At 43.7% G+C, this 115,343-nt stretch carries 85 protein-coding genes and 2 riboswitches (2 of these 87 running past the window's edge); of the genes, 35 read left to right on the top strand and 50 right to left on the bottom strand.

Annotated features, from left to right (window positions below):
* The 4 genes from L884_RS23355 to L884_RS0100925 form a co-directional block, all read right to left on the bottom strand.
* Positions 1-351 carry the 5' end (the start) of a S8 family serine peptidase gene (locus L884_RS23355; RefSeq protein ID WP_028765723.1) on the bottom strand. It extends 3,459 nt beyond the left edge of the window, so the window shows 351 of its 3,810 coding nt (coding positions 1-351); its start codon is at positions 349-351; its stop codon lies beyond the left edge, outside the window.
* Between the two features lie 220 nt (positions 352-571).
* Positions 572-1,684: a succinylglutamate desuccinylase/aspartoacylase family protein gene (locus tag L884_RS0100935; RefSeq protein WP_028765722.1), complete on the bottom strand. Its 1,113-nt coding sequence runs from the start codon at positions 1,682-1,684 to the stop codon at positions 572-574.
* Positions 1,685-1,720: 36 nt separating this feature from the next.
* Positions 1,721-3,091: a lysine-sensitive aspartokinase 3 gene (gene lysC / locus L884_RS0100930; protein WP_028765721.1), complete on the bottom strand. Its 1,371-nt coding sequence runs from the start codon at positions 3,089-3,091 to the stop codon at positions 1,721-1,723.
* A 144-nt stretch (positions 3,092-3,235) separates the two neighbouring features.
* Positions 3,236-3,414, bottom strand: a riboswitch (Lysine riboswitch).
* A gap of 102 nt (positions 3,415-3,516) precedes the next feature.
* Positions 3,517-3,945: a DUF3293 domain-containing protein gene (locus L884_RS0100925; protein ID WP_028765720.1), complete on the bottom strand. Its 429-nt coding sequence runs from the start codon at positions 3,943-3,945 to the stop codon at positions 3,517-3,519.
* Positions 3,946-4,509: 564 nt separating this feature from the next.
* Here L884_RS0100925 and arcA point away from each other — a divergent pair.
* Positions 4,510-5,226: a two-component system response regulator ArcA gene (arcA, locus tag L884_RS0100920; RefSeq protein WP_012153996.1), complete on the top strand. Its 717-nt coding sequence runs from the start codon at positions 4,510-4,512 to the stop codon at positions 5,224-5,226.
* A gap of 540 nt (positions 5,227-5,766) precedes the next feature.
* Here arcA and L884_RS0100915 read toward each other — a convergent pair.
* Positions 5,767-8,013 carry a S9 family peptidase gene (locus L884_RS0100915; RefSeq protein ID WP_037410132.1) on the bottom strand — a complete coding sequence of 749 codons (2,247 nt, stop codon included), beginning with the start codon at positions 8,011-8,013 and terminating at the stop codon, positions 5,767-5,769.
* Positions 8,014-8,297: 284 nt separating this feature from the next.
* Here L884_RS0100915 and L884_RS0100910 point away from each other — a divergent pair, with 284 nt between their 5' ends.
* Both L884_RS0100910 and L884_RS0100905 read left to right on the top strand, forming a co-directional pair.
* Positions 8,298-9,287, top strand: a complete 990-nt coding sequence (locus tag L884_RS0100910) for a class 1 fructose-bisphosphatase (protein WP_028765718.1) — start codon at positions 8,298-8,300, stop codon at positions 9,285-9,287.
* Between the two features lie 466 nt (positions 9,288-9,753).
* Complete coding sequence (locus L884_RS0100905) at positions 9,754-10,170, top strand: hypothetical protein (RefSeq protein WP_028765717.1); 417 nt, start codon at positions 9,754-9,756, stop codon at positions 10,168-10,170.
* Between the two features lie 370 nt (positions 10,171-10,540).
* Here L884_RS0100905 and dmpI read toward each other — a convergent pair whose 3' ends face one another.
* On the bottom strand, positions 10,541-10,747 hold the full coding sequence (gene dmpI / locus L884_RS0100900; RefSeq protein ID WP_028765716.1) for a 4-oxalocrotonate tautomerase DmpI: 207 nt from the start codon (positions 10,745-10,747) through the stop codon (positions 10,541-10,543).
* 441 nt (positions 10,748-11,188) lie between these two features.
* On the opposite strand from dmpI, the gene L884_RS21520 reads away from it, so the two are divergent.
* Positions 11,189-13,402 (top strand): AAA family ATPase, encoded by a 2,214-nt coding sequence (locus tag L884_RS21520; protein ID WP_037410130.1) that lies wholly within the window; start codon positions 11,189-11,191, stop codon positions 13,400-13,402.
* Between the two features lie 398 nt (positions 13,403-13,800).
* On the opposite strand, the gene L884_RS0100890 is transcribed toward L884_RS21520, so the two are convergent.
* The 6 genes from L884_RS0100890 to L884_RS0100865 all read right to left on the bottom strand — a co-directional run bounded on the left by L884_RS0100890 (position 13,801) and on the right by L884_RS0100865 (position 21,921).
* Positions 13,801-14,766, bottom strand: a complete 966-nt coding sequence (locus L884_RS0100890) for an ABC transporter permease (RefSeq protein WP_028765714.1) — start codon at positions 14,764-14,766, stop codon at positions 13,801-13,803.
* 3 nt (positions 14,767-14,769) lie between these two features.
* On the bottom strand, positions 14,770-15,900 hold the full coding sequence (locus tag L884_RS0100885) for an ABC transporter permease (protein WP_028765713.1): 1,131 nt from the start codon (positions 15,898-15,900) through the stop codon (positions 14,770-14,772).
* Positions 15,900-17,486, bottom strand: coding sequence for an ABC transporter ATP-binding protein (locus tag L884_RS0100880; protein ID WP_028765712.1), 1,587 nt, complete (start codon positions 17,484-17,486; stop codon positions 15,900-15,902). The genes L884_RS0100885 and L884_RS0100880 overlap by 1 nt, the downstream gene beginning before the upstream one ends.
* A 139-nt stretch (positions 17,487-17,625) precedes the next feature.
* On the bottom strand, positions 17,626-18,630 hold the full coding sequence (locus tag L884_RS0100875) for a BMP family lipoprotein (RefSeq protein WP_037410129.1): 1,005 nt from the start codon (positions 18,628-18,630) through the stop codon (positions 17,626-17,628).
* A gap of 727 nt (positions 18,631-19,357) precedes the next feature.
* Positions 19,358-19,951, bottom strand: a complete 594-nt coding sequence (locus L884_RS0100870) for a 3'-5' exonuclease (protein WP_051435479.1) — start codon at positions 19,949-19,951, stop codon at positions 19,358-19,360.
* 179 nt (positions 19,952-20,130) lie between these two features.
* The gene (locus L884_RS0100865; protein ID WP_028765709.1) at positions 20,131-21,921 is read right to left on the bottom strand and encodes a flavocytochrome c; all 1,791 of its coding nucleotides are present in this window, start codon (positions 21,919-21,921) and stop codon (positions 20,131-20,133) included.
* 396 nt (positions 21,922-22,317) lie between these two features.
* Here L884_RS0100865 and L884_RS0100860 point away from each other — a divergent pair, with 396 nt between their 5' ends.
* A complete protein-coding gene (locus tag L884_RS0100860) occupies positions 22,318-24,327 on the top strand; it encodes an ATP-binding protein (protein ID WP_028765708.1) in 2,010 nt (669 codons plus the stop codon).
* Between the two features lie 55 nt (positions 24,328-24,382).
* Positions 24,383-25,765 (top strand): sigma-54-dependent transcriptional regulator, encoded by a 1,383-nt coding sequence (locus tag L884_RS0100855; protein ID WP_028765707.1) that lies wholly within the window; start codon positions 24,383-24,385, stop codon positions 25,763-25,765.
* Between the two features lie 73 nt (positions 25,766-25,838).
* On the opposite strand, the gene L884_RS0100850 is transcribed toward L884_RS0100855, so the two are convergent.
* The 10 genes from L884_RS0100850 to L884_RS0100805 form a co-directional block, all read right to left on the bottom strand.
* Positions 25,839-27,083, bottom strand: a complete 1,245-nt coding sequence (locus L884_RS0100850; protein WP_028765706.1) for a dicarboxylate/amino acid:cation symporter — start codon at positions 27,081-27,083, stop codon at positions 25,839-25,841.
* 458 nt (positions 27,084-27,541) lie between these two features.
* Positions 27,542-28,762 (bottom strand): hypothetical protein, encoded by a 1,221-nt coding sequence (locus L884_RS0100845; protein ID WP_028765705.1) that lies wholly within the window; start codon positions 28,760-28,762, stop codon positions 27,542-27,544.
* Position 28,763: 1 nt separating this feature from the next.
* Entirely contained in the window at positions 28,764-29,417 is a 654-nt protein-coding gene (locus L884_RS0100840; protein WP_028765704.1) for a condensin complex protein MksE, read from the bottom strand.
* A complete protein-coding gene (locus L884_RS0100835) occupies positions 29,417-33,091 on the bottom strand; it encodes an ATP-binding protein (RefSeq protein WP_028765703.1) in 3,675 nt (1,224 codons plus the stop codon). Before L884_RS0100835 ends, L884_RS0100840 begins: the two co-directional genes overlap by 1 nt.
* Positions 33,092-33,707: 616 nt before the next feature.
* The gene (locus L884_RS0100830; protein ID WP_028765702.1) at positions 33,708-35,078 is read right to left on the bottom strand and encodes an alanine/glycine:cation symporter family protein; all 1,371 of its coding nucleotides are present in this window, start codon (positions 35,076-35,078) and stop codon (positions 33,708-33,710) included.
* A 210-nt stretch (positions 35,079-35,288) separates the two neighbouring features.
* A riboswitch (glycine riboswitch) is annotated at positions 35,289-35,417 on the bottom strand.
* 344 nt (positions 35,418-35,761) lie between these two features.
* Positions 35,762-36,466, bottom strand: a complete 705-nt coding sequence (locus tag L884_RS0100825) for a DUF3581 domain-containing protein (RefSeq protein ID WP_028765701.1) — start codon at positions 36,464-36,466, stop codon at positions 35,762-35,764.
* Between the two features lie 92 nt (positions 36,467-36,558).
* Positions 36,559-37,578: a sterol desaturase family protein gene (locus tag L884_RS0100820; protein ID WP_374991353.1), complete on the bottom strand. Its 1,020-nt coding sequence runs from the start codon at positions 37,576-37,578 to the stop codon at positions 36,559-36,561.
* A 35-nt stretch (positions 37,579-37,613) separates the two neighbouring features.
* Complete coding sequence (locus L884_RS0100815) at positions 37,614-39,860, bottom strand: TonB-dependent receptor family protein (RefSeq protein ID WP_028765699.1); 2,247 nt, start codon at positions 39,858-39,860, stop codon at positions 37,614-37,616.
* Entirely contained in the window at positions 39,860-41,098 is a 1,239-nt protein-coding gene (locus L884_RS0100810; RefSeq protein WP_028765698.1) for an imelysin family protein, read from the bottom strand. Before L884_RS0100810 ends, L884_RS0100815 begins: the two co-directional genes overlap by 1 nt.
* A 115-nt stretch (positions 41,099-41,213) precedes the next feature.
* Positions 41,214-42,968 (bottom strand): DUF4856 domain-containing protein, encoded by a 1,755-nt coding sequence (locus L884_RS0100805; RefSeq protein WP_028765697.1) that lies wholly within the window; start codon positions 42,966-42,968, stop codon positions 41,214-41,216.
* A gap of 548 nt (positions 42,969-43,516) precedes the next feature.
* Between L884_RS0100805 and L884_RS0100800 the strand changes: the two genes are divergently transcribed.
* The 3 genes from L884_RS0100800 (at position 43,517) to L884_RS0100790 (ending at position 46,291) form a co-directional block, all read left to right on the top strand.
* Positions 43,517-44,269: a hypothetical protein gene (locus tag L884_RS0100800; RefSeq protein ID WP_028765696.1), complete on the top strand. Its 753-nt coding sequence runs from the start codon at positions 43,517-43,519 to the stop codon at positions 44,267-44,269.
* Between the two features lie 48 nt (positions 44,270-44,317).
* Positions 44,318-44,731 carry a GNAT family N-acetyltransferase gene (locus L884_RS0100795; protein ID WP_028765695.1) on the top strand — a complete coding sequence of 138 codons (414 nt, stop codon included), beginning with the start codon at positions 44,318-44,320 and terminating at the stop codon, positions 44,729-44,731.
* 384 nt (positions 44,732-45,115) lie between these two features.
* The gene (locus L884_RS0100790; RefSeq protein ID WP_051435478.1) at positions 45,116-46,291 is read left to right on the top strand and encodes a sugar transporter; all 1,176 of its coding nucleotides are present in this window, start codon (positions 45,116-45,118) and stop codon (positions 46,289-46,291) included.
* 85 nt (positions 46,292-46,376) lie between these two features.
* Here the strand turns inward: L884_RS0100790 and L884_RS0100785 are convergent, their stop codons facing one another.
* Complete coding sequence (locus L884_RS0100785; RefSeq protein ID WP_028765693.1) at positions 46,377-47,081, bottom strand: glutathione S-transferase family protein; 705 nt, start codon at positions 47,079-47,081, stop codon at positions 46,377-46,379.
* A 427-nt stretch (positions 47,082-47,508) separates the two neighbouring features.
* Between L884_RS0100785 and L884_RS0100780 the strand changes: the two genes are divergently transcribed.
* Positions 47,509-50,082 carry a family 20 glycosylhydrolase gene (locus tag L884_RS0100780; RefSeq protein ID WP_037410126.1) on the top strand — a complete coding sequence of 858 codons (2,574 nt, stop codon included), beginning with the start codon at positions 47,509-47,511 and terminating at the stop codon, positions 50,080-50,082.
* 63 nt (positions 50,083-50,145) lie between these two features.
* Here the strand turns inward: L884_RS0100780 and mrcB are convergent, their stop codons facing one another.
* Together mrcB and hrpB are read right to left on the bottom strand one after the other, a co-directional pair.
* The gene (mrcB, locus tag L884_RS0100775) at positions 50,146-52,506 is read right to left on the bottom strand and encodes a penicillin-binding protein 1B (RefSeq protein ID WP_028765691.1); all 2,361 of its coding nucleotides are present in this window, start codon (positions 52,504-52,506) and stop codon (positions 50,146-50,148) included.
* Positions 52,507-52,529: 23 nt separating this feature from the next.
* Entirely contained in the window at positions 52,530-55,052 is a 2,523-nt protein-coding gene (gene hrpB / locus L884_RS0100770; RefSeq protein WP_028765690.1) for an ATP-dependent helicase HrpB, read from the bottom strand.
* A 191-nt stretch (positions 55,053-55,243) separates the two neighbouring features.
* Between hrpB and thpR the strand changes: the two genes are divergently transcribed.
* Positions 55,244-55,765 (top strand): RNA 2',3'-cyclic phosphodiesterase, encoded by a 522-nt coding sequence (thpR, locus tag L884_RS0100765; protein WP_028765689.1) that lies wholly within the window; start codon positions 55,244-55,246, stop codon positions 55,763-55,765.
* An 86-nt stretch (positions 55,766-55,851) separates the two neighbouring features.
* Positions 55,852-56,163 (top strand): hypothetical protein, encoded by a 312-nt coding sequence (locus tag L884_RS0100760; RefSeq protein WP_028765688.1) that lies wholly within the window; start codon positions 55,852-55,854, stop codon positions 56,161-56,163.
* 234 nt (positions 56,164-56,397) lie between these two features.
* Here L884_RS0100760 and L884_RS0100755 read toward each other — a convergent pair whose 3' ends face one another.
* Together L884_RS0100755 and pepB are read right to left on the bottom strand one after the other, a co-directional pair.
* Complete coding sequence (locus L884_RS0100755) at positions 56,398-57,444, bottom strand: winged helix-turn-helix domain-containing protein (RefSeq protein ID WP_028765687.1); 1,047 nt, start codon at positions 57,442-57,444, stop codon at positions 56,398-56,400.
* 168 nt (positions 57,445-57,612) lie between these two features.
* On the bottom strand, positions 57,613-58,890 hold the full coding sequence (gene pepB, locus L884_RS0100750) for an aminopeptidase PepB (RefSeq protein ID WP_028765686.1): 1,278 nt from the start codon (positions 58,888-58,890) through the stop codon (positions 57,613-57,615).
* A 249-nt stretch (positions 58,891-59,139) separates the two neighbouring features.
* On the opposite strand from pepB, the gene sfsA reads away from it, so the two are divergent.
* The 9 genes from sfsA to L884_RS0100705 all read left to right on the top strand — a co-directional run bounded on the left by sfsA (position 59,140) and on the right by L884_RS0100705 (position 66,458).
* Positions 59,140-59,844: a DNA/RNA nuclease SfsA gene (sfsA, locus tag L884_RS0100745; protein WP_028765685.1), complete on the top strand. Its 705-nt coding sequence runs from the start codon at positions 59,140-59,142 to the stop codon at positions 59,842-59,844.
* A gap of 159 nt (positions 59,845-60,003) precedes the next feature.
* Positions 60,004-60,447: an RNA polymerase-binding protein DksA gene (dksA, locus tag L884_RS0100740; protein WP_028765684.1), complete on the top strand. Its 444-nt coding sequence runs from the start codon at positions 60,004-60,006 to the stop codon at positions 60,445-60,447.
* A gap of 59 nt (positions 60,448-60,506) precedes the next feature.
* On the top strand, positions 60,507-61,385 hold the full coding sequence (gene gluQRS, locus L884_RS0100735; protein ID WP_028765683.1) for a tRNA glutamyl-Q(34) synthetase GluQRS: 879 nt from the start codon (positions 60,507-60,509) through the stop codon (positions 61,383-61,385).
* Between the two features lie 180 nt (positions 61,386-61,565).
* Positions 61,566-62,870 carry a polynucleotide adenylyltransferase PcnB gene (gene pcnB, locus L884_RS0100730; RefSeq protein ID WP_028765682.1) on the top strand — a complete coding sequence of 435 codons (1,305 nt, stop codon included), beginning with the start codon at positions 61,566-61,568 and terminating at the stop codon, positions 62,868-62,870.
* A complete protein-coding gene (folK, locus tag L884_RS0100725) occupies positions 62,870-63,358 on the top strand; it encodes a 2-amino-4-hydroxy-6-hydroxymethyldihydropteridine diphosphokinase (protein ID WP_028765681.1) in 489 nt (162 codons plus the stop codon). The genes pcnB and folK overlap by 1 nt, the downstream gene beginning before the upstream one ends.
* Positions 63,359-63,484: 126 nt before the next feature.
* Positions 63,485-64,279: a 3-methyl-2-oxobutanoate hydroxymethyltransferase gene (panB, locus tag L884_RS0100720; RefSeq protein WP_028765680.1), complete on the top strand. Its 795-nt coding sequence runs from the start codon at positions 63,485-63,487 to the stop codon at positions 64,277-64,279.
* 60 nt (positions 64,280-64,339) lie between these two features.
* Positions 64,340-65,185 carry a pantoate--beta-alanine ligase gene (gene panC / locus L884_RS0100715; protein ID WP_028765679.1) on the top strand — a complete coding sequence of 282 codons (846 nt, stop codon included), beginning with the start codon at positions 64,340-64,342 and terminating at the stop codon, positions 65,183-65,185.
* Between the two features lie 366 nt (positions 65,186-65,551).
* Positions 65,552-66,061 carry a hypothetical protein gene (locus tag L884_RS0100710; RefSeq protein WP_028765678.1) on the top strand — a complete coding sequence of 170 codons (510 nt, stop codon included), beginning with the start codon at positions 65,552-65,554 and terminating at the stop codon, positions 66,059-66,061.
* A gap of 49 nt (positions 66,062-66,110) precedes the next feature.
* Positions 66,111-66,458 carry a DUF4144 family protein gene (locus tag L884_RS0100705; protein ID WP_028765677.1) on the top strand — a complete coding sequence of 116 codons (348 nt, stop codon included), beginning with the start codon at positions 66,111-66,113 and terminating at the stop codon, positions 66,456-66,458.
* A gap of 43 nt (positions 66,459-66,501) precedes the next feature.
* On the opposite strand, the gene L884_RS0100700 is transcribed toward L884_RS0100705, so the two are convergent.
* The 7 genes from L884_RS0100700 to L884_RS0100670 all read right to left on the bottom strand — a co-directional run bounded on the left by L884_RS0100700 (position 66,502) and on the right by L884_RS0100670 (position 73,668).
* Positions 66,502-67,272, bottom strand: a complete 771-nt coding sequence (locus tag L884_RS0100700; protein ID WP_028765676.1) for an ABC transporter permease — start codon at positions 67,270-67,272, stop codon at positions 66,502-66,504.
* Positions 67,273-67,274: 2 nt separating this feature from the next.
* Positions 67,275-68,219 carry an ABC transporter ATP-binding protein gene (locus tag L884_RS0100695; protein ID WP_028765675.1) on the bottom strand — a complete coding sequence of 315 codons (945 nt, stop codon included), beginning with the start codon at positions 68,217-68,219 and terminating at the stop codon, positions 67,275-67,277.
* A 131-nt stretch (positions 68,220-68,350) separates the two neighbouring features.
* Positions 68,351-68,884: a hypoxanthine phosphoribosyltransferase gene (gene hpt, locus L884_RS0100690; protein WP_028765674.1), complete on the bottom strand. Its 534-nt coding sequence runs from the start codon at positions 68,882-68,884 to the stop codon at positions 68,351-68,353.
* A 7-nt stretch (positions 68,885-68,891) separates the two neighbouring features.
* Complete coding sequence (locus tag L884_RS0100685) at positions 68,892-69,545, bottom strand: flavin prenyltransferase UbiX (protein WP_201797572.1); 654 nt, start codon at positions 69,543-69,545, stop codon at positions 68,892-68,894.
* 6 nt (positions 69,546-69,551) lie between these two features.
* Positions 69,552-70,937 carry a UDP-N-acetylmuramate:L-alanyl-gamma-D-glutamyl-meso-diaminopimelate ligase gene (gene mpl, locus L884_RS0100680; protein WP_028765672.1) on the bottom strand — a complete coding sequence of 462 codons (1,386 nt, stop codon included), beginning with the start codon at positions 70,935-70,937 and terminating at the stop codon, positions 69,552-69,554.
* A 345-nt stretch (positions 70,938-71,282) separates the two neighbouring features.
* Positions 71,283-72,167, bottom strand: a complete 885-nt coding sequence (locus tag L884_RS0100675) for a universal stress protein (protein WP_028765671.1) — start codon at positions 72,165-72,167, stop codon at positions 71,283-71,285.
* 13 nt (positions 72,168-72,180) lie between these two features.
* Positions 72,181-73,668, bottom strand: a complete 1,488-nt coding sequence (locus L884_RS0100670) for a SulP family inorganic anion transporter (RefSeq protein ID WP_028765670.1) — start codon at positions 73,666-73,668, stop codon at positions 72,181-72,183.
* 581 nt (positions 73,669-74,249) lie between these two features.
* On the opposite strand from L884_RS0100670, the gene L884_RS0100665 reads away from it, so the two are divergent.
* From L884_RS0100665 to L884_RS0100655, 3 genes are all read left to right on the top strand, one after another.
* Positions 74,250-75,566: an anaerobic C4-dicarboxylate transporter gene (locus L884_RS0100665; protein ID WP_028765669.1), complete on the top strand. Its 1,317-nt coding sequence runs from the start codon at positions 74,250-74,252 to the stop codon at positions 75,564-75,566.
* Positions 75,567-75,694: 128 nt separating this feature from the next.
* Positions 75,695-76,348, top strand: coding sequence for a 5,6-dimethylbenzimidazole synthase (gene bluB, locus L884_RS0100660; RefSeq protein WP_028765668.1), 654 nt, complete (start codon positions 75,695-75,697; stop codon positions 76,346-76,348).
* 97 nt (positions 76,349-76,445) lie between these two features.
* Entirely contained in the window at positions 76,446-77,159 is a 714-nt protein-coding gene (locus L884_RS0100655; RefSeq protein ID WP_028765667.1) for an oxidative stress defense protein, read from the top strand.
* 170 nt (positions 77,160-77,329) lie between these two features.
* Here L884_RS0100655 and L884_RS0100645 read toward each other — a convergent pair whose 3' ends face one another.
* On the bottom strand, positions 77,330-78,496 hold the full coding sequence (locus L884_RS0100645; protein WP_028765666.1) for a porin: 1,167 nt from the start codon (positions 78,494-78,496) through the stop codon (positions 77,330-77,332).
* A 541-nt stretch (positions 78,497-79,037) separates the two neighbouring features.
* Positions 79,038-79,562, bottom strand: coding sequence for a DUF3087 domain-containing protein (locus tag L884_RS0100635; protein ID WP_028765665.1), 525 nt, complete (start codon positions 79,560-79,562; stop codon positions 79,038-79,040).
* Positions 79,563-79,934: 372 nt separating this feature from the next.
* Between L884_RS0100635 and L884_RS0100630 the strand changes: the two genes are divergently transcribed.
* The 3 genes from L884_RS0100630 (at position 79,935) to L884_RS0100620 (ending at position 82,835) form a co-directional block, all read left to right on the top strand.
* The gene (locus L884_RS0100630) at positions 79,935-81,287 is read left to right on the top strand and encodes a Na+/H+ antiporter NhaC family protein (protein WP_028765664.1); all 1,353 of its coding nucleotides are present in this window, start codon (positions 79,935-79,937) and stop codon (positions 81,285-81,287) included.
* Positions 81,288-81,372: 85 nt separating this feature from the next.
* A complete protein-coding gene (locus L884_RS0100625) occupies positions 81,373-82,086 on the top strand; it encodes a DUF998 domain-containing protein (protein ID WP_028765663.1) in 714 nt (237 codons plus the stop codon).
* Between the two features lie 11 nt (positions 82,087-82,097).
* Positions 82,098-82,835 carry a pseudouridine synthase gene (locus L884_RS0100620; RefSeq protein WP_028765662.1) on the top strand — a complete coding sequence of 246 codons (738 nt, stop codon included), beginning with the start codon at positions 82,098-82,100 and terminating at the stop codon, positions 82,833-82,835.
* A 428-nt stretch (positions 82,836-83,263) separates the two neighbouring features.
* Here the strand turns inward: L884_RS0100620 and L884_RS0100610 are convergent, their stop codons facing one another.
* The 5 genes from L884_RS0100610 to L884_RS0100590 all read right to left on the bottom strand — a co-directional run bounded on the left by L884_RS0100610 (position 83,264) and on the right by L884_RS0100590 (position 91,938).
* A complete protein-coding gene (locus tag L884_RS0100610; protein ID WP_028765660.1) occupies positions 83,264-84,223 on the bottom strand; it encodes a zinc ribbon domain-containing protein in 960 nt (319 codons plus the stop codon).
* A gap of 712 nt (positions 84,224-84,935) precedes the next feature.
* Positions 84,936-85,454 carry a TlpA family protein disulfide reductase gene (locus L884_RS0100605; RefSeq protein ID WP_028765659.1) on the bottom strand — a complete coding sequence of 173 codons (519 nt, stop codon included), beginning with the start codon at positions 85,452-85,454 and terminating at the stop codon, positions 84,936-84,938.
* A 47-nt stretch (positions 85,455-85,501) separates the two neighbouring features.
* Positions 85,502-87,685: a TonB-dependent receptor plug domain-containing protein gene (locus L884_RS0100600; protein WP_028765658.1), complete on the bottom strand. Its 2,184-nt coding sequence runs from the start codon at positions 87,683-87,685 to the stop codon at positions 85,502-85,504.
* A gap of 679 nt (positions 87,686-88,364) precedes the next feature.
* Positions 88,365-90,521 (bottom strand): S46 family peptidase, encoded by a 2,157-nt coding sequence (locus L884_RS0100595; RefSeq protein ID WP_028765657.1) that lies wholly within the window; start codon positions 90,519-90,521, stop codon positions 88,365-88,367.
* A 217-nt stretch (positions 90,522-90,738) separates the two neighbouring features.
* Positions 90,739-91,938, bottom strand: a complete 1,200-nt coding sequence (locus L884_RS0100590) for an aromatic amino acid transport family protein (RefSeq protein ID WP_028765656.1) — start codon at positions 91,936-91,938, stop codon at positions 90,739-90,741.
* 678 nt (positions 91,939-92,616) lie between these two features.
* Here L884_RS0100590 and L884_RS0100585 point away from each other — a divergent pair.
* Positions 92,617-93,171, top strand: coding sequence for a TMEM165/GDT1 family protein (locus tag L884_RS0100585; protein WP_028765655.1), 555 nt, complete (start codon positions 92,617-92,619; stop codon positions 93,169-93,171).
* 194 nt (positions 93,172-93,365) lie between these two features.
* Here the strand turns inward: L884_RS0100585 and katB are convergent, their stop codons facing one another.
* From katB to L884_RS0100550, 7 genes are all read right to left on the bottom strand, one after another.
* Positions 93,366-94,829 carry a catalase KatB gene (gene katB, locus L884_RS0100580; RefSeq protein ID WP_028765654.1) on the bottom strand — a complete coding sequence of 488 codons (1,464 nt, stop codon included), beginning with the start codon at positions 94,827-94,829 and terminating at the stop codon, positions 93,366-93,368.
* Between the two features lie 474 nt (positions 94,830-95,303).
* The gene (locus L884_RS0100575) at positions 95,304-95,546 is read right to left on the bottom strand and encodes a YgjV family protein (RefSeq protein ID WP_028765653.1); all 243 of its coding nucleotides are present in this window, start codon (positions 95,544-95,546) and stop codon (positions 95,304-95,306) included.
* A gap of 153 nt (positions 95,547-95,699) precedes the next feature.
* Positions 95,700-96,137, bottom strand: a complete 438-nt coding sequence (locus L884_RS0100570) for a PaaI family thioesterase (protein ID WP_028765652.1) — start codon at positions 96,135-96,137, stop codon at positions 95,700-95,702.
* Between the two features lie 343 nt (positions 96,138-96,480).
* On the bottom strand, positions 96,481-97,194 hold the full coding sequence (deoD, locus tag L884_RS0100565) for a purine-nucleoside phosphorylase (protein WP_028765651.1): 714 nt from the start codon (positions 97,192-97,194) through the stop codon (positions 96,481-96,483).
* A gap of 83 nt (positions 97,195-97,277) precedes the next feature.
* Positions 97,278-98,504, bottom strand: a complete 1,227-nt coding sequence (locus tag L884_RS0100560) for a NupC/NupG family nucleoside CNT transporter (protein WP_028765650.1) — start codon at positions 98,502-98,504, stop codon at positions 97,278-97,280.
* A 451-nt stretch (positions 98,505-98,955) separates the two neighbouring features.
* Positions 98,956-99,630 (bottom strand): helix-turn-helix transcriptional regulator, encoded by a 675-nt coding sequence (locus L884_RS0100555; protein ID WP_028765649.1) that lies wholly within the window; start codon positions 99,628-99,630, stop codon positions 98,956-98,958.
* A gap of 236 nt (positions 99,631-99,866) precedes the next feature.
* Positions 99,867-100,472, bottom strand: coding sequence for a DUF2238 domain-containing protein (locus L884_RS0100550; RefSeq protein ID WP_028765648.1), 606 nt, complete (start codon positions 100,470-100,472; stop codon positions 99,867-99,869).
* Between the two features lie 255 nt (positions 100,473-100,727).
* On the opposite strand from L884_RS0100550, the gene serA reads away from it, so the two are divergent.
* Together serA and ygfZ are read left to right on the top strand one after the other, a co-directional pair.
* Positions 100,728-101,957 carry a phosphoglycerate dehydrogenase gene (gene serA, locus L884_RS0100545; RefSeq protein WP_028765647.1) on the top strand — a complete coding sequence of 410 codons (1,230 nt, stop codon included), beginning with the start codon at positions 100,728-100,730 and terminating at the stop codon, positions 101,955-101,957.
* 174 nt (positions 101,958-102,131) lie between these two features.
* A complete protein-coding gene (gene ygfZ, locus L884_RS0100540; RefSeq protein WP_028765646.1) occupies positions 102,132-103,097 on the top strand; it encodes a tRNA-modifying protein YgfZ in 966 nt (321 codons plus the stop codon).
* Positions 103,098-103,179: 82 nt separating this feature from the next.
* Here ygfZ and L884_RS0100535 read toward each other — a convergent pair whose 3' ends face one another.
* Positions 103,180-104,199, bottom strand: a complete 1,020-nt coding sequence (locus L884_RS0100535) for a response regulator (RefSeq protein ID WP_028765645.1) — start codon at positions 104,197-104,199, stop codon at positions 103,180-103,182.
* Between the two features lie 122 nt (positions 104,200-104,321).
* A complete protein-coding gene (locus L884_RS0100530) occupies positions 104,322-109,610 on the bottom strand; it encodes a PAS domain S-box protein (RefSeq protein ID WP_028765644.1) in 5,289 nt (1,762 codons plus the stop codon).
* A gap of 363 nt (positions 109,611-109,973) precedes the next feature.
* On the opposite strand from L884_RS0100530, the gene L884_RS0100525 reads away from it, so the two are divergent.
* The 5 genes from L884_RS0100525 to napA all read left to right on the top strand — a co-directional run.
* On the top strand, positions 109,974-110,642 hold the full coding sequence (locus L884_RS0100525) for an ABC transporter ATP-binding protein (protein ID WP_028765643.1): 669 nt from the start codon (positions 109,974-109,976) through the stop codon (positions 110,640-110,642).
* Positions 110,635-113,190, top strand: a complete 2,556-nt coding sequence (locus L884_RS0100520; protein ID WP_028765642.1) for an ABC transporter permease — start codon at positions 110,635-110,637, stop codon at positions 113,188-113,190. The genes L884_RS0100525 and L884_RS0100520 overlap by 8 nt, the downstream gene beginning before the upstream one ends.
* Positions 113,187-114,305, top strand: a complete 1,119-nt coding sequence (locus tag L884_RS0100515; protein WP_028765641.1) for a lipocalin-like domain-containing protein — start codon at positions 113,187-113,189, stop codon at positions 114,303-114,305. Before L884_RS0100520 ends, L884_RS0100515 begins: the two co-directional genes overlap by 4 nt.
* Positions 114,306-114,751: 446 nt before the next feature.
* Positions 114,752-115,027: a chaperone NapD gene (locus L884_RS0100510; RefSeq protein ID WP_028765640.1), complete on the top strand. Its 276-nt coding sequence runs from the start codon at positions 114,752-114,754 to the stop codon at positions 115,025-115,027.
* Positions 115,017-115,343, top strand: the 5' end (the start) of a protein-coding gene (gene napA, locus L884_RS0100505; RefSeq protein WP_028765639.1) for a nitrate reductase catalytic subunit NapA. Its footprint extends 2,154 nt past the window's final position; the window shows 327 of its 2,481 coding nt (coding positions 1-327); its start codon is at positions 115,017-115,019; the stop codon falls past the right edge of the window. Before L884_RS0100510 ends, napA begins: the two co-directional genes overlap by 11 nt.

Genomic DNA, 115,343 nt, shown 5'->3' with positions numbered 1-115,343 from the left:
GCTAGTTACGTCTAACTTACCATTTTTACCTGGCGCTTTTTCTAAAGACGTTGCCTGAAAACCTTCAATACCACCTTGATAGAGCGCGACCGGGCTTTCAATTAAGCGAACAAAATATCGATAAACGCCTGAATCAAGGTTGGGTTCTGGAGTGAATACCGCGTTTTGTCTAACTACTTGATTTTGTGAGTAAGCGGCTGATTTTGAATCTACCACAGCAATATTTGCTCTAGCTGATCCTGAGTTATTTAACTTAGTAATTTGTTGATTATAATCAGATTGTGCAGCTAGCGCACTAGCAGACATTGTGACTATAGCAGCTGATACTGCAATTGCTATTTTTGTTTTCACTTGTCAATTCCTTAAATACTTGCAAGTTTTTATTGTTTTATCCTGCTTTCATGTCACCAAAGCCTTCCAGTTAGAAAAATGCACTACAACAACTTCATCAAATAGCACATATGACTTAGGCGAAAAACATTAGTATCACAACAGAAATAAGCCGGCAAACAAAAAATTAACAATATAAAAACAAAAACAGATACAAATGCATCTATATGTAAAGCTAAAATTACGAATTCAGTTCAAACAGATTCGTCATCACCTTATATAGCTCAGTGCCTTGATAGATCGACGCTGAAGCGAAATGTAAGATAGGAACGCAGTCCTGATTTAACACTAGCTCTGTTAACTCTTCATTAGTGCCAAAGCGATCCAGCCTTAGAACATTTGCTAATGTCTCACCAGAATAAAGTATATGTCCAAGGCGAGCTTTGTATTCAACAAGGCCAGCCGTTGGCGCATGATACTTCTTATAATCTTTTAAATAACAGCCATACCTTGGCATTTGAGCCGGCTCGACCTTATCAGCCACGACGCCTCTGTGACTTAAATAGGCCAATATGCCATGAGCGTCAGTTAAGGCATCGTCTAAATCAATCAGTTCTTGGCTGCCAAGTTCCAACGTAAATGCAACTACAGGCACCTGAAAATCACCACCTACTGCATTGATATGTTCGGTTAATTGCCACCAAGGACAAAACGCCGCTTCGTCCATAGCACCACCAAATTCATTAGGGATAACTAAAGTGTAAGCAATTGAAAATAAGGTTGCTGCATTAACATCATACTCAGGGCAGTACATATGTTTGCACGACTTAGGCCCAGTATGCAGATCAATCACAATGTCCGCTTGATGTGCTAATTGTTGCAAGGTAACCGCTAGGCGTTTGCCTGTGGTCACCCCCCATTGCTGATTTAAATGTGCATCACAAGAAGCAATAAGCTCTGCACGATAAGCAGCAATCAAGGCTTTATCATCTAATTCACAATGACGCTGATACCAACTAGCAACATCTATTTGATGATCCAAGTATTCGCGATTCCAATTGACACCGGTTATCGGATCAAAGCGGCCAAGGGTAAACTCACCGCTCTTTTGGTTAATGCCCAAAGGATTTGCCAAGGGAAGTATAGTGACATCCCCTTGCACATCCATTTGCTCAAGCCTTTTCATTAACTGAAAAATAACCGCATTTCCCTGCACTTCAGCGCCATGTACATTGGCTTGAATAAACACCTTAGGTGCTTGGCTATCTTTACCCGCTATGTGAAACAACGGCACACTTAACCCATGCCCTGTAGCCAACTCACCAACTGTAAGGCTAGATTGCTTAAACTTCATAACGTCTGCAGTTCCTCAGTCTATTAATGGTTACTATCAAGCTTCAAATAAGTTTTCATGCAATGCACGAATAACATTACCGGCCTCAGCTTCATCCACCAAAATACAAAGGTTATGCGGGCTCGCACCTTGGCAAATCATGCGCACGTTATAAGTTTCTAATACTTCAAATACTCGACGACACACACCAGCTGTAGAGGCGATGTTATTACCGATCACCGCCACGAGTGCTAAACCATCTTCGACTCTTACCCGACAGTGTTGTGATAACTCTTGCAGTAAGGCTTCGCTTAACAAACCTTGGCCACTCGAGTCCGAGCCGGTTTTATCAAGAGTCAAAGCGACGTTCACCTCAGAGGTCGTGATTAAATCAACACTGATCTTATGCCGAGCAAGAGTAGCAAATGTTTCCGCTAGGAAACCTTGGGCATGAAGCATTTGTAGACTATGTAAATTTAACAACGTTTGATCTCGGCGCAGCGCCACTGCACGATAGACAGGCTCGGTCGAAACTTTATGGCGGATCCAAGTTCCGCCTTGCTCTGGTGCCCAACTAGAACCAACAAAGACCTGAATCTTTTGTCGTACCGCTGGCAAGATTGTAGCGGGGTGTAATACCTTAGCGCCAAAAGTTGCCATCTCTGCCGCTTCATTAAAGCTAATTTCAGCGATTGGGCTGGCATTAGGTGCAAGTCTTGGGTCGGTGGTATAAATCCCTGCTACATCTGTCCAGATCTCTACCGCATCGGCATGTAATGCTTCAGCAAGCAAAGCGGCAGAGTAGTCACTGCCACCACGACCTAACGTTGTGGTGTTACCTTCAGCGTCTGCACCAACAAATCCTTGGGTTACGATAACTTGCGATGGCAATAATGGTTGCAATTGTGCCTGAGCCAATTCAGCAATCATTTCGATTTGTGGCTCAGCTTTACCGTAGTGACTGTCTGTTCGTAGTACTTGACGCACATCAAATGCGCTAGCACTCGCGCCTTTTTCGCGCAGTACCGCAGCAAAAAATACCGAAGAGCAAGCCTCACCTTGGGATAGAAGTTCGTCTATTACCGCTTTGCTGCGAGTCAATTTCAGACGCTCATTCAAAGTGGAGATATGACTCAATATACGGTCAATTTTGGCAGCAATATCACCGGGATTCTGCAGTCTATCTAGAATTTGATATTGAATCGACGCAATCTGCTTGATCAAAGCTTTCGATTGCTCAGCACTGGTATCTTCTTGAGTTAACGCAACCAGCTGATTAGTCACACCGCTTGAGGCACTGACCACAACGACCCGAGTTTGTGGGTTGGCGATAATAATATCGGCACAGCGCTGCATTGCGTCAAAGTCGGCAACAGAGGTTCCACCAAACTTAGCAACAGTTAGATTACTATTAGAATTTAACGACATAATACCGCCTCCTGTAGAGCAGGAAACGAACAAGACTGGGTACCACAAATTAAATTTAAAACAAACATGAATAAGCTCCGAACTAACTTCGTTCGAAGAGCCTGGTGCTTTATATTGCACCCCAAAAGATGGGAAACAGCGACAGTCACCAGAAGCTCTCCACCATAAAAATACCGGTGACAATCGCCAGGATTCAGCCTGTACGACCAACATTCAAACATAACCAAATTACTTGAATATCTCGGCGCTAATCTCCCTCATAAGTTCTCAACGGGTTTGGTCCCTTAAACTTACTACCTAGTTAGCGCTCCTCTTCTGCACTCATTTTCGATACAAACAATGCTTATTTTGCATACAAAAATAAGAAACTGAAAAATATCAAAATTTAATCAATTAAGTCAACGTAAATCTAAGCTGTTTTAGTTTTACTCAATATCAGGCAGATCTAACACTCGATTCACCCGTGGCGAAAATGCGCCCAATAAAGTTTCTTCTTTGGCCATCAAGCACGGCACCAATTGCAAATTATCAGCCTCAACGTAATAGATAGCGTTTTGATTAAACAAACGACCCAAACGGATCGCTGCGGCTTTATCAATCGCCACCGCCCAGCTTTTTTCCATATGAGTTCTATCTTGTGAGGCACCGATCATTGCCCGATAAGGCAAACCTAAACTGTTTATTTCATTCTGCAGCTTGCGGTCCAACAAGCCATTTTGACAAGCTGACAGCACTTGTCCCTTAGGGTTATATGCAGTGATGATCGCAAATGATAGTTGCGTAGAAAGCATTTGTGTAAACAGGAATTCAGTTTGTTGGTAGTAATGCCAGAGGCTGTCGACTGAGTTATTCATTGCTAACAAATTCTCCAATTAAGGTGCAATTATTATAGCAAACTCGTTAGCACTGCCCAGACTCGTGATATGAATCACAGATTAAGAATCTGTTACTTCCTTTATAATCAATTAGATACAAACCAAATAGTGATCTAAATCATATCATCGTAGAATTTTGTTAACATTTCATTTGTTAACAAATGCCTAAAACGAGTACAATAGCGGATGTTGATTAGCTCACTCTGATACATGTAACGAACACATTTTGTTACATATACTAGAAACAGACAGAAGCGTAATCCACACAGCTGTATCAAATGTGAACTATGTTTGATTTAACATTTAAACTTCATAAAAAACGGTAGCTAAGGAACTTTTTTCTACTATTGTTAATCGAAGTGTAAGCAGTTCGCATTTTTCCATATGTGAGATACCCATACTTTGCTAGCGCATGCAGTGTGTTGCTGTTTCGAACCAGATTTGAAAGCACCTACGTGTATCAGTGAATTATCAGCATAACTAGATGGAGTATAAACTTTATTATACTCATGGTTAGAAATAGACAGACATTAGGTAATTAATATGCAAAACCCGCACATTCTTATTGTTGAAGATGAAGCAGTAACAAGAAACACACTTAGAAGTATTTTTGAAGCGGAAGGATATGTGGTAACTGAAGCCAATGACGGCGCTGAAATGCATAAGGCTATGCAAGACAACAAAGTTAACTTGGTGGTTATGGATATTAACTTGCCAGGTAAGAACGGTCTTTTATTAGCTCGTGAACTTCGTGAAATTAATAACATCGGTCTAATCTTCCTAACAGGCCGTGATAACGAAGTTGATAAGATCCTTGGTCTTGAAATTGGTGCAGATGATTATATCACTAAGCCATTCAACCCACGTGAATTAACTATCCGTGCTCGTAACCTATTAACTCGCGTTAATAGCACAGGTACAGATTCAGAAGAGAAAAGCGCAGTTGAGTTCTACCGTTTCAACGGTTGGAGCCTTGAAATCAACAGCCGTTCTCTAGTTAGCCCACAAGGTGAGTCTTACAAGCTACCGCGTAGTGAATTCCGCGCTATGCTTCACTTTGTAGAGAACCCAGGCAAGATCCTAAGCCGTGCAGATCTACTAATGAAGATGACTGGCCGTGAGCTTAAACCACACGACCGTACTGTTGACGTGACTATCCGTCGCATCCGTAAGCACTTCGAAAGCTTACCTGATACGCCAGAAATCATCGCAACTATCCACGGCGAAGGTTACCGTTTCTGCGGTAGTTTGGAAGACTAAATTCCAGCCTTTATATCGGTAAAATATCGATATACTCATATTAAAAAGCCAGTCATATGACTGGTTTTTTTTATCTCTTAAATAAAACCACTAAAATATCAGCAATCCATATTTACCGTAATCCGTGCGGTAAACTAACCACCAATTTAAAGCTCATCATTACCATTAGCCTATATTGACCCAATTACGCAATTACTGAAGTAATAGCAAACTTAGCTTCTCCCTAATTAAGCAGTGATATTTATATTCAATTTCAGTCAAACAAACTTACCGCACGGCATACTTATAAAACTGTGGTTGGAAATTAGATTTAGATTAATTCAGGGATTAGAAAATATATAACCTTATGAGCTTGAAGTAGAATCGAATCAATTTCAGCTGAAGTATCACCTACTATCCTATTAATATAGTTAATAAAAACTATGCAAAACTGAGAAACATAAACGCATAAAAAAAGCACTTACTATTAATATAAATTAATCAATAAGTGCTTTTAAAGTGAAACGCCAAACTCAATTAATCCGAAAAATCACGCTGTGATTAATTGCCTTTAAGTTCACGGTCCAAGAAGTCTGCCAATGAGCGATACAGATGTACTCGTACCTTTTCGCCACGCATCGAATGCTTAGAGCCCGGGTAGTCGATCATCTGGAACAACTTGCCTTCATCCTGCAAAGCTTTATAAACACGAGTACTGTTTTCAAATAACACGTTATCGTCGGCCATACCGTGGTACATCAGCAATCCCGACTTATAGCCGCCAACGTATGGCAACACACTACTGGCCTCATAGCCTTTAGCATTGGTTTTAGGATCGCCCATATAACGCTCAGTATAGTGAGTGTCGTATAAAGCCCAGTCAGATACTGGCGCACCAGATATGGCCGCTTTAAAGTAGTCAGGCGCTTTAAATAGGCTCATTAATGCCATATAGCCGCCATAGCTATGACCATAGATAGCAATGTTGTCACTATCGACGTAAGGCAAAGTACGTAAGTAGTCCACACCCACCTTTTGATCATTGACTTCAACTTCGCCAAGCTGCTTGTAAATCACATACTCAAACTTAGTGCCACGGTGTGCTGATCCACGGTTATCTAGCTGATAAACAATATAACCTTGCTGTAATAGATGCTGAGTAAAGTAGTCTTGATGACTCCAGCTATTGACCACTAATTGCGCATGAGGCCCACCATAAACCCGTACCACAACCGGATACTTTTTATTAGCATCAAAGTTGGTTGGTTTGAACATACGGTATTGCAGCATTTGGCCATCTTCAGCTTTTAGTTCACCAAATTCTGGCAACTGCCAAAGACCAAAGTAGTCGAATAAAGGATGGCCCTTTTTCACTTCATTTTGCTCAACCCAAGCGAGACGCTTGCCACTTTGATCATGCAAGCTCACCTGCGGCGGTTGCGACAAACTACTAAAGTAATCTAAATATACAGGTTTGCTGTCAGCAAATACCGGTGAATGCATACCGCTGCGCTGGCTAATAGACTCTATTTGGCCTCCGGCTAAGGCAACTCGGTACAGCTGCTTCTCAGTCACTTTGGTTTTACGGCCAGTAAAGTACACTTGGCCCGCTTTTTCATCGATATACTCTACCGCGTCAACCGCCCAATCACCCGAAGTAAGCTGACGGATGATTTTGCCGTCTAAGCCAATCAAATACAGGTGATTAAAACCATCACGTTCAGACGCCCAGATAAATGCCTTTTGCTGCTTTAAAAAGTGCAGATCATCATTTAGGTTAACCCAGGCCTCACTGCGCTCTTTTACTAGATCTCTATCATTTTTAATATCAGCAATCGCCACAACACGTAAGTCTAGCGCCTGCTGATCGCGACTCTGCCACTGATAAGACAAATGTTTACTGTCAGGTAACCACTTTACTCGCGGCAAGTAGATATCGGTATCTTTGCCTAAATCGACCCAAGCGACTTTTTTATCGTTTAAGGTAACCACACCAAGTTCAATTTTGACGTTGTTCTCGCCAGCGTAGGGATAACGCTGCTCGGTCAGCTTAATTCCATCGGCATAAATTTCATTGCGGGTTACCAGCTCAACACCCGACTCATCGATACGGGTATAGGCAATTGCCGACTCATCTGGCGCCCACCAATAACCTGTCATTCTGCCCATCTCTTCCTGAGCAACAAACTCAGCCATAGCGTTTTTAATCGCGCCACCGCCATCGGTTGTCAGTGCGGTTACTTTTTGCGTTTTTAAATCCAACACATACAAGTTTTGCTCACGCACAAACGACACAAAATGACCTTTTGGCGAAAGACGCGCATCGGTTGCAAAGCCTTCACCAGTTGCAAGCAACTTGACCTTATTATCAGCCACCGAGTAGTAATACAATTTGCCCGCGGCTGGAATTAAGATCGCCTCGCCATCTTTAGACCAGAAGTACTCCATGATCCCTTGACCATAGATCCGCTGGCGTTCGCGACGCGCTTTTTCTTCATCCGACAGTTCACCCGCTTGCAGCTTATCGGCATCAATCAATACACTTTGCTTACCCGTTGCCACATCCATCTGCCATAAATCATATAGATGTTGATTATCTTTGCGACCGGCAAGATAAGTGACTCGCAAGCCATCAGGCGATAGCTTTAAACCACGAGGGCTGCTGCCAGCCAGTGCAGGAGAAGCGTACATACGCTCGATGGTGAGTGGCTCTGTACCACCGGGAAGTGATGAGGCTTGAACAGTGGCGCTAGCACTAAATACCACAGGCACAGAGGCTAACAGTAAATTCATCCAATTGTTTTTCATTATTATTCCCTGGATTAAACCCAAAATCGTATTCAGCTATCGCTAACTCGGTTCTCCACTGAAAGCTAGGCTGAAAATTCGCCTACATTGTGCCTGAATCATTAGCAAAACAAAAACTATGCTCAAAAGCGGTTAACTTGTATTAAAGAGTAATCAAGCAGAAAGCCTATCTTTACGGCTGAAAAAACTCGCTTTCTCAGGTATCATCGCCACAATAATAAACAATACACTTTTGTCCTGACCTCAAACTCAATTTACTCACGTAAAATTGTATAGGAAACAAGATGCAAACTCTGGCTGAAAACCTGACATCACAAGCAATTTCTCCTACTCTTGAAAAACTTATTCTGACGCTAGCTAACACCTCTAAAGAGATTAGCCACGCAGTGCGTCACGGCGCATTAGCGGGCGTGCTAGGTGCGACAGAACAAGAAAACGTTCAAGGCGAAACCCAGAAGAAACTCGATATCATCACCAATGATATGCTCAAAGATGCCCTTAAGGCTGACGGTACAGTACGCGGCATAGCATCTGAAGAGGAAGACTATGTAGTTGAAGCCGATGCTAATGGCGAGTTCTTAGTGTGTTTTGACCCACTAGATGGCTCTTCAAACATCGATATCAACTCACTTGTGGGTACTATCTTCTCGGTATTACCAGCCCCTGCTGGCGAGCTAACAGAAAAAAGTTTCTTGCAAGCTGGTCGCAACCAAGTCGCTGCGGGTTATGTACTATACGGCCCATCAACCATGTTGGCATTAACCACTGGTCAAGGCGTACAGCTATTTACCCTCAACCCAGAGACTAACGAGTTCTTGCTAACCAATGGCGCAATGGCGATTAGCAAAGACACCGGCGAGTTTGCCATCAATATGTCTAACCAACGCTTCTGGGAAGCGCCAATGCAGACTTACATCAGCGATCTATTGCTAGGTAAAATTGGCCCACGTGAAAAGTCATTCAACATGCGTTGGATTGCCGCCATGGTTGGCGACGTACACCGCGTACTTTGCCGCGGCGGTATCTTCACTTACCCAACAGACAACAAGAACCCTGAAAAGCCATACAAGCTACGTTTAATGTACGAAGCGAACCCAATGGCGTTCTTGGTTGAGCAAGCAGGCGGTAAAGCGTCTACCGGTTATGAAACTATTATGGATATTCAGCCAACTGAAATTCACCAACGTGTAGCGGTGATCTTAGGCTCTGCCAATGAAGTGGATATGTGTCTTGAGTATCACGCTCAGGATTACAGTGAAGAACCTTCTTTATAGGTCCTAGGTCCTAGGTCCTAGGTCCTAGGTCCTAGGTTCTAGGTTCTAGGTTCTAGGTTCTAGCAGGGATCGATAACAAAAAGCACAATCCTATGTAAGTTAGGGTTGTGCTTTTTTTGCGCTCTGTTTTTGGTGCAGAGAGCTTATTGAGATCAAATTGCGCTTAGTAAAAGTCGTTAGCATCATCCATGATGGTTCTAGGGCAATATTTACGCTAAAGAGTTATCTACAGATTTCAGCAACTTCGATAGAGTCTGCAAGCCAAGTTTTGCACATTAGCTTCAGGCATTTGAAAGTTTACTTAACCTATACAGACGCATAGCTTGTATATCAATAAACTTAATAAGTTTAATTAATATTATTAATAAAGTAATTTGCTACCTTACTTGGTTTTCGGCTTGACTTTTTATAGTGGGTGTTAAATCTTAGCTCTTGAATAACAAGCTAGCAGAACAAGGATGTCTCTATGAAAAAAGTATATCTTTTACTATTTATAGCAATTTTATTTCCTCACTATAGTTACGCATCAAGCAACCTTACCTTTGAAATAAATAGCAATGGTCAATTATCATTAGAATCAACTAATGACAAAACCATATCACCAAAAACATTCAATGAGTTAAGAGTAACCTTTGATACTTTGTCAAAGATTGAGAATGACAAAGACAGATTTAAGAAAACCGCAGCGATTTTAAACAAGCTTTCACAAAAGGCTTTCTTTAAAACAAGTAAAGGAATTAACAATAAGCACGTCATTTTTTTTGACATTGAAAAAGATAAAAAAATAAGAAGAAGAGGTTTCGAAATATCTCTGAATAGTGAGTTAAAAAGCTTTGATAAGCAATTACATAACGAGTTAGACAGAATGGACAAAAACAAGTGATACGCTGTTCACTGCAAAAATGCTCCCTTTGAAGTTTGTGGTAGATATGAGCATGTAGACGGCTCAAGTGATGAAAGCTTTATGTGTGGCCCATAGTGTATAAAAGCACTTAAGAATATAAGAGTTCACTTTATATTGCAGCTTTGACTCTTACACCTTGCAATATTTTAAAAAAAATCAATCCCATACATGAAGTTAACATCATACATGGGATCTAATGATTTCTAATTATATTGAGTTAAAAAACCAAACTAGTTTGATCTATTTGTAGCACCAGCTACTGACTAGAAAAAACCACCAATCAATCCACCAATATAATTCATAGCAGTCCAATGCGTGCTGCACTAAAAATAATAGAGCAATAGTGACATTAGGATTGTTGTGCTATTTCTTCCTTAATCTGCCGCACACTTTTACCGCCAACAGCAATATTATTATCAGGCTGTTCTCTAATAGAAACTAAAAATAGCTCTTTAGGTATCCCTGTAATTTCAACTGCAACGTCTGTCAACTTTTCAATCAGTTGCTCTTTTACGTCATCGGTTAATTGACCAGATTCAAAAGCAATAAATGGCATAAAACCGTCCTTAGTTATTATCGTGCCCACCAGCATTATTGCATATTTTACGAACTAAAAAATTCATGATTAAACATGACGCTTTTCTAAGCGGAAATAACGGTTGCCTATACTGGCACGAGCGGCTATCCAACAGTTAATGGTTCCAACGAACGAAGAGAGTAAATTTAAGTAGAAGCCCCTCAATTCCTATGTTGGGTAGGGTTGTGCTTCTTTTTACGAATGACATTTTCGAAAATATCTATAGCCTCAGAATAGCCATCTGATAGGCAGGAGACCTGAGTGTCTTGAAGTGCATGGATGCACGAGAAAGACCGTGGCTCTACGATGGCTACCTCGGCATATTAGCGAAAACGATTAAGCAATCAAATTGATATCAATCATAAATATAAATTAATAACACATAGTACAATTCCCTGACCATTTACAGGGAGAGTCCATATGTTTAAGAACTTAAAATCAATACAAAATTTCGGTATTTTCAAGGACGCTAAAACTAATGCTGGGCAGCCTTTCTATCAATTCAATCTATTCTATGGCTTTAACTATTCAGGGAAGACAACATTATCACGTATCTTCCGCGCCATACAGTTAGGTGAAATGCCTGAAGGGTTTGAAACTGGTTCGTTTGAAATTAATCAGCATGAAAGTACTTCAATCAAAAGCAACGCGATCCAAAAGGTTGAGAATCTGCGTGTATTCAATTCAGATTACATAGCAAAGAACGTTAACTTTGATGAATCAAGCGTTAACCCTGTTTTGATTGTCGGTGAACGAAACATTGACTTTGAAATTGAACTTCAAGAACTTGAAGCAGCTATTCCCGCCAAAGAACAAGAACGCGAAAACAATTTAAAATCAGCGAACGATAAAGAAAAAGAAAAGAACAAACGACTTACAGCCGTTGGACGCAATGTCACTGACTTAAACATTCTTGGCAGATCAACCTTCAATGCAGCAAGTGTAAAATCAATGCTTAGTGGTGCAACCGCTGAACATAAATTGTCACCTGAGCAATTAGGTGCATACATAGATACAGCAAAAGCCACTGCCGTTGCTAGTGCGCCTAAAGCAATAATTACTGTACCTGATATGACTACTGTCTTCACCGAAATCGAAGACATCTTACGTACGTCAGTTACACAGACAACCATTGCTGAATTAGATGCAGACAAGAGATTAAGGGATTGGGTTGAAGACGGTATTGAACGTCACGAAGGTCACACGACTTGTCAGTTCTGTCAAAGCCCAATCAATCCAGAACGGTTAGAAGAACTAAATAGATACTTCTCAAAAGCGTATAAAGATTTAAGTCAGCGAATAGATTCAGCTATTGCGTCAGTAAAGGCAAAATCATTAACTTCCAGCATTCCTAAGACTAGCCTGTTGTATCCTGATTTACAGACGGGGTTCGATGACATTAGAAATGAAGTTGAGCCACTGATTGAATCTGTTGATGCTGTAAAACTATCACTTATGAATTTGCTTACGGATAAAAAAGAACACATGGCAGAGGCTGTCTCCTTCAGTCCTTCAAATTATCCATTACCAGATGCAACAGAGTTACTTGAAAAATTCAATGCGCCAATTGAAACGCATAACGAAAGAGCCTCTAATCATTCAACCGAACAAAGACAGGCTATTGAAGCGATCAAGCGTCACTATGTCTATCAAGAGACACAGGATTATGACTACCAACAAGCAGCAATAGATATCAAAGCATTTCAAGATGCTGCTGAAACATCGCAAAGTGATATCAATGCTAAAAATGGACGTATCGAAGTCATTAAAGCTGAACTGAATAACACTAAACAAGGCGCCCAAAGCCTTAATGACAACCTTAGACAATACTTCGGCAAGACAGATATTGAAATTAAGCCAATTGATGGTACATACAAGTTCATGCGTGAAGAGCGAGAAGCCAAGCACTTATCAGATGGTGAACGTACGGCTATTGCCTTCGCGTACTTCATAACGCAGCTTGAAGATGAAGCACTGAAAGATGTTAAGCCAATTGTATATCTAGATGACCCTATCTGTAGCCTTGATTCAAACCATATTTATAACGTTATTGGGATCATTAAAAGTAAGCTGAATCATGACAAGGTAGAGCAGCTTTTCATATCTACGCATAACTTTGAATTCTTCAATCTAGTTAAGATGTGGATGTCTTACTATCGTGCAAAAGAAGGCAACCAGAAACGTTCGCAGTACTTCTTGATTAACCGTAAAGACCATCAGTCGCAAATTGACCAACTGCCTGATTTGTTGAAGAACCATAGGTCTGAATACGCTTATCTGATCAGTAAAGTCAAAGAAGCGGTCTCCCAACCACAGAACTGTGATGCCATTGCTGTTCAGTCATATGTCAGAAAGATAATGGAAGTGTATTTTTCGTTCAGATTCAACCTGACGGATTTCAGAAAGCAAGGGACAGATCATATCGCCCCTAACTTTTTGAAAGGCATTGATGACGCAGAAGTGAAGTCAAACGCCCTGTATGAGTACATGAATGAAAAGTGTCATGCAAAGTCAATGGAGCTTGGCACGCAACTACCTGAAGCCGTACAGCCACAATTAGCTAATATTTGGAGCATCATTAGCACTGCTATTGAAACTAATGACAAGCCACATTATGACGCCTATTTTGCTTGACTTATTAATAGTGATGCAGCGCATTGCTCTAGTACGCAGAATAAATAATACGAACTAAAGCACCACACTCACAGAAAACACCAAATCCCCATCGGAGTTGCCGAGGTTATTGAAGTCAATCGCGTGAGCGAGGCATGGATGCCGAGATAGCCTTAGGTGAGCCATGGACGGCGAATATGAGGCGATAGCGATTGTCGAAAATAACTGAGGATCTACAACTTCGTAGGGGCGGCTCGGGAGATGCAAGAGGGGGAAGCTGTAGTCCCCCTCTTGCCCGAGTGTGAGCTGGAAGCTCACGACTTTAATTGTTAGACGAAGTCTAACTGAATCACTTTTATCAAACGAAGTTTGATTGCTCTTACATCAAAAACGATAAGCCACGCTATCGCTAGCGAAGCCTAACGAGACTTAACGTAAGGTTGTCCAATCGCCTTTGGCCCTACCGCGCGGCCAATAAAGCCTGCTAGTAGCAACACGGTTAAGATATAAGGTAATACCTCAATCGCTTGTACTGGGATTTCGCCAACCAACGGTAGCTCAACACCTTGTAGACGAATTGCAATCGCGTCTAAGAAACCAAACAGCAAACAACCAAACAATACTGGTACAGGCTTCCACTTACCAAAAATCAATGCCGCTAACGCGATAAAGCCTTTACCCGCACTCATGTTCGGCACAAAGCCTGCGCTGTGGGCAGTCGATAAGTAAGCACCCGCCATCCCCGCTAACACACCAGCAATAATCAGTGCGCGGTAACGGATCCAAGCAACTGAGATACCGGCAGTATCTACAGCATGTGGGTTTTCACCTGTTGCACGCAGTCTAAGGCCAAAACGGGTTTTATAAACAACCCAGTAAACCGCAGGTACAGCAAACAACGACAGATAAACTAAGAAGTTATGGCCTGATATTAGCTGGCTATAAAGCATGCCAATAACTGGCACATCGGCTAATGCATCGGCAAATGGTAGAGTGATAGCAGTAAAGCGAGAGTCATCGGTTAGCGCTGGTGTTTGACCACCTAAACCGAACCAGAAGCGCCCAAGCGTGACAGTTAAACCCACTGCTAACATGTTGATTGCTACACCAGATACGATTTGGTCGCCCCGATGAGTAATAGTCGCAAAACCGTGTACCAGTGATAGCATCACTGAAACACCGATCCCCGCAAGTAAACCTAGCCACACAGAACCGGTTACAGTAGCGGTTGCGGCCGCCGAAAAGGCAGCTGACAACATCTTACCTTCAAGGGCGATGTTAACGATACCTGAGCGCTCTGAGAACAAGCCTGCCAGCGCAGCCAAAATCAATGGTGCCGATACACGTAGGGTTGCATCTAAGATAAGAATAATATTCTCAAACATAATTTATGCCTCCGCCTTAGTGCCAGCTAGCGCGGTTTTCTTTTGATCAAGAAACACAAATAGCTTCTCAGTCGGTTTAACTAACATCAATGCTAAGGCACCGCTAAATAGCACCACCAATGCTTGAACCACTTGGATCATTTCACGGTCGATATTTGGATAATCGAATGACAGCTCAGCACCACCTTGGTACAACATGCCAAACAAAATACTGGCCAAGATGATACCGATAGGATGACTACGGCCAATCAAACACACCGCAATTCCGGTAAAGCCGTAACCCGCCACAAAGTCGAGTTTTAGCTGCTGGCTATAGCCTTGTACTTCGTTCAAACCCATCATGCCCGATAGCGCACCAGAGATTAGCATCACCACGATGATCAGTTTTTTATAGTTAATGCCGCCGTATTCAGCTGCACTTGGGCTAGCGCCCATTGCACGAATGGCATATCCCCAGCGAGTACGCCACAGTAATGCCCACACGAGTACGCAGCAGATAAGCGCGATAAAGAAGCTTAAGTTCATTGGTGACTGTGAGAAAGAGAAGCCAAACCATGCCGCCATTTCATGGAACATAGGTAAGCCGGCGCTATCTTCAAATACCCGCGATACAGGTGCCATTTGGCCTTCAAGCTTAAGTACGTTTACCAATAGGTAAACCATTAGCGCAGAAGCAATAAAGTTAAACATGATGGTGGTAATAACGATGTGACTACCACGGTACGCTTGTAAATATGCAGGGATCAACGCGAACAGCGCACCAAACAGCATACTTGCTAACATCGTAATCGGCAGCAGCGCCCAAAATGGTAAAGTGCTATCAAGTGCCAAACAGGCAAGACCGACACCTAAGCCGCCCATATAAGCTTGGCCTTCACCACCAATGTTAAACAGGCCAGCAGAGAATGCCATCGCCACCGCTAAACCAGTAAAGATAAAGTTGGTTGCATAATAAAGCGTGTAACCAATACCCTCTTGGTAACCCAAGGCGCCGCGTACCATCACCCCAGCCGCTTCAATTGGGTTGACATCAACCGCCAAGAAAATACCGGCAGCAAACGCAAAAGCAAACATGATATTAATCAAAGGTAAAACAAAGATATTTACCCAAGATGGGATTTTAGAGTCGTTCATTACTGACCTCCTTTATTCGAAGCCAGCTCATCAGGCAGAATATTTGCCATCATCATTCCTAAGGTTTTCTCATCAGCCTTATTGGCATCCACTTCGCCCACAATATGGCCGTCAAACATCACTATGATACGGTCAGCAAGCGACATCACCTCATCAAGCTCTACCGATACCAGCAAGATCCCCTTGCCTTGCTCACGTAGCTCAATAATGCGTTTATGAATAAACTCAATCGCACCAATATCCACACCACGGGTAGGCTGACCAATCAGTAAAATATCTGGGTCTTGATCGACTTCTCGAGCAATAATCAGCTTTTGCTGGTTACCACCAGAGAACAGTGAGCTCTTCAGTTTAGGATCACGAGGTCTTACGTCCCATTCATCCATCAGACGCTTACACTCAGAGGTGATGAATTTTGGCTTGTTAAACAGTGCGCCGTTATATTGCGCCTGATTATGATGACCAAGAATGGCTGACTCTTCCGCAGTGAAAGACTTAATCAAGCCCATCACCAATCTATCTTCAGGAATATGACCCACTTTGAGCTTGCGCATACCGTCGGCACAAGTTGGGTTATTGGCATCAATAACGCTATTGCCTACTTTGATACTACCGCGGGTTGGTGTTATAAGGCCGGCAAGTGCGCTAAGTAGCTCTGACTGTCCATTACCAGAGACACCTGCGATACCTACCACCTCACCGGCACGGATCTCCATCGACACTTCTTTGAGACGGTCAACGCCCATAGAGTCGGTGTAAGTCAGCTTGTCAGTAGATAGTAATACTTCAGTTGGTTTAGCATCACTTTTTTCAGCTTTTAGGCGCACCTTACGGCCAACCATCAGCTCTGCCAACTCTTCTTTATTGGTGTTTGCTGTCACTCTGTGAGCAACCATTTCACCTTGACGCATAACTGACACGTTATCCGTTGCTGAAAGGATCTCTTTAAGCTTATGAGTGATCAGCAAAATCGTTACGCCTTGCGCACGCAAAGCATCAAAGATATGGAATAAGTGCTCAGTTTCTTGCGGCGTTAACACACCAGTTGGTTCATCAAGAATGAGGATTTTTGCACCGCGATACAGGGCCTTTAAGATCTCAACCCGCTGCTGCAATCCAACTGACAGCTCTTCAATTAAGCTATCAAGTGGTACATCAAGTTGGTACTCTTTGGCTAAGCGTTCAAGCTCTTTACGTGCTTTTCTTAGGCTAGGCTTAAGTATACCGCCCTCTTCAGCTCCTAAAATCACGTTTTCAAGCACGGTAAAGTTATCTACCAACATAAAATGTTGATGCACCATGCCAATGCCATAGCTGATGGCTTCTTTAGAGTTAGCGAGTTTACGCTCGATACCATCAATTAAGATCTCACCTTTGTCTGCGGTGTAGAAACCATAAATGATGTTCATTAAGGTGGATTTACCTGCACCGTTCTCACCGATAATACCGTGAATGGTGCCAGCAGGAATTTTTAAGCAGATATCTTTGTTTGCGTGAACGGCGCCGAATTTTTTGTCGATACCACGAAGCTCTAATGCGGTGGGACGCTCAGCGGATTTTTCTTTTGCGTATATGGACATGGTCATAATTATCTCAAATGCCTAAGCAGGCATTGATGACTAAACATTGATCAAATATGGATTTGAAAATTAACTCTTAAAAATTGCCACTTACAACAAAGCTCCCCAGTCATAAACCAGAGAGCTTTATCTATGTTAATACCGATTAGTATTTACAAGTGTTGTCTTTCATGTAGTCATGAACAACGATTTCACCAGCAACGATTTTCTTTGTGATATCAGCAAGTTTTGCTTCCATCTCAGGCGTAACCAATGCGCGGTTATGCTCGTCTAATGCCCAGTTAACACCGTTTTCTTTAAGACCGCGGCTATCGATACCAGCAGTAAACTCACCTTTTTGTGCATCTTTGAATACTTCAAAAGTTGCCACGCCCACTAGCTTAACCATAGACGTTAGCATGACGCCTGGGTGTAGGTAGTTTTGGTTTGAGTCAACACCAATCGCGTACTTACCTTCGTCCTTAGCAGCTTGGTAAACACCAACACCTGTACCACCCGCTGCTGCGAATACTACGTCAGCACCTTTGGTGAACTGGCTCTTAGATAGCTCAGCACCACGTGCAGGGTCATTCCATGCAGCAATCGTTGAACCAGTCATGTTTTGGAATACTTCAGCATCTTGGCTAATAAACTTAGCGCCTTGCTCGTAACCACAGGCGAACTTACGGATCAGTGGAATATCCATGCCACCAACAAAGCCAATCTTGTTAGTTTCAGACTTCATTGCTGCTAGCGCACCAACAAGGAATGAACCTTCATGCTCTTTAAATACAAGTGACTTAACGTTTGGTAGGTCAACAACAGAGTCGATGATCACGAATTCAGTTTCAGGGTATTTCTTAGCCACTTTCTCAAGCGCTGAACCATACATAAAGCCAACAACAACGATAGGGCTGAAACCGCGACGAGCTAAACGCTCAAGACCCTGTTCACGCTGTGCGTCATTTGAAGGTACAAACTCACGCACTTCAACACCTGCGCTTTCGTTAAACTTCAATACACCATTTTGGTAAACAGCTTGGTTGAAAGACTTATCGAACTTACCCGTGGTATCAAAAGCAACAGCAGGTTTGAAATCTGCAGCTGTTGCAGCAAACGAACACATTGCTAGAGTGACTGCAGCGGCAGTTGCGCTCAGGATTTTCATCATTCTCGTCCTTATAAGGTATAAGTATTATTTTTGGTATTATCGACAACCTTAAGCAGTAAAAGCCCCATGCTTAACGCTATCATTTAAGATCAAGAATCCGGAGCTTACAGCAGCAACGAGCACGATTACTAGTGCCTCTAAAGCGCTAAAATCGGCTCAAATGACCAAGCTGCTATTTGTACTTTTCATACAAAAAATCGCCTTTATATGCTCAAAATCACGTTGGAAATTCAATAAAATCAGCGTTAGATAAAATCTGCCCCACAACGCAAACATTGTCCACAAAACAGAACGGATTTAATAAGCAAATAAGGCAAATTGACACTTAAATACAAAAGGATATAAGTAAGAACAAATAAGATACAAACAACAATAAACGCACTGTCTTGTATTTTGAACAATATAACGAGTGAATAAAAATTACTAAACGTAAAGTTAAAACAACTATTTTTAAGTATTTAGTTAGCCAAATGGTAATTTTTTTACTAGAAAAACAACGATTAAACCCAGATTAAAAACTTAAAAAAATTTAAGATTTTTTCGTTTGTTTGAGCTGTATCAGGATTTTCGCCGTGGTTATGGGCGACTCTCTCACCCTAGTTTGATTAGTAATCAGGCTTTGTTTGGTGCACTACCCACTTTGGTTACGCCATGACTTTAGTTGTTAGACGAAATTTAACTTATAGCTCAAACGCTGTGTGATAAAGCGTTAAACTCACAACTTTACTCAGTTATTTTCATCAAAAATTAATGATAATAACTTTATGGTATTTTGAGCATCAGTTAACCCTCGATGATGAGATCCCTCTATGCTATGACCTGATATTTCTAAAGCTTTTTTAAGCCCTACCTGAGGCTTAATCTTTTGAGTTTTAGCAAAGGCTTTCTTTAAGTTCACGACCGTTGTAGGTTTATACTCTTGAAGTTGGTGGAAATCACAATCTATGTTTATCTGAATCAAATCATACGATCCCCAAGAACAAAAAACATAATCATTATCTGCAGGTAACCAAGCTTGAAATTGCTTAAAAACGTGACTAAAAACATCTTGCTTCGCTAATAACGATTGTGAGATCCCTGTAAGGTTGACACAAAATGAATTCAACTGTGGATGCCTTACCGGACGCACCAATCTACTGAACTCCTTGACTATCGATAAAGAGTCAGTGCTAAGCAACACGGCACCAATTTCTATTACCTCTCTTTCACTAGCGGGAATAGAACCATCTTCAGTGCAAGTGTGCTCAACATCAATAACGACTAGATACTTATGCCGGTTTAACACCTCGCTGAGTCCATCTCTTGTGTATTCAAACTCCAATCTATTACACCAGTGTTCTTTGCTTAACTAATAGCGCAAACATACTCGCAGTTCAGCACGACTTCAATCGTCTCTAAAGCTACAGATACAAAAAAGCCTTTATCCAAAGATAAAGGCTTTTGTTTTTAGTTTGAGGCTGAAACTAAACTCAAATCCCAACCCCAACTAACAATCTAAGATTAGTGCTTCTTAGCGTACTCTGCCGCGTTTTCACCAGCCATTCTACCGAAGGTGACGATATCAGAGATAGCGTTACCACCTAGGCGGTTAGCACCGTGAACACCACCTGTTACTTCACCAGCACCGTATAGGCCAGGGATAACTTGCTTCTTAGCGTTCATGATTTCAGCTTTAGAGTCAATCTTCACGCCACCCATAGTGTGGTGTACACCAGGAGTCACTTCGATTGCGTAGTAGTTACCTTCGTTAAGGGCACGAGGTAGGTTTGGACGACCGAAGTCTGTGTCCTTACCGCTCTTAAGTTGGCTATTGTAGCGCGCAACAGCTTCAGTTAAGTTCTTACCGTTAATACCAGTCATTTCACCTAGTTTAACTAGAGAGTCTGCACTTGGTACTACACCTAGACCGATGTACTTATCAATCTTACTTAGCGACTTACGTACAGAGTCATCAAAGATTAGGAATGCAGACTTACCAGTTTGCTTCAAGATAGCTGCAGACGCTTTATCACGAGTCGTGATTTCGTTTACGAAACGCTTACCTTCACGGTTAACCAAGATTGCGCCGTTACCACGAACCGCTTCAGTAACCATCACACCACCTTTAACAGATAGCGTTGGGTGAGCCTGGATGTACTGTAGATCCGTCATCGCTGCACCAGCATTGCTTGCCACATCGATACCGTCACCAGTTGCACCTGGTTGGTTAGTAGAGATAAAGCCTTTTAGCTTAGGATCTAGCTTAGCTACACGGTCATTGTTCTTAGCGAAACCACCTGTTGCTAAGATAACTGCATCAGCTTTAATCCAGTAGTAACCTTTGTACATGCCTTTCACTAATAGGCCTTTAACGTTACCTTTGTCATCTTTAATGATTTCGATACCACGCGTGTTCATACGCATATCGATATCGCGCTTAACTGCGTTATCGTAAAGTACTTGAATCACGTGAGCACCAACACCAGCACCACCTGTTGGACGGTGTGAACGGTTAGCAGAAGCACCACCCATACGACCTACGTCGTTAAGATCCGCGCCCATAGCAGTTAACCAGTCAACAGAACCTTTAGAGTGAGAAGTTAATACTTCAACTAGTTCTGGCTCGTTTAAGTCACGACCACCTTTCATGGTGTCTTTGTACATTGACTCAACGCTGTCTTTGATGCCTTTAGCTTTTTGCTGATCAGTCCAAGCTGCGTTCATGCCGCCCGCTGCTAGCTTAGCGTTACCACCAATAACAGGTTCTTTTTCAATTAGGATCACTTTTGCGCCATGATCATGAGCAGATACTGCTGCAGAGAAACCTGCACCACCAGAACCGACAACCACTACGTCAACAGTGTCACGTGGCTCTGCAGCAAGTGCAGCTTGACGATCTGATTGATCTTTTAGTAACTCATCAATGCTTGGCTCATGACGTTCCCACTTCTTAGTGTACGGCATGTCAAAGTCGAAGCTGTGGCAAGAATCACAGTAAACCATTGATTTTTCGTGAGCGCTGTGACAAGAAGTACAAGCCACGTCGCCAGGGAAATGAGATTCATGGGCATTGTAGTGCTCATGCTTAGTTTCTTCTGCCACTTCAGCTAGGGTGCCGTGACAAGAAACACATTGTGCGTTTTCGTAAGTTAAGCTGTCGTTTGATAGTTCGCCATCAGGCATGTGGCAACTATCACACTCTTGGTTTTCACCATGAAAATCTGCCAAGTTATCAGCGGCCATAGCGTTAGACATAAAGCCTGCTGAACCTAGAAGCGTTGCGATACACACTGCTTTTTTAAAGTTTTTCATCTCATTTCCTCGCCTTTTTATTGCCGCCCTGCAGCAGCGCAAAAAGCTATCACGTTATATTCGACAGTCATTACGCTGTCTTAAATACTCAATTCGAGGTAATTGTCTGCCGATTCACAGGCCCCAGCAACTGCATGTAACGGATCACGATTGAAACTGAACACTCGATCACAGCTTGCAAAACTGCTCATGCAAACATGCATAACTACATAGAGGGTTATGCAAAAATGCATAAGCTAGAGTTAGCTCGATCACAAATCCTCCTGTCAGGGCAGTTTTCGCAGCTAAAAATAAGAAAGTTCAATAATTACAGTTACATTAAAAGCCACTTTTCAGGCGTTAAAAGCGAGAAATCCCGCACAGTTATCTTGTATAAGCTCATGCTAAGATTCGATTATGAGAATATTCATTAACCTAATTTGCAGCCTTTGCCTTTATTGCTTTGCATGTTTTGCACAGGCAGAAACTCAGCTGCAGCAACACAGTATCGTGTTCGGTGTTCACTCGAAAACCGCACCACTAGAGTGGCGCAATAACGGTGTTGACCAAGGTTTTAACCTTGAGCTGATGGATCGCATCGGCCAGCTAACTAACAAGCGGATTGTTATTCGCCGTAAAAGTTTTCAGCAGCTACTCACCGATGTGCACGATCCCTATTCATTGATTGACGTCATTGCCGTGGTTAGCCCAATCACCATCGACCGCGCCTTAAGTCAGTCCGATCCTATTTATGCAACCCACGCTAAAGCTTATACCTTGCAAGGTAAGTCATTCATTAATGGCTGGGCTGATTTAGCCGGTAAGCGAGTCGCCATTAAAAAAGGCGCTTTCGTTGATGTGTATATCTCTGGCAAAGAGCAAAACTTCACTCGGGTGGATGTTGACCTCTATGAAACCGGCTTTCAGCTGCTCATTAAGGGCGAAGTTGATGTGGTCATTGCCGAAAACTTCGTTGCACGGCGTTTAATGCCACTGTATCCATCCATTCGCAGTTCCAGTGATCCACTTATATATGGCGCATTTAACTTTGTCAGTAATTACACCAATGCGCCTTTAATGGCGCAGATAAACGATGCGTTGCGACAGTTAAAGCTTTCTGGCGAATATGACCGTTTAGTCAATAAGTGGTTTGGTACCGGACGTGAAAAAGTCGACCTTAACTCTGCCCAGCGACGTATGCTGTCTTTGGCAATTTTTGTCAGCTTGTTATCTGCCACAGGTATGTTGCTTACTGGCTATATGAGTTTAAGTCTGCGTAAACGCTCTAAGTCATTAAAAATGGAGCTAGCACAACGCAAACGCGCTGAAGAGGTGATCTCTAAGCTGTCTAAGCAGTTCCAATCGGTACTCGATGGTATTCCCCATGGCGTGACGCTGTTTAATCAAGCAGGTGAATGCCTATGGAGTAACGATAATAATAACGATCTACTTTCTAACCCAGACTTTCATTATATCGACGGCGAAGCCTTTGAGCTGAAAACCGCGTTAAGTGACGCCTTAAGTGCACAAAAATCACAAATCACAGATATGCAGATTGATAATCAATATTGGCAGATGCAGCTGCACCCGATTATCGACAATCAAGTGGTTATTTTGCTCGAGGAAACAACCGAACAGCATAGACTTCGCCAAGCGAATGATGAGGCTAGCCGTTTAGCCTCACTCGGTGAACTATCAGCAGGGGTCGCCCATGAGATCAATAACCCTACCGGAATTATTATCCACTCTATTGCCTTTATTAGTGATGCACTGCGGGATCTATCTGAAGCCAGTGAGCAGTATCAAAAGCAAAATCCATTTTGGAGCATTGCGGGTATGGCGCCAGACTCTGCCATGGCTGAATTAGAGTTAAGTAGCCAGTCAATAAACGAAGGCGCTGAGCGTATCAGCCGTATCGTTAATGACTTAAAACACTACGCAAGGCCTACACTGAGCAACGACTATCAACCAACCTGCCTAAATGATGTGGTAGAGGTGTCGCTGCGTTTAACCGCCAATCAAACTAAGATCTTTAACGTTACCACTGAGTTAATGTCGCCAGCACCGATAGTCATGGGCGATGCTCAGCAGTTGCACCAAGTATTAATTAACCTTATTCAAAATGCTTGCCATGCCATTAGGCAAGATGCCGACTGCTATGAATGCAGTGAACACATTAATATTAAAACCGCAGTCGAAGACAATCACATCTGCCTGATTGTCAGCGACAAAGGCGCGGGGATGGACAGAGCCACCTTGCAGCGTATTACCGAGCCTTTCTTTACCACAAGGCGATCAAGTGGTGGTACAGGCCTAGGGTTGTCTGTGTGTAGCCGTATTATTAAAGAGCATAAAGCCGATATGCAGATCACCTCACGCCTAGGCAAAGGCACAGTGATTAAAATACGCTTTCCGCTAGATTATTAATGCCATGTTCACCTGCTCGGCAAAGAATAGAAGATAAAAAAGGACAGCTATCACCATGAAACTTGCTAGAAACATTCTTCTGGTTGACGATGAAGCCTCATGGCTAAGAACCTTATCAATCACGCTTAACCGCCTAGTGCCGGAAGCCAAAATTGATACCTGTGTTGATAGTCGCCAAGTGATGAATCGACTGCAAACTGGCGACTATGCCTTAGTACTTCTCGATTTAACTATGCCATTTCATTCTGGTGAAGACCTGCTGCAAATGATCCGCAGTGAGTTTCCTAAAACGCGGGTAATTATCGTCACCGGCGTCAACGAGGTAGATACCGCCGTGCGTTGTATTAAAAACGGCGCTTACGACTACTTTATTAAAACTGACAAGGTTGACGATCTGGCACGCACGGTACGTCGAGCATTAGAAGTCGTGGGGCTTGAGCGCAACTATCTACGCATTAAAGAAAGCTTTTTAAGCCGCACCCTAGACCGCCCAGAGGTGTTTAATAATATCCTTACCTGCGAGCCTGCACTGCTAGATCAGTTCCGCTATCTAGAAGCGGTTGCCTTAAGCCCTGAGCCTATTCTTATTCAAGGCGAAAGTGGTACGGGTAAAGATGAATTTGCTAAATCTTGCCATCAGCTAATTTGCCCAGATGCGCCCTTTATCAACGTCAATCTTGGTGGCATTAGTAGCTCGGCATTTGAGTTACAACTGTTTGGCCAGCTGCATACTGATGAACAAGGTCATGTCAGCGCCCAAGCTGGCGTATTGCATCAAGTGCAGTCAGGCTTACTGTATTTAAACGAAATTGGCGATTTACCGATTGAGGCGCAGGCTCGCTTAGTGGATGTGATTGAACACAAACAATACTACCCTGTTGGTAGCGATAGAGCTTATCCAGTGCTATGTAAAATCATCACCTCAACCCAGCATGATCTACTGGCGCTCAACCAAGCGGGTAAATTTAGAAGTGACCTCTTGTATCGCCTACGCTCGCATACCATTAAGTTGCCGCCATTAAGACAGCGTAAGCTAGATCTGTCTATGCTGATCAACCACTTTATTAGCTTAGCTGCGAAAGAGATGGGACTAAGTGAACCGCAACAGCCTAGCAGCCTTGCGCAGCAGCTATCTGAGTATGAGTTTCCCGGCAATTTGCATGAGTTGAAAGGTATGGTGTTTGACGCTGTGAGTCGCAGCGACGGTGTGGCACTGAATATCACTCCGTTTATGGAGGCAATAAACTTAAGTAAATCTAACAATCATGTAGAAAGTGATCAGCTAATTTTTCCTAAAGTATTACCAACACTTGCACAGATGAGCGACGCACTTATCCAAGAAGCGATGAACCGCACCGCTAACAGCCAAACCGCTGCCGCGCAGATGCTAGGTATAAGCCAAAGTGCATTAAGCCGACGCCTGACTAAAGAAAAATAACAGCAGCATCAGCACAGCAACAGCAACAAAAATGCCAGCATCATGCTGGCATTTTCCTAATCAATTAACGGTATTAAGCAGTAGCAAGTTTTGCGTCACTTGCCTTTTCTGTTTCATCAACGATAGTTAACACAGCAGTGTCGCCAACCACGTTACAAGAGGTCAGTACCATATCGATTAAACGGTCTAATGCTGCAACAATCGCAAAGGCTTCTACTGGCAAGCCCATCTGATGAATAAGTACACCAATCATCACCATGCCACCACCAGGAACACCACCTGCGCCCACAGACAGTAAGAAGATACTGAACATCAACGCTGGTAGCTGCTCCATAGTAATAGGTGCGCCGTAAGCGTTCGCAACAAAGAAGATAGCAATCGTAATATAAATTGATACACCGCCCATGTTCATGGTTGCCCCAAGCGGCACACCAAAACCTGCAACTGCGCGGTTAACGCCTAGCTTTTCGGTTAAAGTGCGCATCGTCACTGGAATGGTCGCATTTGAACTAGCAGTAGATAGTGAGAATAGGATCTGCTCACGGGTCTTAGCACGGAACTCTTTAGCTGAGGTTTGCGTAAACAAACCAACTGCAAATGGATATACCACAAAGATCCAAAGTAGCAGTAAACCTAAAATCAGCGCTAAATATTCAACCACGCTACCAAAGATCGCGGCTTCTAGAGTTGCACCAAGTTTAAGCATCAAGGCGAATACACCTATTGGCGCTAACTGCATCACAACGCTAATCAGCTTCATCATGATCTTATTAGCCACTTGGAAGCCATTCACCGCGCTTTGGGCTGCGTCGCCAAGAGATTTGATCACTCCGCCAAGTAATAGCGCCATAAAGATAACTTGTAGCATGTTGCCAGAGCTAAAGGCAGCAATTGGGTTACTCGGCACAATGCTAACCACGAGATCAACTAAGTTAGGCAGTTCGGTAGCAACAATGTCTACACCGCCATTACTGCCCATATCAACGCCTTTACCCGGAGCAAGCAATAGCGCGACACCAAGAGCTGCAAATATCGCCACTAAGGTGTTGATAATATAAAAACCGAATGTTTTACCGCCCAAGCGGCCAAAGCTGTTGAGATCTTTAAGCTCACAAACACCGCATACAATGCTGACGAATACCAAAGGTACAACTAACATCATGATCATATTAACGAACATGGTGCCAGCGCCAGAGGCTAAATCAACGATAGTGCCTGAAAATAGGCTGATGTCTGCGAGAAAATATTGAATGATGGAGCCAAAAATTAGCCCCGAAAAAAGACCGATGAAGATCCGTGTCGAAAGTGATTTTGTCATTTGCTTGCCTTATTGGACATGTCTTAATTGCATGCCTTCTATTGCCTTCAATGTTGATGAATATGGTTTTTCATCTCTTCATGGCAGGGATAGTGAAACATGCTGGCATAAATTTCAATGCAAAATCGTCATTTAGTTTTTGAAACACCTGTGTAACCAAGTGCAGCAACAACAACTAAAACGTTGAATTACAAGGATTATAAAAACAAGCCACGGTTATCACCATAGGCATAACTTTTACACCAGCAACAAAATAGCAGCATTTTTTCCACAGAAAATTAAAAATCAAATAGTGATACAGACCAAATCATAAGCCTACACCAGCACAATAACCCAAATACCAACCGAATATATACACAAAACGCTACCACAGGCTAAATACACCGATTAATGCTCATAAAAAAAGCACCTTTAAGTAGGTGCTTTTTTCGTCACATTCTCTTATGACTAGCGCATCTCTAAGCCAGCCATAACTCGACATCTTTAATAATAAAGTTACCGGTATATACTGGGTCTGACTCACCAATAGGTTCTAATTCAAAGTAGCGACGATGCTCTTCAGGCAAGCCCTCGTAGCCACAAATCACTTGATATAACCAAGACTCTCTGTCCCAAGGCAACTGCTGCTCGTCGAGATACTCAAGCGCCGATTGGCTCTTACCTGAGTCGATAACCGCACAGAAATACCCATCTACTGCCAGCTTTAACGGGTTATCTGGAATATCAAAATCTTCAGTTTGGCTGAGGCTAACTGACACATCTTGCTCACGCTGGGTACCGAGATCATTTAAACGATCAATACGTTTAATGCTGGAAACGATCTCGAGTAACTCAGGCTCTAAACTGTGATTATTGACATCCACAGCCGCAGGAGCCAACAGTGGCTCAGCAATATTAAACAGTGCTGGTAACTGCTTGTGACTGACGTGGTCGGCTGGGCGATAATCCGGGTGTAGGTCGGTATACAGCAACCACCCCTTTAGCAAACGAGTACGGCCACGAATTTGGCGGAAACGCCCAAGTAGCTCTAATAGCCGCGCCTGCACCACACTTAGCTCTTGAGTACAGTCACTTAAGGTTTCTTGTAAGGTGGTAACCAGCAGTTTACGTAGTTCACGTGTGTCACCCGCAATTTCAGCAAGCTCGCTGAACTGGAACATCTCTAGGCCGTTTAGCAGCTCTGTTACTTGGCTTTGGGCTAATTCGTTTTCGCGAATTTTAGCGTTGATACTGCCTACATAACCAAACTCATTATTTATTCGACTCCACAGCACACGGATCGAATAGCGTAGTCCGTCGGCAAAGCTATAAACATGCTCATTTAAATCGGCAAGGTAAGCCTCTGAGGCGCTGAAATCGACATTATGGCGTGCTTCTTTATAGTGATCAGCCAAGGTCTTGATAGTCGCAAGTGACGAACCAACATTAGAATCAATTTGGCGGTTACGCTCATCGCTAAGGGCTTCTTCTAGCAAAGCACGCACAGAGCGCTTTAGTCGCAGTTCAGCTTCAGGCTCTGGACGCCATAAAATATCACTTTTTTGTAGCTTATCGACTGCAGAGGCATTGCTCTCATCAATCGATACTGAGCCTGATAAATATACGTCCATCACCAGTTCTGCATGGCGTCCAAGCTGTTTCAGCAGCTTAACACCCGCTTGGTGTAAGTTACTGCTCATATTAAACCAAATCCCTTTGGGTTGCGGTTTCAGCCTGTGCTTCAAGGCTTAAGCCTTCAGTTTCATCGATAAAGCGGATCACTTCATATAGGTAATCTAGCTTACCTGTGGCAATGTAAATCTGCTTTTCACTGTTAGGGCGAGTCAAATACCCCAGATCCACTAAGCGTTTAAACACTAGCTTAATTTGCGCATCAACATTGGTACTGGTTGAGCCAAACAAACGGTAATGGCTGATCTTGGCCAGCTGCTCGCGAAATGCAGGTGTGTCTTCAATGCGGGTTTGCAACTCAGTTAAGCGCACTGCAACCCCTTCTGATAGCGGCGCATCTTGGCCACTACTCTCTTGCACTAACACTAACCACTCCACTAACGGAATAAGCGCATTACAGATATCTTTAAACTGCGAGGAGATCACTTTACGTTCGCCATCACCAATCTGTTGATAGCCACAGAAAAACACTTCACCTTCACCCGCTGAGCCTATGGTGCGATTGATCTGATTTAAATACTGCTCAACATGCTCACGTGTTGATGGGCTTTTTAGTGCACGCCAACCATCTTCATCAGTCGTGCGGCAAATAAACTGGCCTTTAAGTAAGCGCTCGATTAGCGCACTCGTGCCAACAATGGTGGTTTCAGTTGCTTGGCTCATTACACGGCCTCCTGTGCACGACGCTGATTAAGCTTTTCAGCGATAGGATTAACTTGAGGCTTAACCACCTGCAGTTTTTTAGTTTGTTTATTGATGATGTAGCGATTAGCAAACAAGTTTAGTACTTCAGACTCTGGGTTCGGGAACGCACCCAATACTGAAATATTGTTGTTCTCACAAGCATCAAAAATTTTCTTCACGTTACCGTGGTGCAATGTACCTAATTCATCAATAGGCCAATGAATGGTGACTTCAGCACGGCCACGAAGTAGACGGGTAAATGCCAGTAGGAATTTACATAAGATCAGGTATGCCATACCGTGACTCGATGACTCATTGAGCTGTCTGTCGGTACGAATAACTAAGTCGCTGTTACCTTCTTTCAGGCGTAGTTCGATTTCAAGCAGCTTAGCAATACCACCTGACAGTGCGGCGCGACCAATGATATCGAGCGCACGACGCATGCTGTTAGTGTAGTCTTCACCCGGTAAGTCGTTAAAGCCATCCGCTTTCCAGCGCTTAAAGGCTTTTACAAACTGCTCTAGCTCAGGCCAAAACTCTAACTCACTAATACGTGAGCGAATTTTAACTGCTGATTCAGAGACACCATCAAGGAACAGCTCTTCACCCACTTCACGGGTAATACGCGCACTTTGCGAGGCGATACGACGGTCGATATCCGCAAGTACATCGTAAAATGCTGTTAGATCAACACCGAAGATCCGTCCTTGCTCACGCAGCGCCATTACAGATTGTGGCACCATCACATTCAGCAGCTGCTCAAGTTGTGGCACAAGTTTACGGTAATCAAGAATGCGAATGCCTTTGTCGTTAACAAAGCTCGACTCTTCACGGGCGCGCTCCCACGTTTCAGATAAACCTGAACCTGATTTACTCGCAATCACTGAGTCAAAGTGTTCAACGTATTGTTTCACCGAGCCTAATAATGCATCACGCTTTAGCAGTTGGTCTTCACCTTGGCGTAAACGCTCGCTTAAGCTGCCTTGGGCATCTTCGTTGTTCGGCGGCAGTTTTAGCTCGCTCAGCTTACGCATTAAGCTGCGCAATTTAGTGAGGTTTTCTGACGCTTCAATTTGCACTGCATCGGACTGCTTACGTTCAGCTTCTAACTCACCGCGCTGTGCCTTTATCTCATTTGATTTGGCTTTTAACTGCTGCTCTAAATCTAGGCTAGCATGCTTAACCTTACTCAGTTCAGATTGCAGTTTAGGCTTACGCTGTAACCAAGTATGCTGGTACCAATCTTCATAACGTAGCACTTCACTGCGGCGCTGCTCAGCTTTAGCAATATTGCTTTCAAGACTGCGGATCTCCGCTTTAAGTGCAACGATTTTCGCCTCGTCAACACCACGAGATTTAAGCTCATTTTTGTACCACTGCTCACACGCTTTTTGCTCGCTGGCAGCGTGCTCACGGCGGCTTTGAATATTGGCTTTCACTTGGTTAAGTTGGTTATCTAATGCGCCAACAACCTCTTGCCAATAAGCATTCTTCTCCATGCGCGCTTCTAATGCTTGCTCTTTTTGCTCTTCAAGCCACTCTTGCTGTTGGGCTTGTAGCTGCTTAATATCGCTATCGATGCGTGCAAGTTGCTTTTGCGACGCCGCTTTACGCTCATTCAACGCTTGGTTGATCTTCTCTTGCTCGGCTCGCTTATCATCAAATAAACGACGTAAATCATCACGGCTATTTTTATAGGCTGTGCGCGCAAAAGTCAGTTCACGTAACAACTTATCTAACTCAGTGTTAGCAGCAACAAGTAAGTCTTCTGCTTCAACCTGCAGCTCCTTGGCGCTTGCTAATGCCTCTTCAGCTGCAGCATGTTTCACTCTTAACTCTTGTTCCGATGCCGCGTACTCTGGCGCATCAATCGCTTTTAAGTCCAGTGCGATACCGTAAAGCGCGTCTAGGTTGTCACCGCTTAGACTCGGGTGTAGATCACTGCGGTGCAGCAGTTCTGAGTTAATCACCTTACCTAAGGTGTTTTCCCAGCCACTGGCTTCTTTACGTAAAAACTCAAGTAAAGTGTGCGACTGCGGGAACAAAATATGTTGCAGCTCTTCAAGCTCGCTCTGACGCTCAGTGACTCGAATACCGGCAACCCGCAGACTTTCGTTAGCTTGATCGCGCTTAGCTCTTAGCTTACGCTCTTCGCTCGATAGGCGGTCAACTTTAGCGTTACACGCTTCTTGCTCTTCATCGGCACGGGAGATCCGTTCATCGAACACTGCCAGTGCTAACTTCTCATCTTCCGAATAAGTCACACTATCAACACGCACTTTTAGCTCAGCAGCGGTCACTTTTAACTGCTGCGCCTGCTCGCTAAACTGCGCCTTACCTTTTTCTGTCGATTCGCGCCACTCTTGCTCAAGCTCTGCTAACTCGCTGCGGCCGTTCTCTCTTTGCTTATCGCGAGATTCACGCAAGCTATCTTGCTCTTGATGCAAGCTTTCCAACTCACGGTTAAGGCCTTCACCAATCTTGCTACGACGAGCGTTATATGCCGCTTCAATATCTTGGTGTTTCTCAGTTTGTAACTTATGGCGCTCAGTTAAGTTCTCTAAACTGCCGCGCCAGTTAGGCAATTGCTCTAAATCAGCTTTTGCTTGTTCGATATCAGCATCTTGGAAGCTAGCGTGTTGATCTTCAATGGCGTCAAGCTCATGCTCACATTTGGCTACATCACCTTTTGCTGCAGACAGATCAAGGCTTAACTCATCACGCTGCTCTTTCCAATCTTCATCAAGCTGACGTAATTGAGCATTAAGTGCTTTCGATAGATCTTGATGATGCTCTTGACGCTCAACCTCTGTGGTTTCATCTTTGCTGTAACCACGACGCAAACTGGCAAGACGCTGCTCAGTACTTAGCAACTGGTCAAACTCTTGCTCAAGCTTTTCAAACTCAGGGCGAATTTGCTCAAAGCCTTGGATAAGCTGGCTTTCACGGATCCACGCTTCTACTCGCTGAGGATTTAAGCGCGAGCTTGGTGGATTAACCCCGTCCTCTTCTAAGATGGCGGCGATCATCGACTTGATCGTTTCCATCTTGCCCTCTTTCGAGTGCACAGCCTTGGCTAGTTTCTCAATATGGCGCAGTGAGTGCTCCGCCTCACACAGCGAGAACTGACGCGCGTAATTTCGAAGTTCAGTACGGTTACTACCTGTGCTTAACAGCGCACGGTCATTTTGGATAATCGCTCTAAACTCACGAGTATTCAGTAGGTTAGTTACCGCAACACCAGCACGCTTCATCTCACGGCCAAGCTCAGCCATGGTATAACATTGAATACTATCGCCCTGCTTGGTCTTAATATAATCATCAAGCTCAAAACCTTTAGCGATAAAGCGGTAGTTCACCCCTTTGCCGTCGCCAGCTGATGCCAGCACAGCCTGATATGCAAGACCGTCAGACTTGATATATTCGTAAATGATAAAGCTTGAATCATGGGGCAAATACCAACGCTCGAAACTGTCACGAGTTGATGGCACCACGCGACTTGGGTATTCACCATAAAAAACAGGCACCAAACGTTGCAGTGTGGTTTTACCTGAGGCGTTGGTTCCGCAAATATTAGTGTGGCCATCCAGAGCCAGTTCAACCACTCCGGGGAGATGAGTGTCGATAAGTATGATGCGATTTAAGCTTGGCATTGCATTCCTTAATCCAAACAGCGCCGTAACGCGCTATCTCTATAAGTGCACGTTAAGCGAAAAATGTCAGGTCTAATTTCAGGGCTATAAAAAATTCGATGGTCTCTAAATTAAAGGAAACTGCCGGTGTTGGCAATTGTGCCAAGGCGCTATTGGGGCAGTTTTTAGGACCGATTTACAAGAGCGAGATCATACGCGATTTTGACCTATTTTAATGCTCAATCAATAAGCAGTTAACAAGCGACGCTGGCAATAATACCAAGTAGTATAAGAAGTTGATCTACTCAGAGCGCTTTTGGCAAACTAATTCAAGGCGAGTAATTGAAAGAATGGTTGTTCCCTTGTGAAGTTATTCAACGCAGAAGTAGGCAGCCAAAAACGCTCCAGAATGGCGAGTTTTAGCGGCTCTGATCCTGCGTTAACAAGCTTGAACGTAGAATTACTATGCTCTTCACTCGTTGCCTTGTCTCAGTGCCGCTAAATTCTCGCTGAGCGATTAAATCTTTATACTAGTTGGTATAAAAACTTTAATTAATACGACTCAAGAAAAAGCCCGCGTCATTGTTAATGAGGCGGGCTGGATTTAATCAAAGCTGCTTATTGTAAACTTAGAGCCTTACGCTAATGAACTTTGTGTCTGCAGCGCTTGTTGCTTAGCAAAGTACTTGCGGGTCTCTTTTAAGATGATATGCCGCAAACCAATGATCGCAATTAAGTTAGGAATAGCCATCAAGCCATTAACGGTATCAGCTAACATCCAAATGACATCTAGTTGAATAAACGCACCACCAGCAATTAAGCCTAGAAATACACACTGATAAATCTTAATACCGTTATCACCTAAGCGTGCACCTGTTAGGTAATACCAGCAGCGCTCACCGTAGTAATGCCAACCTAAAATAGTGGTAAAGGCAAAACAAACAAGGGCAATGGTTACCACATATTGACCGATAACCTCTGAACCACTGGCAGCAAATGCAGCACTGGTCATGGCAGCGCCCGCTGTATCACCGCTCCACACACCTGTGATAATGAGTACTAAGCCTGTCATAGTACAGATTAAAATCGTGTCAAAGAAAGTACCTGTCATGCTCACAAGTCCTTGCTCTACTGGCTCATTTGTCTTAGCCGCAGCGGCGGCAATTGGCGCACTACCTAGCCCAGACTCATTTGAGAATACGCCGCGCGCAATACCGATTTGCAACGCCTGCGCAACGGTAGCCCCAAGGAAACCACCCGCAGCCGAAATTGGCGTGAACGCAGAGTGCAACACCAACTCAAATGCTGGAATGATCTGCTCACTAAAGGTAAATAGCACCCACATACAGGCAAGTACGTAACCTAGCGCCATAGTCGGTACTAATTTTTGTGCCACATTAGCAATACGCTTAACACCACCTAATGTGACTGCAGCAACCATCAAAGTGAGCATCACTGCAGTGACCCAAGACGGGATCTCAAACGCAATCGTCATCGCATCACTAATGGCGTTGACTTGAGCAAAGGTACCGATACCGAAAAATGCGACGCCAACGCCAAACACTGCAAAGATTTTAGCTAACCACTTAAGTCCTAAACCGCGCTCAATGTAATACATTGGACCACCAGCAATATTACCTTTGGCGTCGGTGGTACGGTATTTTACCGCTAACATACATTCAGCGTACTTGGTCGCCATACCAAAAAAAGCGGCTAACCACATCCAGAATAACGCGCCTGGGCCACCGATTTTTATCGCGGTAGCGACACCAACGATGTTACCGGTACCAATGGTTGCTGACAGCGCAGTACACAAGGCTGCAAAAGATGACAAATCGCCCTTGCCTTGGTTTGGTTTAAACAATAAACCTAATGCCATTGGCAATTTAAACACTTGAATTAGTTTAAGTCGTAACGTGAGATAAAGACCGGTTCCAACCAATAAGCACAGGGTTATGGGTCCCCAAACAATGGCGTTAACATCGGCTAAAAGCGCTTGAAAATTCATGGTATTCCTCGAGTATTAAACAGCAAAACCCTGTTATTAGAGTCATTAATAATCGGAGGAGGAAAAGAAATGCCTGTTGCTGATCACTTTCGAATCCAATCAGCGAAACAGTCGACCTAAACTAACCAGCGTTAATTTAAGTTAAAAGGCGCAGTGGCAAACGACAGTGACCTCAATGTAGTTATATTGAATAACATAACTAGCACAGTCATCCTCTCCTCTGTCCTTTTGCCTGAGCGTTTCGCGCTAACCATAGGGCTAACACTTTCGCCTTCGGCGCTGTGTGACAATTAAGCTAACGAACACTTAACTGCTCACAGTCTCTCCAGAGGCTCGTCCAGTAACAGTCCTCACCACTATGTGGCACCTGAAAGAGTGCTTTGTTTAGCTTTACGCCATCACAAAGTTGCCTCGTCGGTGTGGGGTTACTCCCCACTCTCCTGCTACCTTCATCCGAACGGATCCTTCACCTTGGCTAACCATTAGGGCTAGTAAGTGAAAAGGACGAGTAGCATGCGCTTTATCAAAATATGACTCAAGTGGTTTAAGTCACACTTTTTAATTTAATAAGAGGGGAAACGGTTTGATTGCGCAAATTTAATACACGATAGACATGTTGGGCACTAAAAAAGCCGTTTAAGCTATTAAACGGCTTTCAATGTACAAATTAACAATTTGCGATATTAGCTAAATGCGACTCTGCGACTCTCGTAGGCATCACACATCTGCAATGCAGACTCTTGTTCGTATGGGCGCAGCCCGCTCATGACTAATGTTTTAACGCCAGTACCGACAATAGTGTCGCCACTGAGTAGTTCAAACGTTAAAGTAACATCACCGCGCTTACCTTCGATTTGTAGATCTTGCTTAACCAACTTTAAGCTCACTTCGATAAAATCTAAGGTCGTTAAATCAAATGACATACTCTCGTAGATGACTAAAGGTCGTGCAGGATTAATCATCACTTGATGCTGCTTCATCATAGGCACCAAAATGTGCATGAAGTTTAAGCCTGAAAACGCCACATATTTACGGATAAAAGACTCTATTTGGCTATCACAATGACGCACATCGCCACTACGATGAACTTCAAGATAGCACTTATCTTTGCTGTCTCGAATATCGAAATCTTCTGCGACATCATCGGGAAACTGCAGTTGTACGCCATCACCAACCATGCCGGCAAAGTTAAAGGTCATTTTCTGACTTAAGCCGTATTGATTAAGCACCAAGGCAAACAGTAAGTCGCCCGGCACACAGAAGCGCTTGGCACCTTCATCATGAATAGGGTTAAAATCTTGAGCAATGCTTTTAGCAAAATCGCTGGCTTGCGCAGGAGTGATAGTTACTGATTGATTTTCTTTTTTAAAATAATTACTTAAAAACATACTCACTCAAATATTTGATTAGCCATAAAAATAGTGCGTCAGTGTATAACAAGTTTTGCTTTTGACTCACCCGATGAGCTGGCAGGCAATGGCTAAGATGCTTGGTTTCTTTGCCAAATACGGCTAATTGTTTGTCGGCAGCGATTAAAGATTTGCTTAAATGGATCGCTATAAATGCCCCATAAGCTATCGTGCCCATTAAATTGACCTACACCTAAGGTCAACTTGCTGACACTGCTCGCTTTAATTAAGCAACCTGCCATGCGATCCCAAATTGCCAAAGCTGAACCTAAATTAGTATCACGGTGCTCTATGGCGTCGCTATGATGCACTTGATGCTGTGCCGGGCTAATAAACCAATTCTCAAGCTTATCTCCCCAACTGAGCCAAATGTGGCTATGGCGTAAGTTGGCACCAAGTACGTTAAATGCAAACACAAATACGTTAGCGCCGAGTATGTCGTACATTTTCAGGGTTGGACCAAATACTGCGTAACCAATGCCCACCGCAATGCCTTGCGATAATGCCATACGGCAGCCATACAGATAACTTTCTACTGGGTGGGTTCGGTAAATGGTAAACGGGGTCAGCACTGTGGCTGAATGGTGCACTTTATGAAATTGCCATAACCAAGGCACTTTGTGCAAAATGTAATGCAGTAAAAAACGCGTAAAATCATCAAGAATAAATAGCAGGATAGTAAATAAGCTCATCACTAGCCAAGGGGCGGCATCTAACATTAATCCACCGCCAAATAGCGACTCTAATGCCGATGACACACTTAATGCAACTGGCACCATAGTGAGCATTAATGGTGCAAACAGGGCTGCTTTTATCAGTTTATTTAGCACAAACAACTGATAATCAAGTTTCGCAGACGGGGCTAAAAACACCGCTTTTGGCAATAAAAACGCCGCAAAACCTTTAATGCCTCTTGTCGATGGATTGTCTGCTTTAGTTGCCGCAAAATATACAGGCAAGGCTAATACGACCGCGCCGATTAAATAGCCGATAAAAATCCGCTTACTGCTATCAAAGGGATAGTTAAGCAGATCGCCTAAATTGGTATTAAAAAACGTAATTATGGTGTCGATACGATACTCCAGTATCAAACAGGCGGTGGCTTAATTAAGCCACCGCCAACTTCTTAAAAGCGGTATTGATAACCCACTTGAAATTGTTGTGGCTTACTTGGTCGTGCTCCATAAGGGCGGCGACTGACAATTTCTTGGGTATCAAACAGATTATCCGCTTTAACGTACACAAGGCCGTATTGGTTAAAGTTATAACTTGCTGACATATCAACAACAGTAAGTGCTTCGGTTGTGCTGCCAGATAGCACTACACCTTCACCAGACGCTTCTTTCATCTCACCAATGTAACGCACTATCATGTTAACGTCCCACTGATCACTCACTAGACCAAGATTGACTGCTAGTTGATTTTCCGGCAAGTAAGGCAGCTCGTCACCTGCGGTCACATTGCCCCACATATCAAAACCTGACTCAAAGCTAGTTTTAAACTCTGACTGAGTATAGGTATAAGACAACGACATAGGCAGATCGATATCGTCGGTTAAGCTAATGCTATAACCAGAGGTGAGCTCAAGGCCTAAGATATCAACTTCACCACCGTTAAACTCTGTGTCGTCATCGCTACCACAGCTTGAGAATTGGCACCCCTCTTTTAGGTTACTAATGTCATTAAAGAAACCAATCAACTCTAAGTTAAAGTTGCCATCGTTATAACGGCCACCTAACTCGTAGTTAATGCTGCTCTCAACATCAATGCTTGGATCTTGCTTAGGGCTGGTTGGTAAGAAACCTTCATGCACACCAAACAATAAGCCAGCATTATCTGACAAGGTATAAAACGCACTAAAGCTTGGTAACCAAATACGCGTCGTTTTATTTAAGTAGTTAAGCTCTTCACCCGGTGCACGGTTTTGATAATGCGCATCAATGAATTCACCACGTACACCCGCGGTAATATCTAACGCACTAATACTGATAGTGTCTTGTAGATATACCGACCAAGCATCGGTCTTTTCACGATCCGTTGTTGATGCTTTAGTATCACTGCCATCACTAACAAGGTTCGCTTGCTGCATTAAGTAAACGTCTGTGGTGTGGTTACGCTCAATTTGATCTTGATGAAAACGTACACCCGTTGCGAACTGATGTTGTAGACCAAATAGTTCCAACTGCAAGTTCAGGTCAGACTGAATACCTTGTGAGTAATAGGTTCGGTCGTTATTACCTAAAATCAGCTTTTGCGCCTCAGTGACTGAGTCTTGGCTGCCTGTCAGGATATTGTAAAAGGCGCGAGTATCCTCGTTCTTATCTGGGTTAGCTAAGATCTCTTGCAAGCTTTCATAAGTATTATCAAACGGTTTGAAGCCGTTAATTTTGTACCAAGCGCGGTCAAAATCGTTACGATATACTCGGGTGGTTACATCAAAATTGTCACCGGTAATAAAATGATTGAACTGCACCTGAGTATGCTGCCAATCCATGTTATCCAGTTGGCTAGCAACATAGCGACGGTTTGGATTAACAGCAAAATCATCATCAGTTAAACCAAGGTAGGTTTCATCAGATGTCTCATCGGCATAAGCTAGCTTTAGCTCGAAAACTTGATCAAACGCATCACCGGCTAAGTCATAACGCAACTTCGCCATAATATCGTTTTTCTCAAAACCAGTATCACCGCCACCATCTAGCTCTTTAAAACCATCGGCACGCATATGCACGCCTTCAATTAAAAAGCCAAAATTGTCGATAGTATTACCGTAATAGCCATGAGCTTTTGCAAAGCCATCGCTACCAGCTGAGACATCGATTAAGCCTTCACTGCTTTGTGGAACAGCACGGGTCACCATATTTAACGAGCCAGCCACAGTGTTAGGGCCATATTTAATCGCCGCCGGACCTTTAAAGACTTCAATAGCGGTCATTTTCGAGGTCATCGGAAAATAATATGCAGACGCTGCTGAATATGGCGCTGGACCAATGAGCACCCCATCTTCCATGATATTAATTTTTTTACTACGCTCAGGTGTCGCGCCGCGAAAGCCGATGTTAGGGCGTAAGCCATAGCCATCCTCTTCACGAATATTCACCCCAGGTACGCTGTATAATACGCGGTTAATATCATCAAACTTAAACTGCTCTAGCTCAAGTTCATCAATCAAGGTCGCCGAGCCTGTTTGCTTACTTAGACGTGCATCATGACCAATAATCTGCATCTTTTCGATATAACTGTCATTCACACTTGTTTTATCGGAGTCTGCGGCGGTATTGCTGTCTTTATCAGCCGCTGACACTTGGCTCACTAACGCCAGTTGAATGGCAATAACAAGACTAAGTTTTTTCCCTATTGCAAGATTGTTCATTAGTCGTTATCTCCAGCAGAAGTTTGTGGCAGCTCTAGCGCAAGTGAATTAATAAACTCATTCTTAAGCTTATCGGTTACCGCTTTAACATCGTCATGGGTTGAAGCGACTTGTTCTTCATCACTCACCAATGTGTCAGCTAAACTGTTTTGGTAACTGCGGCTATTAGCAAGCGCCGTGGCAATACGTTCACGCAACGCTGTCGCGGTGTCTGCATCATTCTCATCAACCAAGTAATCATCAAAACCTAAACCTTCATTACCCGAAAAAAGCGCGCTAAGGGCTTCAAGGTTACTGCTGATATTTTCAATAGAATGGTTTGCTAGAGGAGATTCAACATCTTGCGGACAAACACTGGTGCCACAATTGTTGGCAAATTTGCCTAGTGGCACTGCCAACTTGCGATCTTTAGTCACGCTATCGATATAAAATAGTGCGTCTGACAACTTGTTTACCGCAGCATGTACAGTTGCAAAGCTACTTCCCGCTTCACCCGCTTGTTTTAAGGTTGCGCCATAGCCGTTCTCACCGCTCCACTCAATAAGTAACTGCTGAGCGTTATTATTAATATCTTTTGCCGCTTCAACTGCAAATTCACAGCGGGCGACGCGACGGTCATCATCAGTGCGGTTATCCCAGCCAGCAGGCGTAGAATTACCTGTGCAGCTATGCTCAAAACTTGGGTTAAATAGCAAATATTCCAGCGCGACTAAACCTTTACGCGCGGGGGTGCGAGAGGCGATGTCATAAGGAGTGCCATTAATGTCATTGTTTTCAAATGACACTACGTCTAAGTCAACCCCACAGCGACTAACAACTGGCCAAGAATAGATTTTATTGCGCAGCGCACCATCATCAAATGTCAGCGGCCCAAGCTGCATCATTTCAACCTGCTGCCATACCGACATGGTATTACGCCAACTTTGTTGCGCGGTGGCTGAAGTTTGAGTTAACTCAGAATTATCGCTTGGGTCTTGCTCAAAGGCCGTTGCCGCGGTGCAATAGGCGCTAATATCGCTGACTTGTTGATTACTGACGCTAACAAATTGCTCAAAGGTAGGAGTGATTACACCGTCAACTAGATTAGCGATTAACGCTTTTTGGTCGAAATCTGAGGTGGTATTGTCTTGATTACCATAATCTGCACCTGCGTCACTACTGGTGCTTTCATTACAACCGCTAAGTAATATGCCCATCAAGGCCACACTTAGCACTGAATAACGGGGATGGCTTGTCATAGTTTTCCCTTAGTACTTTAGAAAGTAATTAAATAAAAGTACAAAAACAATAAAAGCTCAGCACCTTGCGATGCCAAGCTTTTTACCTTAAAAGGTGTTGCTAAACGTTGGTGGATTACCAGTTAGCGACATTGTCAGCGTCAAGCTCATAGCTTGCTTGTAAAATGTCACGCGCTTCTGCAAGCTCAGCAATGTAACCGTCTACATCACCAGTTAATACAGGCTCTTCACCCATTAACTCATGTAGTTTCACAAAGTCTGCATCACTAATACCTGCGTATTCGCTAAACTGCAGGCCAAGTGCAAAACCTTTCATTTCCGAGTAATGCTTAGCCAGATTTTCATAGTTGAAGTCTGCAGTGTCACCACCCGTTGCAAGTGGCGCTAGATCAGCCGTCACATCGTTGATGTAGTGCACAACAGTGGCTACAATTGCGCGCTCCCATGCATCAAGGCCGTCCATTGCAAAACCTTTAAGCTCATCAAGTTGTGCATCAGTTAGTGCTTGTGGAACGTTATCGTTGATTAGCTTACGACCAGCAATAAATGCCTCCATAGCTTGCTTGGTGTAATCCGTTGCCGCAGCATTGTCAGCACTACCTAAGTCGCGCTTAGCAGCATTAACTGACTGGCCAAAGTTGTACTCACTACGTAGGTCAATTTTGCCGTCAGCGTCAGTGTCGTGCGAACCATTCCAGTCGCTACGACCATTGCCGTCAGCAACCTTACCGGCGATCTCTACATCGCTGTATTCTAGGTAATTAACTGCAGCGCCAAAGTAACCAAAGCCTTCATCGAACTGGTGCTCAAGGTTAGTATATGGCTTACTTGCATCACCTTTAGCAGGACCAGTGTTATCAGTTGTTAGGCCCTTACCATCAGTGTCTACACCAAAATAGTCATCAGATGATTGTGAGTATGCCACTGACATAAGTAGGAACTTTTGAATTAACTGTGCTAAATCTACGCCGTTTTCATCAACGTAAATCTTCGTAATATCTTCACCAAGTACATCTTTACGGACGCCACCATTAATTTTTGCAACTGCGTTATCAGCTAAACGGTTAAACAGATCGGCAATTAAATCTGTTGGCGTAGTTGAGCCTTTCGCCCCCCAACCTGCAAATGCGCCGTTGTTCCAGTCTTCATGCTGACCGCCAGTATCGTTACCAGCAACTTTCTCTTTAATGCTCTTATAACCTGTGATATCTGATAACAGGCCGTCTTTAGAGTTATCGATGAAAGTGATGGCAATATCATCGTACTCAGTGTCTTTGTCTGGGCTATAGAAGTAGTTAAGCTTTGCAATAACTGCAGCTTTATCTGCAAGCTTACCATCGTCCACATCTGCTTCTAGCTGATTTTTGATGTAGTTATTCAGCTCGGCAATTAATACATGACGACCTGTTTGGCCCGTATAAGAAACACTTGAATCACCATCGATAAGCTTGCTGTCAAAAGTGTAGCGGTCCATCACATCGTTGATAGTGATGGTCACTGTTTTGGTAAAGCTAGCGTTATTGTTGTCGGTTACCGTTAGCTCAGCTTCAAGCTCTAAAGACTCAGCACCGTCAGCATCTAAAATCACGCCATCAGCAAGTTGTAAAGTCGTCCCTTCAATAACAAACTGATCACCAGCAACAGTAAATGTATGCGTATCACCACTATCAGCATCAACAGCAGATAAAGTACCTACAACAGCGTTAGCGGTATTTTCGTCAACGGTAACATCTGATAATACAACATCAGTTGGTGCGCTATTTACAGGTGCTGGATCTGGAGAACTATCAGAGTCAGAACCGCCACAAGCCGTTAATAAACCCATTGAAAGTGCAATCGTCGTTGCCAAAATCGATTTTTTCAGTTGCATACAAATACCTTAAATATTGCTAAAAATTTAACTCGTAATAAATACTGACCATCTTGATTTACACGGATGTTACACGAACGCAAATGATAATACATCCCATTTACAATATTATTAACAATTTTTTAATGATTCTCTGTTAGGCAAATGTAAAGCTGTGAAACAGTCTATTAGGGGCAAGACGATGATTAATTAAATTTAGCGGCAACTTGATTAGTGATCGTTTAATAAAATAAAGCAATCGCTAACAATTTCGCAATTCTGTTTCCGCTATTTTGAATACAATTTAGATTGTTTTTATTGACAAAAATGCGTGTAAATAAACCGTAAATCAGTCGAAGCCAATAGCGTTTCCATCTACAACTGTGACTAGTTGTTGTGATTTTATGCTGGTATCAAGCTTACAAATGTCGCTGATTAAGCGATTACCGCTACCGTCAAATATATGACTTGAGATGTCAGGTTATGCTGTATAAAAAATCGCTATTATCCCTTGATAAAACAATGCTAAATTGATGTCACTGTTATCGCTGCATCCGAGTTGTTGAGTTATGAAAACTAAATTTAAAATCATTACTATTAGCTTGTTATGTCTTAATATCAGCGGCTGTGAATATATCGATAATATTCTGCACCCTGACGATGACGAAGAGGTCATCGTCGACGATAAATTTAGAGACGCAGCACAGCAACTAGGTCTATCTGACGCGATTATTACCCGCTTATGTACAGCAACCGACAAGATCAGCGTTAAATGCATAAGCAAGCTAAATGATGAAACCAATCAGCAAGAAGTGAGAGTTGAATACAGCTTTGAGCGGGTACTTCATAAAAATGATTACGCTAAAAGCTACGCCACTAGCCGCGTAATCTTTAATCTTCCAGCTGATAGTGCCATAGCTAATATCAGCTTTGAAAATAGCCGTGAGGTTGAATTTAATGAAGGTTATGAGTACAGCATTGAGGAACCAGAGGGCTTTGCTAACGCAAATTTAGTTGATGCTAATAATAAAACAATCGCCAGTCTGGATAATCTGACTGAAACCAGCCGCGTTTCAAGCTCAAAACTTTCCACTACTGCAACCGCCTCAATGTCTAACAGCGACTACTCGCTAACCGAAGCACAAGATCTCGTTAATGCTGCTGACACTATCTTATTTCCTGAGTTAATGATTACGGTCACCAGTAGCTCTGTCACAGAACCTACCGACGCATCGTTTAAAGTATTTACCACTGGACACAGTGCTATTTTGTCAAATTACTCTGCAACGTTTGCAACCGCCATCGAGCAAAGCTGGTTTTAATAGCAATCAGCGCTTACTTAAAGCCAAGGATACTTTCAAGGAGTGAAGATGCAAATTACCCTAGCGCATGATGACAATAGTGAAATAGTCGATACGCTAATAGCTGGAGTACGTGAGTTTAATACTGCGCATATGGGGCCCGAAACCTCCCAACCACTATCAGTAGTTGCCCATGACGCCAGTGGTCAGTTAATCGCTGGCGTGGCTGGGCGCACCATCTATGATAACTTTTTAATTAATGTGTTGTGGGTCGATGAGCAACAAAGAGGTTCAGGGATAGGTAAGCAACTAATGCAATGTGCTGAGACTGAGGCTAAAAATCGCGGCTGCACCATGGCACAAGTCGATACCTTGTCATTTCAAGCGCCGCAGTTTTACCAAAAGCTCGGCTTTGAAATTATCGGCACTGTTCCGGGAACAGATAAAAGTCCTGAGCGTTATTTTTTATTGAAGAAGTATTAAAAGGTCCTAGGTTCTAGGTTCTAGGTTCTAGGTTCTGGGTTCTGGGTTCTGGGTTCTGGGTTCTAGGTTCTAGGTTCTGGATTCTGGGTTCTGGGTTCTGGGTTCTGGGTTCTGGGTTCTGGGTTCTAGGTTCTGGGTTCTGGGTTCTAGGTTCTGGGTTCTAGGTTCTGGGTTCTAGGTTCTGGGTTCTAGGTTCTGGGTTCTAGGTTCTAGGTTCTGGGTTCTGGGTTCTGGGTTCTATGGGATATTTAAATCTCCTTTCAGTCAAAGCGCCACTCTGCTCACAAATCACACATTTTGCGTTATCACTCTCATTTAGCTACTCGCCAAAAAACTGATTTAAGCGTAGACTTTGCGCCCTTTTAATTTTGGATCTTCGCTTCAATGAAACAGCGCCTTCTCACTTGGGCTCCCGTATGGTTGCTAGCTCTTACTGCCTTTGTGTTTGTCTCCACTGAGTTTGTACCTGTGGGGATCTTAGCCGCACTAGGGCAAAGCTTTAATATGAGTGCTGTCGCTGTTGGGCCAATGCTAACGGTATACGCAGCCGTGGTTGCCCTAGCTTCATTGCCTGCGGTATTGCTGTTTGCTCGCTTTGAACGTAAAAAGCTTCTACTTGGCTTAATGTCTGTATTTATCATCAGCCATGCTATTTGTGTGTGGGCGCCAAGCTATGAGATCTTACTTTCAGGCCGTATCGGTATCGCCTTAACTCACGCGCTATTTTGGGCTATTGCGCCAGCTTTAGTGGTGCGCCTTGCACCTGAAGGACAAGGAGCCAAAGCGCTAAGCATTTTTGCGACAGGCTGTGTGCTGGCACTGGTGCTCGGTATTCCCCTTGGGCGGGTAATTGGTCAACTGGTGGGTTGGCGCAGTATTTTTGGCTTAATTGCAGTACTTACCTTCATCATGATGCTGCTACTTTGGCGCGGCCTACCAAACTTACCCGCGACTCATGGCGGCAGTTGGCGCAGTTTGCCAGCCCTAGCACGGAATAAAGCCTTACTTTGGCTTTACGCATTAACTATGGTGTTAGTCACTGCACATTACAGTGTTTACACTTATCTAGAGCCATTACTACAAGAACACTTTGGTTACTCTGCTAATATCACAACCATGATTTTGTTGATATTCGGTGCAGCGGGCCTTATTGGTAGTGCGCTGTTTAGCCGCTATCAAGCGCTATATGCGCAACCATTATTAATGATTGCTATCACCATTTTAGGTAGCTGCATGGCGTTGCTACCTTTTGTTGCTAATTATCTATGGTTATTGCTGCCGCTGTGTATTTTATGGGGCACTGGTATGATGCTGATGTGTTTGTCGCTGCAATCTAAAGGGTTAAAGCTTGCGCCAGATGCTACCGATGTCGCCATGGCAATTTACTCCGGCTTATTTAACGTCGGTATAGGCAGTGGTGCATTATTTGGCAGCCTTATTGCAGCGAGATTCGGCGTGATTCAAAACAGCCACTGGGCAACTTTAGTGGTGATAGTTGCGGTTATCCCGCTGCTTTGTTTGCTAAAAGCAAGACGCGCACAGCCAATAAAGGCCCACTAAGACGCTACTCTGCAGCCTCAAAAATAATAAAGGCGATGCTCATAGGTGCATCGCCTTTTGTTTACCTTAACTTTGACTCATCTTACTAACCACAACAACTACTTGTTGCGCAGCTATTTGCGCTAACGCTAGGCTGTGTACCATCCATTAAACAAGCCAAATAAGTATTTTTTAAATAGAAATTAGCAAAGGTTTCAACAAAGTTTTCCGGTACCGTTTTATCGGCTAAACCTGAGTTAATCAATGCCGCTTGCCACTTTTGCACTTTCGGGAAGCCCGATAACATATCAAAGCCCGCTCGATTGCGGATCACTGCTGCGCGATGCAATAACGGCAACCAAGCAATATCAACATTAGAGATATAATCCCCTTTGAAGAAAGCACTATCCCCTAACTGCTTTTCCGCTTTAGCAAACGCTTTGACTAAGTTAGCCAAGCGGCTTTCAAATGTCTGCTGATCTTTGCTACTCATAGTGCCACATTGTGGCATATAGTGTTTACTCGCTTGATATGACCAAGCACGGTCTAATGCTTTTTGCTCGGCAGAGACTTGCTCAATTGGCGCATATTTATCATCTAAGTATTCAACAATGGCATCAGATTCAAATAGTACCGTCTTGTCCTCTGTTACTAGTACTGGCACTTGACCATTAGGAGAGATCTCCAAAAACCATTGCGGCTTATTACTCAGCTCAATGTATTCAATCTCGAACGCAATATTTTTCATCACTAGCGCCCCCATCACACGTTGTACAAATGGGCAGTTTTTAAAGCTAATTAGTTTAAGCATCTAGGCTCTCCGAATGAGTATTTATTTTAAAGACACCCTTAAGACGAACCACTTTCTAAAAAGACGAACATAAACTGAAAATTTTTCCAATTAATCTGTGCACTCTGTAAAAGCAGTACGCTGCCTAAAACGCCGCAGAACACTGCGAGCAATGTCAGCAAATATCCAATTAATTTCAATTTAAGCTGACATGATTACACTCGCTTAACAACAAATTGACAGCGTTGTCACTTTGCCGTATATCTAGCCAAGATTAGCTGCAGTTGCAGGCATAGCGACAAGTTGGTTTAACTCGCTTTGACTAAGCGATGCTTAGCCTTTCAGCCTGACTGCTACAACTAATCAAAGCGAAGACTATCGCTTAGCAACAAGCTGCGACAACCAAAACCAATTAGCCAATTGTTAGAACCAGAACTAAGGAGTGTAGGTGAATATTTTAAAGGGATTGCTACCGTTGACAGTGGCTTTGTCTAGCTTCAACGCATTAGCGGATTTTAGCCAAGCAGAGTTAAACGAATTTGCTGACAAAACCAGTTGGTCTTGGCAAGTTGTTGATAATTACCATAATGGCGATAAGTCTCATCTCGCCAATATTGAGCTAATCAATCAGTCCAATATTGATCTACCGCCAGGTGAAGCCGATTGGGTGATCTATACCAATGTGATCCGTCCAATACTCACTAAAGAATCTCAAGGCTTGGCTTTCCAATTTGTTCAAGGTGATCTTTTCAAAATCACACCTACTGCAAATTTTAAAGGCCTTAAAGCTGGTGAAAAGCTGACCATACCATTTGAAGCCGACGCTTGGGCGTCTTCATACAGCGACTTTATGCCACGCAGCTTTATTACTCAAAACTCACTTACGCCTGCAGTTTTTAGCTCTACCGATACCGAAGACAGCAGCCAATATGTCAAACCTCTTAACCAACCTGAGCAATACCAGCGTTACAACAGCCCTAAAGACTATTGGCAAAAACCAACCAGTACTTGGCGCTATGACCGCTATAGCGCAGCTCAGGAATATGCTTTAACTGAAAAAGAAGCCAAACGGGTAATTATCCCAACCCCTAATCAGGTTAAATACCGCAGTTCTAGCACCCAGTTGACTGGCGATTGGCAAATATCTTATCAAGGTCGTCTGAAATCCGAGGCCAACTTGCTCGCTGACACTTTAAATAAAAAGTTAAACGCCCAACTAAAGGTCACCCCAAACAACCAACCAGTTCAAGATAAAAAGCTGATCTCATTGGCGGTTTATGATGGTGACGACAATTGGGCGGCTGAAAGCTACAGTTTAGAGATCGACAAAAATAGCATTGAAATTATCGCAGCCGATAACGCCGGTGCGTTTTATGCTATCCAAAGCTTATTAAGCCTGACACCCAGTGGTACACACTCTCAAATAACTCTGCCACGTCTCAGTGCTAACGACGCCCCTTACTATGAGTGGCGCGGCTTTATGTATGATATGAGCCGTAATTTCCATGGTGTAGAAATCACTAAAAAACTCATCGACCAAATGGCGCACTACAAGCTTAACAAGCTGCACCTGCATTTAACTGAAGATGAGTCTTGGCGGATCGAAATTGAAGGCTTACCTGAGTTAACCCAGTTAGGTAGCCAACGTTGTTTCGACCTGTCAGAAACTGAGTGCATGCTACCAACACGTGGTTCAGGTCCATTTAAAACATCAAAAACTAATGGCTTTTATAGCAAGCAGGAATTTGTCGATATCCTTAAATACGCTAAAGAGCGCCATATTGAAGTGATCCCTGAAATTGATATGCCGGGCCATGCCCGCGCAGCAATTAAAGCGATGGAGCTAAGACACGATAAGTTACTTAAGGCGGGTGATAAAGCAGGTGCCAAAGCCTACTTGCTATCAGATCCTAACGATAAATCTGTGTATTCAACAATGCAGTTCTTTACCGACAACTCCATTAACGTCTGTATGGACTCAACATATAATTTTGTCGATAAAGTGGCTTACGAACTGCAGCAGATGTACCGCCAAGCCGGCTTAAAACTTAGCAATGTGCACATTGGCGGAGATGAAGTTGGTGTAGGCTCATGGACCGCGTCGCCAATTTGTAATGAGCTTTACCAAACGGCGGGCAGCGGCGTAAAAGGCCCAGCCGACCTAAAAGCATACTTTACCCGCCGTGCATCCGAAGTGTTGGCCGCTCGTGGACTGAATATTTCCGCATGGGAAGATGGCATCATGTACGACCGAATTACGCCTTTCCCTATCGAGCAGTTTGCTAACGACAAAGTCTATGTACACGCTTGGGATAACATTTGGGAATGGGGCGTATCAGACCGCGCATATCGACTTGCAAATGAAGGTTATCATTCAATTTTATCAATGGGCACTCACTTGTACTTCGACCACCCCCAAGAGCCAGATCCTGCGGAGCGCGGACTATACTGGGCAGCACGTTATACCGATGTCGAAAAGGTATTTAACTTTATCCCTGAAGATGTTTATGCCAACGCTGACTTTACCCGTACTGGAAAGCCGATTGAAAACCTTGAAGATTTGGTAGGCCGCGCTTTACCACAACTGCAAAAGCCTGAAAATATTGCTGGCATTCAAGGTCAAGTCTGGAGTGAAACCATTCGTACACCAGAGCAATTAGGGGAAATGGTGTTCCCGCGAATTATCGCTTTAGCAGAGCGCGGGTGGCATAAAAATAGCGTACCAGCTAGTGAGCAACAGCAAAAAGCACGTCAATGGGCTGAGTTTGCCAGTGTGCTGGCACAAAAAGAGTATCCAAAACTAGAAGAGGCTGGGATCAGCTTTTACTTGCCGATCCCCGGTGCGAAATTAATTGATAATCAGATCCACATTATCAGCCAGTTGCCAGGGCTAACTATAGAGTACAGCTTAGATGAGGGCGCAACTTGGCAAGTGTATCGCGAGCCAATTGCTCAGTCTGGCGCCATACAAGTTCGTTCTCGCTCAGGTGAGCACACTAGCCGCACTGGTTATTTTAAGTAATATCAAGCGATATAAAATTAGCGCTAAAACAAAAAAGCAGCCCGTTATAGGGCTGCTTTTTAATTAACCACCAATAAGCTTCTTCCACCAAGGTAAAGGCTCACCACAGTTAGCAACGGGCTGGTAACTTTCTGCGAGTGCAGGCACTTTTGCAACACCGGCACAATCAGCTTGTTTCGCCACACCAGTAGCACGTTCAAAGTAGCCTTGCACCACACCGTCAACAGGTGCCATACGTAAACTCAGTGGCGCACGATTATTCAAAAATGCCTGATACACAGCCATAGCACCGCTACTGCCATACAATCCGGTTTTACCGTTGTCGTCACGGCCAACCCAAATTGCTGCAACGTTTCGCTCATCAAAGCCAGCAAACCATGAGTCACGCGAGTCATTACTAGTACCGGTTTTGCCCGCAAGCGTGACATAAGGAAATGCATTACCCAAGCGTTTCGCTGTACCCGACTCTACAACTTGCGTCATGGCATACTTCACTAAGTAGTTACTCGCTGCGGGTATCGCTTGCGATGCCTGTGGACGCGACGCTGCTAACGGCTGATTTTGCGCATTTAATACCGTTGTCACTGAGTTTAGGTGACGATAACGACCATCATCAGCAATAGTTTGGAACACCTGAGCCACCATTAATGGCGAGCCATTCACCGCCCCCAAGAGCATAGATGGATACTCAGGAATACTCTCACGCCAACCCGCTTTATCAAGGGTTGTCGCGACACTGCTGACTCCGATAGCCATGCCTAAGTTTACCGTTGGCACATTCATCGATTTCTTAAATGCGGTTAACAGTGGCACCTGACCGCGGAACTGCTTATCCACGTTTTGCGGTGACCAAGTTTTACCTTGACCGTTTTTCAAGGTAATAGGCTGATCTTTTAGCGGTGACACTAAATTGTATTTATCACCTTGATTTAACGCAGTAGCGTATACAAACGGCTTGATCAGTGACCCAATTGGTCGGCGGATTTCAACTGCACGGTTAAAGCCTTTATAGCTTGGCACTTTATCGCCTACCATAGCTGCAATACCTGCCGAGTACTTGTCGGTTAACACCATACCCACTTGTAAACTGCTATCGTTTTTACCGAGTTGTTTTAAGGTTTGTTCTACCGCTTTTTCAGCCGCTTCTTGAGCTAATGGGTCTAAAGTGGTGTATACCTTAATACCAGACTCTTGCAGTAACGCATCACCGTAACGATTTGCTAGCTCATGCTTTACCACAGAGAAAAACGCCGGCAATTTTTGCTGCACTGAGCGATTCGCTTTGCGTAAGCCCAGCGGTGACTCCGCTGCCGCTTGATATTGCGTACTGTTAAGCTCACCCGCCTCCATTAATAAGCGCAGTACCAGATCACGCCGATCTTGAGCACGCTCAGGATAGCGCCACGGGTTGTAATAGGACGGTCCTTTAATCACTGCAACAAGAAACGCTTGCTGCGCGACAGTGAGTTCAGCAATTGGACGACCAAAATAGAACTGCGATGCTAAGCCCATACCATGTACGCCACGGGCCTTATCTTGCCCCATATACACTTCATTTAAATAGGCTTCTAAAATCTCATCTTTTTCATAACGAAAATCGATAATGATCGCCATTAAAGCTTCACGAATTTTACGGGTAAGCGAGCGCTCGCTAGATAAAAAGAAGTTCTTGGCTAACTGCTGAGTTAACGTTGAGCCCCCTTGTACCGTACGACCAGCACTGATGTTGACCATAGCAGCACGCAAAATTGCAAATGGGTTCACCCCATGATGCTCATAAAAGCTGCGATCTTCCACTAAGATCAACGCGGCGACTAAGTGTTTTGGTAGCTTATCGGTTGCAACAAACAATCTGTCTTCAGCATCACCCGTAATAATCCTATCTAGCAATACTGGCTCTAAATGAAATACTGCCAGCTGGCGCTGATCGCTATTTCGAGCAACCGACACCACACCATTGCTGTCAAAGCTAATCATGACTCTTTGCTCGCTTTGATCTCCTTGTGGATGCAAAAATGGTCTGCGCCACAAATCAATTTTGGTCTTAGATGCAGAGAACTCCCCTACTTGACGAGGGTTAGCGACCTTACGGTAACCAAGTAACTTAAGCTCAGCCATAAGTTGGCCGTGGCTCACTGCTGCGCCCGGATACAGCGCCATTGAGCGACTAAATACTTGTGCTGGTAGGTGCCATTTCTGCCCTTCAAATTTGCGGGCAATAATTTGGTCTAGATAGATCCCGTAAGATGCAACCGCAACTACTGTAATCAAACCTAGTTTCCAGCAGATCCCCCATAGTTTTCTTCCCCAACCAGGACCACTGTTTTTACTCGTTTTCTTATTCGCTCTTGGCTTCTTAGTTGCTGGCTTTTTTTTAGCTGGTGCTTTTTTGCTTGCCGCTTTCGGTGTCGCTTTATCTGTCATTGTACTTCCGTAACGTGCCCCGCTTATTGAGAGCTAAACGTCTTTTTCTTGGTAAATTTGGTCGGTTGGGTATTGGCTGGATCATCAGGCCAAAGGTGCTTTGGATACCGTCCCTTCATCTCTTTTTTTACATGCTCATACGGCCCTTGCCAAAAACTGGCTAAATCTGCGGTAACAGCAAGCGGTCTGTGAGCAGGTGATAATAGCTCCATCGTCACCACTAGCTTACCTTGGGCGAGCACAGGGCTTTGCTGCATACCTAAGGCTTCTTGTAACCTAACGCTAAGTAAGGCTCGGCCACCAGCATCATATTCTATACTCACGTTGCTACCTGTCGCCATCGGCCACTTCTTAGGCAGTAAACTATCGAGTTGTTGCTGCAACTCCCACGGCAGCAAATTAAGCAGCAGAGTATAACAATCTAATTGCTGCAATTGTGTAAGACTTCGTACTTCATCTAAGTAAGGAGTCAGCCAGTCGGCCAAACTATCTAATAAACTTTGGTTATCAAGTGCAGGCCAGTCATAGTCTGGGTAGTATTGCCGCGCCAAAGCAACACGATATTGTAGCTGCTGACAGGCATCATTAAAGTTCATTAATGACAGCCCTTTAATACGTATTTGCTGCTCAATGGCTTGCTTAATTAAACCTTGGTCGATTTTTTGAATCGGGCTTTGGTTCAAAATAATTTGCCCCACCTTTTGCTGGGTTTCTGCAAAGAAGCGGCCTTTATTATCATCCCACCCCCCCTGCTCTACCGTCTCAACTAAGGTGACTAATTGCTTCGAAAATAATTCAGGATCAAGCGCCGCTGCTAAATATACCCGCCCCTGCGAGCGGCCTGCAGTTTCTTGAAAGTCAGCAACAACTAACCATGAAGCCCCCGCTAAAGCATCTTCGGCGGGTAACTCGACACCACTGCCATTAGCAAGTTGATAACCTGTCACTCCACGTGCTTTAGCTATTCTGTCTGGGTAGGCGTAAGCCAGCAGTATCGCGATATCGTCACGGCTAGCCTCCCGCGCAACTTGGGCTAAATCCACTCGTCCTAACGCAGAGAGCTCGAGGGTATGACTCCAATTACGGATCTGCTTTTGCGCCTCGCCTTGCAGTGACTCTTGTAAATAGCGACTAATATCCGCACCTTGCCGACTGCGGCTACGCGACTCTAACGTTCCAGCTAAAATACAGCCAAGCGCCGCAAAACTGACATCGCTGCTCTCGGCAGCAACTTGTTTAGCCATCAATAACATATGCGCTAGTCTTGGGTTACAACCTAACTGATGGGCTTCACGGCCATGGGGAGTGATTAAACGCGCCTCATTAACCATCCCCATAGTTTGTAGCAACTGCCAGCTTACCTGCTCGTTTGCTGCCGATGGTGCAGTCAACATAGGCAGTTCAGCTAATGACTTCACTCCCCAAAATGCGCCATCTAACACCATAGATAATAAGTCAGTATGCAAGATCTCAGGTTCATCAGCTTTGGGCAGACGACCATGCTCTTCTTGGCTCCACAGTCGAGTACAAAAACCGGCCATTAAGCGCCCAGCACGACCAGCTCGTTGCGCGGCAGATGCCTGACTAATGCGCTTGAGCGATAATCGGGTCACGCCTGTTTTTGGGTTAAAACTTGCTTGACGCTTATAGCCAGAATCCACGACTTGGGTGATCCCCTCAATGGTCAAGCTCGACTCGGCAACGTTAGTCGCTAATACCACTTTGCGCATACCTTGTGGTGCAGCTGCAATCGCTTGGTCTTGAGCTTTGGCACTAAGGCTGCCGTACAAAGGGCACAGCATAAATTGCTGACTATCCAGCCTTGCATTTAACATGCTATGTAAACGGTTTATTTCTGCTTGGCCGGGTAAAAATGCCAATAAAGAGCCATCTAGATGCAAGTTAAGACTATCAACAATGACCTTAGCCATATGCTCAAGCCAATGACTTTGATTGCTGACAGAGCTATAGCTATGCTCTACCGGAAAACTACGGCCTTCACTTTTAAGTAATTGCGCCTCTGGCATCACATCTGTTAATGGTAAGCCTGACAAGGTCGCTGACATCGCTAGAATTTTTAAGTCTTCACGAAAGCCAGCTTGGATTTCAAGTGCTAATGCAAGGCCTAGATCCGTCGTCAGATGGCGCTCATGGATCTCATCGAAGATCACCATATCAATCCCTGTTAGTTCAGGATCATGCTGGATCATACGGGTTAACACCCCTTCGGTGACAATCTCTAATCGAGTTTGTTGCGATACCTTTGAATCACCTTTTACTCGATAGCCGACTTCAGCCCCTAACTGACAACCGCGCTGTTTAGCCACAAATTGCGCCACATTACGCGCAGCAACTCGGCGTGGTTCTAGCATCAAAATCTTGCCCGTTATCTCGGGCCAATCAAGCATATCTAAAGGTAAAGCGGTTGATTTACCCGCACCGGTTGGCGCTTCTAAAATCACTTGATTGTGAGACTTAAATGCCTCTCTTAGGGGCGTAAGCAAGGCTTGAATAGGTAATAAAGTCACGAGCGATTTGTCTACCATAATGAGCTAATTAAAATAAACGAAATGCATGATTGTTTGCTAACCTCATGCATTGAAAGGCGGCCTGAATAGCGCTAGTGTACTCTAAAACAGACTTTAGACTAAGCTGTGATAGTGATAACTAAAGCAAACAATAGCGGGTGAGCAAAAACGTTTCGCTCAAAACTAAGCTTCAACAGCTAACGAATATCATGACAACAACATCAAAGCGCATTTTTCTCGGTTTTTCGCTTACCGAGCAGCAAACCTCATCTGTAGTCGCGATTCAACAGCAACTGCCGCCGGAAGTACGCCTTGTACCAGCCGCCAACCTACACATGACACTCGCCTTTTTAGGCGCTGCAACGACAAAGCAGATGCAAGATTTAATTTGCCAAGTCGACCAGCTTAATAAACCTCAATTTAGCGTGACACTTGATAAAATCGCTCATTGGCAAAAACCGAAAATTCTCTGCTTAAATGGCGCTGCCACTGACGTTAATTTGCTTAAACTTGCTGCCGATGCACAATCTATCGCAGCAAAGCTTGAGCTCCACTGTAGCGAATACAGTTACAACCCACATGTCACCTTATCGCGTAAAGCTAAACAAGCTGTTGAGGTTGTAAACTATCAACCGATCACCCTACAACCTACAAAGCTGCTGTTATTTGAATCATATCCTGGTAAAAATGGTGTTGAATACCCAAGCCTGCATCAGTGGCAGCTAGACTGATCTGTGTCGTCACCAGCATAATTGTTTGTAGTTGAGCGGATCTGAGCTAACCTATGCCTCATTCAGTTCCAGCTAATGAGATAATCATGGAAATCACAGAAATTACTAAAGCCCAGCTAGTCGCCTTGCTTAGCGCTTGGAAGCAAGGTGAAATTGACGCCGAAGCCCTGCAAAACTGGATGATCACCCATTATGATCCACCAGAAGTAAAAATAGGTACCGGTGAGCCTGAATGGACTCAAGAAGCGATGAATATCGTCATGAATGAGTACGAAATTGCTAAACTCGACAAGTTCAGACTCGACAATGCCCAATATGCAATTGATTTTGTTAACTGCAGTGAGAGTACTTTTAATCAAACCAAGCATCTTTTCATCCAAGATGGCTTTAGTGATTAAATAACAAGTAAAAAAATGCCACCTCTCGCTAGGTGGCTAATCGAAGACAGTGTCAGCAGGTCGCTAAATAACGCCGCATTGCTTGTTCATTTATTTAGCGTTATTTATCATTATTGATAGCACAGGCCTATCAGCACTCCCACTGATTTTATTTGAATTTCTTTGAAAAGTTTTGAAATCCACAAAAAGAATGAAAAGCGAAATTAAGGGCTTAGCAATTGAGCCGCAAAAAAGCTAGTTCGACTCAAAATGTGTCAACACATTACGATACAGAGATTCTGAATCAATAATCACTGCTTGACCGCCACTTTCATAAATCGCATCAACCACCCCAGCCGACTCAACATAGGTATACAGATAAAATGGCGTCTTATGACCCTTTGCTCTAATCGCCTGCAGTAATTTAAGTCCCGCTAACGAATCGCCATGACGTCCCATATCTGAAATCACAGCTTGATAGCGATACATGCTCAGTAACATTAACGCTTCTTCAGAGGTCACTGTGTTATACACCCCGATCTTTTTTTGCTCAAAATAGGCTTTTTCAACAAGATTATTCTCAGGATTATCATCAACCCAAAGTATCCGACCAATAGCGCCATTAGGCTCGCTGTAAGCTAAAGGTTTGCTCGGCTCTGAGAACAGCTCTCCAGAGAATAAGCGTTCAGAAAACGAATTAGGCAAAAATTGCCATAGCAAAGTGACCAATAAAAGGAGGGCTAACAGTGTCTTGGCAACAACCTCCCACCAGTTAATGTTATTTCCACTGACCTCAACCTGCTTAATTGCTTGTGTCTCGGCTTGCGTTCCTTGGGAAGCTTGGCTGGCTTGCTGGTTATTACTAATGGAATTGTCTTGAGTCACTGTTGGCGCTGTTGTCGAAGGCGAAGAGCTAGTCTGATAGTTATCGCCTAATTCAACGCCAGTCGAATTTGCTTCTGCAGCAGAGCTGGCTATCGCTTGCGCCGCCAGCTGCTTACCGAGTAAATGCTCGAGTCGATAACCTCGCCCATGTACCGTTTGGATAAGTGGTCCGTCATAACCCGCTTTAGCGAATATTTTACGCGTGTCGGAGACTAACTTAGATAACGACATGTCAGACACTATTGTGTCGGGCCAAATGTGTGCTAAACATTGCTGCTTACTGCAGTGATCGGGAAAATGTTCAGCTAATTGCTGCAGTAGCAAAATATGGCGCTCATCGATTGCTACAACGTGCTCACCAATATGCAGCTCTAATGCCGCACTATCGATGGAAAACTCAGTAAAGCTTAGCGTCATAATGAAAAGAGCCTTAGCTTTTCAGTGCCTAACGATAGTTACAATATTGCAACATAAACGCGTTTTACGCAAAGACAAAAGTCAGATTTAAGTGTTACAAATGACATGCGCTAGCTAAAAAAATACCCCGCATAGCGCGAGGTATTTAATACTTAACCAGCTAAGACATTAATCTTCGAGTAATCCGGCAATCGTCAACACGCCATGAGTCGTCGCCCCTGCAGACCATAAGTGATCACCTGAGTCGGAAAACGCCGATGCTAAATCGATATGCAACCAATCAGCCTCTGGTGATACGAAGCGCCACAAGAAGCCTGCCGCATTTGATGCGCCGCCAGCCCCGCCACCTTTCATTGGTCGGCTGTTTGCTGTATCCGCATAAGGGCTTGGGCAGTTATCTTTATGCCAAGGATCTAGAGGCAGTGGCCATACTCGCTCGCCAACCGCTAACGCTTTTTGCTGTGCTAATGCTAATACTTCAGCCTTAGGCGAGAAAATAGCATTGTAGTTAGTACCAACAGCCATAACCGCTGCGCCAGTTAAGGTCGCTGCATCGATAATTAGTGGAGCGCCGGTCTCTGATGCCGCTTGTAAGCCATCAGCTAACACTAAACGACCTTCAGCATCAGTGTTAACCACTTCCACTGTTACACCATTCTTATATTTTAGAATGTCGCCAAGCTTGTATGCATGGCCACTGATCAGGTTTTCTGCGCAGCATAAAAACAGCTTCACGCGCTTATTAAGACCCGACTTAATTGCTAGACCAAGCGCTGCGGTCACCGTTGCCGCCCCGCCCATGTCACATTTCATTCCCAACATGCCCTCTGAGGCTTTAATGCTGTAGCCACCAGAGTCAAAGGTGATCCCTTTACCCACAAGCGCCACAGACACATCAGCATCTGCAGCTAATGGATTAAAGTCTAGTTCTAGCAGTGCTGGCGGACGTTCGCTGCCACGGCCAACGGCGTGAATGCCGATCCACTTTTTCTCTAGAAGTTCTTCGCCCTCAATAATGCGATAACTCACCTTGTCGCCGCCAATGTCGCTAAGCCATTTAGCCGCTTGCGTAGCCAAAGCTACCGGCGATAAGTTTTCAGGTGTTTCATTGATTAACTGACGTGCAAACGTCGCACTTTCAAGGCGGCTTGTCAGTTGTGCTTGCGTCGCTTCATCACCCGTCCACTGTATAACAGGTGCCGCTGCTGCAGTAGCAAAGCCTTGAGCAAACGCCCATTGCAGATCCAGCGTCCAAAGTTGACCCGTTAATGCAACCTGATTAACCCCTTGTGATTCCAACTTACGTGCAGCTTGTTGAACCTGAAGTAGCGTATCCCCTGACAATAGGTGAATCGTGGCAGTGTCTGCCTGAAAAGAGACATCCGCTCGGCCCCAGTGAGCTGGCACAGCCTCATGGCTCAAGGTTACTTGCATCAATTCCGTCATTATTTAGGTCCTTATTATTATGAATCAATATTGCGATAACATGGCTTGCGCACTCATTATCAACAACCAGCCTATTTTTAGTGCAAGCAGTCTACTGCATCCCTTGCCAATTCTAAAGCATAGTTGCAGGGATAATCAGTGCTCAGCTAGTGGGCTCAGCCGAATCAGCAATGAAATAAGACACCTCAAGCCACAGCGACTCAAGTTTCTGTTAACCTAGTGACAAATAATTGCCAATTGAGCCCAACAATGAAGTTTGATCCGAGTTTTGACAGTGGCGTATTAATTAAACGCTATAAACGATTTCTAACTGATATTCGTCTTGAAAATGGCGACACAGTCACCATCCACTGCCCTAATACAGGGTCAATGCGAAACTGTTTATTTGAAGGGGAAAAGGTTTGGTTCTCGGTATCAGATAACCCAAAGCGTAAATACAGCCGCACTTGGGAGCTGGCACAAACAGCAGCTGGGCATATTATTGGCATCAATACTGGCCGTGCCAACGCCTTAGCCGAAGAGGCAATCAATAATGGTGTTATTAGCGAGCTTCAAGGTTATCAATCTCTTCGTAGAGAAGTGAAATATGGCAGCGAAAATAGTCGCATCGATATTTTGCTCGAAGACAGTGACAAGCCAAATTGCTATATAGAAGTCAAAAGTTGTACTTTATTAGAACAAGACCAAGGATACTTTCCTGATGCAGTCACCACTCGAGGACAAAAACACCTCAGAGAGCTGATGGAAATGGTCGAACAGGGTTACCGTGCAGTTCTGCTTTTTGTTGTTCAGCATACGGGCATAAAGAGTGTTAAAGCAGCAGCACATATTGACGAAGATTATGCCAAATTACTTGTTGAAGCTCACAAAAAAGGTGTCGAGATTATCGCCTATAGTGCAGAGTTATCGCCTTTAGAGGCAAGTTTGGTTAAATCCTGTCCAGTCAGGCTTTAATTCAGCAGATACAGTTGAAATTGTTCTGAATAGCGGACATAGTCAAAGAATAACCCCCAATTAACATAAATTATTTGCCTAGTGAAAAGCTTTCTGGTATAGATAGCGGCCGTTATTTAAAGACGCCCTACAACGCAAATGATTAACAGGAGATGCGTTATGCCTGAAGGCACTAGAAAACTTGGCGTGCTCGCTATCGCAGGTGTTGATCCTTACCAGGAAAAACCAGGTGAGGAGTACATGAACGATGCTCAATTGGGTCACTTTAAGAAGATCCTTGAAGCATGGCGTAACCAATTGCGTGAAGAAGTTGATCGCACTCTTAATCACATGCAAGACGAAGCGGCTAATTTCCCAGATCCTGTCGACCGCGCTGCTCAAGAAGAAGAGTTCAGCTTAGAATTACGTGCTCGCGACAGAGAGCGTAAGCTAATTAAGAAGATCGAAAAGACCATGCAGAAAATTGAAGACGACGATTTCGGCTTCTGTGATTCTTGTGGTATCGAAATCGGTATTCGTCGATTAGAAGCACGTCCAACAGCCGATCAGTGTATTGACTGTAAAACACTTGCTGAAATCAAAGAAAAGCAAATGGCGGGTTAATCACTGCCTAAATAAGTGCGGAGCTAAAGCTCCGCTCTTTTGTTTTACGACTGCAATAAATGCTTAATACGACTCCTTATATTGGCCGCTTTGCGCCCTCTCCTTCTGGTCCACTTCATTTTGGTTCATTAATTGCTGCCCTCGGCAGTTATTTGCGTGCCCGCTCCATGGGCGGAAAATGGTTAGTGCGCATCGAAGATATCGACCCACCACGGGAAATTGCTGGTGCCAGCAGCGCGATTCTCACAACCCTCGAAGCCTATGGTCTGGAATGGGACGGGGACGTGCTGTACCAAAGTCAGCGTCTCGATGTTTACCAAGCAAAGATTGAACAGCTACTGCAACAAGACCAAGCCTATTATTGCCAGTGTACTCGCAAGCAAATTCAAGCTATGGGCGGCAGCTATGATGGCCGTTGCGGACAACTCCCACAGCCATTAACTCAAGGTGCAATTCGAGTACGTAACGCTTTTGGCATCGATCACTTTGTTGATCAGCACATGGGGCACGTCACGGTTGATAAACCTTTTGCTGCTGAAGATTTCATTATTAAGCGCAGTGATGGTTTGTATGCCTACCAATTAGCGGTAGTGCTGGATGACATTCATCAGCAAATTACAGAAGTCGTACGTGGCTGTGATCTGCTCGAGCCAACTTGTCGCCAACAGAGTTTATATCAATTACTGCAATCGCCAGCGCCTAAGTGGCTACATTTGCCTTTAGCCTGTGCCGAGAAAGGCCGTAAACTTTCAAAGCAAAATCATGCGCCTGCAATTGATAATCACAACCCACAAGCCAGTATTCAAGCGGCGTTAGCCTTTTTAGGCCAGCCAGCTGTAACGACTGAATCTCAAGTCAGTTTAATGATAGCTCAAGCGGTAGCTCAATTTGATTTGGCACTCGTACCCAAGCAATCAGAAATACTGCTTGATACGTGAGATCAATCGTATACTCATTAAGCTTTAATTGAGTTATCATAGCTCCCTTGTTTTTACCCAAATTAAGATCCAAATCAGAGGTGTCCCATTTTTCGCCGTATTAGTCAATTCTGTAAACAGCTGTTTGAAGATACTCCAAAAGCTGAAGAACCAACGCAGACAGGTCTTAGTTTAGAGGTCGTGCCTCGTAAAGAGCATGCCATTTCACGCAGACAAATCAGCGACAATGCGATCAAAGTACTCTATAGGCTACACAAGTCAGGCTTTAAAGCTTACTTAGTTGGCGGTGGTGTACGCGATATCTTATTGGGCTTACAACCGAAAGACTTCGATGTTGTCACCAATGCAACGCCTGAAGAGATCAAACGATTATTCCGTAACTGTCGTTTGGTAGGTCGTAGATTCCGTCTTGCACACATCGTTTTTGGACGCGATGTTATCGAAGTAGCGACCCTACGCGGCCACCATGTAGATAGCGGTGAGAAGATCTCTAAGACCAACGAGTCTGGGCGTTTATTGCGTGATAATGTTTACGGAAATATTGATGAAGATGCAGAGCGCCGTGATTTCACCATTAATGCTTTGTATTACGACATTAGTGACTTCTCTATTCATAGTTATGGCGGTGGATTACAAGACTTAGCGTCTCGCACCATTCGTCTCATTGGCGATCCACAAACCCGTTATCGCGAAGACCCTGTACGCATGCTGCGTGCAGTGCGTTTTGCCACTAAGTTAGACATGACTATCGAAGCAAAAGCAGCTGAGCCAATTAAAGGTCTAGCAGGTTTGCTAAAAGATATTCCTGCAGCACGCATGTATGAAGAAGTATTAAAGCTGTTCTTTGCTGGCAAAGCACAACAAAACTTCGACATGATGCGCGAGTTCGGTTTATTCGAGCCACTGTTCCCTATGGTTGAATCATTATTAAATGAATATCCAAACGGTGAAACCTCGAAATTAATGCAAGAGATGATGGCCAATACCGATGAGCGCGTAGCACAGGATAAACCAGTTACTCCTGCGTTTTTCTATGCCGCATTGCTTTGGTACCCATTAGTGCAACGTGCCGATGATATCGCCTTAGAAAGCGGTCTAAGCTCTTATGACGCCTACAATGCCGCTATGGGTGATGTCATGGAGCAGCAATGTCGCACCATCAGTATTCCACGCCGTTTCAGTACAGTAACTAAAGATATTTGGCAGCTACAACTTAGATTCGATCGTAATAAAGGCACAAAAGCCTTTAGATTTATCGAGCACCCTAAGTTTAGAGCTGCTTACGATCTATTATTACTGCGTGCTCACGCTGAAGGCGGTAACGTTGCCAAGAGCGCTGCTTGGTGGAAGAGCTTTGTTGAAGGCAGTGAAGATCAACGCAACGTCATTGCACGTTCTGCCAATAAAGGCGGCCGAAACCGTAACTCTAATCAACGTAGACGCCGTAAGCCTAAAGCAAAGCCTGCGTCAAAACCAGCTGAATAATGGCACAGGTATACGTCGCACTAGGTGCTAACTTAGCCGATCCTATTGGCCAACTTAATCGTGCTTGCCAAGCACTATTGAGCTTGGCCGAAGGCGACTCTTTATCTGTGTCACCATTTTATCGCTCAGCCCCGATGGGCGATGTTGAGCAGCCCGACTATGTCAATGCCGTTGCCGGCTTTAATACGACACTCAGCCCCATCGATTTACTTGATGCATTGCAAGCGATAGAGAATCAACAAGGGCGAGTACGTGAGCTACGCTGGGGACCAAGGACACTGGATTTAGATCTGCTGCTATATGATGATCAGTCTATCGATATTCCCCGCCTTATCGTGCCCCATTACGGCATGCGCGAGCGCAGCTTTGTACTCGTGCCATTAAGCGATATCGCACCAGAGCTTATCTTGCCTGACGGCACAGCATTACAAACTCTCATCACTGGGTCTTTAAAGGCTGAGCTGGTGTTAGCTGAACCACAGCCGTAATAGCATTCTGCTTAATAGGTTTTTCTGCTAGTATGCCTGCGTCTATTTTGAAAAATTCAACATCACTGAAGTTAGATCTTTGTTGACCGATTACAAGTTCACAAATTGAGTTTTAAAATTACCATTATGTCGAAAATTACAAGTTCAACACTGCGTACCTTTAAGCAAGAAGGCAAAAAATTCACTGCACTTACCGCCTATGACGCCAGTTTTGCCGGCGCATTCGACAGCGAAGGCGTCGACGTGCTGTTAGTGGGTGATTCAATGGGCATGGTACTGCAAGGTCATAATGACACTTTACCTGTTACCGTTGACGATATCGCTTACCACACCCGCTGTGTGCGCCGTGGTATCGAGCGCGCCCTGCTGATTGCTGACATGCCATTTATGAGTTACGCCACCCCAGAGCAAACCATGAGCAACGCGACTAAGCTAATGCAAGCTGGCGCCAATATGGTTAAAGTCGAAGGCGGTAAGTGGCTACTTGAAAGCGTGTCTATGCTGACAGAGCGCGGTATTCCAGTTTGTGCACATTTAGGTCTGACACCGCAGTCAGTACACGTATTTGGTGGTTTTAAAGTACAAGGCCGTGATGCTGACAACGCTCAACGTATTCTTGATGAAGCCTTGGCCCTTGAAGCTGCTGGTGCACAACTATTAGTGGTTGAGTGTATCCCTGCTGCGTTGGCAAAAGCGATTACAGAAGCCTTAAGCATTCCAGTAATTGGTATTGGTGCAGGTAAAGATACCGATGGTCAGATCTTAGTTATGCATGATGTCCTTGGGATCTCTAGCGGCTATATTCCACGTTTCTCTAAAAACTACCTTAAACAAACCGGTGAAATTCGCGCCGCAGTTCGCGCTTATATTAGCGAAGTTGCTGAAGGTGTTTTCCCTGGCGACGAACACACATTTAACTAATTATCAGCGCTCAACAGCCCAGTTGAGCGTGTTTTATTTTGCTATCAGAGCAGTAAAGTCATGATCACAACTCAATCGATTGCCGATATCCGCGCTCAAGTCAAAGCTTGGCGTCAACAAGGTGAAACTGTGGCATTTGTGCCAACTATGGGTAACCTACACTTAGGCCATATCACTTTAATCAAAGAAGCTAAACAACGTGCTGATCACGTAGTTGCCTCGATTTTTGTTAACCCGATGCAGTTCGGCAAAAATGAAGATTTAGACTCTTACCCTCGTACTTTAGCTGATGATCAAGCCGCGCTAGTAGCCGCTGGCGCAGAACTATTGTTCACCCCAACGCCTGAGATCATTTACCCTAAAGGTATGGATGCACAAACGTTTGTTGAAGTACCAAGGATCTCTGACGAGCTTTGCGGTGCCAGTCGCCCGGGGCATTTTAGAGGCGTCGCAACCATAGTTTGCAAGCTATTTAATATCGTCCAGCCTGATATCGCCGTTTTTGGACAAAAGGACTTTCAACAGCTGTTAGTGATTCGCACTATGGTTGATGATTTATCTATGCCAATTGAGATTATTGGCGTTGAAACCATACGTGAAGACTCAGGTCTTGCTATGAGTTCGCGCAATGGCTATCTCAGCATTGAGCAGAAACAGCAAGCCGCGCAAATTAAACGCAGCTTAGATGCCATCGCGCTATCACTTAAAGCAGGTAACGCTATCGACAGCGTTATCGCCCAAGCGCAAACCGAGTTGAGTGAAGCCGGGTTTAAACACGATTACCTTGATGTGCGTAACGCAAACACCTTTGCTATTGCTAACGATACCGACAAGGAGCTAGTTATTCTTGTTGCCGCGTATATGGGTACGACTCGTCTCATCGACAATATCTTAGTCTCTCGCTAATCAATATTGGATCAAAACAAGTGGCGCTAAATTGTATTTAGCGCCACTTTTTTATTGGCATATTGCCGTTTTTAATGGCGTAACTCTCCTTGTTCCCCCAGTCTTTTCCTCCCTTTGATCAGCCGTCAAAATATTGAATCACAGCAACTAATTTACATAGAAATCAGTGTAAAGCCCGATTGGACTCTTAAGGCAAACTGAAATTATTTAGTGTCAAAAAACTGGTGTTATTGACCAACATAAGCCATAGTATGGAAGATTGTTAAAAATATTTAAAACTTGTTAATTATCAGCGATTGAATAACTGCAATATTCAAGCTTGATTCAATAAACTCAGCACTCAGGTCAATAAGGACAGTTAGCCCGATGGCGAAAGTTATTTTCACAATAATTTGCCTTGCAGTTGCAAGTACCGCTCATGCCAAGAGCAGTATTTTCAAATGTACTAAAGATCAAAAAATTGTCTTTAGTCAGCAATCGTGTCCAAAAGAGTTTCGCCAACACAAAATTGAGTATCAGTTGGGGATCACCACTGAAACAGACTCAGATAAACGCATTACAACCCAAGATCCACTGCAGGCATTACTCAATAAAAAAACCATTTCAAAAGAGCGTTTGCTGCAACTGTTAGACAGCGAAGTTTACCGCCTGCGCCAAGAGAACAGCTATTATGAGATCTTAAGAGCCAGCGAATTACAAAAACTTGAGCGTAATCGTTACTGGCAAAAGCGCGAAAAAACCGATCCGCAATATCTTGAGTCTGTCGATGAAATGAACCAGCACTTTGACCAACTGGTAAAAGCCAATGCTGGCGCTATTGATGTATTGATTGCTCGAAAACACTTGATAGAAAAAGAAGCTGCAAAAACAAATTAGTCTGCCTCTATAATAGCAATTTAGCTGCATATCTTTGCCGGAGTCAGTATTGTCTCATTTTTCATTTAACGTACTTCATTGGCCTATTGTGCTCAAACAGTGCGATCAAGCTGAACTGATTTACCTCAGCCAGTTAACTGAGCTCACAGAGCAACTCGCCATCCAGGCCAGCCTAGAAGAGCTAACCATTATTGATAGCCAAGGCTATTGTTACCACCCTCAGCCATGCGACAGTGACATACAACTGCATTTATTCGCGCCGCAGCCATCTTTGCAGCAACTGATAGACTGGGTGAGACAGCATGCCAGTCAAGCAGGCCATTGCTGCACGACTAAGTTATCAGCAAACAATATTGAGCAACTGTTTGCGATACTTGCCTTTATTGAAGAAGCTTAAACACAAAAAAGCCAACCTATATAGGTTGGCTTTTATCAGTTAATTAACTTCTTAGACCAATACCACGAGATATTAAATAGTAAGCTAGCGCCCATAGTCCTGCACAGAAACCAACCATCACCCCAATAGACAAAGGCACGCTCATATCGGCGTAACCTAAAAAGCCATAACGGAATACGTTAATCATATACACAATTGGGTTTAGCGCCGACACACCTTGCCAAAAATCAGGTAATAACGACAGTGAGTAAAACACCCCACCTAAATAGGTCAACGGCGTTAATACAAATGTAGGTACGATACTAATATCATCATAGCTCTTAGCAAATACCGCATTAATTAAACCGCCAAGAGAGAACAAAATTGAAGTAAGCAGTACGGTTACCGCAACTAAACCTAGATGCTGCACACTAATATCAACAAAGAACAAAGCCACTAATGTGACAATCGTGCCCACACATAAGCCGCGCGCAACGCCACCACCAACATAACCCGCAATAATCACATAATGGGGTACAGGTGCCACAATCAACTCTTCAAGGTTACGCTGAAACTTGGCACTGAAAAATGATGACACCACATTAGAGTAGGAGCTAGTGATCACAGCCATCATAATCAAACCCGGTGCAATAAACTCCATATAAGATACACCGCCCATTTCACCAATGCGCTTGCCCACCAAGTTACCAAAGATCAAAAAGTACAATGTCATACTAATCGCTGGCGGAACTAAGGTTTGTACCCAAATACGAGTAAAGCGGTTAACTTCTTTATTTAAAATACTTTTAAAAGCTGTGAAATACAGCGCTCTCATGTTCATTTCACATCTCCGCTTTGTTTACCTTTTTCAACTAACTCAACAAATAGCTCTTCCAAACGGTTGGCTTTATTGCGCATTGATAGCACTTGAATAGCTTGCTCATTCAGTTGCACAAAGACACTGTTTAACCCTTGCTCTTTTGCCACATCCACTTCTAAAGTATGACCATCAATTAAACGACATTCGACGCCATTCAGTGTTGGCGCAACGGCAATATCATCTTTCAGATCGAGAACAAAAGTCTCAATATTTAAGCGGCTTAGCAATGATTTCATGCTAGTACACTCCACCAGCACACCTTTATCGATAATACCGATATTGCGGCATAGCATTTCAGCTTCTTCTAGGTAGTGAGTGGTCAGAATAATGGTCACGCCTTGCTGATTAAGATCCGTTAAAAAGGTCCACATAGAGCGGCGCAGCTCAATATCCACTCCCGCCGTAGGCTCATCAAGAATTAACAGCTTAGGTTCATGCATTAAGGCTCTGGCAATCATCAAGCGGCGTTTCATACCGCCAGAAAGCTCACGTGCAGGACTATTACGTTTTTCCCATAAATCCAGCTGCGATAAATACTTTTCAGCACGTTTAAGGGCGATATCGCGTTTTACGCCATAGTAACCCGCTTGATTCATCACAATCTGTTGTACGGTTTCAAACTGATTGAAATTAAACTCCTGCGGCACTAATCCAATACATAGCTTAGCCAACTCAAGTTCGCTGTCGATATCATGCTCGAACACAGATACCTTACCTGCAGTCTTTTGCACTAATGAGCTAATCACCCCAATCGTCGTCGACTTACCGGCACCATTTGGGCCTAAAAGCGCGAAAAAGTCGCCTTTATTGACTGTTAAACTTATGCCTTTAACCGCTTCAACCCCACCTTTGTAGGTCTTCTTAAGTGAGTCAATAACAAGGGCTGCTTGAGTATTTGCCATGGTTATTTCAATCCGTATGAAAAATATATAAAAACTCCCGCAGTTGCGGGAGTCGATAAGATCATTGCACATTAAACTAAGCTCTTAAGCTGTCAGCGACAAGCTTAATAGAGGTTAATTTAACATGGCAATTAGTCCTCTAATGGAACTACTTTCGCAATATAAGGCAGATTACGATACTGCTCAGCGTAGTCGATACCGTAACCTACGATGAACTCGTCAGGAATAGTAAAGCCAATGAAATCAACTGGTACGTCAACTTCACGACGCTCAGGCTTATCTAAAAGTGTGCATAGCGCAAGACTTTTAGGTTCGCGCAGTAACAACATTTCACGCACCTTGTTTAAGGTATTGCCTGAGTCAATTAGATCTTCAACGATCAATACGTCACGACCCTGAATTTCAGACTGTACGTCTTTAAGGATTTTTACGTCGCGGCTGCTAGTCATAGCGTTGCCGTAGCTCGATACCGACATAAAGTCGATTTCAACATGCCCTTTAATACGTCTGCAAAGATCTGCCATAAATACAACAGAACCTTTCAACAGACCAACCATTAATAGGCGGTCGCTATCGGCGTAATGAGCATTGATTTGCTCAGCCAAGATATCCAGTTTTTGATCGATCTCTTCAGCAGTGATCATCACTTCAGTGGTGTGTTTCATATAACTCTCAGTAGTCGATGTCGCTAACGTTATGCTTGTCATAACCCCAACGATTCGTTAGTGCATGGTTAACGCCCAGATGGTCAAGAATTCGAGCGACCATGAAGTCTACCAGATCTTCAACCGATTTGGGATTATGATAAAAGCCTGGTGCCGCAGGCATAATGGTCGCCCCTAGCTTTGAAAGCGACAACATGTGCTCTAAGTGTATGGCACTAAAAGGAGTTTCTCGAGGAACCAAAATTAATTGCCCGCGCTCTTTTATTACCACATCGGCTGCTCTTTCAAGCAAATTATTACTCATTCCTGTTGCAACAGCCGCTAATGTGCCTGTACTGCATGGACATATCACCATCTGTTTTGGTGCAGCCGAGCCAGAGGCCGGTGGTGAAAACCACTCCTCTTTGCCCAACACAATCAACTCGCCAGCCACTTCATTAAACTGCGCCAATAACTGCTGTTTGGCTTTGTCACTGTTAGCACTTAATTGCAGGCCTTGCTCGGTGGCTAACACGACGCGCGCAGCAGAGGAGATCATCAAAAACACCTGATAATCGTTTTGTAATAATATTTCTAGCAACCTCAAGCCATAAGGTGCGCCTGACGCGCCTGTCCAAGCTAAGCTTATCGACTTTTCTGCTTTTCGGTATTTCACGCTCATGATTGATTATTTACCCTGCAGGCTTTGCAGCTTGCTTAACAGTTTTTGATGCAAACCGCCAAAACCACCATTACTCATAACAATAATAGTCTCTCCGGGCTCGGCTTGAGCTGCGACTAAGTCAACGATTTCGTCAATATCGTAGCGTACTGCAACTGGGATAGATGCATTAGCCATTGCCGCTCGGATATCCCAATCAATATTGCCAGCTTGATATAAAAACGCCTGCGTTGCTAAATCAAGCGAGCTGGCTAAGGTATCTTTATGTACACCGCTTTTCATCGTGTTAGAGCGCGGCTCTAAAATCACCGTAATTTTGCCGCTGCCCACACGCGCGCGCATGCCGTTTAACGAGGTGGCTATCGCGGTTGGGTGATGGGCAAAGTCGTCATATACCTCAACATCGTCAATGGTACCAATGAGCTCCATACGACGCTTTGGTGGGGCAAACTTGGTTAATGCTGCAATCGCGGCCGCAGGTTTAACCCCTACGTGACGCGCAGCTGCTATCGCCATGACCGCGTTTTCAATATTGTGCTGACCAATTAACTGCCAATCTAAAATACCCTGTGATTCACCATCAAAGAACACTTCAAACTGATGACCGTCGTCCGTTAAATTAACCGCGTACCAACCAGTTTGGTTTGCCGTTAAATGGTATTGCTCTTGTTCACTCCAGCAACCCATATTGATCACTTGCTGCACGCTAGTCGCATCAGCCGGCCAAATAATTTTTCCTTCGCCGGGTACGGTACGTATTACGTGATTAAACTGACGTTGGATCGCTTTTAAATCATCAAATATATCGGCGTGATCAAACTCTAGATTATTGATCACTAAGGTACGTGGCTGATAATGGACAAACTTAGAGCGCTTATCGAAAAATGCACTGTCATATTCGTCAGCTTCCACAACAAAGAAAGGCGAACCACCAAGACGGGCCGATACGCCGAAGTTTTGCGGTACACCACCAATCAAAAATCCCGGCTCATAACCACAATCTTCTAAAATCCACGCTAACATACTTGATGTTGACGTTTTACCATGAGTGCCCGATACCGCTAATACCCAGCGCTGAGGCAAAATATGTTCCGCTAGAAACTGTGGGCCAGAGGTATATTTAAGGCCACGATTTAATACCGCTTCAACGCAAGGATTTCCGCGGCTCATGGCATTACCAATCACCACGAGATCCGGTGCATCGTCTTCATTAGTGCCTAATTGAGCCGGGTCAAAGCCTTGAATAAGCTCAATACCTTGCTCTTCGAGCTGAGTGCTCATTGGCGGGTAAACATTGGCATCACTGCCCGTAACCTTGTGCCCTTCAGCTCTAGCCAGTAAGGCTAAGCCGCCCATGAAAGTGCCACAAATTCCTAAAATATGTACGTGCATACCGTCACTCTGATGAATGAAAAATCTGCCTAATTCTAACCAATTCCGCAAAATATTGTCAGTTAACTCGTGTTTAATTATCCAGTAAAATTAACAACGCCTCACTTCTCATAAAATTAGCGGTAACACAAACAAAAGCCACCCACTGGGTAGGTGGCTATAATAGCAATCTATATGAAAGTTTGATCTACTCAGAGCGATTTTGATGTTGCGTTAACTACCTTGAACCTAGTTCAACTATACTCTTAGCGCGTTGACTTGCCTCAAACCACTAAACTCTCGCAGAATAACTAAATGTTTGCACTGATTACCATACTATTTTAAATTACTATTTTTATTAAGTATTTATCGTATTAGCAATACAGGCACGCTACACTTAGCTAGTACTTGAGTAGTATTACTGCCAACAAAATATTGGCGTAATCTATTATGACTATATGCACCCATTACGATTAAATCGAGTTGCTGTTGTTGCTGATAATTAAGTAGTGCTTCATCAACACTACCGGTTAACACTCGTTGAGTCACAGAGAGCCCCGCTTGCATTAGCCGAGCAGCTGCATTTTCAAATTTCTGGTTTGCCACACCATTGCTATTAACCGTCACTAAGTGACACTCTAAATCTTTAAGCAACTGACTATTAATTACCTTTTCGATAGAGTTGCAACTAGCTTCGCTAGCATCAAAAGCGATCATAAAAGCTCTCGGAACGCTAAAGTGCTCACTGACCACTAAAATCTCCGACTTAATAGAACGAATAATATTCTCAAGTTGCGAACCAATTATCTGACCCATTCCCACTTTTGCATCATGTTTACTCGCATATCTGTCATTGCAATGCCCCTCACCTGACTTACCCATTACTAACAAGCTTAATTCACTTTCAGTGTCAACTAAGGTATCGAGCAAATTCCCATGGCGTTGTAACAATGTGACATCATCAATACCGCGCGTTATTGCCAGTTCTTTGGCGTTATCAAGTAATTGCTTACTATGCTTAAAAGCTATTTTGCTGCGCAGTTCATCAAGCTCAATCAGTTCATTCAATAGTTCTTCTTGAGTCCCTAAACCTATTTGTCCCGATAATTCACTGGCTACAGGCTGAACGGCTTTATCGAGCACATGCAATAAAGTTAGAGGTGAGTTTAGTTTTTGGGCTCCCCATGCACTTGCTTCACAAGTGGCCAAAGTCAATTTAGAGCCATCAATACAAGCTACGATATTCTTCATATTAGTTATCCTCTTAGTGGCCAGCCATTAACTTTTCGACTTCTTCTGGTTTGTCATGTACACCAAATTTATCGACTATCGTGCGAGTAGCCTGATTCATTCCTATCAACTCTACGCTAGCACCTTCACGGCGAAACTTAATCACGACTTTATCTAACGCGGAAACTGCAGTGACATCCCAAAAGTGCGCTAAAGATAGATCAATTGTTACCGACTCAAGCACCTCTTTAAAATCGAACGAATCGATAAACTTATCAGCCGAAGCAAAAAAGACCTGGCCAATGACATGATATTCCCGGTTCTCACTGACTGCATTGCGCTTTTTCACTACCATCATGCGGCTAATTTTATTCGCGAAGAACATTGATGCCAGTAACACACCGATAAACACTCCAAGAGCAAGGTTATGCGTCAATACCACAATCACAACAGTGGCCAACATTACGATATTTGTCGACAATGGATGCTGCTTTAAATCTGTAATTGAGCGCCAAGAGAATGTACCTATAGCCACCATAATCATTACAGCAACTAATGCAGCCATTGGGATCTGTTTTAACCAAGGCCCAAGAAACACCACCATAACCAGTAAATATATACCAGCAGCAAAGCTCGATAACCGGCCTCTACCACCCGATTTTATATTAATCATCGACTGACCAATCATGGCGCATCCAGCCATCCCTCCGAGTAATCCAGTAGAAATATTGGCGAGCCCTTGTCCTTTGCACTCACGGTTTTTATCACTCTTGGTATCGGTGAGATCATCAACTATGGTTGCCGTCATCATCGACTCCAACAAACCGACTACAGCAAGCGCCGCAGAATAAGGTAGAACAATAATTAGTGTCTCCATATTCAACGGCACATCCGGCCACAAAAAGATCGGTAAGGTATCAGGTAGCTCCCCCATATCACCGACAGTACGCACATCTAGGTTAAAGGTAACCGCGACAGCGGTAAGCGCAAGAATACAGATTAAAGGTGAAGGAATAAGTTTGCCTATTCGCGGAATTAGCGGAAAAAGATAGATAATCGCAAGACCTGTACCAGTCATAGCATATACATGCCATGTTACGTTGGTCAGCTCCGGCAGTTGAGCCATAAAAATCAATATTGCCAGCGCATTTACAAAACCAGTAACCACTGAGCGTGATACAAAACGCATTAAGTTTCCTAGCTTTAAATATCCAGCGAGTACTTGCAACACGCCGGTTAATACCGTTGCGGCCAATAGATACTCTAAGCCGTGCTCTTTAACCAGCGTCACCATCAGTAACGCCATTGCACCGGTTGCAGCTGAAACCATACCAGAGCGGCCTCCGGTAAATGCTATTACCACTGAAATACTAAAGGAGGCATATAAGCCAACTTTTGGATCAACTCCAGCAATAATTGAAAATGCGATAGCCTCAGGGATCAGAGCTAGCGCAACAACAATACCCGCAAGTAAGTCGCCGCGAATATTCGACAACCAATCGTTTTTAAAGTTTTTTAGCATGAACATCTCAGTTTTTTTTGCACGGCAGTACGCACCAGAGATTAGGCTGGCGTATTAAGCGTGCTTTTTTTGATAAAATTTGGCGCAGAAAACAGTCGTAAGAATTCGACAACGAATTTATATGCGCAAAGGAATAAGCAAGGTGCTTAAGTTAGCAATGAAAGCTATAGAAGGGGCTGAACGTTAAGGTGGCGTAATTAACACGTTGATGTAAATCCTCTGAGTAATAGGTTCTGCTACTCTAACATTATCAGGCAGCACATAAAACAACCTGAGTCACACAAATAACCGCGATAAACGCTACAAGTAACGCCTTTTTAAAGTATAAAACAACGCGAACGACTCTCTGCGACCTATTTATTCCACGTATAACGAGATAAAGCTAACGCCATCCGCTTCACATTTTTCAGCTAAAGTTAGACAAATAATTGCGCGCTATCACCTTGGTAAACTCTGGCTATTTAAGCTTTCGGTTACATACGGTATAACCCCCTCTATACCCACTCCCTCGCCATGATTAATTAATGCAATTAATAAGTTGGCGATAGTGTTCGCGCTAATCACCTAAAGGATCCCTTGCAATGTTCTTTATACATATGCTGTTGCTATTAACTGTTATTTTTGTGGGGATCCGCCACGGCGGTGTGGCCTTTGGCCTACTCGGTGGTTTAGGCGTTTCAGTGCTAGCCTTTGTATTTGGTATCGCGCCGGGTACACCGCCTATCAATGTGATGTTGATTATTTTGGCCGTTGTAGCAGCCTCAGCAACCCTTGAAGCCACTGGTGGTCTTAAGCTTCTGGTGCGCTACGCAGAAAAGCTACTGCGTAAACACCCCAACCAAATCGTATTTCTCGGCCCTTTATGTACCTATTCATTAACGGTTTTAGTGGGCACAGGTCACTCGGTATATCCACTGCTGCCAGTTATTTATGATGTAGCCTACAAAAAAGGCATTCGCCCTGAACGTCCGTTAGCGATCGCCACAGTGGCATCACAAATGGGGATCACCGCCAGCCCTATTGCTGCAGCGGCTGCTGTGGTGATAGCGACATCAATGGAAAATAACCTCGATATCAGCCTGATTGATGTGCTGTTAGTGACGATTCCCTCAACTTTGCTCGGTGTATTAGTTGCAGCAACCTGGAGTCTTAAACGCGGTAAAGATCTAGATAAAGACCTTGAGTTTCAGGCGCGGCTGCAAGATGAAGAGTTCAGAAATAGCCTGATTGACACTGAAGCTGATAGCGCTGACACAGTAAAAAATGACAGCACAGCTAAAAAAGGCTTAAGCATCTTTTTACTGGGTATTTTATCAGTTATCGCATTAGCAATGTTTAGCGACCAGTTATTACCTGAAGGGGTAAAAATGTCGGTGGCAATTCAGTTTATGATGCTATCGGTTGGCGCGGTAATCTTACTAGCAACCAAGATAGATCCGAAGAAAATTGTCCACAGCAATGTGTTTATCGCGGGTATGACAGCCGTGGTGATCATTTTTGGTATCGCGTGGTTAAGTGACACCATTATTGGCCATCACAAAAGCTATTTGATTGAGTCGGTAAGCGATATTGTTCACGCACACCCTTGGTCATTCGCAATAGCAATGTTCACCGCATCGGTATTTCTAAAAAGCCAAGCAGCAACCTTAACCATTATGCTGCCACTTGGCTTCTCCTTAGGCATTCCAGCACCAGTATTAATCGGCGTTTTGCCAGCGTGTTATGCCTACTTCTTCTTTCCTTTCTATCCAAGTGATTTAGCGGCAATAAGCTTTGATAGAACTGGTACCACCCATATTGGTAAATACATCATTAACCATAGCTTTTTAATGCCAGGTTTTATTGGGGTAATCACAGCAACAGTTGTTGGTTACGCGATCTCTATGATGATTAATTAGCTGTAAATAGCGAGAACAACCGCTATGCTAAAAGCGCTAATTGGTACTGAGTATCAATGGCGCTTTTTTATTATATTTGAACTGCCACTTTTAAACTGCCACTTTGCATAACCTATATCGAGATCCGCATGAGCCACCAATTCACAACAGATGACAGCCAACTACTTAGCGATATCATGCGTCTGCGCCGAGATGTACGCGGCAATCACTTTCTGCCTACACCTGTAGATGATAGTGTCATCGATCAACTACTTGAGGCTGCCTTACACGCTCCCTCAGTCGGTTACTCGCAACCTTGGCAATTTGTAGTGGTGCGCGACGAAGCTATCAAACGACAAGTACATCAATGTTTTACTGCGGCTAACACTGCAGGTAAAGCACAATTTAGCTCTGAAAAGCAGCAGCAATACAGCAAACTAAAGCTCGAAGGCATACTCGAAGCTCCGGTTAACCTTGCGGTATTTTATCAAAATCAAGCAACTCCTGTTCTTGGACAAACCAGCATGCCCGATATGGGGCGCTTTAGCGTTGTGTGTGCAATTCAAAACCTCTGGCTAATGGCGCGTTCACTCAATATTGGTGTGGGCTGGGTAAGCATTGTTGACCCCGAAGCAGTCAAACAAGCAGTGAATGCACCTGCGACCAGCGAGCTCATTGGCTATTTATGTATTGGTTATGTTGATGAGTTCTTAGACGAGCCAGAGCTTAAAACTGCTGGCTGGGCCAAGCAAAAACATAAACAGGATGTGGTGTATCACAACAGCTTTAATCCAGCTGAATAAAAAATTTAAAAAATAAAACCCTTTTTCAAATCGGCTGCGTTTATAGCAAACAGGACAAGCAAATAGCTTAGTCATCAACTTATTGTTTGGAGCTTTTATGAAATCATCAATTATCGCAGCCGTTATCTCTACTGTTATTGCATCAACCTCTTTGGTTGCTACAGCCCAAGCCGCCGACGTCGACTTTGCTCACCTCAACACCATAGGCACTAGCGAGCTGACAGTTAAAGCCGATATGGCTGAAGTCAATGTCGAAGTCGTGATTAAAGCCAAAACCGCCCAACAAGCCAAACGAGACTCAGACAAAGCGGTTGCCCATTTTTTAGCGCGTCTTGAAAAAGCCGGTGTGGACAAAGCATTAATTCAAAGTGCGAATATTAATCTACAACCGCAGTACCACTACGAGAAAAACAAACCAAGCCAGCTTATTGGTTATAGTGCTAATCGTCGCATTACCGTCACGGTCATGGATTTAACCAAGCTTAATAGCATTCTCGACTCAGCGCTTGAGCAAGGGATCAACCGCATCAACAACATCGCACTGAAATCGAGTAAAGAAGCGCAATATGTTGAGCAAGCACGTATGGCAGCAATTAAAGACGCCCAACAAAAAGCCAAGAGTTTAGCTGAAGGGTTTGGTGAAGAATTAGATGGCGTATGGCAGATCAGCTACTATGAGCAGCGCCCTATTCAACCAGTAATGCTACGCATGAACTCAGAAGCAAAAAGTTTCGATGCTGGCCAAAGCTATCAACAAGGCCAAGTGGTGATCCAAGATAGAGTCGAAGTGACTTATCGTTTAAAGGATTAGCAGTTTGTAGCTTTGCCCGTTTGCAAGGGGAGTCGCCTGCTGGAATTAATCGTTTGCAAGGCTAATCACCAGATAGTCGCGGCCTAAAATCAACAAAGGCTTCCCCGCCAAAGGTAAGCCTTTGTTGTTGATAACACAAAAGATACAGCCTGTGCGCTCAAAGGCATTCACTATAAAATATAGCGCACGCCAATCGCGACACCATCATCTTCGGTTAACTGCTGCGCCGCCTCTTTTTCTGGATCATTACTCGAGAAATCACTAAAGTCTTTACGCGCTTCTAAGTATAAAACCACGCTGTTATCCCAGTAATAATGTACCCCAGCAAATGCAAATTGACGTTTAAATACATCGCCTTGGTGTAACCTTTCGTACTCATCTCCCGCCTCTAAAATATTGTACGAAGCTAAGATCTTTACGTTGTTATCAAAGTAGTAAGACACTAATGATTCAAGCCCGACAGCATCCTGCAAGAAACGTCCTATGTTATCTGTGTCGTGGTATTCATTCGCATTGACGTTTGCTGCAGCGTAAAAGCCATATTGATCCCAGCCGCCCCAACTTATGCCGGCACCATAAATGTAGTCAGTTTCTTTAAGGACTCTGCCGCTAGCCGTTGTCGCCATCGGCTCACCAGTATTACCACCAAGGGTTAATACCAACATATCCGTCGCTTGATACGTTAAGCCAATACCGTAAGTGTTATCATATTCAGTTTGTACTAGACGATTAGGGTTGTTCGAGCCGTCATCAGCGACATCCGCTACGCTATTTTTAAGCTGCATTTGTATCGCCACACTCAAGTCACCAAAGCTATTACGGTATTGGATCACTTTATCACCGCGACCCACACCATTGATGGCACCGTCAGACTTGTTATAGGTGTAAGTGCCTGAAGCATTACCATCCCAAACCATGCCATAGTTCGTGTTGTAGACAACGTCATACCATGCGCCCCATTGCTTACCGATAGACACAGAGCCATAGTCGCCATGACTTAAACCAACATAACCGAGGCGATTATTTAAAAAGTCACCACTTTTCGATTCAAAGTTACTTTCACTACTGTAGGCAATAGTGCTGTTACCGAACGGGTTTACCCCCCATTCCAACTTAACGTAGGCTTTCCAGTCTTGAGACATATCGCGGGTAAAAGCAAAGTTAATGCGGGAGCTACCATTTACCACCTCTGTTACGCCTTGCGTATCGATCACGCGGGCATCGACGTAACCTCCGATATCAAATACATTTTTATCGTCTTTAAATACTTCAATAGCATTGCTATTAGGCATAACAGCCAATGCAGCAAAAGGAACCAGTGCTAACGCTTTTTTCATGGTGACTCCAACCTTGGGTATCAATTCATCAATCCGTTTTGCCTGTTTATCGACGCTGATTAACACAGTAGATAAACCGCTTCAGGTAACATTGTTCATTTCAGTTATCTCTAAACAAAAACATAGCAAACAACTGAGTGAATACAAGTAAGCCTAATGCACAGCAGGGTAATCTAATACGAATTAAGCGATGTCGGCTAAAACTGATAGGAATGGAGTATAAACAACAAGAATAAGCAATCGCCCCCAAGACTGGGAGCGATTGTTAAAGCGGTTATACCAATCAGTATAAGAATTTGATCAACTCAGAACGATTTTTGGCAATCTAATTCAAGGCGAGTAACTGAAAGAATGGTTGCTCCCTTGTGAAGTTATTCAACGCAGAAGTAGGCAGCCAAAAACGTTCCAAAATGGCGAGTTTTAGCGATTCTGATGCTGTGTTAACAAACTTGAACGTAGAACAACTATGCTCTTCATTCGTTGCCTTGCCTCAAAACCGCTAAACTCTCGCTGAGTGACTAACTGTTTATACTGATTGGTATTAAATCTGCTCAAGCATTTGTGGCTCAAACTGTTCAGGGGTAATGGCTAGCCCTAGTGCAGCGATTTTTTCATTTAGCTGGTTAAGGTCACTGTCAACTGTGGCGAGGGTTAAGGTGTTGTCATCTAAGGTATAAACCTGCTTTAAGCTAGCAAAGTAAAAGCTCAAAATGATAAAAGCAGTTTGGTCATTGCTATCTGCCGCCTGCTTAATTTTAGCCAGCTTACGATAAATCTGGTTATGTAACTGCTTTAGCTGCCAAACATAGTAGACCTCTTTAAGAAAAGGCTTTTGTTTTTGGCTATTTAACACAGCGCTGCACACAGCTAACGCCAAGATCACCCCAATCAAATTAAGGTGGAAGTTACCTGTAGACTCACCACTGGCACTTGGCGGCGCACCAAAGAGTTGAATAAGCAAAGCACCAAAAACTAAAGCTAAAATCGCTAAACTTGCCACAAACCCCATAATCACTAGGTTAGTATTTTTACGGTAGGTTTGCTTGTCGATATCCATTAACTGCATAGCACTTCTCATTCATTTATCGTTATTGATTACACTTACGTGCACAAGCTTAACATTGATTACTAAAACAGAACTGAAAAACCGCTGCTAGCAAATTGGCAATTACCAACTAATCGTGGCAACTTAGCTCGCTAACATAAGCCAAAAGTTAACAAGCAATAACCTATATAGGTCACAACTTTGGTTATATTTTAGCTTGGCAGTAAAAACATCTAGACGTCTAAATTGACAGACGTCTTTTGATCTCATATCCTCTCACCTATTGAGATGTACCATTCGACTTATTAGACGCAACTAATAAGTTGTTTGTTCCAGCTAGGAGGGCAATGGGAACAATGGTTCAAAGACAGATTGAAGATAAGAGAGATCACATTGACAACTTCCAATAATGCCCCGCAAGCGCAAAGCGCGACCCCAAGCACCACGCCATCATTTTTAGCACTGACTCCGCTATTTTTGTTTTTAGCACTGTTTATTGGTGCCGGCGTTTACTTTCAAAGCCAAGGCGTAGACTTTGCTTTTTATCAATTACCAAGCGTGGTGGCGATTCTACCGGCCATTATCTTTGCTATTTTGATTTCTAAGCAAAAACTAAATCAATCAATTGAAACCTTCTTAAACGGCATTGGCCATTCAAATATCATCGCAATGTGCATGATTTATTTACTGGCAGGTGCGTTTGCGTCAGTAGCAAAAGCAACAGGTGGTGTTGACGCGACGGTAGCCCTAGGCTTGTCACTCGTGCCATCAAGCTTATTATTACCAGGCTTTTTTGTGATTGCTGCCTTTATCGCAACGGCAATGGGAACCTCTATGGGTACAATTGCTGCGGTAGCACCTATTGCGCTGGGCGTTGCGAATGAAGCCCAAATCGATTTAGCCATTATGGCTGGCGCCGTGATCTCTGGTGCACTATTTGGTGACAACTTATCAATCATCTCTGACACCACCATTGCTGCAACCCGTACCCAAGGCTGTGAAATGAAAGACAAGTTCAGAGAGAACCTGATTTTTGCTATTCCAGCTTCAATTATAACCTTAGTGATTTTCACGTTAGCTGGCCAAGGCCAAGCTGATGTCGCGGCGCAAGATATCGACTTTGTTAAAGTGATCCCTTACCTAACAATTCTATTCTTAGCGGTTGCTGGTCTTAACGTATTTGTTGTACTAACAATTGGTATCTTACTTGCTGGTGTAACAGGCCTTGCCACTATGGATTACGGCGTCATTCAGTTTGGTAAAGACATCTACGCTGGTTTCGGCAGCATGCAAGAGATCTTCATCTTATCTATGTTAGTAGGCGGCTTAGCGGCACTAATGCAGCAACAAGGTGGCCTAGCATTTGTGAGCCAACAGATAGAAAAACTGATTAACCGTTTCTCAAAAGCCAAAGGCGAAGCTTCATGCCGTGCATCAGAACTTGGCATGGCGGCAATCGTAGCAACCACCAATACCTGTGTAGCAAACAACACAGTATCGATTGTGGTAACTGGTGACATCGCTAAAGATCTTGCTGAAAAACACGGCGTAACACCTAAGCGTGCAGCCAGTATTTTGGATATCTTCTCTTGTATTATTCAAGGTCTTATTCCATACGGTGCGCAAGCGTTACTCGTTGCTTCAACCTTCGCTATATCGCCGCTAACGGTTGTGAGCCACGCTTGGTACTGCATGATCTTAGCTGTTGTCGCAATTGCGATTGTGATCTTGCGTAAACGCAATTAATCAGGCAGGTTTAGCTATATAGAAAACGTTAAAGGGGTACATCAAGGTGTACTCCTTTTTGTTTGCTGCGATAGCAAGGGATCTCATGGACGAAACACTGCAAAACCAATCGATGCGTTATGATCACCACCGTTTGATTGTGGTACTTATTTTTCTCGGAGCCTTAATTGCAGCAATAGGCGTATCCACTTCAGTGTCGCTGGAATATCAAAATATAGGCTGGCAAGTCATTAACCTGCGTACCGATTTTTTAGGTGACTACACATACACCCGCTATGCCTTTATCTACAATATCTCCTTGATGGTAGCCGGCCTATGTATCTTGCTATCGATGATCAGTTTACTGCTATTAAAGCTAGGTTACTTTAGCCACTACTTAGCCTGCATTGGCATTTTTGTTGGCCTGTGCGTGATCTTAATGGGCGTATTCCCAATCAACTATTTATGGCCGCACCGATTAGTCTCCACCAGCTTTTTAGTTGCCACTGTAGTGATGTACTTTTTGTGTATTAGCGATAGGTTTAACCATAATTCAGCCTGCAGTTGGCCAGTATTTTTTATCAGTGTATTAGGCTTTATTGCCTCTTCTGGGCTAGTGTTTCAGTTAAACTGGCACACCTTAGATTTCGATCCTTGTGAAATTCACCACACAAAAGATCATTACTGCATAATGACGATTACCCTTTGGGCACAAACTAATATCGTTATGCTATGGTGCCTTGCACATGCGTGGAGCATACGCCGCATCGCTATTGAAAATTATCAGGAACTGACTCAGCACTATACCAATGCCGAGTAACCACTTACATTATGAGACTCGCCAAATACCTTGCTTTAACCGGCTGCTGTTCACGTCGCGCTGCCACCCGTTTAATCCGAGATGGCTCGGTACAACTTAACGACCGCTTAGCCACTCATGTCGACACCGTTAGCCTTATCGACACTGATGCAGGCCTACAATGTACAGATAAAATCTATGTCAACGGCGAGCTTGTCAGCGAAATTGAAGCTAAGGCCTATTGGTTGTTTCACAAAGCCGTCGGCACAGATAGTCGCTTATTAGCAGACTTACCTTGTAGTTTATTGCACTTATTGCCCGAATCACCAAGGCTTTATCCCATAGGCCGTCTTGACAAAGATAGCCGTGGTTTATTGATATTAACTAACGATGGCGAGTTAACCCATAAGCTAATGCACCCAGATTTTGGCCATGCTAAAACTTACCATGTGCAAGTTGATCGCCCATTTAATGATGCCTTTCTTGGCAACATGGCCGCGGGGGTGAGCTATAAAGATGTCACCACTTTACCTTGTGTGATAAACCGTTTGGACTCTGATAAGTATGAGATTACTTTGACTCAAGGGCTTAATCGTCAGATCAGGCGCATGTCGCAAGCCTTAGGCTTTAAGGTTGTCGACCTTAAACGGGTGTCGATTCAGAGTTTACAGTTAGGGGATTTGCCAGAGGGTTGTATGCGACCTTTGACTTCCGTTGAGCTAACGGAATTGCTAGCTTCTGTTGCTTGTACAGAAGCCGACGCGATTTAGCCTTATCGGCTCGAGATTTGCTAACAAGTTATGCTGAAAGCAATCAAACTTCGTTTGATAAAGGTCGTGAGCTTCCAGCTCACACTCGGCCAAGAGGGGAACAACAGCAATCCCCTCTTGGATCACCCTGCCGCCCCAGACGAAGTTGTTGATCCTCAGTTATTTTCGACAATCGCTATCGCCTCATATTCGCCATCCATGGCTCACCTAAGGCTATCTCGGCATCCATGCCTCGCTCACGCGATTGTCTTCAATAACCTCGGCAACTTCGATGGGGAATAGGTGTTTTCTGTGAGCCCATTATCACTGACGAACTACTGCTTTATGACTAAAAACTAGAGGTGCAACTCATTCAGCTCCCCGCATCAATACAGTAACTTTACGCTTACTCCACATATAGCACTTACAGGCCTTGTTAGATGACTACATTACATTGCTGCTAGTATTAGTATGATGATTACAATAATTACTGCCCACACTATTTTTGAAGAAGAGCTTTTCGTGTTTACTTTTGACTGACAAGACTCATGTGTTCTTAATTTTACCTCAATTTCATGAGAGCTAGATTCTTTCTCTAGTTGTTGCTCTGATTCCCAGACTGGATTGAAGCCTCCGAGTATATACTTATTAATTTTTCGGATTACGGGCTTCACTCCCACAGCAACTTCCTTATATTCACCGTCAACTTCTTCGTAATTTGTTCTATATTGCCAATTTGAATCTTTTTTGGGATTTACGCTATTAGGTAGCTTATCTAGTGTTTCTAATACACTATTTCGGTCAAGAGCAGGACATAATTCATTTTCCTTAAGTGCGATCTCTAATTCATGTTTGATTCTATTTTTATCAAAATGCCAAACACCTGAATTATCAAATTTTCCAAACTCTAGCCAGCCTCCTCCCCACTCATACACCGGCATACCAAGCCTTTTACAACCCCATATATTTGCATCATATTCTCTTTCTCCGAAGCAATATTGTTCCGGTTTATATGCTTTTTGGCGATTTCTGTAACAGCCAACACCATAGTAAGTTAAATCTTTCTTAGTAGCTGAATGCCCGTTTATAAGCATTTGGGAAGATTTCCAACTGCCAACTAATTCAAACACTTTAATAATCAGTTCAACTTCTGTAATTGGTAAACTGATTTTGTATTGAGACAACTTTCCTTCTCCACTGACTACATAGGAAGGAATATTCTGGCAAATTTCTATGGCTTTATTGAAGTTTTGAGATGAGCTATTTCCAAATGAAATTTCAACATTTGCTACCTTTCCATCTACTACGGGAATAGTTACTCTATCCGCTTCTGTTACTGGATCACCGCATTGAGGACAGAATTTCGACCCTTCATTAATTCCAGCACTGCATTTGTCACATACTAACATTGAGCTTCCTTCGATATTCCTATTGCCATCTAGCAGTAATTAGTATTCATGCATAGATTTAGCAAAACGCGCATGCATATTTAATAAACCTATTATTTAAGTCTTACTAAACAAAAGTAATTGATTTATAAGAACTCTATCAGAGTGATATTGGATAAACGAGCACTAAGATTTGCAAAGTGATCATTGATATTGATGTCTTATCAAAGTAATCAGTAGCTGTGATTTATCTATTAGTAGAAATTAGGCCAACAGATTCGTCACAGCTCTTTAATGCTTATTGCCTGTAACTAATAAAGAGGCAAAACTGAATTACGAAACTCACAGAAAACACCAGTTCAGTTCCCCCTTCGAAGTTGCCGAAGTACGCAAATAAAAATGCCGTAGAACCATCATGGATGATGGTTCAGGCTCGGCGGGACATGGATGTCCCATCTGAGCCGTTAGGCAATTTTTATTGGAGTATGAGGAGTAACAACTTCGTTAGGGGCGGCTCAGGAGATGCAAGAGGGGGAAGCTGTTGTCCCCCTCTTGCCCAGGTGTGGGATGGAATCCCACGACGTTGGTCAGGCGCAGCCTGATAGGTGGCGCAGCCATGATTGTAGCTGTTAGACGAAGTCTAACTTGATGACGTTTATCAAGCTCAGCTTGATTGCTTGAAGTTCAGGCGCAACCTAATAAATCAAAAATGTAATCGGCCTTCATTCGAAGGCTAGCCCATATTAGCCAAACAATTAACCCCTAAAACTTTAGGCAACAACTCTTGTAGCTGAGCGTCTTTGACATAGCCTCTAAGGTAACTCACCAAATTGCCTTGCTCGTCTAGCAGCAAGGTTATCGGTGTGGCGGGTAACTGCCCAACCTGTTGCATCATCGTTGGCCCTGCTTCAAAACCGTCGAAATCTAAATGCATCTTCCATAACGTCTTTTTTAAACTTGAGCGGTCTGCATTGGCGCCCATGGCAACAATGTTAACCTTGTTGTCGCACTGAGCTAATAAACGATTAAACGCCTTACCTTGCTTAAAACACCAAGGACACTCTGGTTCAAAAAACATCATTAAACTCGGTTTACCCTTCAAATGATTAAGTGAGCTTACTTGACCATTTTTTAAATTAGCATGCTCAAACCCCAACAACTCTAGTGCTTGTGACTTGGGAGTAATAATCACAAGCCCTAGTAGTAACAGCGCTAACTGTACACCTTTAAATTTGCAGTTGGGGTTGAGCATAGTAAACCTCATCAATCGCGGATCTTATTCCAGACTATTAACCCTGATTAGAAGGTTGCTTTAAAGCCTGCGTATACTTCACGGCCACGCAATGGTCCCCAGATGTAAGCCACATCGTAACCACCACTCGCATCAAAGAATAATGGCGTTTCACCTTCGTTCACTTGGGTGTAATCAAATAGGTTGTTCACCCCTGCATAAAAGTCGATATTGTCAGTTACCGCTTTGGTCACTTTCAAATCTAATGTCCAGTAAGATGGTGCATCGGTAGATTTCTTAGAGCTTTGAATTACCGCTCCTGAGCTATCCACTTGATTGTAGCCTTCATAACCGTACTCACTTAGGTCGCGGCTACCAATCCAAACTAAGTTGGCAAAAATATCCCAGCCATGGATCAAGTAGTCAGCGTTAAAGGTTAAACGCTCTTCAACTGGCGCTAATGAGTAAGATGACTTAAACGCATCGTCGTAGAAGAAGCCTTCAGCGGTAAAGTTAACCGTTAAATCATCAGTCACATCGTAACCAAGGGCGATATCTGCGGTAGTCACAGATGCTTTTTCATCCAGCTGAGTCAATAAAGGGACACCGCTGTCGGTTTCGCTGAGCATGGCAAGGTTTTCTACTTCAGTCCAAGCTAGCGATGTGGTCATTGTTAGTGCATCACCACTGTAGCTTAAGGCGTAGGTTGCTGAGTTTGAACGTTCAAGCTCTTCAATATCGATTTCAAAACCCAGTTCAGCATCAAGTACACCGTGGTCGGTTTCGAAGAAAGAGAGCGGCGCGCGGTAACCACGGCCTGCAGATAAACGCGATGTCCATTGGTCGTTGTGGTTGTAACGAATGTCTACTCGTGGCGCTAAAATCGACTTATCAATTTCGACACCGTCTTTTTTCGGGTCAATAAAATCCGCTTTAACATGGTCATAGCGCAATGCCATAGCAATCTCTAACTCGTCAGTCGCTTGCCATGTATCTTGCAGGTAGAAACCGAGCATATCGTAATCAAATGAGTCTGATACGTAATCTTGGTGACCTTCACCGCTAGAGCGAGAACGCATCTCTTCGCTGCGATTATCAACACCGAAAGTAAGTAAGTGTGAATCATTTAAGTAGTAGTTAAAGCGAGCATCTAAATACAGCATTGTGTCTTCAGCGTAATACTTAAATCCTTCATAGAAAGAGTCTTGAGTATGGTCTGAATAACTTGCTGACAAGGTCATGTTGAGATCGTCATTTAGCTCTCGTAGCCAACTTAACGATAGCTCGTCACGCTGAGTATGGATCCACTCCGTGGTTTCCCACGCTTTACCCACAAAATCGTTGCGCACATCGTTACCCGCAAACAAGGTATCAGAGTCAACGCCATCGTAACTGGCTAATACGCCGCCTACGCTGGTAGCTGTGCCATCAGCGTAATCTTTACCTAGCATTGGCCCGCCAAAAATCTCTGAGTCAACGTTTGAGTAACGCACAATGATGTTGTCTTTGTCAGTTAAATCGTGCGATAGGCGCATGGTTAAGGTGCGGTTGTCTTGAGATGGCGCTTCGTTAACTAAGTTATTATCTTCATCGACTTGATCGCGGCTATCAAACTGGCCAATTAGCGTCACTCGTGTGGCACCATCATCACTCACGCCTGTGCCCAGTAAGCCAACTTTTTTATTACCGTTCTCACCAACTGACACGTCAACTGTTGCGCCATTTTCTTGAGCTGTTTTAGTAATAATATTGATGGTACCGCCAATAGACTCTGGTGCAATTAACGATGCGCCTGCACCACGAGCGACTTCAATGCGATCCAGTCCTGTCGTGGGGATCGCATCAACGGCGTAATAGCCTGCAATCATGGCATGTACTGGCAAACCGTCGACTAAAATGGTTGTCTGCTCGCCGCGTAAACCATTAAGCATAATTCGCTTAACACCACACATAGAACACTCGTTAGACACCCTAACACCAGGGGTGTTGTTAATCGCCTCAGTTAAGTTAACTGCATTCTTGTTATCCATTAGCTCAGAGCTAATCACTTCAGTTTTCATGATGCTGTCAGACAGTACGCCAGACTTTTCTAGTCTTTGCCTAACCCCACGCACTTCAATCTTCTCTATTGGTTGAACAGCTGCGCTCTGTTCATTAGTGCTTTGCTTTATTTCTTTTTTAGTATGTGCAATAGCGTATGAAGATTGTGTCGCAAGTAACACAGCTAGAGCTATTGAGGTCTTTTTAAACATTCGTCAATCTCTTATTACTTAATCGTTTTTATTACTTACTTTGCTATCAGCAAGCCTGAGGTCGACAAAACAGTAATGATAACGATTATCATTGGCAATATATTTTAAATTATTAACGCAACGAATTCACAAATATTGGTTATTGATCACAAAAAGATTGAGTTAAAACTAATTTAGGCTAGCAAGTATTAACATTTGCACTTTTTGATTTACCAATGCATATAACTGCAACGCAGAATGCTTCCCTAAACCATATAAAAAAACGATGCAATACATAGATTTAAATTTAAGTATAAACACAATAAAAACATTTAATATCAACACCTTGCGATTTTTAGGTGAAAACATAAAGACTTAAGCAAAAGTAACAAAGCTTGAGAAAGGGAAATAGAAAGTGAACTTAATTATTAAATAGATAGTGAAATAAAAAAGTAAGATTTAGAAAATAAAATATCTAACTTGTTATTAATATTTGATTTTTATTAATACCAAGCTTATCCCCTCTCTAATTTACTGCAGATAAAAATCGAGCCCTTATATAATAAATCGCTTAAGTTAAATACAGAAATTTAACTTTTTAGGATGAATAAGTATAAAAATCAAAAAAGCCGAAACAGGTTAATGTTTCGGCTTTTGTTATTAATAGACTAAGCTCTGCTTGGTCTATCAAAATTGTAGATTAATCTACAATTTCCATTTCTTCTAACAGATTATCGGCATTATCAAGGTACTTCATCACCCATAACATGTAACGGCTATCAACTTGGATAGAGCGGTTAGTCTGTGGATCGTAACCCCAGTCGCCAATAATACTTTCGTAAACACCGTCAAACAGTAAACCAACCAGCTCTGCACGACCATTTAAGGTTGGCGAACCAGAGTTACCGCCTGTGGTGTCAAGTGTCGACAAAAAGTTAACAGGCACTGAATCAAGTGACTTAACGTAGTAATCACCGTACTGCTTATTAGCAATCAACTCTAACTGCTTCTCTGGTGCATTGAACGGCTCAACACCAGTGTCTTTAGCCAAAATACCTTCTAGACGGGTAAACGGAACCGCTTTCAGACCATCTTCTGGCGAATAACCTTTCACATGACCAACGGTTACACGTAGGCTTGAGTTAGCATCAGCGTAAACAGGTTTACCTTGCTCACGGTTATAAGCAATGATGGCATCCATATACATAGGACGCACTTTCATTAGATCACCCGCTAGCTGTTTTTCAGCTTTTTCACGCTTAATACTCTCGTCATACGTGGCAACGGCATATTGAATGAATGGATCTTTTGACTTTTTAAACTCAGCCACTGATTTATCCATCCAGGCTAGGCGTGCTGCTTTATCTGACAACTCAGTATTAGCGTACATCTTATCCAGCGTCTTACTTAACTTGGCTGCATCAAAGTTATTGGTAATACCAAAGGCTTTATCAAACGCAGGTAAACGTTGATCTTGTGGCAATGCCGCATAACGCGTGATCAAATCTAACAATATCGCTTTATCCACACTTGCTGCATAACGGCGCTCAATACGCTCCATACCTGAAGTAAAGCGAGTCATGTCACGCTCTTGATAGCCAGGTTCACGCTGCATATCCGCGAGCTGTTTTTCATTGGCTAAACGGTACAAACGGTTTGCAGTGCTCATCATGCTGCTATAACCCATGTAACCTAATAGCAAATCACGCTCTTGGCCTTGCTGACCTTTAGCAATCAACTTATCAAGCTCTGCTAATACCTTACCGTACTGCTGTTTACGCTTACTGTCGGCATTAATCCAATCAGCAAGTTTTTGCTCTAAGGCTTTACGGTCATCAAGCATGGTCGACTTACCATAAAACTCAATCATAGAGGTGAAGTTTTTGGCGTAGTTAGCTAGGCCTGCAAGCGTGCTCTCGTACTTAATACGTTCATCACTACCTTCTGGCGCAGTGTTTTTAATGATCTCGATAATGCGCTCACGTAAGATCTTGCCTTCTGGATATGCCCACTCAAATTGGTTTTCAACTTCATTGGCAGTACGGTAACGATTGGTGCGGCCTGGATAACCTGCAACCATGACAAAGTCACCTTCACTGACACCTTTAGCTGATACTTTTAAGAAGCTCTTTGGCTCGTATGGCACATTGTCTTCACTGAAATCAGCAGGCTTACCATCTTTTGATACGTAAGCTCGGTAGAATGCATAGTCACCAGTGTGACGAGGCCACATCCAGTTATCGACATCACCACCATATTTACCCACGCTCAAAGCTGGAGTATAAGTTAAACGCACATCGCGAATTTCTAACTGCTTCACTAGATAATATTCTAGGCCACCATGAAAGCTGTAAACCTTACAGCGGTAGCCTTCATCTTGTTCACACTCTGCAACTAAGCGTTTTTCCTGTTGCTCAATGCCTTTGTAAAAATCATTGCCTGTTTTGCTATCTAGGCCATTTTTAACTTTGTCTGTAACATCAACTACGCTTTCTGTGACGTACACACGTGAGCCAGGCGTTGCAGGTAGTTCCTCGCCAAATGACTTAGCTAAAAAGCCATCGCGTAGCAGATTGTTTTCAGGAGTTGAATTGTATTGAATTGAGCCGTATGCACAGTGATGGTTAGTTACCACTAAGCCCTTAGGTGAAACAAATGAAGCCGTACAACCACCTAAACTAATTACCGCATTCATTGGAAATTCAGTCAGTTTTGAAATCGACTTAGCATCAATTTCTAATCCCTTTGCTTTTAGCTCATCAGCCATAGCTGGAAGCTGGTGAGGCTGCCACATACCTTCGTCGGCAACGGCACCAAAAGAGGTAGCGATTGCCGCTGTTAAAAGCCATTTTTTCATTGTTCTAAGTCCATTTCTAGCTCTTATTGAGAGCTTTATTAAGAGTATTTTTACGATTTTTGTTGATTGCTTGCTGGCAATTCATTTAGGACTCAAAACAAAAGAGTCGAGCCCAATATGCGCAATGAACTGCATATTTAGTACTCGACTCTAACATAGGCCATGCTATTGATAACAGGGTCAGAATTAATCTCTTACAAAGTGTTTACTCTGCGCCTTATAGCGCCACCCACAATTGCGCCAAAATAATGGTTAATCCTGCAAGGCCAGCTAAACCTAAAGCTGCAGTGCCACCAGCAACCTGATAGCCGCCTAAGTTTTGCTTACGTTGACGCAGTGCCATGGCAATCGGCAAGAAAATAATCATCACCACTAACGGAATTGCCGCAAAACCGAGTACCTTGTAAAAACCATCTGGGTAGTAAAGTGCACATAGCAAAGGTGGTATAAAGGTGATCAACCAGGTTTGCGCACGACCCATTTTGCTTTCTTTGGCGCGGGTAAGCTCAGCGATATAGTCAAACAAGCTCATGGTCACACCTAAGAAAGAGGTGACCAGCGCTAAGTTAGCGAACAGATCGATAAACTGCTGCAACAATGTTGACTCGGCAACGCTTTGTAGCGCAGTGACTAGCTGAGGTAACGAGCCATCAAAGCCATAAACGGTTTTGCCACCTAGAGTACCTAGCGTCACCATTAACCATAAGATGTAACACACTAGCGGTAAGGTTGAGCCAATAATGAGTACTTTGCGCAAAGAGACAGCATCACCATCTAAGTAACGCACAATTGTTGCAATACACACATGGAAACCAAACGAAGTAAACACAATTGGGATTGCCGCTAACCACAGGTTAGTTAGCGCACTGCCTGTAACTAGTCCTTCCGTTGAGTCACGCATCATCAGACTCATGTCGACTTCAGGAAGCAGATAAGCCACAACAATCACCAGCAAAGCTATCATAGAGGTAAATAGTACCCGTGATACCTTGTCAATCCAGCGCACACCAACAGCAATCAAACCACCAAAGATAGCGGTAAAAATCAGTACTGCCAGTTGGTTATCGATCTTCATCCCTACCAAGTCCATCTTTGACTCCAGCAGTGATGAACCGCCCATCAAATACACCATGGTTAAGGCGAATAATAAGCTTAAGAATGAAGCTGCTTGGATCATTTGGCCGACACGGCCTAAATTCTTACCTGTGATTGAGTGCAAGTTAAGACCTACACCTGTGCGCAGGTTAATTTCAAGCATTAGCAATGAGGTATAAATCGATACGCCCCAAATGGCGACCAATAAAAGTAACGCGGGGATCGTACCAAGTGAAGCTGTTGCTAGAGGTAAAGCGAGCATGCCACCACCAATTGCCGTACCGGCGACAATGGCGATTGAGCCAAGTATTTTTGAGTTCACAAAATTGTCCTGTTAAATTTTATAATTTATTTTTTTAGGTCAGATTTAGAACGACTTTGAGGGAGAGAATGTTGCAAGTTAACAATGACAATAACTGCCCCCAATCGAATCTGGTCATCTTTGACCTTGCGATTCCAATTGGCCCCAACGGCTAGTTAAATAAAACGTGTATTCACCTTATCAACTTAGCCACTGAGGCTGGATAAATCGTGGAAAATACAGAGTGTATTGTTTCATTACGGCTCTTTCTTTAAAAAAATGACTGCCCCGACATTAACAGCAGTATTCGCTGTGGGCAAGCCCTGTAGCGCACTAAAAATCAACTTGGCACGACTCGTTAACATAGCCGTAAAGATTAAGCGACAGCAAGGTTACGTTATCCTAAATTACCAATTAATTTATTGCTTACATTGGCGACTGTGTTGAAAAAAGCAGCGCAGTCGCTATAATGCCGCCTCTGCTTCAGGGGAGTAGCTATCAGCAAATGATAAGCGAGTAAATTAGCTTAGTATGTCATTTCTGAGTATGTATCAACATAATTGGCCACAATGCCATGGTACATACAGCCACTAAATGCCAGTATTTTTAGTGCGCCCAGCAAGACCTGAGCACTGCATCTCTATTATTGGGGAAGAGTTGCTGTGCTTGGTTCATTAGCTCCCCATTTAGGATTAATTCTTGGAAGCTCTGCTCGCCTCAACCTTCACTGTCGCCATTGCAGAAATCGGTGATAAAACTCAGCTGTTAGCACTTATCTTAGCTGCACGCTTTAAAAATAAAACCGCTATTGTGCTGGGTATTTTACTATCCACTTTAGTTAACCACTTTGCCGCGGCTTGGCTAGGGCAATGGGCTATCTCTTGGATAAGCCCTGATGTCGGCCGCTACTTGGTTGCAGCTTCGTTTTTTGCCATTGCACTGTGGGTGTTGATCCCCGATAAAGTCGACGCTGAAGAGAGCCGCTTTTATGCTCTGGGGCCTTTTCTTGCCACCTTCATTTTGTTCTTCATTGCTGAAATGGGCGACAAAACTCAAATAGCGACTATGGTGTTGTCGGCTAAATACGACGCCTTAGCTATGGTGGTTCTGGGCACCACTTTAGGCATGTTAGTGGCCAATGTGCCAGTCGTGATTGCGGGACATTTTAGTGCTGAAAAGCTGCCGCTAGAGTGGATCCACCGCGGCTGTGCGGTATTGTTTGCGCTATTAGGTGTCGCAACCTTAGTTTTTTAGGCAAAGGCTTTAGAACCTAGAATTTAAAACCTAGGGCCTAGAACTTAGAAGCTAGAGCTTAGAACCTAGGACCTAGGACCTAGGACCCAGTCTATTTAAGGTTTTAGCATAAACAAAAGGCAAAACAGTCTCGCTGTTTTGCCTTTATTATTGCTAACTTATGACTAACTCAATCAAGGTTAGTTAAAACAAGCTTACATACCAATTGCAGCTTTAACGCGTTGACCATAGTCAGTATCTGCGGCAGTAAAGTGCTCTACCATCTTCAGTTTAGTCGCTTCGCTTACCACGCTTAATGTACCAGCAATATTAGCGATCAAACGTGCCTTTTCGTCTTCTGGTAATAAGCGATATAGGTCACCCGCTTGACTGAAATCATCTTGGTCGTAACGACTGTAGCGATCAGCCTCGCCATCTAAGCGTAACGGTGGCTCTTTAAATTGCGCTTGATCTTGCAAACCATCAAAGCTGTTTGGTCCATAATTTCTGCTAGCATCACCACCTGTTTGGCTTCCTGAGAATGGGCATTGAGTCCCCGCCATTGCGCCGCCGCGTTGGTGGTGGTTTGCCACAGTTGCATGTGGGCAGTTAACCGGTAGTTGGTTGTAGTTAGCACCAATACGGTAACGCTGAGCATCTGCATAAGCAAACAAACGTGCTTGTAGCATCTTGTCTGGTGATGCCCCGACACCTGGCACTAAGTTACTTGGTGCCAATGCCACTTGTTCAACCTCTGCAAAATAGTTTTGAGGCAGACGATTTAGCTCTAACTCACCAATTTCAATTAATGGGTAGTCAGCATGTGGCCACACTTTTGTAAGATCGAATGGGTTAATCTTATAAGTATTTGCATCGGCTTCCGGCATGATCTGCACTTTTACTGCCCACTTAGGGAAATTACCATCAGTAATTGCCGCCACCATATCACGCTGCGATGAGTCAGGATCGATACCTTTAAGGATATCCGCTTGCTCAGCAGTTAAGTTGGCAATCCCCTGCTTGGTCTTAAAGTGGAACTTAACCCAGAAGCGTTCGCCTTTAGCATTCCAGAATGAGAAGGTATGTGAACCAAAACCATGCATTTGACGATAGTTAGCCGGAATGCCGCGATCTGACATCAATACCGTAATTTGGTGCATAGCCTCTGGGTTTAATGCCCAGAAGTCCCACATGGCATGTGGATCTTTCAAGTTAGTCTGTGGATTACGTTTTTGCGTGTGAATAAAATCTGGGAACTTAATACCATCACGCAAGAAGAAAGTCGGTGTATTGTTACCAACGATATCGTGGTTACCACGAGTCGTATAGAAACGTAAACCAAAACCGCGTGGATCACGCTCAGCATCTGCCGAACCCATTTCACCGCCTACAGTCGAGAAACGTACAAAGGTTTCAGTCTCTTTACCAACACCGTTAAAGTGATCCGCAATGGTGTAGTCACTCATATCACGAGTTAGCGTGAATTTACCGTAAACCCCTGTACCTTTAGCATGAACAATACGCTCTGGAATACGTTCACGGTTGAAGTGTGCTAGTTTCTCAATCAAGTGCCAATCTTGAAGTAGTAACGGTCCACGCTCACCTGCTGATAGTGAATTTTGATCATCACCAATTGGTGCGCCGTTTTGTGCGGTAAGAACTCGGTTGTGCTGACTCATAAATTACTCCTCACCTTGGCTAGCTTCGAGCCAAGTTTCGATTAAATCAAATACGGTGGCCATGGTTTACCCTTATATCTGCGATACGCTATGGCAATGCGGCTACTTGCCGCTTGTCGATGTGATAAGAATAAACACTCAACAAAAAACAATAAAACGATTAAAGGCGATAAGCTTAAACTAAATTACAGATTAAAGAGTGGTGGGGAAGATACTGCTCAATAAACTTCAATTTAATTAGGAGTTTGGAGATTAGTGTTGAATTTAATGAGCGATATTGATGTTAATCAATAAATGAAATGTTTGAATTTAATCGCCAATAAGTATTTGCTTTGTAGGTTTTAAATACTAGAAATTAACGATTTAATGAGACTAAAACAGAAGATAACCCCTAACTATAGTGCTTTTACTCTATTTACATTTGTAAAAAAAGGGAAGAACAAGTGATTTCCTCCCTTAACTGCTTAATTTTTATCATTCTCTATTATGTGCATCAGCTTTATATAGCTTCACCAAATAGTAAGCATCGATTAACACAATAAAGAAATTAACTAATGCAACAGGAATAGCATCAATCGCTAAGCCATAAGCAACAAATAGAGCAGCACCAATGAGGTTCCACCAGCGTAGCTTTTTAATGTTGGACATCATCAGCGATATCGCCACCACAACCGAGGCTAAATATCCGATCCATTCCCATATTGTAGCGTTATCCATGGCTTCCCCTCTTTTAAGCACCTTTTCGAGTCGCGTTAAGGCGCAATAGCAACTCAACACGCCATTTCATTATGAGCAAAAAATAGGCATTAAAACAGGGTTACAAGCAACAAATTACCCTGAGCAATAGGATATTAGCCTTAAGGATTAGCTTTAACGCTTAACAACCGCTGCGGTCATGCGAGAAATACAGCACAACTCGCCTGCACTGTTATGAATAAGCACTTCCCATACCGAGCTACGCTTACCTAAGTGCACAGGCTTAGCTGTAGCGGTCAATGTGCCATTACGCGATGCTCTGAGATGATTAGCATTGATCTCTTGGCCTACGCAGTAATAGTTTTCAAAGTCGACGGCAAAGTTAGCCGCATAGCTAGCAACTGTTTCAGCCAATGCCACATTTGCACCACCATGGACTATGCCTAATGGATTATGGATAGCTGGCGATGCTGGCATTGTCGCGACCATATAATCGTCACCAATCTCAGTAATGGTGATCCCCATTGTTTGCATCAAGGTGCCCTTACCGTGCATTCCAGCATCCATCTTTGCACAAAGTTCGAGCGTTACAGGCTTAAACCAAATCGACATTTTCTTTTTCCAAAAATACTATTAGTGCAACTAGTCTACTTTGTCTGCAAAGATCTTTAAACCTATCAAAATCTTGCTTGGTTATTTTAAATAAAGCGTTGCTATAGAAATAGATTGCAATGCAGATAGGATAGATATCAAGCGGTGAACAGAAACAAAACAGCCCAAACAGCAGAGTTGCTATTTGGGCTGAATTGGGCGCGACTAGACTTAATATTTTTTGTGGTTGACGCTGGGCGTCTAACTTATGTGCCTAGTCGCGGCCCTAGGGTAAAGCATTACACAGATGACTATCTAATGGCGCGCAAGATACACAAACAAACTTAAGCAACCATTAATATGATTAAAGAAGCTCTTCTACCGCATCTAAAGTCAGCTTAATCATGTCATTTAGCGTTTGCTGACGCTCTTCAGCAGTCAAATGCAGACCTTGGCGGATATGATCAGTTACTGTCATCATTGCCAATGCCTTAGCACCATATTCAGTAGCAACACCGTATAAACCTGCAGCTTCCATCTCGACACCTAAAATGCCGTACTTTTCCATTAAGTCGTAACGCTCTTCATCAGCGCTGTAGAATAGATCTGAAGAGTAAAGGTTACCAACATGGTAGTTAGCACCTAGCTTCTCTGCTGAATCCGCAGCACGCTTTAGTAGGTTAAAGTCTGCGATCATTGCAAAGTCAGTATTTGCAAAACGGGTTCTGTTTACCGCAGAGTCAGTACTTGCACCCATCGCCATCACAACATCCATTAATTTGATATTGTCGCTAATAGCACCACAAGAACCGATGCGAACAATGTTCTCAACGCCGTATTCAGTGATTAGCTCTTTTGCGTAGATAGAGATCGATGGGATCCCCATACCTGAACCCATTACCGAGATCTTCTTGCCTTTGTATTCGCCGGTGTAACCTAACATGTTACGCACATCAGTGATCAATACAGCGTTTTCTAGGAAGTTATCAGCAATGTATTTAGCTCGTAGTGGATCACCTGGCATTAATACTGTTTTTGCAAATGCACCGTTTTCGGCATTGATATGTGGAGTCATGATATTTCCTCAAAAAATTGAGCAGTTGTTTGCGCTAGTAAACAACTACTCATGATAAAAATTACAATTTCAAAGTGAGTTAGCGATTAACCCGCTAAGCTGAACAGTAGACCAGCAATCGTACCGCTCATTAAGTTTGCCAGCGCTGCTGCGACTAATGCCTTCATACCAAGCGCACTTAAGTCGTGACGACGCTCTGGACAAAGTGCTGCTAGACCACCAATCACCATAGCTAGTGACCCGATGTTAGCGAAGCCACATAGTGCAAAACTGATAATAATTTGCGTCTTTTCTGACAACTGATCAGCCACTTTTAAGAAGTCGATGTAGGCAACAAACTCGTTGATAACCATCTTTTGGCCAATAAATGATGCCGCTTGTGTCGCTTCGCTCCAAGGTACGCCCATTACCCAAGCGAGTGGTGCAAGTAGGTAACCTAAAATAGCTTGCATAGTAAGGTCTTCAACACCAAACCAGCCACCAATACCGCCTAGCATGCCGTTCACCATTGCAATAAGCGCCACGAATGCTAATAACAACGCAGATACCGATAACACTTGCTGCATCCCCATTGCCGCGCCACCAGCAGCAGCGTCAAGCACGTTAGCAGGCTTGTCTTCCACATCGTCCATCACTTTCTTGATGTCGTTTTGCGGGGTTTCAGTCTCAGGCCACATCAACTTAGCAAATAGTAAACCCGCTGGCGCTGTCATAAATGCGGCTGTCAGAACGTATTTAACATCGACGCCCATTTGGATATAACCAATCATGGTGCCACCAGCTACTGATGCTAAACCACCAGTCATTACCGCAAACAATTCTGAACGGGTCATGTGCTTTACAAATGGACGCACCATTGATGGCGCTTCGATTGGGCCAACAAAGATGTTTGCAGTTGCAGATAGCGATTCAGCGCGGCTAGAACCTAGTAGTTTAGATAAACCACCGCCAATAAGGCCGATCACCAACTGCATAATACCTAAGTAATAAAGTACGGCGATTAGTGCGCTAATAAATACCACCACAAATAGCACGTTAATCACAAAAATAAAGCCAACCCCAAACTTAGCTAAGTCACCAAACAAGAAGGTTAAACCTTCATTGGCGTAACCAATCACATGCATAACACCGTTTGACGCTCCGTCAAGCACGGCTTGGCCAACTGGCACGTACATAACAAATGCGCCAAATGCGACTTGAAATGCTAGTGCCCCCAGCACCGTTCTAAGGTTAATTGCTTTTCTATTTTCTGATAAGGCAACGGCTAGTCCCATAAGACATAGCATACCGAACAAACTGACGAAAACTTCCATAACTTTATTACCATTTAAATCTTGATATGCCCGCAGTGTATACAGGCGAAAGTTTGCTGCAAGACGTTAAGCGACATTTGCTGCATATTATTTGGAGTTTTATCGAGTTCACGCAAAATTCAGACTAAAAGCGGCACAAAAACAACATTAGCAAAACATTAACCAAACAGAAGCCCAACCACCCAGTTAAATAACATCAGCTAAGGTTACATTTAAACGCTTTTAGAGAAGGAAGAAAACGGGAAGATTTTGCAGTTACAACGGCCACAAACCGATCTATAAACAACAATTCTGTAATTTTATAACCTAAATTAAGCTGAGGCTAAGTTTATTGTTCAGAACAAACTTAGCCTCATACTGACTGCGATTAATGAAATAAAGATTAAATCTGTCAACACCAATGCAGTTCAAAGCAGTTGCATCTTAAAATCAAAATGGTCCAACAACTTGTTTAGTGCGTTAGTGCGAATAAGTCTAAATGACTTTGAAAAGATTGTGCCCAACGTAATAACTCAACACGATTACGCGCTTGGGTCTTTCTAAAAATTGAAGATATATGCGCTTTAACTGTGTGCTCACTAATACTGAGTTTATTGGCGATCTCTTTATTGCGTGCACCGCTAGATACTAATTGAATAATGGTCTTCTCTCGGTTAGTCAGTACCTCTAAGGTTTCACTATTCTCAGTTGTTAACTCCGGAGCAACTTCAACCTTGCTCACTAAGTGACGAAACACTTTACTTAGTAAAGGCCGGTCAAACCAAAGTTCATCAGCCAGCATTTTACGTAAGCCGGTTAATAGCAAATCCATGCGCTCATCAAGGAAAAGTAACCCACAAAAACCTGCGAGCAACGCCGCTTCGCCATTTAACCCATCACGTTCAACTTGATAAAGCGCAACAGGAACATGTTTAACCAACTGGGTAGCCACAAGAGGAATACCATTATTATCCAGCGCAGCACCTTGCTGAGAGACCAAATAAAAGCAGCGTTTGTTTGAGTCTGTTTCTAGCTGCTCAATATCTGTAACAACCCGGGTTTTTAATCCTATTGAGTCTGCAAGAATAGCTAAGTGGCAAGGGGAAGCCACCTGATGAAGGAAGACTATTTCGTCAATTTTACTCATCACTTTTCTCCCTGAAAAGTTATGCCTGTCCGCTAAATAAAACAAACGCTAATATACAGCCCATCGTATAAGTCAGTATAAAAGCAGTCCGTCGACTCAATAACAGAGATGACTACGGCATTATTAAATTATTTACGCTGTTCGCATCATGCGAACAGCAAAAAGCAGCAAAAGTATACAGAAATTCAGCAACCAATGCTGCAATAGAGTGGTTTAACCTGTTAGTTTTTTGTTAATCAACTAGCTAGTTTTGCATTCAATTGCTTGTCATGCAAACGGCCTAACAATAACACCGACGCAATTGCGCCAATTAGTGCCATTGCCATATCTGACTGGGTGTCCCATACATAGCCCTGAGTACCTAAAAAGGCTTCTGCATCTTCACCGGTAAGCTCGGCAACCCACCATTCAATTAGCTCATAAAAAGCAGAAAATGCTAATGCAAAACAAACAGCTAAAAAGTTACACCAAGCACCGACTTTAACTACGTTTAAACGAATAAACAGTTCTCGTGCCAACAATGCTGGAATAAAGCCTTGAGCAAGGTGACCGACTTTGTCGTAATTGTTGCGTTCACCGCCAGTCCAATCTGCAATCCAGTCGAATAGTGGCACCTCCGCATAGGTATAATGACCACCAACCATTAAGATCACGCAATGCACTAAAATCAAACCGTAAGCTAGGCTAGTTAGCGCAAAACTCTTACGAGTAAAAATCAATATTGGCAAGGCTATAATTGCCGGTGCAACCTCTAAAAACCAAGTAAATTGATCTTTAGGATTAATGCCTGACCAAATCAATACAGCGAAGAATATCACTAGCCACACAGTGCTTTTATTCAAAATAACTCCCCCATATACCATATTGTTCTAAATTACGAATAAACACTTTAGCCATCTAGCCCTCCACAGTAACAAAAAAAAGTGCTACTTTGTTACCTCTGTTACGCTTTCGACGTAAATATCAGTTGGAAGGCTTTTCAGTCCTTAGTACATTGACAGTCTATACCCAAACCACTCCTACAACGTAGAGTTTAGTCGTCTCTGCGGTGGCGTTAAGTATACATAATACATATAAACTAAAAGGGTACATAAATCATGGCGAAACATTCGCTGGACAAGGATAAAATTAAGATCCTGCTGTTGGAAGGCGTCCACCAATCTGCGGTAGATGTGTTTGAACGTGCCGGTTACACCAATATCGAATACCACAAAGCATCACTTGCTGAAGATGAGCTTCATGCATCCATCAAAGATGCCCATTTTATTGGTATTCGATCCCGTACCCAATTGACTGAAGAAGTCTTGTCCCGCGCTGAAAAATTAGTTGGTATTGGCTGTTTCTGTATTGGTACTAACCAAGTAAGCTTAAAAGCTGCTGAAAAGTTAGGCATCCCTGTATTTAACGCCCCCTTCTCTAATACCCGCAGCGTGGCTGAATTAGTATTGGGCGAAATCATTATGTTACTGCGTGGCATTCCACAACGTAATGCTCTTGCGCACCGTGGTGGCTGGTTAAAGAGTGCTTCTGGCAGCTATGAAGCTCGCGGAAAAACCTTAGGCGTAATTGGTTACGGCCACATTGGTACTCAACTTGGTATTTTGGCTGAAACCTTAGGTATGCGAGTCATCTTCTTCGATATCGAAGACAAGCTGCCACTCGGTAACGCTCAGCAAGTTCACTCAATGCAGCAGCTACTGTCATTGGCAGATGTTGTGAGTTTACACGTTCCAGAAACACCGCAAACCAAAGAGATGATAGGTCATGAAGAGCTAGCCCTTATGCGTAAAGGTAGCATCTTGATTAACGCCTCTCGCGGCACTGTGGTTGATATTGATGCGCTAGCAGCGTCACTGAAAGAAGAACACCTCGCGGGCGCGGCAATTGACGTATTCCCAGTTGAGCCAAAATCGAATGATGACGAATTTGTCAGCCCACTACGCGGACTAGACAATGTGCTACTGACTCCACACGTTGGTGGTAGTACTGCTGAAGCACAAGAAAACATCGGTATTGAAGTCGCAGGTAAGCTGGCTAAGTACTCAGATAATGGTTCAACCATGACTGCAGTTAACTTCCCAGAGGTATCGCTAGCACAGCATACTGGTACATCACGCTTGTTGCATATTCACCACAACCGCCCGGGTATTCTTATCAAGATTAACTCAGCGTTTGCAGAGAAAGGCATCAACATTGCGGCACAATACCTACAAACAACTGCCGAGATTGGTTACGTTGTGATGGAAGTCGACTCAGATCAAGCTGATGAAGCATTGATTGAAATGCAAGCCATTGAAGGTACGATTAGAACCCGTTTGCTGCATTAATTTTTGAGTTCCAGCTCAAGCGATATTGAGCCACAATAAAGGCCGTATAAATCAATTTATACGGCCTTTATTTTTATCTGCTTAAGCTGATAATGTTTGAACAACTGCGCTTGCGCAGTACAAATTTAGCGGTACAATCATTACCCTTACTTGATTTTATTCTTGGACTCTCAGATGACGCTGTCAACCTCTCAGCCTTCTTGGCCACTTAACGGCCCACAACCAGAACTGCTTGTTGCTGAACTTTCACACTTAGGCTTAATGTCTGTTACGGGTGAGCAAGGTCGCAGCTTTATTCATGGCCAAGTGACCACGGATATTAGCTCGTTAGAAACCGAACAATGGCGCTGGGGCGCTCACTGTGATCCTAAAGGTAAGATGTTAGCAACCTTTAGAACCTTTGCTAAAGATGACACCCTATTTTTGATGATGCCGAGAGATACCTTGGCGTTAGACCTACCGCAACTACAAAAATACGCGATATTTAGTAAAGCGGAGTTAACTGATGCGAGTGACGCTTGGTTACTACTCGGTGTCGCTGGCGAACAAGCAAGCGCTTGGCTAATAGAGCAGTTTGGTGAACTTAACCCTGAACTCACCTTAATTGATAACGGCATGATTATCCATGATGAAGGACGTTATATCCTCGCTATCGATAAAGCTAATGCCGATGCACTAGTTGCTCAAATCGAGCATCCGATTTTTGATGCCAGTGCATGGCAAGCACTGGAGATTTTAGCTGGTTACCCAAACCTAGCTGCACATCACCAAAACCAGTTCGTGCCACAGATGTGTAACGTGCAAGCGATTAACGGTATTAGCTTTAACAAAGGCTGCTACATGGGCCAAGAAACCGTTGCCAGAATGAAGTACCGTGGTGGCAACAAGCGTGCACTTTATATAGTGACTGGCACGGTATCAGCACCAGTAACCAATGATAGTCAGCTTGAAATTGCGTTAGAGGATGGTGAAGGCTATCGCCGCGCAGGTACTATCATCGAATGTGTACAACGAGATGAACAAGTACTGCTAACAGCGGTATTAGCAAACGATACAGATATGGATGCCAAGCTGCGCATTGCAGATGATACCGCCTCGCAACTAAGCTTGATTGCGCTACCTTACTCGTTAGAAGAGTAATACCAATTAATGTAAAGCATAGAGATAGCAATAAAAAGGCGCCTGAGGCGCCTTTTTTATTGTGCTAAACCGCTCTAACTCGCTAAGCGGTTTCATTATAGCTGTCGCGGATTTTAATCGCCTCATCAATAACCTGCTTAAAATGCACCACTAATTGTGGGTCAAAATGTTTACCCGACTCTCGCTCAAACAAGTCCATAGTTTCTGCCACTGACCACGCCTGTTTATAAGGCCTTATTGAGGTTAACGCGTCAAATACGTCAGCAATAGCGACTATACGCCCCTCAATAGGAATATCTTCACCGGACAAACCATTTGGATAACCCGTACCATCCCACTTTTCATGATGAGTTAATGCAATCCTGCGCGCCATTTCCAGTAAAGGATCGTTATGCTCACCGATAATTTCAGCACCAATTTCAGCATGACGTTGCATCTCTAGCCACTCCTGCTCATTCAGCTTATCGGGCTTTTTTAAAATGGCATCAGGGGTGCCTATCTTACCGATATCGTGCATGGGTGCGGCGTTATAAATAAGCTCGCAATATTTATCAGGCAGTCCAGATTCAACAGCTAATAATCTGGCATAGTGGCTCATTCTAATAACGTGCAGGCCAGTTTCATTATCCTTATACTCTGCTGCTCGACCAAGGCGACGAATGATCTCAAAACGAGTGTCTTCTAACTCTTTGGTGCGCGCTTTTACTTCTTGCTCGAGTAAGCGCTTTTGATCGTATAAAGCTAAATGAGTCTTCACTCGCGCTTTAACCACTGGCGCACTCACAGGCTTAGTAATGTAATCTACAGCACCAAGTTCAAACCCTTGGGTTTCGTCAGCAACATCTGTTAATGCCGTGACGAAAATAACCGGAATATGACTCGTTAGAGGATCTTGCTTTAAACGTTTACACACCTCATAGCCATTCATGCCTGGCATCATCACATCTAGCAGAATAAGGTCCGGAACAGTTTTTGCTGCTAACGCAAGTGCTCGAGGGCCATCAATGGCGACCTTAACTTTATAGTCTTGTGCCAGAATGCCCACCAATATATCGATATTCTCTGGTGTATCATCAACAACTAAAACAGTGGCCTTGTCCATTAACCTCTTACTCCTTTACTGCAACACTTTTTGCGGCAATTTTTGATGTTTAGTATAGCCAAACAGCAATAACCATGTAGCAAACCATGCCTGCTTGGCTTAAGTTTGCGAGCCGCAAACAATTACGACGATTTAAATAACTGCTTTATGAGTTGGGCAGCTTCATCAAACTGATATTGATTAACCATATTGACTGCAGGGCTCATTTTTTGCCATAACGACTCAGAAACCTGAGAGCGCATTGCATCCATTTTTTCGACCGCGTCAGCATCAGCATCTTCAAGCATTTGTAGTAACTCGCTAACAGCATCATTTAGCTGTCCTGCTGTTGCGATCTCTTCAATCGCGACTGTTTGATCGAGTTGCTGTGAGTTCAGTTGCGCCATCCAATCTGTAATCGCACAGCAAATTGACTCCACTAACGTCGCCAATTTAGCAAGCTCTTGGCTAACATCGGCTGTCGATGAATCTTGCAGTTTGGCCTCTATCTTTCTCGCTAGCTCACTCAGCTCAGCAGAGTACAGGTTACCAGCAACCCCTTTTAAGGTATGCGCATAACGAATTGCATCATCTACTTTACCCTCATCCAAGGCCTGCTCTATTTGCGCTGCAATATCAATCTGACCGCTGCTGAAACGTTCAAAGATCCGCTGATATAAACGCACAGAATTTTGTACCAACTGCAGACCTTTATCGACATCGATAGCATGATGGTTCGGCCAAGATTGGATATCATTGTTCTGCTGCTTCTGCTTGCTGTCTGCATCTTGCCTAACCTGAATATCATCGACTAAATAATGCAGCAGCTTGGTATATAGCAATGACGCTTCAACCGGTTTAGCAATATGATCATTCATACCTGCTTGTAGGCACATCTCTTTGTCACCGGCCATTGCGTTAGCTGTCATTGCTATCACTGGTATATCGTCCAGTCCCGGCATTTTTCGCAACGCTTGTGTCGCTTGATAACCGTCCATGACTGGCATTTGGCAATCCATCAATATTAAATCAAAGCTTTGCATTGTCAGTTTTTCTAATGCTATTTGGCCATTTTCAGCAATGGATAACACCACACCGACTTGCTCTAAAAACTCACTAGCCACCTCTTGATTCATTTCATTATCTTCAACAAGTAAAATGCGTTTGCCTTTTAGCTGTGCTAACAATAATTGACTGATTTCAGATGTGTTGTGCCTCACTGGCATAGTGCCTTGCTCACCTAACGACAGCATGATGCCGTCGAGTAAACGTGAAGCACTAATCGGTTTCGTGATAAACCCTGCAATATCGAGTTGTTCAAGTTCATCGGTTAATTCATGATTGGCATGAGCCGATACAATAAGGACTTTTGGTGGCTGAGCTTGATTAGCTAAAATCTGTTTAGCCGCTTCAATACCGTTCATTTCAGGCATAAGCCAATCAATGAGTGCTACCGCATAATCATTGGTTTTACAGTGCTGTACCGCCTCAGCCCCACTCTTAACTACATCTACCTCAAAGCCCATACTCTCTAAAGTCGTACGCAAGATGTCACGGGCGGTTGCGTTATCATCAGCAACTAAGATACGCATCCCCTCAACTTCTTGTTTGACTTTTAGCACCTTTTTATCAGCAATATTCAAGCTGACAGTGAAATAAAAGGTACTACCATGCCCAAACTGACTATCGACACCGATTTCTCCGCCCATTAGTTCAACGAGTTGTTTACTAATAGCAAGTCCTAGGCCTGTTCCACCATAACGGCGAGTGGTTGAAGTATCGGCCTGACTAAATGACTTGAACAGTTTGTTGCGCTGCTCCTCAAGTAAGCCAATACCACTGTCGCGCACGCTAAATTTCAGTAATATCCGTTCATCCACCAACTCCAATTGACTAATGGATAACAATATTTCACCTTGCTCGGTAAACTTAATCGCATTGTTCATCAGGTTAATCAATACCTGACTCAGACGTAATGGATCTCCTTCAAGGTGCCTTGGCATATTTGGCGCTACAGCAAACATCAGCTCTAGGTGCTTATCCGCTGCTTTAGTGGAGAACATATCGCTAAGATCTTCAAGCATGGTATCGAGCTGAAACGGAATAGACTCTATATCGAGTTTACCGGCCTCAATTTTTGAAAAATCGAGGATGTCATTAATGATCCCCAGTAGCGATTTAGATGCGCGATCGATTTTTTGCACATAGTTTTGCTGCTTACTCGTTAACTCTGTTTGCAAACAAAGTTGCGACATACCAATAATGGCGTTCATTGGAGTACGGATCTCGTGCGACATGTTCGCTAAGAAATCACTCTTTGCTTGGTTGGCCGCGTCGGCATTATCTTTCGCTTGGCTAAGTTGCTGTGATAACTGCTTTAACGAAGTGATATTGGCCATAGATAACACCACGGAGTTTAGCTCGCCTTTAGCATTTTTAAGTCGAGTTAAACTTAAGTCCATCCACATACACTCTGATGCATGGTTAATTAAGCGAATTTCTGTGGTTAAACAGTCATTACCGTTTTCAAGCAACTCCTTGAACAAGCTTCGGGTCGCTTCTCTATCCTCTTCTGGCTGATAATCTAAGAAGGAACGGCCTCTGATTTCTGCGGCAGAGCATTGCATATATTGACTAAACTGTTCATTACAATCTAACACTGTGCCACGGGCATCAACGTTAACTATGCCAATGCCAGCATTATCAAATAAAGCTCTAAAGTGCGCTTCTCTGTCTTCTAACTCCTTATCGATCTGCTTACGATCGGTAATATCCATTAGATAACCGTTCCAGATAATACAACCGTCACTCTGTAAATCACCATGAGCACCCGCTTGTAGCCAACGAATATCACCAACAGGATGCTGATAACGAAACTCTTCTGTCCACTGTAATCCTTTACTGCTTTTACCCGATAACGCTTCAATAATATGTGAACGCTCTTCACTGATAATGCATTCGGCAACGAGGTCGAAATTGTTCAGTACTTCATCACGATGAAAACCTAGCGTGGCAATACAAGCGCTGGATAAAAAGGTAAATCTCCGCTCAGTATTACTGCACCAGTGCATCTGGTACACAGTGCTCGGAATTGATTCTGTTATCGTCTCTAATTGCTGTTGCGACTGGGCTATCGCCTCTTGAGCGAGCTTACTACTAGTGATGTCATGAATACTGCCGTCAAACCAAAGTGCAACCCCATTATCAGCGTAAATCGCTTTACCTTTTTCATGTACCCAATGAATACTGCCATCGCGATGCATGATTCGGTATTGCACTTCAAAACTCTTTTGCGCGAGCAATGCCTGTTCTATCGTGTCATTCATAGCCTGCTTATCTTGCTCCAAGATAAGACTGAGATAACTACGTACGCGACCCTCAATAAAATCTGCTGCAGGATAACCGCTGATCTCACTAATGTTGTCGCTGATATATTCCATCGTCCACGTGTCATCGATACGCGTTCGGTATACTGCACCTGGAATATTCGCCACTAAGCCACGAAAACGATTTTCGCTGTCTTTTATACGCTGAGCAAACTCTAGTTCTAGGGTTATATCACGCACTGAGGCTGCTACTTGACGCTTGCCTTCTTCATCCTTAGGCAAAAGGCCAAGACTGATCTCTACCGGGAACTCACTACCATCAGCCTTTATAGCCATTAAGGTAGAATCGGTTCCGAAGCCCATTTTGCGATCGCGCCCTTCACTAATAAACTGTGCCCGCTGTGCTGCATGCCCAGCCCGAACCGCATCAGGAACTAAATCTTCCACAGACATGGTTTTCATCTGCGTCTCATCGTAGCCAAATAACAGCTGGCAACGACTGTTAGTGAACACCAACTGACCTGACTCATCGACGATCAACATAGCTTCTGGCGCAGACTCAAGTACCGCGTTCGACCAAGCTGCTGCAGTGAACTGCTCACTAACGTCATTAAACAGCATCTCAACAGATAACAACTCTTGCTGATCGGATAGTAATGGCTGCATAAATACATCTAAATGCCGTATCGCCCCGCTAGCATCTAGCATCTCTATTTGATGGGGCGGCACATTCTCACCTTGCAGCGCCGCATCCATATATTGCCAATTGAGTTCATTGATTGGGTTATCAGAAAACAAACGCTGATACTTACGCTTAAATAAGTCCGCCGCAAAGCCTAAAACTTTTTCAGCTCCGGCTGAAACACGCACAATCTCCCCGCTGGGAGAGACTGAGCAATAGAAGGATTTATCGCTCATGCCATCGATCAGTTTGGCAAAACGATTACCGCGGGAATCAAGCAGTGCCGCCTCGCGCTCAGCTAGCACTGCCGCCATATCATTAAACTTGTCTGTTAAGGTAACGATTTCACTTGCTGCGCCTTTCGGTTTTTCAATACGCTTAGCATTACCCGCACCGAAGGCCATGATCCCCGCCTCAAGCTCTTCTATTGGCCGAGTGAGTCGTCTCGCCGTTACGTAGCCAGTTAAAAACAAAATAACCGAAAACAAAATGAGGCTTAACGCTAGCGCAATAAACCCCTTTAAAAACGCCTTATGTAGTTCGCTTTCAGGAGTCATAATGACCACTCGCCAGTTAAGCGCTGGAACTACCGCCACACTAGCAAGATAACGATCACCTAAGCTGTCTTCGATATGGCTAAAACCTGTCTTACCTTGACTGGCTAAATCAAGAAAACTCTGATTTTCAGCAGAGTCAGATAACCAATTATCACGGCCTTGCTGTAATAATAAACTGCGGTTTTGATGGTATATAAGCTGATCATTTTGGTCGATGAGTACTAAACGTTTGGCATCCATGCCAACCATAGCAGGTAGGTTATTTAAGCTTAAATCAACGGTAATAACGCCATCAAAAGGTAATTGAGCACCAAAAGGTTTTGAGTAACTAATCATCATTACATTAGCAGCGCCCTCATCGAGATAAGGCTCCGACCAAAAGCCATTATCATTATTGATCGCTCGGCTCCACCAATCCCAATTTCCATCGGTATAGTCGTAACTATCAGCGCCAATATCTAACGCCTGAATTCGGCCATCATTACGGTATACATAAGGAGCATAAAGTTCTCGGTCTTCAATGAAGAAACGCTGAAAAGCAATCGCACTGCCGTAAAAGTTTGGATGCCGATTTAAACGCAAGGTAAGTAATTGAGTTAGTTTACTTTTATCGGCTAGTAACTGCTGTTTATTGGCTTGCCCTAGAAAGTCAGCAATAGAACCAGTATCGGTCTCAGCAGCTTGTAAGAAATGCTGTAATCGCAGAGCAACATTTTCAGCTCTTTGTTCCAGATGCCGGTAAATATCTCGCTCTTCTGCTTGATAGTTAAACCAAGCATTAACACTAAAAACCAATGCCATAATGGCAATTAATGGTAAGGCTATTTGCGATAAAATTCGGCTACGAAAGGTTCGGAGTCTGCTCATTTCCCTATTCCACAGTCACTTGATCATTATTTGCATAAGCCTTGAGCTTGATGGCCTGCGCGTAATTAATAATCGCTATACTGAACATATGCATTTAAGTGTAGGCAAGGCATAGCAACGGCATCAATGTTAGCGGTTATAACTCAGACAATCTTTCACCGTTGAATAACTCCTTAACAATGAAAGCTGCCAGATCTTGCAACATAAACTGAGTTAGAAAGTTAAGCAACAAGTTATTAATCAATAAGCAATTTGCAATTAACCATAAAAAATAGAGCTAATTAAATAACAAACTCGTATAGCTTAATAATTATGCTAAATTAATCCTGTCTCAAGGAAGTAGGTCTTATAACAGGGGAAGTCATGAGTCATGAGATTGTGCGTTTGCATCAGGTTGCCAAAGGCTTTAATGATGGTGATAAATACCATCAAGTTCTCACAGGAGTTAACCTCAGCATTAATCGTGCTGACACCGTGGCACTCACAGGCCCAAGTGGCAGCGGTAAAAGCACGTTATTGAATATTATTGGTGGCTTTGAATTTATCAAACAAGGCCAGCTTTTACTCAATGGTAGCGACACTGCAAACTGGCAAGACAAGCACTGGAGCCAGTTCCGCCGCCAACATCTAGGCGTCGTTTTTCAGCAATTTAACTTACTCACACCGCTTAATGTACGCGACAATATTGCCTTTTCACTGCGCTTAAATCAGCAAAAATGGAACCCTTGGTGTGACTACTTGCTAACACAGTTAGGCCTTGATGAAGTTAAAAGCCGCCATGTTGAAACCCTTTCTGGCGGTCAACAACAGCGCGTCGCTATTGCGCGAGCACTGGCACATAAACCGAGTCTACTGTTAGCTGATGAGCCTACTGGTAACTTAGATGAAAAAGCCGGTACGCAAGTTATGTCACTACTCACCCAACTTGCTAAAGAGTCTCAAACCAGTATTTTAATGGTGACCCACAGTAATGAATGTGCCGCATTCATGCAAAGACGTTGGCATTTAGAACAAGGGCTTATTCATGAGTAGTCCTGTCGCTGATAACTGGCTAACCATACGCTTAACCTTAGCTGTATTTAGTCAGCATTATCGTAAATCACCGCTACAAGCTGGCGCCATTTTATTAGGCATTGTGTTAGCGGTAACTCTGCTCATTGGTGTTAGAGCAACTAATGAAAATGCGATACGCAGCTATTCAGAAGCCACAGAATTACTGAGCCAAAGGGCGCAACTACTACTCGCGCCCAGTTCAGGAAAGAAAGCAATCGATGAGTCAATCTACTTCAAACTTCGACAAGCAGGGATCACTCAAGCACTAGCCGTACTCAATGATACTGTTACCGACAATCAAGGCCAGCGCTGGGATATACAAGCCAGCGATCTAATCGCCGCGCTCTCCATTCAAACAGCCCAAGATGCAACGCAGCAAAAGCAGCCCGAACAGTACACGCCAGCCAATGAGCAACAAAGTGCGTCATTGCTTTCTGTCGATCTACCTTTAGATAAATTACTCGCTGGTGCGCCCTATATTTTAATGAGCCAAAGCTTTGCTGATGACGTTGCGTCCAGTGGCGTAATGATACTGAACAATATCAAGCTTAATGTTATTCGCTTGCCTGATGAACTCGGCCTAGGAAACGCCATCTTAATGGATATATCACTAGGTCAACGCCTTGTTAATCGTAGAGGACAACTAAGCTACATTGCGCTATTTGGTCAAGCTGAACAACTGACTCAGCAAGTTAACCAAGTCTTTAATCATCAAACCAGCCAGTTTTTTGATATTGCCGTGCAAGATGACGGTGAGGGGCTAACCAGCCTCACCCGCAGCTTTCACTTAAACCTTACCGCTATGAGCTTACTCGCCTTTGTTGTCGGGCTATTTATCGCATACAACGGCGTACGTTACAGTTTACTAAAACGACAAAAATTATTGGTACAGCTGCAACAGCAAGGAGTACCGCAAAACGCACTATTACTGGCTTTGCTTACAGAGCTATTAGCTTTAGTGATTATTGGGTCACTGCTTGGTTTTATTTTAGGTTTGCAATTAAGTCATTGGTTGCAGCCCATAATAGCGCTGACACTTGAACAGCTTTACGGTGCCCGTTTAATGCCGGGGCTATGGCAGTGGAGCTGGCTATATCAGGCAATTGGACTCACTTTTATTGCTGCATTAGTTGCCTGCTATCCACTGTTTACCACTTTAGCAAAACAACCATTAGCGCGCAGCGCTAGCCGTTTTGAGCAACAAAGCCAAGCCAAACGAAAGCACGTAAAGCTATTTATTATTGCACTGAGCCTGCTTGGAATTGCTGGACTGCTGTTTCCGTTCACCCAAGATTACCAACACAGCTTAGCCCTACTCGGTGTGGTGACATTTGCCATTCCGCTTTTACTACCTTTTACATTACAACTTGGTTTAACCATAGTAGAGCGCTTTAGCAAAAATGGACTTTGGCGATACGCTGTAGCTGAAAGCAAAGAGCTAATTGCCCCATTATCTCTAGCCATGATGGCCATGTTACTCGCGTTGACTGCCAATATTTCGATGAATACTTTAGTGGGTAGCTTTGAAATTACGTTAAAAAGCTGGCTCGACGATAGACTCTATGCCGATCTGTATATTCGTCCCCCCAATGACAAAGTTGCTGCAACCCAAGCATTCTTGAGCACACAGCCAAAGGTAACAGCCATCTTTGGCCAATGGGTGCACAACAGTCAGTATCAACAAGCACCACTGAGTTTAATGACTCGTGACGCCCACTCTTTGCGCAATAGCAATCAAATAAAAGTGAGCAGCAATAACCATTGGCAAACATTCTTCGACGCTAAAAGTGTCATGATCAGTGAACCGCTCGCCATTAAATACCGGCTCAATGTTGGCGACAAAATAAGTTTGCCTGAATTTGAACAAGCAAACGTTGAACCATTAATGATAAGCGCCATTTTTTATGATTATGGTAATCCACTCGGCCAGATCATTGTTAGTCAGACAACTTGGCAACAACTTGGCTTATCTGAGCTTCCCACCAGCATAGCCGCCAGTTACGCCAACGATATTGTTGAGCTAGAAACCCTGCTGCAGCAAAAACTCTCGCTCAGCGAAGCGCAAATGTATAACCAAACCAAGATAAAACAGCGAGCATTAGAGATCTTCAAACGCACTTTCTCTATCACCTTGGTGCTAAATAGTTTGACCTTACTGGTTGCTGCTATCGGGCTATTCAGCGCTTGCTTGATGCTAACGCAGGCTAGGCAAGCACCTTTGGCGCGCCTTTATGCGCTGGGTGTGAGTCGCAATCAGCTACGTGGCTTAGTGTCAGGCCAAATGCTAATTATCGTATTGTTTACCTGTTTACTCGCACTGCCAACCGGAGCACTACTGGGTTACCTATTGATTAATAAAGTCACCTTACAAGCCTTTGGTTGGAGTATCGCTATGGTGTGGGATTGGCTGGCTTACTTTAGAGTTTTACTTATAGCGATATTAGCCAGTGCCGCCGCCGTTATAGCACCATTAGTATGGCAAACTAGAAAACCACTGATTAGCAGCTTGCAACAGGAGGCGTTATGAAGCCCGTTTATTATGCGCAACTCGCTCTGCTGTCCTGCATCTTACTGAGTGGCTGTTTTAACAAAAGCGAACAACATACGACTGGTATGGGACAGCTACTTGATGGTGACATTAAGGGCTATAGTCCGGTTGTGCCAGGTGTAACCTTGAGCTTCCCAGAAGACCATCAAGCTCACAACGGTTTTCGCCAAGAGTGGTGGTATTTAACCGCTAACCTTACAACCGCAAGCGGTGAGCAGCTAGGGTTGCAGTGGACACAATTTCGCATCGCCTTAGCACCACCGAAAACAACAGCAACAGTTGAGAAGCCTGTAACCCAGACAAACAGCTGGCAGACGCAGCAACTTTATATGTCACACACTGCCATCACCACAAAAACTGAGCACCTAGCCGCAGAAAGATGGTCTCGAGGACACGACAATTTATCAGGGACTCAAGCAAACCCTCTCATTATCCAGCAAGATGACTGGCAGTGGCGTAGTGATGATCAACATCTATTTCCAGCAACGCTCAAGGTAACCACTGCAGACTTTAATTATCAGCTGAAACTTGATAGCCAAGCACCATTTCAGTTACAAGGTGATGCGGGTTATAGCCGCAAGAATGCGAGTGGCACAGTGGCAAGCTACTACTATAGTCAGCCATTTATAAAAGTTAGCGGCACGATAGAGCACCAAGGAGAATTAATCAGGGTAAGCGGTGACGCTTGGCTAGATAGAGAATGGAGCTCACAGTTTTTATCTAAGACTCAACAAGGTTGGGATTGGTTTGCACTCAGGCTCAATGATGGCTCAGCTTTGATGCTGTTTCAGTTAAGAGATAACAGCGGCAAGCAACAAGATTTTTTTAGCGCGAAACGCATGTATCCAGACGGTAGCGGTACACTTATTAGTAGCGACCAGATCTCAATGACTGCCACTGCTTGGCAGCAAACCAGCTCTGGTCGTTATCCTGTGGCTTGGGAGATCAGCATTCCTTCGCAAGCAATAGCAATATCGACCAAAGCGCTTAACGATGACGCTAACATGCCACTATCGATTCCCTATTGGGAAGGGCCAATTCAAATATCTGGCAGCCACTCTGGTCTTGGCTATATGGAGCTTACGGGTTACTAATAATCCCCCTTGTCTAGCCTATTCCTTATGGGACAGATCTTTTGTCCCCATCTTTGTCACTGCCGCATTTTACGCTAGCCAACATCGCGAAAATATCCTTGTGTTTTCACTCATATTTATACGTCAAGGCAACAGAATATTCTATTAGCACCTCCGCCAAATAAGAACTGTTCTCAACAAGCAAGCTTTTGAATAATCTAAACTTTTAATGTAGCGCAAGCTAACATTTTAAATGGACAATTTTCAAACAGCAGCCTACTATTTATTAGTCAATTTGAGAGCTAGATCACCTCCAAAAAGTTGATCTTGGTCTACAAAAACTACCATTACCTCTTGTGAGGTATACCCACAATTTTCATGAGGTCTAGACTCAAGATAAACCTTGGTAAGTAACAATGACGCTAGTTCGATGTGGTGTTACTTGCTAAATAATAGAAGGTAAACAGATGAGCCAAGAATTTCATATTACCAGCTTAGTCGTTCACTCTGCGCCCCATGCTGTCGCAGAGGTAAACAGCAATATTTCTGCAATGACTGGCACCGAAATCCATGCCGTTACTGAAGAAGGTAAGTTTGTGGTCACTATTGAAGGTGATACCCAACGAGCCATCCTCGATAGCGTTGAAGCAATTAACGCCCTTGAAGGCGTGCTTAATAGCAGTCTAATTTATCATCAAGTCGATCCAGTAGAAAATAAGAGTGAGGAACACCATGAGCATTAGCCGTCGCGAGTTTCTAAAGGCCAACGCCGCCGTTGCAGCAGCAACAGCCGTAGGCGCAACTCTGCCAGTTAAGATAGTCGAAGCTGCAGAGCAAAAAGATAGCATCAAGTGGGACAAAGCACCTTGCCGTTTTTGTGGCGTAGGTTGTAGTGTTCTTGTGGGTACAGACAATGGCAAAGTGGTTGCAACCAAAGGTGACCCTGAAAGCCCTGTAAACAAAGGCCTTAACTGTATTAAAGGCTACTTCCTTTCAAAAATTATGTACGGTAAGGATCGTCTAACTACACCGCTACTGCGTATGAAAGATGGTCAATAC

The organism is Shewanella fidelis ATCC BAA-318 (genome assembly GCF_000518605.1).
GTDB classification, from domain to species: Bacteria; Pseudomonadota; Gammaproteobacteria; order Enterobacterales; family Shewanellaceae; genus Shewanella; species Shewanella fidelis.
The sequence above is the reverse complement of the archived record's forward strand: the minus strand, read 5'-3'. Positions and strand labels throughout refer to the sequence as shown.

Bases quoted from the DNA above. Each gene is read 5' to 3' on its own strand.
- mrcB (WP_028765691.1), bottom strand. From the start codon at position 52,506: ATGACAGATAAAGCGACACCGAAAGCGGCAAGCAAAAAAGCACCAGCT.
- L884_RS0100610 (WP_028765660.1), bottom strand. From the start codon at position 84,223: ATGTTAGTATGTGACAAATGCAGTGCTGGAATTAATGAAGGGTCGAAA.
- L884_RS0100535 (WP_028765645.1), bottom strand. From the start codon at position 104,199: ATGGACAAGGCCACTGTTTTAGTTGTTGATGATACACCAGAGAATATC.
- L884_RS0100905 (WP_028765717.1), top strand. From the start codon at position 9,754: ATGAAAAAAGTATATCTTTTACTATTTATAGCAATTTTATTTCCTCAC.
- L884_RS0100935 (WP_028765722.1), bottom strand. From the start codon at position 1,684: ATGAAGTTTAAGCAATCTAGCCTTACAGTTGGTGAGTTGGCTACAGGG.
- mpl (WP_028765672.1), bottom strand. From the start codon at position 70,937: ATGCACGTACATATTTTAGGAATTTGTGGCACTTTCATGGGCGGCTTA.
- L884_RS0100625 (WP_028765663.1), top strand. From the start codon at position 81,373: ATGGACGAAACACTGCAAAACCAATCGATGCGTTATGATCACCACCGT.
- L884_RS0100700 (WP_028765676.1), bottom strand. From the start codon at position 67,272: ATGAGAGCGCTGTATTTCACAGCTTTTAAAAGTATTTTAAATAAAGAA.
- L884_RS0100885 (WP_028765713.1), bottom strand. From the start codon at position 15,900: ATGAACGACTCTAAAATCCCATCTTGGGTAAATATCTTTGTTTTACCT.
- sfsA (WP_028765685.1), top strand. From the start codon at position 59,140: ATGAAGTTTGATCCGAGTTTTGACAGTGGCGTATTAATTAAACGCTAT.
- L884_RS0100685 (WP_201797572.1), bottom strand. From the start codon at position 69,545: ATGAGCGTGAAATACCGAAAAGCAGAAAAGTCGATAAGCTTAGCTTGG.
- L884_RS0100525 (WP_028765643.1), top strand. From the start codon at position 109,974: ATGAGTCATGAGATTGTGCGTTTGCATCAGGTTGCCAAAGGCTTTAAT.
- L884_RS0100760 (WP_028765688.1), top strand. From the start codon at position 55,852: ATGGAAATCACAGAAATTACTAAAGCCCAGCTAGTCGCCTTGCTTAGC.
- thpR (WP_028765689.1), top strand. From the start codon at position 55,244: ATGACAACAACATCAAAGCGCATTTTTCTCGGTTTTTCGCTTACCGAG.
- pepB (WP_028765686.1), bottom strand. From the start codon at position 58,890: ATGACGGAATTGATGCAAGTAACCTTGAGCCATGAGGCTGTGCCAGCT.
- L884_RS0100915 (WP_037410132.1), bottom strand. From the start codon at position 8,013: ATGAAAAACAATTGGATGAATTTACTGTTAGCCTCTGTGCCTGTGGTA.
- arcA (WP_012153996.1), top strand. From the start codon at position 4,510: ATGCAAAACCCGCACATTCTTATTGTTGAAGATGAAGCAGTAACAAGA.
- L884_RS0100925 (WP_028765720.1), bottom strand. From the start codon at position 3,945: ATGAATAACTCAGTCGACAGCCTCTGGCATTACTACCAACAAACTGAA.
- L884_RS0100850 (WP_028765706.1), bottom strand. From the start codon at position 27,083: ATGACAAAATCACTTTCGACACGGATCTTCATCGGTCTTTTTTCGGGG.
- L884_RS0100825 (WP_028765701.1), bottom strand. From the start codon at position 36,466: ATGTTTTTAAGTAATTATTTTAAAAAAGAAAATCAATCAGTAACTATC.
- panB (WP_028765680.1), top strand. From the start codon at position 63,485: ATGTCGAAAATTACAAGTTCAACACTGCGTACCTTTAAGCAAGAAGGC.
- L884_RS0100815 (WP_028765699.1), bottom strand. From the start codon at position 39,860: ATGAACAATCTTGCAATAGGGAAAAAACTTAGTCTTGTTATTGCCATT.
- L884_RS0100595 (WP_028765657.1), bottom strand. From the start codon at position 90,521: ATGAAAAAATGGCTTTTAACAGCGGCAATCGCTACCTCTTTTGGTGCC.
- L884_RS0100855 (WP_028765707.1), top strand. From the start codon at position 24,383: ATGAAACTTGCTAGAAACATTCTTCTGGTTGACGATGAAGCCTCATGG.
- L884_RS0100520 (WP_028765642.1), top strand. From the start codon at position 110,635: ATGAGTAGTCCTGTCGCTGATAACTGGCTAACCATACGCTTAACCTTA.
- L884_RS0100530 (WP_028765644.1), bottom strand. From the start codon at position 109,610: ATGAGCAGACTCCGAACCTTTCGTAGCCGAATTTTATCGCAAATAGCC.
- panC (WP_028765679.1), top strand. From the start codon at position 64,340: ATGATCACAACTCAATCGATTGCCGATATCCGCGCTCAAGTCAAAGCT.
- serA (WP_028765647.1), top strand. From the start codon at position 100,728: ATGGCGAAACATTCGCTGGACAAGGATAAAATTAAGATCCTGCTGTTG.
- L884_RS0100515 (WP_028765641.1), top strand. From the start codon at position 113,187: ATGAAGCCCGTTTATTATGCGCAACTCGCTCTGCTGTCCTGCATCTTA.
- L884_RS0100555 (WP_028765649.1), bottom strand. From the start codon at position 99,630: ATGAGTAAAATTGACGAAATAGTCTTCCTTCATCAGGTGGCTTCCCCT.
- L884_RS0100645 (WP_028765666.1), bottom strand. From the start codon at position 78,496: ATGAAAAAAGCGTTAGCACTGGTTCCTTTTGCTGCATTGGCTGTTATG.
- lysC (WP_028765721.1), bottom strand. From the start codon at position 3,091: ATGTCGTTAAATTCTAATAGTAATCTAACTGTTGCTAAGTTTGGTGGA.
- dmpI (WP_028765716.1), bottom strand. From the start codon at position 10,747: ATGCCATTTATTGCTTTTGAATCTGGTCAATTAACCGATGACGTAAAA.
- L884_RS0100560 (WP_028765650.1), bottom strand. From the start codon at position 98,504: ATGGAAGTTTTCGTCAGTTTGTTCGGTATGCTATGTCTTATGGGACTA.
- L884_RS0100670 (WP_028765670.1), bottom strand. From the start codon at position 73,668: ATGCTAAAAAACTTTAAAAACGATTGGTTGTCGAATATTCGCGGCGAC.
- L884_RS0100635 (WP_028765665.1), bottom strand. From the start codon at position 79,562: ATGCAGTTAATGGATATCGACAAGCAAACCTACCGTAAAAATACTAAC.
- L884_RS0100655 (WP_028765667.1), top strand. From the start codon at position 76,446: ATGAAATCATCAATTATCGCAGCCGTTATCTCTACTGTTATTGCATCA.
- folK (WP_028765681.1), top strand. From the start codon at position 62,870: ATGGCACAGGTATACGTCGCACTAGGTGCTAACTTAGCCGATCCTATT.
- L884_RS0100845 (WP_028765705.1), bottom strand. From the start codon at position 28,762: ATGAGCAGTAACTTACACCAAGCGGGTGTTAAGCTGCTGAAACAGCTT.
- L884_RS0100830 (WP_028765702.1), bottom strand. From the start codon at position 35,078: ATGAATTTTCAAGCGCTTTTAGCCGATGTTAACGCCATTGTTTGGGGA.
- hpt (WP_028765674.1), bottom strand. From the start codon at position 68,884: ATGAAACACACCACTGAAGTGATGATCACTGCTGAAGAGATCGATCAA.
- L884_RS0100890 (WP_028765714.1), bottom strand. From the start codon at position 14,766: ATGTTTGAGAATATTATTCTTATCTTAGATGCAACCCTACGTGTATCG.
- L884_RS0100600 (WP_028765658.1), bottom strand. From the start codon at position 87,685: ATGTTTAAAAAGACCTCAATAGCTCTAGCTGTGTTACTTGCGACACAA.
- L884_RS0100695 (WP_028765675.1), bottom strand. From the start codon at position 68,219: ATGGCAAATACTCAAGCAGCCCTTGTTATTGACTCACTTAAGAAGACC.
- L884_RS0100710 (WP_028765678.1), top strand. From the start codon at position 65,552: ATGGCGAAAGTTATTTTCACAATAATTTGCCTTGCAGTTGCAAGTACC.
- L884_RS0100835 (WP_028765703.1), bottom strand. From the start codon at position 33,091: ATGCCAAGCTTAAATCGCATCATACTTATCGACACTCATCTCCCCGGA.
- L884_RS0100570 (WP_028765652.1), bottom strand. From the start codon at position 96,137: ATGTCGATTTGGTTTAAGCCTGTAACGCTCGAACTTTGTGCAAAGATG.
- hrpB (WP_028765690.1), bottom strand. From the start codon at position 55,052: ATGGTAGACAAATCGCTCGTGACTTTATTACCTATTCAAGCCTTGCTT.
- L884_RS0100620 (WP_028765662.1), top strand. From the start codon at position 82,098: ATGAGACTCGCCAAATACCTTGCTTTAACCGGCTGCTGTTCACGTCGC.
- L884_RS0100785 (WP_028765693.1), bottom strand. From the start codon at position 47,081: ATGCTTAAACTAATTAGCTTTAAAAACTGCCCATTTGTACAACGTGTG.
- bluB (WP_028765668.1), top strand. From the start codon at position 75,695: ATGAGCCACCAATTCACAACAGATGACAGCCAACTACTTAGCGATATC.
- ygfZ (WP_028765646.1), top strand. From the start codon at position 102,132: ATGACGCTGTCAACCTCTCAGCCTTCTTGGCCACTTAACGGCCCACAA.
- katB (WP_028765654.1), bottom strand. From the start codon at position 94,829: ATGAGTCAGCACAACCGAGTTCTTACCGCACAAAACGGCGCACCAATT.
- L884_RS0100880 (WP_028765712.1), bottom strand. From the start codon at position 17,486: ATGACCATGTCCATATACGCAAAAGAAAAATCCGCTGAGCGTCCCACC.
- L884_RS0100790 (WP_051435478.1), top strand. From the start codon at position 45,116: ATGAAACAGCGCCTTCTCACTTGGGCTCCCGTATGGTTGCTAGCTCTT.
- L884_RS0100755 (WP_028765687.1), bottom strand. From the start codon at position 57,444: ATGACGCTAAGCTTTACTGAGTTTTCCATCGATAGTGCGGCATTAGAG.
- L884_RS0100795 (WP_028765695.1), top strand. From the start codon at position 44,318: ATGCAAATTACCCTAGCGCATGATGACAATAGTGAAATAGTCGATACG.
- L884_RS0100840 (WP_028765704.1), bottom strand. From the start codon at position 29,417: ATGAGCCAAGCAACTGAAACCACCATTGTTGGCACGAGTGCGCTAATC.
- L884_RS21520 (WP_037410130.1), top strand. From the start codon at position 11,189: ATGTTTAAGAACTTAAAATCAATACAAAATTTCGGTATTTTCAAGGAC.
- L884_RS0100805 (WP_028765697.1), bottom strand. From the start codon at position 42,968: ATGCAACTGAAAAAATCGATTTTGGCAACGACGATTGCACTTTCAATG.
- L884_RS0100800 (WP_028765696.1), top strand. From the start codon at position 43,517: ATGAAAACTAAATTTAAAATCATTACTATTAGCTTGTTATGTCTTAAT.
- dksA (WP_028765684.1), top strand. From the start codon at position 60,004: ATGCCTGAAGGCACTAGAAAACTTGGCGTGCTCGCTATCGCAGGTGTT.
- L884_RS0100865 (WP_028765709.1), bottom strand. From the start codon at position 21,921: ATGAAAAACTTTAAAAAAGCAGTGTGTATCGCAACGCTTCTAGGTTCA.
- L884_RS0100810 (WP_028765698.1), bottom strand. From the start codon at position 41,098: ATGACAAGCCATCCCCGTTATTCAGTGCTAAGTGTGGCCTTGATGGGC.
- L884_RS0100875 (WP_037410129.1), bottom strand. From the start codon at position 18,630: ATGATGAAAATCCTGAGCGCAACTGCCGCTGCAGTCACTCTAGCAATG.
- L884_RS0100665 (WP_028765669.1), top strand. From the start codon at position 74,250: ATGTTCTTTATACATATGCTGTTGCTATTAACTGTTATTTTTGTGGGG.
- L884_RS0100910 (WP_028765718.1), top strand. From the start codon at position 8,298: ATGCAAACTCTGGCTGAAAACCTGACATCACAAGCAATTTCTCCTACT.
- gluQRS (WP_028765683.1), top strand. From the start codon at position 60,507: ATGCTTAATACGACTCCTTATATTGGCCGCTTTGCGCCCTCTCCTTCT.
- L884_RS0100675 (WP_028765671.1), bottom strand. From the start codon at position 72,167: ATGAAGAATATCGTAGCTTGTATTGATGGCTCTAAATTGACTTTGGCC.
- L884_RS0100605 (WP_028765659.1), bottom strand. From the start codon at position 85,454: ATGCTCAACCCCAACTGCAAATTTAAAGGTGTACAGTTAGCGCTGTTA.
- L884_RS0100575 (WP_028765653.1), bottom strand. From the start codon at position 95,546: ATGGATAACGCTACAATATGGGAATGGATCGGATATTTAGCCTCGGTT.
- L884_RS0100860 (WP_028765708.1), top strand. From the start codon at position 22,318: ATGAGAATATTCATTAACCTAATTTGCAGCCTTTGCCTTTATTGCTTT.
- L884_RS0100510 (WP_028765640.1), top strand. From the start codon at position 114,752: ATGAGCCAAGAATTTCATATTACCAGCTTAGTCGTTCACTCTGCGCCC.